General features: G+C 72.9%; 95 protein-coding genes and 2 tRNA genes (1 of these 97 cut by a window edge). 40 read left to right on the top strand and 57 right to left on the bottom strand.

Going from position 1 to position 114,508, the window contains the following annotated elements:
* The 5 genes from Q8791_RS15825 to Q8791_RS15805 all read left to right on the top strand — a co-directional run.
* On the top strand, positions 1-18 hold the 3' end of the coding sequence (locus Q8791_RS15825; protein WP_330092472.1) for a DUF4129 domain-containing protein. It extends 612 nt beyond the left edge of the window; the window shows 18 of its 630 coding nt (coding positions 613-630); its start codon lies off the left edge, out of view; its stop codon occupies positions 16-18.
* The gene (locus Q8791_RS15820; RefSeq protein WP_330092471.1) at positions 15-1,232 is read left to right on the top strand and encodes a DUF4350 domain-containing protein; all 1,218 of its coding nucleotides are present in this window, start codon (positions 15-17) and stop codon (positions 1,230-1,232) included. The genes Q8791_RS15825 and Q8791_RS15820 overlap by 4 nt, the downstream gene beginning before the upstream one ends.
* Before the next feature lie 63 nt (positions 1,233-1,295).
* Positions 1,296-2,279 carry an AAA family ATPase gene (locus Q8791_RS15815; RefSeq protein ID WP_330092470.1) on the top strand — a complete coding sequence of 328 codons (984 nt, stop codon included), beginning with the start codon at positions 1,296-1,298 and terminating at the stop codon, positions 2,277-2,279.
* Positions 2,279-3,580, top strand: a complete 1,302-nt coding sequence (locus Q8791_RS15810; protein ID WP_330092469.1) for a DUF58 domain-containing protein — start codon at positions 2,279-2,281, stop codon at positions 3,578-3,580. Before Q8791_RS15815 ends, Q8791_RS15810 begins: the two co-directional genes overlap by 1 nt.
* 82 nt (positions 3,581-3,662) lie before the next feature.
* The gene (locus tag Q8791_RS15805; protein ID WP_330092468.1) at positions 3,663-5,684 is read left to right on the top strand and encodes a tetratricopeptide repeat protein; all 2,022 of its coding nucleotides are present in this window, start codon (positions 3,663-3,665) and stop codon (positions 5,682-5,684) included.
* A 9-nt stretch (positions 5,685-5,693) separates the two neighbouring features.
* Here the strand turns inward: Q8791_RS15805 and Q8791_RS15800 are convergent, their stop codons facing one another.
* Together Q8791_RS15800 and Q8791_RS15795 are read right to left on the bottom strand one after the other, a co-directional pair.
* Positions 5,694-5,954 (bottom strand): DUF397 domain-containing protein, encoded by a 261-nt coding sequence (locus Q8791_RS15800; protein ID WP_330092467.1) that lies wholly within the window; start codon positions 5,952-5,954, stop codon positions 5,694-5,696.
* Between the two features lie 40 nt (positions 5,955-5,994).
* The gene (locus Q8791_RS15795; protein WP_330092466.1) at positions 5,995-6,987 is read right to left on the bottom strand and encodes a stage II sporulation protein M; all 993 of its coding nucleotides are present in this window, start codon (positions 6,985-6,987) and stop codon (positions 5,995-5,997) included.
* Between the two features lie 108 nt (positions 6,988-7,095).
* Between Q8791_RS15795 and Q8791_RS15790 the strand changes: the two genes are divergently transcribed.
* Positions 7,096-8,058, top strand: coding sequence for an RDD family protein (locus Q8791_RS15790; protein ID WP_330092465.1), 963 nt, complete (start codon positions 7,096-7,098; stop codon positions 8,056-8,058).
* 40 nt (positions 8,059-8,098) lie between these two features.
* Here Q8791_RS15790 and ahcY (Q8791_RS15785) read toward each other — a convergent pair whose 3' ends face one another.
* Together ahcY (Q8791_RS15785) and ahcY (Q8791_RS15780) are read right to left on the bottom strand one after the other, a co-directional pair.
* The gene (gene ahcY, locus Q8791_RS15785) at positions 8,099-9,361 is read right to left on the bottom strand and encodes an adenosylhomocysteinase (RefSeq protein WP_330092464.1); all 1,263 of its coding nucleotides are present in this window, start codon (positions 9,359-9,361) and stop codon (positions 8,099-8,101) included.
* A gap of 401 nt (positions 9,362-9,762) precedes the next feature.
* The gene (gene ahcY / locus Q8791_RS15780) at positions 9,763-11,199 is read right to left on the bottom strand and encodes an adenosylhomocysteinase (protein ID WP_330092463.1); all 1,437 of its coding nucleotides are present in this window, start codon (positions 11,197-11,199) and stop codon (positions 9,763-9,765) included.
* Positions 11,200-11,327: 128 nt separating this feature from the next.
* Between ahcY (Q8791_RS15780) and Q8791_RS15775 the strand changes: the two genes are divergently transcribed.
* Together Q8791_RS15775 and Q8791_RS15770 are read left to right on the top strand one after the other, a co-directional pair.
* Positions 11,328-11,744: a MerR family transcriptional regulator gene (locus Q8791_RS15775; RefSeq protein ID WP_330092462.1), complete on the top strand. Its 417-nt coding sequence runs from the start codon at positions 11,328-11,330 to the stop codon at positions 11,742-11,744.
* Between the two features lie 110 nt (positions 11,745-11,854).
* Positions 11,855-13,033, top strand: a complete 1,179-nt coding sequence (locus Q8791_RS15770) for a hypothetical protein (RefSeq protein ID WP_330092461.1) — start codon at positions 11,855-11,857, stop codon at positions 13,031-13,033.
* Between the two features lie 165 nt (positions 13,034-13,198).
* Here the strand turns inward: Q8791_RS15770 and Q8791_RS15765 are convergent, their stop codons facing one another.
* From Q8791_RS15765 to Q8791_RS15750, 4 genes are all read right to left on the bottom strand, one after another.
* Complete coding sequence (locus Q8791_RS15765; protein ID WP_330092460.1) at positions 13,199-14,551, bottom strand: protein kinase domain-containing protein; 1,353 nt, start codon at positions 14,549-14,551, stop codon at positions 13,199-13,201.
* A 157-nt stretch (positions 14,552-14,708) separates the two neighbouring features.
* Positions 14,709-14,885, bottom strand: coding sequence for a Trm112 family protein (locus Q8791_RS15760; protein ID WP_013154764.1), 177 nt, complete (start codon positions 14,883-14,885; stop codon positions 14,709-14,711).
* 89 nt (positions 14,886-14,974) lie between these two features.
* Positions 14,975-16,345, bottom strand: a complete 1,371-nt coding sequence (locus Q8791_RS15755; protein ID WP_330092459.1) for a phosphomannomutase/phosphoglucomutase — start codon at positions 16,343-16,345, stop codon at positions 14,975-14,977.
* Positions 16,346-16,465: 120 nt separating this feature from the next.
* The gene (locus Q8791_RS15750) at positions 16,466-16,897 is read right to left on the bottom strand and encodes a DUF3499 domain-containing protein (RefSeq protein WP_330092458.1); all 432 of its coding nucleotides are present in this window, start codon (positions 16,895-16,897) and stop codon (positions 16,466-16,468) included.
* A gap of 239 nt (positions 16,898-17,136) precedes the next feature.
* On the opposite strand from Q8791_RS15750, the gene Q8791_RS15745 reads away from it, so the two are divergent.
* The gene (locus tag Q8791_RS15745; RefSeq protein WP_330092457.1) at positions 17,137-17,532 is read left to right on the top strand and encodes a metallopeptidase family protein; all 396 of its coding nucleotides are present in this window, start codon (positions 17,137-17,139) and stop codon (positions 17,530-17,532) included.
* Positions 17,533-17,592: 60 nt separating this feature from the next.
* Here the strand turns inward: Q8791_RS15745 and Q8791_RS15740 are convergent, their stop codons facing one another.
* The 5 genes from Q8791_RS15740 to Q8791_RS15720 all read right to left on the bottom strand — a co-directional run bounded on the left by Q8791_RS15740 (position 17,593) and on the right by Q8791_RS15720 (position 26,005).
* The gene (locus tag Q8791_RS15740) at positions 17,593-18,552 is read right to left on the bottom strand and encodes an IS481 family transposase (RefSeq protein ID WP_330092456.1); all 960 of its coding nucleotides are present in this window, start codon (positions 18,550-18,552) and stop codon (positions 17,593-17,595) included.
* Between the two features lie 110 nt (positions 18,553-18,662).
* Complete coding sequence (locus tag Q8791_RS15735) at positions 18,663-20,294, bottom strand: DUF5719 family protein (RefSeq protein WP_330092455.1); 1,632 nt, start codon at positions 20,292-20,294, stop codon at positions 18,663-18,665.
* Between the two features lie 3 nt (positions 20,295-20,297).
* Positions 20,298-23,759 (bottom strand): glycosyltransferase family 2 protein, encoded by a 3,462-nt coding sequence (locus Q8791_RS15730; protein WP_330092454.1) that lies wholly within the window; start codon positions 23,757-23,759, stop codon positions 20,298-20,300.
* Positions 23,760-24,080: 321 nt separating this feature from the next.
* Positions 24,081-24,368 (bottom strand): WhiB family transcriptional regulator, encoded by a 288-nt coding sequence (locus tag Q8791_RS15725; protein ID WP_014908913.1) that lies wholly within the window; start codon positions 24,366-24,368, stop codon positions 24,081-24,083.
* 239 nt (positions 24,369-24,607) lie between these two features.
* Positions 24,608-26,005 (bottom strand): mediator complex subunit 15 domain-containing protein, encoded by a 1,398-nt coding sequence (locus Q8791_RS15720; RefSeq protein WP_330092453.1) that lies wholly within the window; start codon positions 26,003-26,005, stop codon positions 24,608-24,610.
* A gap of 247 nt (positions 26,006-26,252) precedes the next feature.
* Here Q8791_RS15720 and cofD point away from each other — a divergent pair, with 247 nt between their 5' ends.
* The 4 genes from cofD to Q8791_RS15700 all read left to right on the top strand — a co-directional run bounded on the left by cofD (position 26,253) and on the right by Q8791_RS15700 (position 31,857).
* Positions 26,253-27,254 (top strand): 2-phospho-L-lactate transferase, encoded by a 1,002-nt coding sequence (gene cofD, locus Q8791_RS15715; RefSeq protein ID WP_330092452.1) that lies wholly within the window; start codon positions 26,253-26,255, stop codon positions 27,252-27,254.
* Positions 27,251-28,546 carry a coenzyme F420-0:L-glutamate ligase gene (locus Q8791_RS15710; RefSeq protein WP_330092451.1) on the top strand — a complete coding sequence of 432 codons (1,296 nt, stop codon included), beginning with the start codon at positions 27,251-27,253 and terminating at the stop codon, positions 28,544-28,546. The genes cofD and Q8791_RS15710 overlap by 4 nt, the downstream gene beginning before the upstream one ends.
* Before the next feature lie 231 nt (positions 28,547-28,777).
* Positions 28,778-30,361 carry a Na+/H+ antiporter gene (locus Q8791_RS15705; protein WP_330092450.1) on the top strand — a complete coding sequence of 528 codons (1,584 nt, stop codon included), beginning with the start codon at positions 28,778-28,780 and terminating at the stop codon, positions 30,359-30,361.
* A 227-nt stretch (positions 30,362-30,588) separates the two neighbouring features.
* Positions 30,589-31,857 carry a glycosyl hydrolase family 18 protein gene (locus Q8791_RS15700; protein WP_330092449.1) on the top strand — a complete coding sequence of 423 codons (1,269 nt, stop codon included), beginning with the start codon at positions 30,589-30,591 and terminating at the stop codon, positions 31,855-31,857.
* 165 nt (positions 31,858-32,022) lie between these two features.
* On the opposite strand, the gene Q8791_RS15695 is transcribed toward Q8791_RS15700, so the two are convergent.
* Positions 32,023-34,683, bottom strand: a complete 2,661-nt coding sequence (locus Q8791_RS15695) for a bifunctional FO biosynthesis protein CofGH (RefSeq protein WP_407942005.1) — start codon at positions 34,681-34,683, stop codon at positions 32,023-32,025.
* Between the two features lie 209 nt (positions 34,684-34,892).
* On the opposite strand from Q8791_RS15695, the gene Q8791_RS15690 reads away from it, so the two are divergent.
* Entirely contained in the window at positions 34,893-35,858 is a 966-nt protein-coding gene (locus Q8791_RS15690) for a lysylphosphatidylglycerol synthase domain-containing protein (protein WP_330092448.1), read from the top strand.
* A 145-nt stretch (positions 35,859-36,003) separates the two neighbouring features.
* On the opposite strand, the gene Q8791_RS15685 is transcribed toward Q8791_RS15690, so the two are convergent.
* The 3 genes from Q8791_RS15685 to Q8791_RS15675 are packed head-to-tail and all read right to left on the bottom strand — an operon-like array spanning position 36,004 to position 40,160.
* A complete protein-coding gene (locus Q8791_RS15685; RefSeq protein WP_330092447.1) occupies positions 36,004-37,128 on the bottom strand; it encodes a glycosyltransferase family 4 protein in 1,125 nt (374 codons plus the stop codon).
* Positions 37,125-38,060 carry a glycosyltransferase family 2 protein gene (locus Q8791_RS15680; RefSeq protein WP_330092446.1) on the bottom strand — a complete coding sequence of 312 codons (936 nt, stop codon included), beginning with the start codon at positions 38,058-38,060 and terminating at the stop codon, positions 37,125-37,127. Before Q8791_RS15680 ends, Q8791_RS15685 begins: the two co-directional genes overlap by 4 nt.
* 48 nt (positions 38,061-38,108) lie before the next feature.
* Positions 38,109-40,160 (bottom strand): hypothetical protein, encoded by a 2,052-nt coding sequence (locus tag Q8791_RS15675; protein WP_330092445.1) that lies wholly within the window; start codon positions 40,158-40,160, stop codon positions 38,109-38,111.
* A 257-nt stretch (positions 40,161-40,417) separates the two neighbouring features.
* On the opposite strand from Q8791_RS15675, the gene Q8791_RS15670 reads away from it, so the two are divergent.
* On the top strand, positions 40,418-41,230 hold the full coding sequence (locus Q8791_RS15670) for a TIGR03089 family protein (protein ID WP_330092444.1): 813 nt from the start codon (positions 40,418-40,420) through the stop codon (positions 41,228-41,230).
* Positions 41,231-41,333: 103 nt separating this feature from the next.
* Here the strand turns inward: Q8791_RS15670 and Q8791_RS15665 are convergent, their stop codons facing one another.
* The 3 genes from Q8791_RS15665 to Q8791_RS15655 form a co-directional block, all read right to left on the bottom strand.
* The gene (locus tag Q8791_RS15665) at positions 41,334-41,549 is read right to left on the bottom strand and encodes a hypothetical protein (RefSeq protein ID WP_330092443.1); all 216 of its coding nucleotides are present in this window, start codon (positions 41,547-41,549) and stop codon (positions 41,334-41,336) included.
* 276 nt (positions 41,550-41,825) lie between these two features.
* Complete coding sequence (locus Q8791_RS15660) at positions 41,826-43,040, bottom strand: amidohydrolase (protein ID WP_330092442.1); 1,215 nt, start codon at positions 43,038-43,040, stop codon at positions 41,826-41,828.
* Between the two features lie 55 nt (positions 43,041-43,095).
* Entirely contained in the window at positions 43,096-43,908 is an 813-nt protein-coding gene (locus tag Q8791_RS15655) for a helix-turn-helix domain-containing protein (protein WP_330092522.1), read from the bottom strand.
* Positions 43,909-44,106: 198 nt separating this feature from the next.
* Here Q8791_RS15655 and Q8791_RS15650 point away from each other — a divergent pair, with 198 nt between their 5' ends.
* Both Q8791_RS15650 and Q8791_RS15645 read left to right on the top strand, forming a co-directional pair.
* The gene (locus Q8791_RS15650; RefSeq protein ID WP_330092441.1) at positions 44,107-44,514 is read left to right on the top strand and encodes a PLD nuclease N-terminal domain-containing protein; all 408 of its coding nucleotides are present in this window, start codon (positions 44,107-44,109) and stop codon (positions 44,512-44,514) included.
* Positions 44,515-44,642: 128 nt separating this feature from the next.
* The gene (locus Q8791_RS15645) at positions 44,643-45,329 is read left to right on the top strand and encodes a peptidylprolyl isomerase (protein ID WP_330092440.1); all 687 of its coding nucleotides are present in this window, start codon (positions 44,643-44,645) and stop codon (positions 45,327-45,329) included.
* Between the two features lie 71 nt (positions 45,330-45,400).
* Here Q8791_RS15645 and Q8791_RS15640 read toward each other — a convergent pair whose 3' ends face one another.
* Entirely contained in the window at positions 45,401-46,573 is a 1,173-nt protein-coding gene (locus Q8791_RS15640) for a cysteine desulfurase family protein (protein ID WP_330092439.1), read from the bottom strand.
* Positions 46,574-46,662: 89 nt separating this feature from the next.
* On the opposite strand from Q8791_RS15640, the gene aroA reads away from it, so the two are divergent.
* A complete protein-coding gene (gene aroA, locus Q8791_RS15635; RefSeq protein WP_330092438.1) occupies positions 46,663-48,009 on the top strand; it encodes a 3-phosphoshikimate 1-carboxyvinyltransferase in 1,347 nt (448 codons plus the stop codon).
* Complete coding sequence (gene rsgA / locus Q8791_RS15630; RefSeq protein ID WP_330092437.1) at positions 48,006-49,025, top strand: ribosome small subunit-dependent GTPase A; 1,020 nt, start codon at positions 48,006-48,008, stop codon at positions 49,023-49,025. Before aroA ends, rsgA begins: the two co-directional genes overlap by 4 nt.
* 39 nt (positions 49,026-49,064) lie before the next feature.
* On the opposite strand, the gene Q8791_RS15625 is transcribed toward rsgA, so the two are convergent.
* Complete coding sequence (locus tag Q8791_RS15625; protein WP_330092436.1) at positions 49,065-49,454, bottom strand: winged helix-turn-helix transcriptional regulator; 390 nt, start codon at positions 49,452-49,454, stop codon at positions 49,065-49,067.
* A gap of 97 nt (positions 49,455-49,551) precedes the next feature.
* Between Q8791_RS15625 and Q8791_RS15620 the strand changes: the two genes are divergently transcribed.
* Positions 49,552-50,460 (top strand): NAD(P)-dependent oxidoreductase, encoded by a 909-nt coding sequence (locus Q8791_RS15620; protein ID WP_330092435.1) that lies wholly within the window; start codon positions 49,552-49,554, stop codon positions 50,458-50,460.
* A 181-nt stretch (positions 50,461-50,641) separates the two neighbouring features.
* Here Q8791_RS15620 and Q8791_RS15615 read toward each other — a convergent pair whose 3' ends face one another.
* The gene (locus tag Q8791_RS15615) at positions 50,642-51,226 is read right to left on the bottom strand and encodes a TetR/AcrR family transcriptional regulator (RefSeq protein ID WP_330092434.1); all 585 of its coding nucleotides are present in this window, start codon (positions 51,224-51,226) and stop codon (positions 50,642-50,644) included.
* 188 nt (positions 51,227-51,414) lie between these two features.
* On the opposite strand from Q8791_RS15615, the gene hisN reads away from it, so the two are divergent.
* The 5 genes from hisN (at position 51,415) to Q8791_RS15590 (ending at position 56,002) form a co-directional block, all read left to right on the top strand.
* A complete protein-coding gene (hisN, locus tag Q8791_RS15610; protein ID WP_330092433.1) occupies positions 51,415-52,221 on the top strand; it encodes a histidinol-phosphatase in 807 nt (268 codons plus the stop codon).
* A gap of 75 nt (positions 52,222-52,296) precedes the next feature.
* The gene (locus Q8791_RS15605; RefSeq protein WP_330092432.1) at positions 52,297-52,809 is read left to right on the top strand and encodes a hypothetical protein; all 513 of its coding nucleotides are present in this window, start codon (positions 52,297-52,299) and stop codon (positions 52,807-52,809) included.
* A 193-nt stretch (positions 52,810-53,002) separates the two neighbouring features.
* On the top strand, positions 53,003-54,265 hold the full coding sequence (locus tag Q8791_RS15600) for an ABC transporter permease (protein ID WP_330092431.1): 1,263 nt from the start codon (positions 53,003-53,005) through the stop codon (positions 54,263-54,265).
* Positions 54,266-54,274: 9 nt separating this feature from the next.
* Positions 54,275-55,282, top strand: coding sequence for an efflux RND transporter periplasmic adaptor subunit (locus tag Q8791_RS15595; RefSeq protein WP_330092430.1), 1,008 nt, complete (start codon positions 54,275-54,277; stop codon positions 55,280-55,282).
* On the top strand, positions 55,283-56,002 hold the full coding sequence (locus tag Q8791_RS15590) for an ABC transporter ATP-binding protein (RefSeq protein ID WP_330092429.1): 720 nt from the start codon (positions 55,283-55,285) through the stop codon (positions 56,000-56,002).
* 101 nt (positions 56,003-56,103) lie between these two features.
* Here the strand turns inward: Q8791_RS15590 and Q8791_RS15585 are convergent.
* The 3 genes from Q8791_RS15585 to Q8791_RS15575 form a co-directional block, all read right to left on the bottom strand.
* Positions 56,104-56,180, bottom strand: a tRNA-Met gene (locus Q8791_RS15585).
* A 240-nt stretch (positions 56,181-56,420) separates the two neighbouring features.
* Positions 56,421-56,497 (bottom strand) — tRNA-Met (locus Q8791_RS15580).
* A 128-nt stretch (positions 56,498-56,625) separates the two neighbouring features.
* Entirely contained in the window at positions 56,626-59,565 is a 2,940-nt protein-coding gene (locus Q8791_RS15575; protein WP_407942007.1) for a UPF0182 family membrane protein, read from the bottom strand.
* Positions 59,566-59,861: 296 nt separating this feature from the next.
* On the opposite strand from Q8791_RS15575, the gene Q8791_RS15570 reads away from it, so the two are divergent.
* A complete protein-coding gene (locus Q8791_RS15570) occupies positions 59,862-60,380 on the top strand; it encodes a PPA1309 family protein (RefSeq protein WP_330092427.1) in 519 nt (172 codons plus the stop codon).
* Positions 60,381-60,652: 272 nt separating this feature from the next.
* On the opposite strand, the gene Q8791_RS15565 is transcribed toward Q8791_RS15570, so the two are convergent.
* From Q8791_RS15565 to Q8791_RS15555, 3 genes are all read right to left on the bottom strand, one after another.
* Positions 60,653-61,714, bottom strand: a complete 1,062-nt coding sequence (locus Q8791_RS15565; protein ID WP_330092521.1) for a YlbL family protein — start codon at positions 61,712-61,714, stop codon at positions 60,653-60,655.
* 106 nt (positions 61,715-61,820) lie between these two features.
* Positions 61,821-62,264, bottom strand: coding sequence for a molybdenum cofactor biosynthesis protein MoaE (locus Q8791_RS15560; RefSeq protein WP_330092426.1), 444 nt, complete (start codon positions 62,262-62,264; stop codon positions 61,821-61,823).
* An 87-nt stretch (positions 62,265-62,351) separates the two neighbouring features.
* Positions 62,352-63,419 carry an NAD-dependent epimerase/dehydratase family protein gene (locus tag Q8791_RS15555; protein WP_330092425.1) on the bottom strand — a complete coding sequence of 356 codons (1,068 nt, stop codon included), beginning with the start codon at positions 63,417-63,419 and terminating at the stop codon, positions 62,352-62,354.
* A 122-nt stretch (positions 63,420-63,541) separates the two neighbouring features.
* Between Q8791_RS15555 and Q8791_RS15550 the strand changes: the two genes are divergently transcribed.
* Both Q8791_RS15550 and Q8791_RS15545 read left to right on the top strand, forming a co-directional pair.
* On the top strand, positions 63,542-64,990 hold the full coding sequence (locus Q8791_RS15550) for a zinc-dependent metalloprotease (protein WP_330092424.1): 1,449 nt from the start codon (positions 63,542-63,544) through the stop codon (positions 64,988-64,990).
* Entirely contained in the window at positions 64,991-65,548 is a 558-nt protein-coding gene (locus tag Q8791_RS15545; protein WP_330092423.1) for an NUDIX hydrolase, read from the top strand.
* A gap of 258 nt (positions 65,549-65,806) precedes the next feature.
* Here Q8791_RS15545 and Q8791_RS15540 read toward each other — a convergent pair whose 3' ends face one another.
* From Q8791_RS15540 to Q8791_RS15515, 6 genes are all read right to left on the bottom strand, one after another.
* Positions 65,807-66,385, bottom strand: a complete 579-nt coding sequence (locus tag Q8791_RS15540) for a M48 metallopeptidase family protein (protein ID WP_330092422.1) — start codon at positions 66,383-66,385, stop codon at positions 65,807-65,809.
* 315 nt (positions 66,386-66,700) lie between these two features.
* On the bottom strand, positions 66,701-66,862 hold the full coding sequence (locus tag Q8791_RS15535) for a hypothetical protein (protein ID WP_330092421.1): 162 nt from the start codon (positions 66,860-66,862) through the stop codon (positions 66,701-66,703).
* A gap of 49 nt (positions 66,863-66,911) precedes the next feature.
* Entirely contained in the window at positions 66,912-67,193 is a 282-nt protein-coding gene (locus Q8791_RS15530; RefSeq protein WP_330092420.1) for a WhiB family transcriptional regulator, read from the bottom strand.
* Between the two features lie 205 nt (positions 67,194-67,398).
* A complete protein-coding gene (locus Q8791_RS15525) occupies positions 67,399-67,767 on the bottom strand; it encodes a hypothetical protein (RefSeq protein ID WP_330092419.1) in 369 nt (122 codons plus the stop codon).
* 300 nt (positions 67,768-68,067) lie between these two features.
* Positions 68,068-68,976, bottom strand: coding sequence for an acyl-CoA thioesterase II (tesB, locus tag Q8791_RS15520; protein ID WP_330092418.1), 909 nt, complete (start codon positions 68,974-68,976; stop codon positions 68,068-68,070).
* Entirely contained in the window at positions 68,969-71,095 is a 2,127-nt protein-coding gene (locus tag Q8791_RS15515) for an ATP-dependent DNA helicase UvrD2 (protein WP_330092417.1), read from the bottom strand. The genes tesB and Q8791_RS15515 overlap by 8 nt, the downstream gene beginning before the upstream one ends.
* A gap of 266 nt (positions 71,096-71,361) precedes the next feature.
* Between Q8791_RS15515 and Q8791_RS15510 the strand changes: the two genes are divergently transcribed.
* Positions 71,362-71,622: a mycoredoxin gene (locus tag Q8791_RS15510; RefSeq protein ID WP_330092416.1), complete on the top strand. Its 261-nt coding sequence runs from the start codon at positions 71,362-71,364 to the stop codon at positions 71,620-71,622.
* 153 nt (positions 71,623-71,775) lie between these two features.
* Positions 71,776-72,231 (top strand): ANTAR domain-containing response regulator, encoded by a 456-nt coding sequence (locus Q8791_RS15505; RefSeq protein WP_330092415.1) that lies wholly within the window; start codon positions 71,776-71,778, stop codon positions 72,229-72,231.
* Between the two features lie 210 nt (positions 72,232-72,441).
* On the opposite strand, the gene nudC is transcribed toward Q8791_RS15505, so the two are convergent.
* Positions 72,442-73,392 carry an NAD(+) diphosphatase gene (nudC, locus tag Q8791_RS15500; RefSeq protein ID WP_330092414.1) on the bottom strand — a complete coding sequence of 317 codons (951 nt, stop codon included), beginning with the start codon at positions 73,390-73,392 and terminating at the stop codon, positions 72,442-72,444.
* A gap of 135 nt (positions 73,393-73,527) precedes the next feature.
* Positions 73,528-74,910 carry a dipeptidase gene (locus Q8791_RS15495; protein WP_330092413.1) on the bottom strand — a complete coding sequence of 461 codons (1,383 nt, stop codon included), beginning with the start codon at positions 74,908-74,910 and terminating at the stop codon, positions 73,528-73,530.
* A 243-nt stretch (positions 74,911-75,153) separates the two neighbouring features.
* On the opposite strand from Q8791_RS15495, the gene Q8791_RS15490 reads away from it, so the two are divergent.
* A complete protein-coding gene (locus Q8791_RS15490) occupies positions 75,154-75,702 on the top strand; it encodes an EF-hand domain-containing protein (protein WP_330092412.1) in 549 nt (182 codons plus the stop codon).
* A 105-nt stretch (positions 75,703-75,807) separates the two neighbouring features.
* Here Q8791_RS15490 and Q8791_RS15485 read toward each other — a convergent pair whose 3' ends face one another.
* From Q8791_RS15485 to moeZ, 5 genes are all read right to left on the bottom strand, one after another.
* Entirely contained in the window at positions 75,808-79,236 is a 3,429-nt protein-coding gene (locus tag Q8791_RS15485; protein ID WP_330092411.1) for a UvrD-helicase domain-containing protein, read from the bottom strand.
* Entirely contained in the window at positions 79,229-82,357 is a 3,129-nt protein-coding gene (locus Q8791_RS15480) for an ATP-dependent helicase (protein WP_330092520.1), read from the bottom strand. Before Q8791_RS15480 ends, Q8791_RS15485 begins: the two co-directional genes overlap by 8 nt.
* 86 nt (positions 82,358-82,443) lie before the next feature.
* Positions 82,444-82,770 (bottom strand): MGMT family protein, encoded by a 327-nt coding sequence (locus Q8791_RS15475; RefSeq protein ID WP_330092410.1) that lies wholly within the window; start codon positions 82,768-82,770, stop codon positions 82,444-82,446.
* A gap of 83 nt (positions 82,771-82,853) precedes the next feature.
* The gene (locus Q8791_RS15470; RefSeq protein ID WP_330092409.1) at positions 82,854-83,240 is read right to left on the bottom strand and encodes an SPW repeat protein; all 387 of its coding nucleotides are present in this window, start codon (positions 83,238-83,240) and stop codon (positions 82,854-82,856) included.
* A gap of 134 nt (positions 83,241-83,374) precedes the next feature.
* Entirely contained in the window at positions 83,375-84,538 is a 1,164-nt protein-coding gene (moeZ, locus tag Q8791_RS15465; RefSeq protein ID WP_330092408.1) for an adenylyltransferase/sulfurtransferase MoeZ, read from the bottom strand.
* A gap of 271 nt (positions 84,539-84,809) precedes the next feature.
* Between moeZ and Q8791_RS15460 the strand changes: the two genes are divergently transcribed.
* The 3 genes from Q8791_RS15460 (at position 84,810) to Q8791_RS15450 (ending at position 86,981) form a co-directional block, all read left to right on the top strand.
* Positions 84,810-85,028 (top strand): hypothetical protein, encoded by a 219-nt coding sequence (locus Q8791_RS15460; RefSeq protein WP_330092407.1) that lies wholly within the window; start codon positions 84,810-84,812, stop codon positions 85,026-85,028.
* 160 nt (positions 85,029-85,188) lie between these two features.
* Positions 85,189-85,830, top strand: coding sequence for a TetR/AcrR family transcriptional regulator (locus tag Q8791_RS15455; RefSeq protein ID WP_330092406.1), 642 nt, complete (start codon positions 85,189-85,191; stop codon positions 85,828-85,830).
* Positions 85,831-86,180: 350 nt separating this feature from the next.
* The gene (locus Q8791_RS15450) at positions 86,181-86,981 is read left to right on the top strand and encodes a mechanosensitive ion channel family protein (RefSeq protein ID WP_330092405.1); all 801 of its coding nucleotides are present in this window, start codon (positions 86,181-86,183) and stop codon (positions 86,979-86,981) included.
* Between the two features lie 100 nt (positions 86,982-87,081).
* Here the strand turns inward: Q8791_RS15450 and Q8791_RS15445 are convergent, their stop codons facing one another.
* The 3 genes from Q8791_RS15445 to Q8791_RS15435 form a co-directional block, all read right to left on the bottom strand.
* Positions 87,082-87,324 carry a hypothetical protein gene (locus Q8791_RS15445; RefSeq protein WP_330092404.1) on the bottom strand — a complete coding sequence of 81 codons (243 nt, stop codon included), beginning with the start codon at positions 87,322-87,324 and terminating at the stop codon, positions 87,082-87,084.
* A 270-nt stretch (positions 87,325-87,594) separates the two neighbouring features.
* Positions 87,595-87,906 carry a DUF6401 family natural product biosynthesis protein gene (locus Q8791_RS15440; protein WP_330092403.1) on the bottom strand — a complete coding sequence of 104 codons (312 nt, stop codon included), beginning with the start codon at positions 87,904-87,906 and terminating at the stop codon, positions 87,595-87,597.
* 162 nt (positions 87,907-88,068) lie between these two features.
* The gene (locus Q8791_RS15435) at positions 88,069-88,752 is read right to left on the bottom strand and encodes a ferritin-like fold-containing protein (protein ID WP_330092402.1); all 684 of its coding nucleotides are present in this window, start codon (positions 88,750-88,752) and stop codon (positions 88,069-88,071) included.
* Between the two features lie 568 nt (positions 88,753-89,320).
* Here Q8791_RS15435 and Q8791_RS15430 point away from each other — a divergent pair.
* Both Q8791_RS15430 and Q8791_RS15425 read left to right on the top strand, forming a co-directional pair.
* Positions 89,321-90,901: a DEAD/DEAH box helicase gene (locus Q8791_RS15430; protein ID WP_330092401.1), complete on the top strand. Its 1,581-nt coding sequence runs from the start codon at positions 89,321-89,323 to the stop codon at positions 90,899-90,901.
* Between the two features lie 157 nt (positions 90,902-91,058).
* Positions 91,059-91,967, top strand: coding sequence for an alpha/beta fold hydrolase (locus Q8791_RS15425; protein WP_330092400.1), 909 nt, complete (start codon positions 91,059-91,061; stop codon positions 91,965-91,967).
* A gap of 150 nt (positions 91,968-92,117) precedes the next feature.
* Here Q8791_RS15425 and Q8791_RS15420 read toward each other — a convergent pair whose 3' ends face one another.
* The 7 genes from Q8791_RS15420 to Q8791_RS15390 form a co-directional block, all read right to left on the bottom strand.
* The gene (locus Q8791_RS15420) at positions 92,118-93,155 is read right to left on the bottom strand and encodes an MBL fold metallo-hydrolase (protein WP_330092519.1); all 1,038 of its coding nucleotides are present in this window, start codon (positions 93,153-93,155) and stop codon (positions 92,118-92,120) included.
* Between the two features lie 110 nt (positions 93,156-93,265).
* Positions 93,266-94,141, bottom strand: coding sequence for a PHP domain-containing protein (locus tag Q8791_RS15415; protein WP_330092399.1), 876 nt, complete (start codon positions 94,139-94,141; stop codon positions 93,266-93,268).
* 61 nt (positions 94,142-94,202) lie between these two features.
* On the bottom strand, positions 94,203-94,868 hold the full coding sequence (locus tag Q8791_RS15410) for a DUF6758 family protein (RefSeq protein WP_330092398.1): 666 nt from the start codon (positions 94,866-94,868) through the stop codon (positions 94,203-94,205).
* 97 nt (positions 94,869-94,965) lie between these two features.
* Entirely contained in the window at positions 94,966-96,861 is a 1,896-nt protein-coding gene (typA, locus tag Q8791_RS15405) for a translational GTPase TypA (RefSeq protein ID WP_330092397.1), read from the bottom strand.
* Positions 96,862-97,278: 417 nt separating this feature from the next.
* Entirely contained in the window at positions 97,279-97,713 is a 435-nt protein-coding gene (locus Q8791_RS15400) for a (deoxy)nucleoside triphosphate pyrophosphohydrolase (RefSeq protein WP_330092518.1), read from the bottom strand.
* A 263-nt stretch (positions 97,714-97,976) separates the two neighbouring features.
* Positions 97,977-100,202: an SF1B family DNA helicase RecD2 gene (gene recD2 / locus Q8791_RS15395; RefSeq protein WP_330092396.1), complete on the bottom strand. Its 2,226-nt coding sequence runs from the start codon at positions 100,200-100,202 to the stop codon at positions 97,977-97,979.
* A gap of 33 nt (positions 100,203-100,235) precedes the next feature.
* Complete coding sequence (locus Q8791_RS15390; protein WP_330092395.1) at positions 100,236-100,673, bottom strand: MmcQ/YjbR family DNA-binding protein; 438 nt, start codon at positions 100,671-100,673, stop codon at positions 100,236-100,238.
* Positions 100,674-100,926: 253 nt separating this feature from the next.
* On the opposite strand from Q8791_RS15390, the gene Q8791_RS15385 reads away from it, so the two are divergent.
* Positions 100,927-102,036 carry a serine/threonine-protein kinase gene (locus Q8791_RS15385; RefSeq protein WP_330092394.1) on the top strand — a complete coding sequence of 370 codons (1,110 nt, stop codon included), beginning with the start codon at positions 100,927-100,929 and terminating at the stop codon, positions 102,034-102,036.
* Positions 102,037-102,284: 248 nt separating this feature from the next.
* On the opposite strand, the gene Q8791_RS15380 is transcribed toward Q8791_RS15385, so the two are convergent.
* The gene (locus tag Q8791_RS15380) at positions 102,285-102,848 is read right to left on the bottom strand and encodes a hypothetical protein (RefSeq protein ID WP_330092393.1); all 564 of its coding nucleotides are present in this window, start codon (positions 102,846-102,848) and stop codon (positions 102,285-102,287) included.
* 322 nt (positions 102,849-103,170) lie between these two features.
* On the opposite strand from Q8791_RS15380, the gene Q8791_RS15375 reads away from it, so the two are divergent.
* Complete coding sequence (locus Q8791_RS15375) at positions 103,171-105,291, top strand: bifunctional metallophosphatase/5'-nucleotidase (protein ID WP_330092392.1); 2,121 nt, start codon at positions 103,171-103,173, stop codon at positions 105,289-105,291.
* A 147-nt stretch (positions 105,292-105,438) separates the two neighbouring features.
* Here Q8791_RS15375 and Q8791_RS15370 read toward each other — a convergent pair whose 3' ends face one another.
* On the bottom strand, positions 105,439-105,888 hold the full coding sequence (locus tag Q8791_RS15370; protein ID WP_330092391.1) for a hypothetical protein: 450 nt from the start codon (positions 105,886-105,888) through the stop codon (positions 105,439-105,441).
* Positions 105,889-106,164: 276 nt separating this feature from the next.
* Positions 106,165-106,746: a hypothetical protein gene (locus Q8791_RS15365; protein WP_330092390.1), complete on the bottom strand. Its 582-nt coding sequence runs from the start codon at positions 106,744-106,746 to the stop codon at positions 106,165-106,167.
* Positions 106,747-107,665: 919 nt separating this feature from the next.
* Here Q8791_RS15365 and Q8791_RS15360 point away from each other — a divergent pair.
* Both Q8791_RS15360 and Q8791_RS15355 read left to right on the top strand, forming a co-directional pair.
* A complete protein-coding gene (locus Q8791_RS15360; RefSeq protein ID WP_017570862.1) occupies positions 107,666-108,334 on the top strand; it encodes a response regulator transcription factor in 669 nt (222 codons plus the stop codon).
* Between the two features lie 68 nt (positions 108,335-108,402).
* Positions 108,403-109,689 carry a sensor histidine kinase gene (locus Q8791_RS15355; protein WP_330092389.1) on the top strand — a complete coding sequence of 429 codons (1,287 nt, stop codon included), beginning with the start codon at positions 108,403-108,405 and terminating at the stop codon, positions 109,687-109,689.
* A gap of 612 nt (positions 109,690-110,301) precedes the next feature.
* Here Q8791_RS15355 and Q8791_RS15350 read toward each other — a convergent pair.
* Together Q8791_RS15350 and Q8791_RS15345 are read right to left on the bottom strand one after the other, a co-directional pair.
* The gene (locus tag Q8791_RS15350) at positions 110,302-112,515 is read right to left on the bottom strand and encodes a glycosyltransferase (RefSeq protein WP_330092388.1); all 2,214 of its coding nucleotides are present in this window, start codon (positions 112,513-112,515) and stop codon (positions 110,302-110,304) included.
* Between the two features lie 67 nt (positions 112,516-112,582).
* Positions 112,583-114,382: a hypothetical protein gene (locus tag Q8791_RS15345; RefSeq protein WP_330092387.1), complete on the bottom strand. Its 1,800-nt coding sequence runs from the start codon at positions 114,380-114,382 to the stop codon at positions 112,583-112,585.
* Positions 114,383-114,508 lie beyond the last annotated feature (126 nt).

The following is a 114,508-nucleotide window of genomic DNA, read 5'->3' as shown; positions in this document are numbered from 1 at the left end:
GAGGAGGCGCGAGGATGACGGACACCGCCCCCGCAGCGCCGCCGACGGCGCCCGCCCCCGCTCCTCCCCGCGACGCGGCTCCGGACGTTTCGCGGGCGCTCAGGGCGTGGCGCTCCGCTCGCACGCCCGTCGCCGTGATCACCGCGCTCGTGGTCGTGTCGGTGCTGCTCTCCCTGGGCACGGAGCGGTTCCCCACCGGCTACCTGGAACCCGGATCGGTCTCCCCGGACGGCACGCGCGCCCTGGTCAACGTCCTGGGCGAGGACCGGGACGTCGACGTCGTCCGCTCCTCGGCCGCCGCGGGCGAGGCCGTCGGGCGGTCCGGAGGCGACACCGTCCTCGTCGTGTTCCTCGACCACCGGCTGCTGCCCGCCGAACTGGAGGAGCTGGCCGCCCTCGACACGGACACCGTCCTGGTGCAGCCCTCCGTGGCCTCCCTCGCGGCGTTCGCCCCCGGGGTCGAGGTCACCGGCCGGGAGGTGCCCGACAACTTCCTGGAGAGCGCGTTCTCCCCCGAGTGCGACCTGCCCGCCGCCGAGGCTGCGGGGAACGCCACCGTCGGCGGTGAGCTCTACACCGCTCCGGCCGAGGCGGACACCACCGGCTGCTACCCCGGCGGGAGCGGCGACGCCCTCCTCCGGGTGGACGGGGGCGGGACGACCACCACGGTGCTCGGCACGGGGCGTCCGCTGACCAACACCGCGCTCGACACCGGGGGCAACGCCGCGCTGGCGATGAACCTCATGTCCGCCGAGCACGTGGTGTGGCTGCGCCCGGACCCGCCCCAGCAGGAGGGCGGCGCCACCCTGTGGGAGCTGGTCCCCCCGGGACTGCGCTGGTCCCTGGTACCCCTGGTCGCCACCCTGCTGCTGCTCGCCCTGTGGCGGGGCCGCAGGATGGGCGCCCTGGTCCCCGAGTCGCTCCCCGTCGTGGTGCGCGCCTCGGAGACCACCGAGGGACGCGCCGGCCTGTACCAGGCGCGCAAGGCCAGGGACCGGGCCGCGTACGCCCTGCGATCGGGTTTCCTGGAGCGGACGGTGCCCAAACTCGGCCTGAGCGCCGAGACGGCTCCGGAGGCGGTCGTGGAGACCGTCGCGGCCAGGACCGGCGACGACCCCGGACACCTGCGTGTCCTGCTCTACCCGGACGGGCACGACCCGTACGCGGCGGACGACGACTCGCTCGTCCGGCTCGCCGACGAACTCGACGAGCGCACCCGGAGGCTCCGGTGACCCCCGCGGCGCCCGGCCCCGCCCCAAGACAGTGATCGACGAGGTAAGAGAGGTAGACGGCACGTGAGCGCCTTCACACCCGAGGCATCGCCATCCGCCGACGAGGCACGTGCGGCGCTGGTCGCCCTGCGCCGCGAGGTGGCCAAGGCGGTCGTGGGCCAGGACGAGACGGTGACCGGCCTGGTCGTGGCGCTGTTGTGCCGCGGCCACGTGCTGATGGAGGGCGTGCCCGGTGTCGCCAAGACACTGCTGGTGCGCACCCTCTCCGCGGCCCTGTCCCTGGACCACAAGCGGGTGCAGTTCACGCCCGACCTGATGCCGGGCGACGTGACGGGTTCGCTGGTCTACGACCAGCACACGGCGAAGTTCGAGTTCCTCAAGGGGCCGGTCTTCACCAACCTGCTGCTGGCCGACGAGATCAACCGGACGCCTCCCAAGACCCAGGCGTCGCTGCTGGAGGCCATGGAGGAGCGGCAGGTGACGGTGGAGGGCGACCCGGTCGCGCTGCCGGACCCGTTCATGGTGGCCGCCACCCAGAACCCGGTCGAGTACGAGGGCACCTACCCCCTGCCCGAGGCACAGCTGGACCGGTTCCTGCTCAAGGTGACCGTCCCGCTGCCCCAGCGGGCCGCCGAGGTGGAGATGCTGGGCCGCCACGCGGCCGGTTTCGACCCCGGCGACCTGGCCGCCGCCGGGGTGACCCCGGTGGCGGGGGCGGCCGAGCTGCGTGCGGCGCGCGCGGCGGTGCAACAGGTGCGGATCGCACCCGAGGTGCTCGGCTACATCGTCGACCTGTGCAGGGCCACCCGGCACTCCCCGTCGCTGCAGCTGGGCGCGTCCCCTCGCGGCGCCACGGCACTCCTGCGCACCAGCCGCGCGTGGGCGTGGCTGTCGGGCCGCGACTACGTCATCCCGGACGACGTGAAGGCCCTCGCCAAGGGCACCCTGAGGCACCGGATCGCGCTGCGCCCGGAGGCCGAGCTGGAGGGGGCGACCACCGACGGAATCCTGGACGGCGTGCTCGCCTCCGTCCCGGTGCCGCGCTGATGGTGGTCACCGGCAGGGCGGTCCTGCTGGCGTTCCTCGCGACGGTCGCGGTGGCGTTGTCCGGCCTGGTCGGCGCCTGGGCCACCGCCGCGGCCCTCGTGCTGCTCGCGGCGCTGGTCGTCGCCGACGTGTGCCTGGCGGCGAGCCCGGCGGCGCTGCGGCTGTCCCGGGAGGGCGACTCCTCGCTGCGCCTCGGCGAGTCCGCCGCGGTGCGGGTGACGGTCGCCAACCCGACGCGGCGCAGGCTCCGCGGCTCGGTGCGCGACGCGTGGCCTCCGAGCGCGCACGCGGCGCCGCGCCGGCAGCCGGTGCGCGTGGACGCGGGCGAGAGGCGCCGGGTGACGACGACCCTGACCCCGACCCGCCGCGGCGACGCCCGCGCCGCGGGGGTGACCGTGCGCAGCATCGGCCCGCTGGGGCTGGCCGGCAGGCAGCGGACGCTGCCCGCCCCGTGGACCGTGCGGACGCTGCCCCCGTTCCACAGCCGCCGCCACCTCCCGGGCAAGCTCTCGCGGCTGCGCGAGCTGGAGGGCCAGCACACGGCGATGGTGCGAGGGCAGGGCAGCGAGTTCGACTCGCTGCGCGACTACGTGCCCGGCGACGACGTGCGGTCGATCGACTGGCGGGCCACCGCCCGCAACGACGGCGTGGTGGTGCGGACGTGGCGCCCGGAACGGGACCGTCGCATCCTCATCGTGCTGGACACGGGGCGCACCTCGGCCGGCCGGGTGGGGGACACGCCCCGGCTGGACCACGCGATGGACGCCGCGCTGCTGCTGGCCGCGCTGGCCGGCCGGGCGGGCGACCGGGTGGACTTCATGGCCTACGACCGTCGTACGCGCGCACAGGTGCGCTCGTCCGGCCGAGGCAGCCAGGTGAACCGGATCGTGGAGGCCATGGCCCCGCTGGAGGCGGAGCTGGTGGAGTCCGACCCTGCCGGGCTGGTGGGGACCGTCCTGGGCACCCAGGGGCGGGCCCGGCGGCTGGTGGTGCTGCTGACCGACCTGAACGCGGCGGCGCTGGAGGAGGGGCTGCTGCCGAAGCTGCCCCTGCTGACGTCGCGCCACCTGCTGCTCATCGCGGCCGTGCGGGACCCGGCGGTCGACGAGATGGCCGGGGAGCGCGGCGGCGCGGAAGCCCTGTACCGGGCCGCGGCGGCCGAGCGGACCCTGAGCGAGCGGCGGCGGGTGACCGCCGAGCTCCGCCGGATGGGCGTGGAGGTGGTCGACGCCAGCCCCGAGCACATCGCGCCCGCGCTCGCGGACGCGTACATCAACCTCAAGGCGCAGGGCCGGCTGTAGGCCCCGCCCGTCCGAGCGTCCCGTGCCCGTCCGGGCCGCCGCCCCCTTCCCGGGACGGCCTCCGGGCGGGCACCATGGCCGTATGCCCCCTTCCCCCGGCGCCGGTGACGGCTCGAACGACGACAGGTCCCACAACGCCTTCCAGGGGGCCGTGTACGGCCAGCTGGTCCAGGCCCGGGACATCCACGGCGGTGTCACCGTCAATGTGCCGCAGGCACCGCCTCCACCGCCGGCGGACGTGTCCCTGGACGCGCCGAGGCCGGCGACCGCAGTGCACGGACGCGAGGAGCTGCTGGGGGTCCTGGGTCGGGAGATGAGGGCAGGGGCGGCCGTACCCCACGTCCTCACCGGCCCCGGCGGGTTCGGCAAGACCACGGTGGCGGCGGAGCTGGCCGGGCACGCACGGAACGACGGGTGGACGGTGTTCTGGGTACGGCCGGACAGTGTCGTCCCGAGCATGTTGGAGGTAGCGGTCGAACTCGGCGGGTCCCGGCAGGAGGCGGATCTTATGCGGTCGGCGCCCCGCCGGGCCGCCCGCTGGGTGTGGCGGCACCTCGACGCGGCGCCCCGACCATGGCTTCTGGTGGTCGACAGTGCCGATCGCCCGGAGGAGTTGGACCCGGAGAACCGACCCGGTGACCAGCTGGGGTGGATGCGTGCGAGCCCGGGAGGGTTCGTGCTGGTGACGAGCCGGGTCGACGATCCCCTTCTGTGGGCTCCGGCACGGGTGCACCGCGTCGACGGGTTGGAGGCGGAAGCGGCGGCCTCCGCGCTGGCCGACCACGCGGGGCTACCGTCACCACCGGGGGCGGACGAACTGGTGGAGCGGCTGGGCGGCGTGCCGCTGGCGCTGTCCCTGGCCGGTCGCATCCTGGCCACGCACCGGGTGCTGTTCCCCGACGCGCACGCGCTGCTCGCGCACCTGACCGGGGGCGTCGGCGCGCTGGACGAGCTGGCCGCGCCGTTCGTCACCGGGAGCGACGCCGACCGCGGGCTGCTGACGGGGGTGTGGGAGCTGTCCCGGCGGCTGGTCGCGGAGAGGGAACCGCAGGCCACTCCGCTACTGCGGCTCCTGGCCGTCCTGGGCCCCGATGCCGCGCCCGTCCCCCTGCGCAGACTGCCCCTGTCCGAACTGAGCGGCGGGGTCCTCGGCTCCCCCGACGAGGTCTCGTTCGCCCGTGCGGTCAACGCCCTCGTCGTCCACGGCCTGGTGACCGTGGGGCAGCGGGCGGGCGAGACGTTCCTGCGCCTGCACCCCCTGGTGTCCGAGACCGTTCGTGCCGGACTCACCCACGCCGACCTCCCCCTGCTGGAACACGCCGAGCGGCTGTTGCGGTGGAACGAGGACCACGACCTCGTCCTGGAGATGGGCGCCTACACGGCGCTCCACCACATCATGGCGCGTCTCCGGGACGACGCGGCGTTCACCCGCACGAGCGCCCTGGCCCACCGCGCCATGATGCTGCTCGGGGACACGGAGACCGCGGAGCGAGGACTGCGGCGGCTCGTGGAGCAGAGCACGGGCGATCTGGGGGCCGCGCATCCCGAGACCATGCGGGCGCGACACGGACTCGGTGACGCCCTCAGGGCCGGGGAGAAGATCGAGGAGGCCGAGGAGGTCTACACCGCGACCGCCGGGGATCGCGAGAGGGTGCTGGGCCCCGGGCACCCGGACACACTGAGCACCCGCCACCAGGTCGCGCTGATGACCGGGTTGCGCGGTGACCTGGGCGGCGCCGAGACGGGATTCCGTGCCGTCCTGGATGCTCACGAAGGAGGGAGGGACACTCCGATCGCCCTCCAGGTCGCGGAGAACCTGGCCCACGTCCGATTGCTCAGGGGGGACGCGGTCGCGGCCGAGAAACGGTTGCGGGAGATCATGCGGGTGCGGTCGGGTACTCAGGGCGAACGGCACCCTGGGACGCTCGCCACCGCTTTCAGCCTGGCCCAAGCCCTCCACGCCCAGGAGCGGTGGGAGGAGGCTGCGGACGCCTTTGCCCACGTCGCGCGCGTTCGCGAAGAGATTCTGGGTGAGGACCACCCGCTGACCCTGGCGGCGCGGGAGTCGCACGAGCTGTCACTGAACCGTGGGGGGAAGGACTGACACGCCCCGTCAGCCGCGTTCCCCGGTGTGGAGGAGCCGCAGGAGAGTCGACCACTCCCGTGCCCCCAACCGGAGGACGGCGCTCTTCCTGTGACGGGTGTCGCGCACCAGGACCCCCACGCCGCTCGCGAGCGCGGCGCCCAGGCGACCGTTGTCGGAATCGCGGTGGGCTCTACCGAACCGGGCGGGTTCGACGATCGCCACTCCCAGGCAGTTGGAGTTGAAGTCGCTGTGGGAGCTCTTGAACCAGCGGGGAGTGTCGGTGTCCATCCCGCGATGCTGCCACGGCGGGCCGGCGGCGCCGAGCCCGTCAGGCGACCGGCACGGCTTGCGGCGCGTTCTTGATGTCGCCGGTCTCCCCCGCCAGGTACGCCCTGCGGCCCACCGTGAACACGTAGAGCACGAACAGCGCCTCGGCGACGACGCCGATACCGATCCTCTGCCAGGTGACGTGCACCCAGCCGGTCACGAAGCCCTCGATCAGCCCGGAGACGAAGAGCACGACCACCAGGCCCAGCACGACGGCGATGGCCGCCCGCGCCTCCTCGCCCAGGGCGCGCATGCGGGTGCGGTCCCCCGGGGAGATGATCGTCCAGCCGAGCTTGAGCCCGACGCCCCCGGCCACGAACACGGCCGTCATCTCCAGCAGCCCGTGCGGGAGGATCAGCCCGAAGAACACGTCGCCGCGCCCGTGGGCGATCATCATCCCGGCGGCCATCCCGATGTTGACCCCGTTCATGGCCAGCACCGCGAGTGTGGGCAGCCCGAACGCCACACCGAAGATGATCGCCTGGGCGGCCACCCACGCGTTGTTCGTCCACACCTGGGCGGCGAACGAGCCCGCGGGGTTCTCGACGTAGTAGTTGGCGAAGTCGTGCTCGACGTACTGGGCCATCGACTCGGGGGTCCCCAGGGCGTGGAGCACGTCGGGGTCGTTGACGATCCACGCGGCCGTGACCGCCGCGATCGCGACCGTGCCCGCCGACGTCCCGATCCACCACCACCGCAGCCGGTACAGCACCGCGGGGAAGACCCGCGTGAAGAACCCGCCGACGTCCCGCCACGCGGACGCGTGGGCGCCGGTCACCGCCGACCGGGCGCGCGCCACCAGCGCCGACAGCCTGCCGACGAGGGCCGGGTCCTGGCCCGACGAGCGCACGACGGACAGGTGGGTGGACACCCTCTGGTAGAGCTCGACGAGTTCGTCGATCTCCTCACCGTCCAGCGAACGGCGCCTGCGCGCCAGATCGTCCAGCCGGTCCCACTCCCGGGCGTGCACCGCGGCGAACACGTCGATATCCACGCATGGGACCCTATCGGTTCGGGCCCGGGGGCCGCCTCCGAGGCGAACTCCCGTCCCATGTGGCGGGTAATGTCATGGGGACGGTTTCAGACAGTCCTGAGGGAGCGTGTGCTGGTGTCCTATCCCGGCGACGGTGACACCCGCGGCGACGTGTACGGAGTGACACCACTGGTCACCGGTGACGCGGTGGTGCTCGACCTGCGTCCGGCGGGCTTCGCCACGAGGGCCGCGGCCCTCGCGATCGACGTCATCGTCCAGATCATCGCGCTGATCGCGCTCGGCATCCTGACGTCGTGGATCAGCACCGGCATCGACGCCGCGGCCACCGCGGCGGTCTCCCTGGCGGGCCTCGTCCTGGTCACGGTCGGCTACCCGACGATCTTCGAGACGGTCTCGCGCGGTCGCTCGCTCGGCAAGATGGCGCTGGGCCTGCGGGTGGTCGGCACCGACGGGTCGCCCGAGCGGTTCCGGCAGGCGCTGGGGCGCGGTCTGGCGTCGTTCGTGGAGATCTGGATGACGACCGGCATGGTCGCCCTGATCACGTCGATGGTCAACCGGGACGGCCGCCGGGTGGGCGACTTCGTCGCCGGGACCATGGTGGTGGAGGAGCGCGGGGGCGGCCGCCGCGACGAGGTCGTCCCCATGCCGCAGCACCTGGCCGGATGGGCCGCGGGCGTCGAGCTGTCCCGGCTGTCCGCGGAGACGGCGGCCGCCGCCCGCCAGTACGTGCTCCGGTACGGGGAGCTGGCCGAGCACACCCGCCACGAGATGGGCATCCGTCTGGCCGACGCCGTCGCCGCGCAGATCAGCCCGCCTCCGCCGCCCGGCACCACCCCTCCGTACTTCCTGGCCGCCGTGCTCGCCGAGCGGCGCCGCCGCCACGAGGCCGCCGCGCAGCCGCCCCCGGGCGTCCACCCGCAGCAGGCCCCGCAGGGGTATCCGCAGCACCCGAACGGGTACGCGCAGCAGGTGCGGACGGGGTACCCGGACCAGTACACGGGGTACCCGCAGCAGTACGGCGGCCACCCCCCGGCGGGGAACCCGCAGGGCGGCCCGTACCCGTACCAGTGACCGGGCGGGCCGGGTCCGCCCGGCCGACCGCCTCACGGGATCAGGGGTGCCAGGACCTCAGGTAGGCCTCCTGCCCGGGGGTCAGCGCGTCGATCCGCACCCCCAGCGAGGCCAGCTCCAGGCGGGCCACCTCCGTGTCGATGCCCTCCGGCACCTCCAGCACTCCCGGCCCCATGCCGGCGTGCTTCGCGGCCAGCCACTCCGTGGTCAGGGCCTGCACCGCGAACGACATGTCCATGACCGCCGCCGGGTGGCCCTCGGCGGCTCCCAGGTTGACCAGCCGCCCCTCGGAGAGCAGCAGCACGCGCCGCCCGTCCTCGAACACGTACTCGTCGGCCTGGTCGCGGACGCCGCGGTCGACCCCGACGGCCAGGCGCTCCAGTGCGGACAGGTCGATCTCCAGGTCGAAGTGGCCGGAGTTGGCCAGGATCGCGCCGTCCTTCATCCTCTCCAGGTGCTCCGCCCGGACCACGTCGCGGTTGCCGGTGACGGTGACGAACACGTCCCCGACCGGGGCCGCGTCCTCCATCGTCGAGACGGTGTAGCCCTGCATGACCGCGTCCAGGGCCTTGACCGGGTCGACCTCGGTGACGACCACCCGGGCGCCCATGCCGCGGGCGCGCTCCGCGAGCCCCCGCCCGCAGTACCCGAACCCCGCGACCACGACGGTGCGCCCCGCGAGCAGCGCGTTGGTCGCCCGCAGGATGCCGTCGATGGTGGACTGGCCGGTGCCGTAGCGGTTGTCGAACATGCGCTTGGTGGCGGTGTCGTTGACCGCGACCATCGGCAGCCGCAGCTCGCCCTCGGCGCTCATCCTGCGCAGCCTGATGACGCCGGTGGTGGTCTGCTCACACCCGCCCAGGACCCCGTCCAGCAGGTCGGGGCGGGCCACGTGCGCCGTGTTGACCAGGTCGCACCCGTCGTCGAGGAGCAGGTGCGGACGCGTCTCCAGGACCGTGACCAGGTTCCGGTCGTAGGCCGCCGGGTCCATTCCGGCCCACGCGTGGACCGAGACCCCGTACTCGGCGACCAGGGCGGCGGCGGTGTCGTCCTGGGTGGACAGCGGGTTGGACGCCGCCAGGGCCACGTCGGCGCCGCCCGCGCGCAGGGCGCGCAGCAGGTTCGCGGTCTCGGCCGTCACGTGCAGGCACGCGGCCACGCGCAGCCCCTCCAGGGGGCGCTCGGCGGCGAAGCGCTCGCGCACGCTGCGCAGCACCGGCATCGAGCGCTCGGCCCAGTCCACGCGGCGGACCCCGGCGCCGGCCAGGCCGAGGTCGGCCACCTCGTGCGGCGTGTGGGTCATGTGCATCACCAGGGTCCCTTCTCCGTTCCGGTCTCCCGCCCCCGGCCCGGGGCCGGACACGGCGCGGGCGCCGCCGGGGTCTCCCGGCGGCGCCCGTCGGGCCGTGGGCCCGCCCCGCTGCCTGCTTCCCGGGCGGGACCCGCTCCGCCCCGGCTCCCGTGGGTCTGCCGGGAGGGCGGGCCCGCCGCGACGGGGCGCGGGCCGGGGTACACGCCCCAGGCCGCGTTCCGCGGATCATTCCGGGCTCGCGTCCCCCGGGCTGCCTCTCGCTGCGCCGACTGCGCTCGGACAGCCGAACCCGGGCTGACCTGCGCCACTCGTCTTGCGAGAGATGGCCTGGAATCCGCTCGCGTCGATCGGCGCAAGCGCCGAGTCAACCGAAAGCATCCACGGGACACGCCCTAGTAGCGGTAGTGGTCGGCCTTGTACGGACCCGACACGTCCACCCCGATGTAGGCGGCCTGCTCCTTGGTGAGGGTGGTCAGCTTGACGCCGAGCGCGTCCAGGTGCAGACGGGCGACCTTCTCGTCGAGGAGCTTCGGCAGCGTGTACACGCCGATCGGGTACTCGTCGGGCTTGGTGAACAGCTCGATCTGCGCGATGACCTGGTTCGTGAAGCTGTTGGACATCACGAAGCTGGGGTGCCCGGTGGCGTTGCCCAGGTTGAGCAGGCGGCCCTCGGACAGCACCAGGACGGACTTGCCCTCGGGGAGGGTCCACTCGTGGACCTGCGGCTTGATCTCCTTCTTCACGATGCCGGGGACCTTCGCCAGGCCGGCCATGTCGATCTCGTTGTCGAAGTGGCCGACGTTGCCGATGATCGCCTGGTGCTTCATGCGGACGATCTGGTCGGCCATGATGACGTTGAAGTTGCCGGTGGTGGTGATGAAGATGTCACCGGTCCCCAGCACCTCCTCCAGGGTCGTGACCTGGAAGCCGTCCATGGCGGCCTGGAGGGCGTTGATCGGGTCGATCTCGGTGATGATGACGCGGGCGCCCTGGCCGCGCAGGGCCTCGGCCGCGCCCTTGCCGACGTCGCCGTAACCGCACACCACGGCGACCTTGCCGCCGATGAGCACGTCGGTGGCGCGCATGATGCCGTCGGGCAGCGAGTGGCGGATGCCGTACTTGTTGTCGAACTTGCTCTTGGTGACGGAGTCGTTGACGTTGATCGCAGGGAACGACAGGACGCCGTCACGCTGCATCTCGTACAGGCGGAGCACACCGGTGGTGGTCTCCTCGGTGACGCCCTTGATGCCCTCGGCGATCCCGGTCCACTTGGCGGAGTCCTTGGCCAGGCTCTTCTGGAGGAGGGTCAGGACGACCTCGAACTCCTCGCTGTCCGCCGTGGAGGGCTCGGGGACGGCCCCGGCCTTCTCGTACTCGGCGCCCTTGTGGACGAGCATGGTGGCGTCGCCGCCGTCGTCCAGGATCATGTTGGGGCCGTCGGCGCCGGGCCAGGTCAGCGCCTGCTCGGTGCACCACCAGTACTCTTCCAGGGTCTCGCCCTTCCAGGCGAAGACCGGAACGCCCTGCGGGTCCTCGGGGGTGCCGTCGGGGCCGACGACGATCGCGGCGGCGGCGTGGTCCTGGGTGGAGAAGATGTTGCAGCTGACCCAGCGAACCTCGGCGCCCAGGGCGACCAGGGTCTCGATGAGGACCGCTGTCTGGACGGTCATGTGCAGCGAGCCCATGATGCGGGCGCCGCTCAGCGGCTTGCTCTCCCCGTACTCGGCGCGGGTGGCCATGAGACCGGGCATCTCGTGCTCGGCGAGTCGGATCTCGTCGCGGCCGAAGGAAGCCAGGGAAAGATCGGCGACCTTGAAGTCGAAAGCCATGCGTTCCTCACTCGTGGTGGTCGTTGCGTCCACGATTCTAGGCCCGCAGGCCCGGCACCAGCACGAAGTTGACAAAGCCCTGTCAGATTCGCGGTGCCCGGGAGCGGAGTTCGGTTAGGGTCGCGTCCATGGCCGCCCTCGACGACGCCCCGTCCCCGCCCGACCCGACCGCCTGGCCGACGGGCCCCGTGCCGATCTCGACCGCCGCGGAGCGGGTGGGCACCACGGCCCGGATGCTCCGCTACCGGGAGGGCCTGGGGCTGCTGCCGCGCACCCAGGAGCAGCCCACGGGGCGGGGGCACCGGCACCGCCGGTTCACGGAGGAGGACCTGCGCACGATCGGGGTCGGCCTGGAGCTGGAACGCGAGTTCGACATCCCGCCCGCAGCGCTGGCGTTCGCCCTGCGCGTACTCGCCGAACCCGACGTGCTGGCGCGGGTGCGCGCGCACGGGGAGCGGCTGGGCAGGCTCGCGGCGGCTCCCGCACGCGCCCTCGACTTCGAGAAGCAGAAGGCCATGCGGCTGCTCCAGGACCGCAGGTCCTGACGGGACGCGCGGGGATCACGAAGGGTTCACGCCCCTGTGCGTCCGGTCATGGCCACAGGTGGATCCGTTCGGCATGTTTTGGCAAACTGCCGACGGGCTACGGAAAGGGCGTGGATACCCTATGCAGCGGCGCGGCTCTGGACCGGATACCGGGCCTCGTGCGCGAAGACCTGATGGACGTCGACCGGCTGCGGGTGATCTGGGCCCAGCACCGCCAGGGCCAGCCCCGGGACGCGCGCGGAGCAGCACGGCGGGAGCTCACCCGGAACCGCGTCCGTGAGCTGGGCGGCGGCCCGGCCCTGGAGGAGCTCGTCGCGTCCACCGCGGAGGACGGGATGTCGGGGCGCGCGGTGACCGCCGCCTACGTCGCCGAACTCGCCGAGCGGGCCCTCGCCCTCCCCGAGGACGACCCCACGCGCTCCCCCGCGCTCCCCCTGGACTCCGAGCACGCCCTGCGTCTGGCCGGGGCCGCGGCGGCTCCCGTGCACCCCGTGGTGCGCGCGGCGCACACCTTCGCCGAGTGCTCGGCGGTGCTGGACGGACTCGACGCGGCCCGGGCCGAGCAGGGGTCGCGGCGGCGGACGGACGCGGGCGACCGCCCCTGGGTGCTGCCCTGGGTCCTGGCCTCACTGGTCCTGCGGAGGGCCGACTTCCCGCCGCTGCTGCCGGACCGGCTCACCGCGCCGCCGTGTACCGGGCGGGACCCCGAGGAACGCCTCGCCGGGCTGGTGCGCCACTTCTCGAAGCTGGTCACCCGTACCCTGCGCGAGGAGCTGAGCTGGTCGGCCGACAGCACTCCCCCACCGCGGTCGCCGGTGTCACCGCTGGCCTCCGTGACCCGTCGGCGCGTCCTGGACTACGTGCGCTCGCGCAGGGAGCCGGTCGCCCTGATCCTGCGTGCCCTGGACCCGGGCGCCCGCGCCCTCGTGCACTCGGGCGGCTACGACGAGCCCTCCCCCGGGAGTCAGGCGGCGGTGACCGCGGCGCGCACCGTGCTCACCCCGGGCGCGGCCCACTGGTGGACGGCCCTGGAGCTCGTGGTGGGCGAGGCGTCCCTGGTGCTGTGCGTGGTGGTGCAGGAGATCGGACGGCCCCGGACCGGGGTCCTGGCGGTGACCACCGACGCCCGTCTGACCACCCCTGACGGGGTGCGGGACGCGTTGGGCATGTCGGGTACCGACAGTGTCACCGTGATGCCGAGCGACTGCGTGGACGACCGCTGGCCCCAGGTGCGCGACCTCGTGGACGAGGCTGTGTCCCGCGCCATGAACGAGCTCACGAGGGTGTGACGCGGGCGGATCGCCGCGATCGGCCCCGGCGCCCGCCGGGCGGGGACCCGTGCCCGCCTCCCGGGCGGCCCGCGGTCGTGCCGGAGGCGTGTCCCGGTCGGGCACGGCGAGGGGATCCGGACGCGCGGAGGCGGCGGACCGCGGCGCGTGCCCGCGGAGCCGGGTCTAGCCTCCGCTGAGCGCGATCAGGAGCAGGACCAGCAGCAGGATCACGATGGTGATGAGGACCGCCGGGATGACCCAGCTCTGCTGGAGCACCGAGTTCTGCTCGACCGGGCGCGGCATGGGCTGCTGCCCGCCGGGGCGGGCGTAGGTCTGGTTGGGGCTCATGGCCGTGTGCATCGGGTTGCCCATGCCGTGTACGCCGTGGGGCACGTGCGGCTGCTGGTGCGGATAGCCCGGACGCGGGTTGGAGGTCCCCGGGTGGCCGTGGACTCCGCTCTGGGGGTTGGAGGTCCCGGGGTGGCCCGGTACGCCGGGGCGAGGGTTGGAGGCGCCCGGGTGGACGAACCCGTGGCGCGGGTCGGGGTAGACCGGCATGCCGGGGCGCGGGGCGGAGGCGCCGGGCGGGTAGCCGCCGGCCCCGGCCTGCGGGCCGGTCGGCGGCTGGGGCCGGAACGGCGCCTGGCCGCCGGTGGCCAGTCCCGCCTGGGCGATCTGCTCGCCCTGCCTGACGGCCTCGTCGGTGGATCTTCCGGGCACGTCCGGCCCGTCGTGGCCGAGCAGGCGCATCAGCAGCGTCTGGGCGTTGGGCCGGTTGGCGGGGTTCTTGTCCAGGCACGACTCGACGATGGGGCGCAGCGCCTCGTCCACGCCCTCGACGTCCGGCGGGGCGCTGACCACGCGGTGCACCACGGCGGGCACGGTGTCCGAGCCGAAGGGCGCGCGTCCGGTGGAGGCGAACGCGATCACGCAGCCCCACGCGAAGATGTCGCACTTGTCGGTGATGCCCTGGCCCTCGATCTGCTCGGGAGCCATGTAGGAGGGCGTGCCGACGATCGAGTTGGTCATGGTCGCGGTGCCGTCGTCGACCCGGGCGATGCCGAAGTCGATCACGCGCGGCCCGTCCGGGCCGAGCAGGACGTTGCCGGGCTTGAAGTCGCGGTGCACGATGCCCGCCTTGTGGATCGCGACCAGGGCGGTGGCGGTGGAGACCGCGAGCCGCTGGAGCGTCGATCCGCGCAGGACCGAGCCCTTGGCGACGGCCTCCTGGAGGTCCTTGCCCGGCACGAACTCGCTGACCACGTACGGGGGGTCGCTGTCGAGATGGGCGTCGATGATCGCGGCCGTGCAGAAGGAGGCGACCTTCTGGGCGGCGCGGACCTCCTTCTCGAACCGCTTGCGCAGGTCCGAGTCCTGCGACCACTGGTCGTTGAGGACCTTGACCGCGACCTCGTCGCCGTCCGGGCCCTCCGCGAGGTAGACGACGCCCTGGCCCCCCTTGCCCAGACGTCCGGTCACGCTGTACTCGCCGAACGAGGAGGGATCGCTCGGCAGCAGCGAATCGGAACCGGGCATCGGGGTCCTCCAGGGAGGTCGTCTTGAGCGGGGCGCGCAGGAACAGCGTACGGGTTGCGGGGAATGCGGGTTGCGTCCCGTCATGCCCCGTAGTGGGGCCTCATCCCCTGCCGCACACGGTATGACTGCCGGAACAGCCGTGTCGTTCCATCCGACCTCAACCGATTTTTCGCGCCTCGTCGACGAGCAGGACCGGGATGCCGTCCCGGATGGGGTAGGCGAGGCCGCTCTCGTCGCAGACCAGCTCGTCCGTCTCGGGGTCGTGGCGCAGCGGGGCCTGGCTCTGGGGGCAGGCCAGGATCTCCAGCAGCCAGCCGTCGATCTTCGTGCTCATGGTCCTCGTTCCTCAGTGTGTGTGCGGGGGGCGGGGAGACCGCCGCGCCGGCGGCGGTGCGGTCGTCCCCTCCCCACCATGATGCCTGCTCAGGCGCGGATGATGGCCAGGACCTCGTCGCGGAGACCGGCCATGGACGCCTCGTCGGCGGCCTCGACGTTGAGCCGCAGCAGCGGTTCGGTGTTGGAGGCGCGCAGGTTGAACCACGACCCGTCGGGGAGGGAGACGGTCAGGCCGTCGAGTTCGTCGACGGTGACGCCGTCCCGGTCGGCGAAGCCGGCGCGGACCGCCGCCGTGCGCCCGGGGGCGTCGGCGACCTTCGAGTTGATCTCGCCCGATCCGGCGTAGCGGGAGTACTCCGCGGTGATCCGGGAGAGCGGGCGGTCGTCCGTGCCCAGGACCCGCAGGACGTGCATCGCCGCGAGCATACCGGTGTCGGCCCGCCAGAAGTCGCGGAAGTAGTAGTGGGCGGAGTGCTCCCCGCCGAAGACGGCGTCGGTCTCGGCCATGGTGGCCTTGATGAAGGAGTGGCCCACCCGGGTGCGGACGGGGACGCCGCCGCGCTCGCGCACGATCTCGGGGACCGCCTGCGACGTGATGAGGTTGTGGATGATCGTGGAGCCGGGCGCGCGCTTGAGCTCCTCGCTCGCGACCAGCGCGGTGACGGCGGAGGGCGGCACCGCGTCGCCGTTCTCGTCGACGACGAAGCAGCGGTCGGCGTCGCCGTCGAAGGCCAGGCCGATGTCGGCGCCGGTCTCGCGCACCTTCGCCTGGAGGTCGACCAGGTTGGCCGGGTCGAGGGGGTTGGCGGGGTGGTTGGGGAAGGTGCCGTCCAGCTCGAAGTAGAGGGGGACGACCTCCAGCGGAAGGCCCTGTTCGAGGACGGCCGGGACGGTGTGGCCGCCCATGCCGTTGCCCGCGTCCACGACGACCTTCAGCGGCCGGATGTCCGACAGGTCCACGAGCCCGCGCAGGTAGTCGGCATAGCCCGGCAGCAGGTCCTGCTCGGTGACGGTTCCCGCGGGCCCGTCGTGGGGGGGAAGGCCCCCGGGCGCGGCCAGTTCCTGTTCGGCCAGGCGCCGGATGTCGTCCAGACCGGTGTCGCCGCTGATGGGCGCCGCCCCGGCCCGGCACATCTTGATGCCGTTGTACTCGGCGGGGTTGTGGCTGGCCGTGAACATCGCGCCGGGGAGGCCGAGGTGGCCCGAGCCGTAGTAGAGGAGGTCGGTGGAGCCGAGTCCGGCGTAGACCACGTCGAGGCCCTGCGCGGTGACCCCCTCGGCGAAGGCCGTGGCCAGTTCTGGCGAGGAGGGGCGCATGTCGTGCGCGACCACGACGGCCCCGCCGCCGACGACGCGGGCGAAGGCCGCGCCGATCGCCCGCGCGATGTCCGCGTTGAGGGTGTCCGGGATCACACCGCGCACGTCGTACGCCTTGAAGATGCTTCCGAGGTCAGCCACGTCTTCTCCGGACGGTCGGTCCTGCTCCACGTTCGGTCCCGCGCGGGTCTGGCCGCGCGCGGTACAAAGCTAGCAAGCGACCGCGCGGCGGCCCCACCGGCACCGCGGGCGCAGCGGTGTCTAACGGGGTTCGGGAGGGCCCGGGTACGGCCGGCCGCCGGGACGGCCCGGCCTCTGCTGGTCGCCCCGGCCCGGATCGGACCTGACCACGCGCAGATGCCCTCTGCGCAGCGTCTCCGAGCCCCCACCGGGGTCGTCGGGCGACGGGCTCCGGGCAGGGGGACGGGCCGCCTCACGTACGGCGTCGGCCAGGGCCTCCAGGTCGTCGCTGCCGGGGCCGCCCCCCGCCGTCTCGACGGGGAGTCGGACGACCTCCCACCCGCGCGGCGCCGTCAGGCGGTCGGCGTGCATGGCACAGAGGTCGTAGCAGTGCGGTTCCACATAGGCGGCGAGAGGACCGAGGACGGCCGTCGAGTCGGCGTAGACGTACGTGAGCGTGAAGACGGCAGGCTGCCGACAGGCGGTACGGGAGCAGCGGCGAACAGGGCTCACAGCGTTTGACTGTATGCCTTTACTGAGGGACACGCCAGCATCGTTCCATGAGCTGGTCTGTTCGCGCCCCTTCCGGGGCCCGCGCGCCGCGTCCGGCGGCCGGCCCGTCGGAGGCGGGCCCGGTCCGGGTTTTCACGGGGCGACCACCTTCGCGGCGGAGGGGACTACGCGCGGGGCGCCTGATGGCTTAGTCTCGAAGTGTGCGACGAGTGCGCCTTTCCAGTGGCCAACCAGACCGAATGCGGCGCCGGGACCGCCGCGGCCGAGGCATCCGCGGTCCTCTCGTGCCCTCTGACCTGCCGGTGTTCCGCAGCCGGGCACAGGCTTTCGACGATCTCGTCCTGGACGCCGTCGAACGCCTCGAACGTCTGTGGGCACGCGAGCTCGCCAATGTCGACTTCCTCGTGGAGGACGTCCCCCCGATCCCGCGCCACGGACCGCTGTCCGAGGCGATCCCGTTCTCGCGCCTGGAGACCGATCCCTCGGGCCGGGCCCGCATCGTGGTGTACCGGCGTCCGGTGGAGATCCGGACCAAGGACCCCGAGGAGATGGCGCTCCTCGTCCACGAGACCGTGGTCGAGGAGGTCGCCAACCTGCTCGGCGTCGAACCGGAGTCGGTCGACCCCGAGAGCTGACGCGCCGCCCCTCCGGGTCGGTGCGGGGCGCCGCGGCGCGTCTCCGCGGGCCCCCGCGCCCTAGGTGTATTGACCTGAGAGGTTGGTGACGCGGGAGGCGGGAGGGCCGCCTATGGCGGTGTGGAACCGGTGGTGATTGTAGTGGTGCAGCCATTCGGTGAACGCCTCCCGCTTTTCGGCCTCGGACCGGTAGGGGCGGGCGTAGGCCCACTCCTGGACCAGGGTCCGGTTGAAGCGCTCGACCTTGCCGTTGGTCTGGGGCCGGTAGGGGCGGGTGCGCTTGTGCTTGATCTCCTGGTCGGCCAGCAGGTCTCGCCAGGTGTGGGAGTTGTAGCAGGACCCGTTGTCGGTCATCACCCGTTCCACGGTGATGCCGACCGAGGCGAAGTAGGCATGGGCGCGTTCCCAGAACCCCGTGGCGGTGTCCTTCTTCTCGTCGGTGAGGATCTCGGTGTAGGCCAGGCGGGAGTGGTCGTCCACGGCGTTGTGCAGGTAGGCGTACCCGGCCCTGGAGCGGTTCTTGCGGCCCTGGGTGCGGCCCAGCGCCTTGTGGCCGCCGCCGTCGGGGATGTTGCCGAGCTTCTTGATGTCCACGTGCACCAGCTCGCCGGGCCGTGAGCGTTCGTAGCGGCGCACCGCGCGTCCGGTGGCCCGGTCGGTGTGGGTCAGGCGGGCGCACTTGTAGCGGGTCAGGATGCGGTGCACGGTCGAGGGGTGCATGCCCAGGTGGCCGCCGATGCGGGCCGGCCCCCACCGGTGGGTGTGGCGGAGTTTGATGACGCGGCGCTCGCGGCGGGTGGGGGTGCGTCGGGGGGTGCGGTGGGGGCGGCTGGAGGCGTCGACCATCCCGGCCTCGCCCAGGGTGCGGTAGCGGTTGGCCCAGCGTTGGACGGTGGTGGGGCTGGTCTGGAAGCGTTCGGCGGCCCGGCGCAGGGGCCAGCCCTGGTCGACGACGCAGCGGGCCAGGGCCAGGCGTCCGGCGGGTGTGAGGCGGGCGTTGGCGTGGGTAGTGTGGGGCATCGAGGGCCTTCCGGCGAGTCGGTGCAGATGTCGCAATCCACACCGATACCGGAGGCCCTCTTCGCGTGTGTCAGGGGGGTGGGTGTTACCAACCTCCGTGGTCAGTACACCTAGGGGACGACGCCCACCATGCTGTCGCGCACCACCGGGAGCGGTATCTCGACCGGGGCGGGGCGCACCGGCAGCACGCTCAGACCGTCCCCGTCGCGCAGCACGCGTGCGACGTGCAGGGACGTTCCGTCCACGAGTTCCAGGCGGACGGCGTAGCCGTCCTGCGGGTCGGCGCCCGGCGGAACCTCCCAGGAGTCCCCGTCCGCGCCGAACACGACGGTGGTGCCGGCCGCGACCGCGACGCGTACGGCGTCGCCCTGGGTGCCGTCGGCGGCGACCGGGGTGGCCATCAGCGAGGCGTCCCCCTCGACGGCGCTCAGGATCAGCTCGGTGTCCGTGCCCTCGGGCACGTCGGGCAGGACCGCGGTGGCGTCCAGCGGCGGGCCCAGCGGCGGCACGGCGGCCGTGTAGGCGGTCTCGACGACGTCGTCGCCGTCCATCGCCTCGGCGGCGACGCCCGCGACCACGGGCACGTCCGACTCCACGACGACCGCGCCGGCCCCACCGCCCAGGATGCTCTCCAGGGTGACCCAGGAGGCCGCGGCCGGGGGCACGGTGACGACCAGGGGGTCCTCCGCCGTCCCGGAGCCGTTGGCCCCGCCCTCCCCGGCGCCCGCCTCCTCCTCGCCGTCCTCCGGCGGGGTGGCGACCGCGTGGACGCGCACCTCGGCGGGCTCCTCCCCCGGGGCCGCCAGGACGAGGTGGCGGCGGCCGTCACCGCCGACGATGCCCGGGACGACGTGCTGCTCGGCGGGGGCGGCCGTGGGCGGGACCCAGTCGGCTCCGCCGGAGGCGTGCTCGGCGAGGAGCGACGCGGCGACCCTGCCCGTGCTGGTGCGCACGTGGACGCCGACGGCTCCGCTGCTGCGGACGAGTTCGGTCAGGTCGAGCTCGGTGGACTCCCCCGCGAGCAGGGAGATGCCCCGGCTCTCGGAGGAGTAGGAGGGGCCGCCCTCGGTGTAGGCGTCCACGCTGACCGTCGCCCGGGAGTCCTCGGGGTTGGCCAGGCGGACGGTGATCGCCTCGACGCCCACGGCCTCGCCTCCGCCCGCACCGGGCAGGGCGAACCACGTGCCGATGGACGGCTCGACGCAGCGCACCTCGGTGACGGAGCCGTCGGAGAGGGTGGTCTGGGCCGCGTCGAGGCCGGAGGCCAGCGAGCCCTCGGCGCGGATGGCCGCGGGGTCGTCGGCGCCGGAGGCGTCGGCGCTCCACACGCGGCCGGGCTCGGTGAGCTCGTCGCCGACGCGGTCCGCCTCACCCCCGTCGTCGGGGGTGTCCCCCGCGGCGGTCCCGCCCGCGTCCTCGGCGTCCTCCCCGTCCGCGCCGCCCGCGTCCTCGGCGTCCTCCTCTTCCTCGTCCTCCTGCGGGGCGGCCGGAACGTGCTCGGCCCACAGCCCGCCCTCGTCGTCGCGGCTCACCCGGGGAGCGAACGCGGCGACGGTGCTGTCACCCTCCTCGTGCGGGGCGGGGCAGACCCGCACCGCGTGGTCGGGGCGCACGGCGCCCGGCTCGGTGACGCCGAGCTCCGCGGTCACGGGCCGGGTCGCGAAGGCCACACCGAACAGCGCCGCCATGGCCAGCGCGACCAGGCCGAACAGCGCGAACCGGTTCTCCACGATCAGTCGCACGGACTACTCCCCCCGCTCGGTCCCGGACGCTCCCGCGCCCCCGTCGTCCGTCCCCGGGCGTCCGCCCGCCCGGCGCCTGCCCGGTTCCTTCCTGCGTGTGCCGCGGGAGCCCCTGCGGTGGCCCCGCCCGGAGGCCACGGGGACCGCGCCGGTGGCGGGTCCCCCGTCCCCGGGTTCCGGACCGTCCTCGACGGCGTCCTCCGGGGCCGCCTCGCGCGCGGACGCGCCGGAGCCGTCCGCGTCCCCGGCGTCGGCCGGGGTCCGGACCGCACCGGGGACGGAGGCTCCGCGCCGGGCGCGGGAGCGCCGGCGCGAGGTCCTGCGCAGCCGCTCCGGCCTGCGCGGACGCGGAGCGGGGGTCGTCTCGATCAGGCGCGTCTCCTCCTCCGTGCGCACACCGGGCGCGGCGAGGACGGAGACCGCCAGGAGCAGGAGCCCCTGGGTGACCAGCCAGGCGACGTGCACGTGGTCGGTGTGCCACACGCGCAGCTCGCCGCCGTCCACCGGCAGCGCCCAGGCCTGGGTGCCGCCCTCGGCGGCGACCGGGGACAGCTCGACGCCGTCGAGGGTGGCGTGCCAGCCGGAGCCCGCGGTCTCGGCGAGGGCGAGGCGCCGCCCGGTGTTGCCCTCGGCCACCACCGCGGTCCGTTCGTCACCGGATCCGCTCACCTCCAGGGGCTCGGACCCGGTCCCGTCCTCGGACACGACGCGCAGGGCGCCGGTGGGGATGCCCACCTCCCAGAGCGCGTAGTGCTGGGACAGCGACTGCCTGCCGAGCCCGGGGGTGCCGTCCAGGGTGTCGACCATGGTGGCGTCGGCGGGGCCGCTCATCTCCGGGCGCGGGTAGAGCACGTACTGGATGCCGTGGTCGGCCAGGACGTGCATCTGGTCACCGCCCTGCCCCGCGGCGAGTCCCGCGACGGCGCGGTCCATGGCCTCGCGCGCCTCGGGGGCGGGGACGACGCGCTCCTCGCCGAGGCGGGGTTCGCGTCCCCGCACCACGACGTAGTCCACGCCGCCCTCCCCGTCCGGGGTGACCACCAGGGTGCGCGGCTCGGTGCCGCCGCCGCTGACGCTGGCCAGGGCGCCGGGGACCACGGGGGTCGCGTGGGCGGTGAGCGGACCGTCGACGCCGTTCCACATCCACAGGGCGGCCGAGGCGACGGGGGAGGCCAGGGCGAGCGCGGCCACCGTCACCGCGAAGACCCTGCGCGTCCCGCCCAACCGCACCATGTCGCCGAAGGAGCGTGCGGCGGTCGCCGCCGACAGCAGGACCGCCGTGGAGGCGAAGGCAAGGGCCACACTGGGCCAGACCGGGGCGGGCGGCCCGCCGAAGTAGGGCTCGATGACCACGCGGCCGGTCAGGATGGCGACGAGGACGCCGAAGAGGGCCAGCGACCATCCGGCGGCGACCAGGACCCGGTTGCGCAGCAGGAGCAGCGAGCACAGGGCGGCGACGACGAACCCCGCAGTGACCCAGAACGGAGGCGTGCCGGGGCCGCCCGGCGAGAGCATGAGGAGCTGTTGGGGGGAGGCGCCCGGGGCGGACAGCTCCGGGCTGTGCAGCCCGGCCTCCAGCAGCCACAGGGTGGGGTGCAGGAGCAGTTCGAGCGACCACGGGAGCAGGATCACGACCGGGAGCCCGAGGCTGATCGCGACGCTGACGTAGACGCGGCGGCCCAGGTGTCCGAAGGACAGGGCCACCAGTACCCCGGTGACCAGCGACAGCAGCCAGACCAGGGGCACGAACGCGGTCGCGGCCGACAGGACGAGGCCGAGGGCCCAGGCTGCCCGGCGCGACGACCTCGGGGGCATGGCGACGAGCCGTACCAGCAGCAGGCCGAGGACCGGCATCAGGACGTGGACCAGGGCGGTGCCGAGCCGGCCCTGGGCGACGGCGCCCGTGGCGACCGGCAGCAGCGCGTACGCGGCGGCCATCCACAGCCGGGCGGGCCGGAAGCCCAGGACCTCGCGGGCGAGCGCGTAGGCGGTCGTGCCCGCCAGGGGGACGCACCCCAGGAGGATGACGGTGACGGCCAGCCACGGCTTGCCGAGGGTGAGCGTCGACAGCAGGGCGAGGAGCCCGACGTAGGGCGGGACGGGCCCGTCGGAGCCCAGCCCGCTGTCGGGGCTGCCCGAGAGGTAGAGGTCCCACATGTCCGCGGCGGTGCCGGCCACCGGTGGCAGCGCGCCCCCGGCGAGGAGGTCGCCGAACAGCAGGGAGCGCCCGGCGACGAGGGTGACCGCGGTGAGTCCGAGGAACAGCAGCATGCCGGGTTGCAGGACGACCCTGCGCACGAAGCCGTTGCTGTCGGTCGGCGCCTCGTCCTCGTCCTCCGCCGTCGGCGGCGCGGTGACGGCCTGGTGGCGACCGGGGGTGTTGCGGACCGGCTCGCCGGACAGGATGCCGGTGACGACGTCGTAGAACTGGCGTATCGCCACGCCCCGCGCGAGGAACGGGCGGATGGCGCTGTAGGTGCGGCGGCGGTCGCGGCGGCGCCGGAACCGGGCGCGCGCCAGCCGGAGGGGCCTCAGGTACACCAGGGTGATCGCGGCGGCCTCGTCCAGGGCGTTGGCGGGCTGCTTGATGAGCAGGTAGGTCACCACCCGCAGCAGCGAGGCCACGGAGTTGCGGATCAGCGCGGCCACCATGCCGCCGACGGGCAGGTTGGCCAGGAGGACGAAGATCGCGTGGCGGCGGTCCACCCGGCGCGGGTGGTTGCGGGTGGCGGTGATGGGCCTGCGCCTGCGGGCGGAGGCCTCCGCGTGGTAGGCGACAGCGTCCGTGACGAGCAGGGCGCGCAGCCCGGCCCCGCCCACCCTCCAGCAGAAGTCGATGTCGTCGCGGAACAGCGGGAGGGCCGGGTCGAAGCCGCCGAGCCGGTCCCACACGTCGCGGCGGATGAGCATGCCGGCACTGGACACGGCGAGCACCTGCCGGTTGCCGTCGTGCTGCCCGTGGTCGAACTCGCGCTGTTCGAGGCCGGTCTCGCGGCGGCCCGCCCCGTCGATGGTGACGCCGATCTCCACCAGGAGGCGGCGGTCGAACCAGTCGCGGAGCTTGGGCCCGAGGACGGCGGCGCGCGGGTCCTGGTCGGCCGCGGCCACCAGGTGCTCGAGGGCGCCCTCCTCCGGCGTGAGGTCGTCGTGGATGAGCCAGATCCACTCCGTGGCGTCCTCGTCGAAGCCGCGCACGGCGATGCTGGAGCGGGGGAGGTCCAGGGCGGCGCGGACGGCGTCGCCGTAGCCGGTGCGGGCGGGCAGGTCGACGACCGCGCTGGACGGCAGGTACTCGCGGAGGATGTCCGCGCTGCCATCCGCGCTGCCGGTGTCGGCGGCCACGACGCGCTGGACGGGGCGGGACTGTGCGCGGAGGGCCGACAGCGTCTCGGGCAGCCAGCGGGCGCCGTCGTGGGACACGATGACCGCGGTGACGACGTGTCGGTCGGAATCGGGGTCGAGCACGGCTGTGGTGGGTTCTCTCCGGGAGAAGGGGCTGGACCCCGTTCGGGTCCGCGTGGGTCCGACCCGTCGGGGTCGGCGGGCGCGTGGGTGCGCCGGGGGCGTGGGTTCGCCGGGGGCGGCTGTCGCGCGCGGGACATCACGATACGCCACCCGCCAGCTTTATGAGCCTATTCACCTCACCCCGACCCGGCACCGCCATATCGGGATATTCACGTCCGAGGGCGTGCGCGCGGCAATCCTCACCCGGGGCAGGAAGGGCTCGGAACATGAAAAAACGCGCGCCCGGGCTCGTGGCCCGGACGCGCGTCGTCGGCGCCGACGCTAGAGCATGTCCGCCAGGAAATCGAAATCTCCCCCGGCGGCTTTCTTCAGCCTCCGGCGCTCGCGTTCGGAGAGTCCCCCCCAGATGCCGAAGCGCTCATCGTGCTCCAGCGCGTATTCCAGGCACTCCGCACGTACCTCGCACGACTGGCAGACCTTCTTTGCCTCCCGTGTCGAGCCGCCCTTCTCGGGGAAGAACGCCTCCGGGTCGGTCTGCGCGCACAGGGCACGTTCCTGCCAGCCCAGATCTTCGTCCGAGCCGTGCGCCAGCGGGATGACCTCGCTCATGCGCACCTCCTGTTGCCCCCCATAGATGTACCCGACCCATTTACGTCCCCCGGGCCGGGTGGAATCCCACCTTGAAATTACACGCGCGCCGCTCGCTTCGAGTCAAGCGCCCTGCGTGGTAATCCACTGAATATCATGTAACGAACCGCCAACGACGACTCGGAGATGTCCGTTCTGTGGATTACCACGCAATTCACGGCCTTCCAGGGCGGTGGAGTGCGTGGAGCCCCGAGCCGGGATCAGCGCTTGTCCTCGCTGCCGTACCAGCCCTGCTGGCCACCGGTACCGCCCTGTCCTTGCTGGTCAGAGCCGTATCCGGCGCCGGAGCCGTACTGGACGCCGTACGATCCGCCGGCCTGGCCGGAGGTGTCGGTACCGTTGTTCTCACCAGAGTTAAAGAATGAATCAACTTTGCCCTCGGACTGGGCGTCCTGCGCGGGCTGGCCCTGATCGGCGCCCTGGTACCAGCCGTACTGGATGGCGTCCTGGGCGGCCTGGTCGCCGACGACGGGCATCTGCTCGGTGCTCTGCGGGGCGTACTGGGACGGGTCGTAGGCCTGCCCGTACTCGGCCTGCTGCTGCGCGGACGGGTCGGCCTGCTGGCCGTACTGCTGCGCGGCGTCGTACCCCTGCTGGCCGTACGCCTGCTGCGCACCGGTCCCGTACTGCTGGCCGTACTGCTGCGAGGCGTCGTAGCCGGCCTGCTGCTGGGCCGGGTCGTAGGCCTGCTGCTGCCCGGACGCGTCCACCTGCTGGCCGTACTGCTGCGCGGCGTCGTACCCCTGCTGGCCGTACGCCTGCTGCGCACCGGTCCCGTACTGCTGCTGGACCGCGTCCGCACCGTACTGCTGACCGTACTGCTGCGAGGCGTCGTAGCCGGCCTGCTGCTGGGCCGGGTCGTAGGCCTGCTGCTGCCCGGACGCGTCCACCTGCTGGCCGTACTGGCCGTACGCCTGCTGCGCACCCGTCCCGTACTGCTGCTGGACCGCGTCCGCACCGTACTGCTGACCGTACTGCTGCGAGGCGTCGTACCCCTGCTGGACACCGGAGCCGGTCTGCGCGGGATCGGCCGCGGCCTGGAAGCCGGGGTCCTGCGCCGGGTACGCGGGCTGCGCGAAGGACTGCTGCGCGCCGGTCATGGGCGGGTACTGCTGCGGCGGGTACTGGTACTGCTGCTGCGGCGCGGCCTTGGGGACCAGCGTCGGGTCACCGAAGGCCTTGAGCAGCGCGAATCCGAGGATTCCGAGCACGGCGGCGGATCCGAGCGTGGACACGAAGCCCGCGAAGCCCAGGCCGATGTTGTTGTTCGCGGCCGCACCGACGAACTCGGTGATGAGGTTGATCGCGGCGAACAGCAGGCCGACGCCGCTCATGACCAGGCCGCTGAGCACGATCGGCGAGGCGGCCCGGCGCGTGCGCTCACTCGTCAGCACGAGGGCGGCCGCGGCGGCCAGCAGCACCGGGACGTGGAGGCCGAAGAAGGCCCCGCTCGCCCCGCCCATCGCTCCGGCGAAGCTGCCCGGGTAGCCGGAGCCCGCGATCAGGCGGATCAGGCCCGAGAGCATGGACGCTCCCACCGCGCCGACCAGGACCCAGGCCCCGGGAAGGCGCAGGCGTTCTAGTGTTTCGTTGTTCAAGAGAGGTTCCCCTCTGCTGCTTCTTCGCCGTCGCGTCGGTGGAAGCTTGGCATATCGTCGGACTGTCAGATGCATCGGTCGCGTCCGGGTGGAGGTGTGGGGACACCGGAGCGGGCCGAAGAGGTGAGATGGCGACCTGGACCCCGGGGTTCACGAACTCCCGGTACCGGAACGGTCACACGAGGGTCGCGAGCCCACGGCGGGGCAGACGACCCATACACGCCCCCAGCCTGCCAGACTTGGACGCATGCGGATAGTCGTACCGGCTGGCGGTATCGGTGGCGCACGTTTCCTCCGCGGTCTGAAGGCCGCGCTCGCAAACGGGTCGCCGGACACCGACGAGCAGATCACAGTCAACAACATCACCGTCATCGGGAACACCGGTGACGACATCACCCTGTTCGGGCTGAGGATCTGTCCGGATCTGGACACGGTGATGTACACCCTCGGCGGGGGGATCGACGAGGAACGGGGCTGGGGCAGAGTCGACGAGACCTTCACCGTCAAGGAGGAGCTCGCCGCCTACGGGATGAAGCCCACGTGGTTCGGCCTGGGCGACCGCGACACCGCGACGCACATCGTGCGCGCGCAGATGATCGCGGCCGGGTTCCCCCTCTCCGCCGTCACCGAGGCGCTGTGCGACCGCTGGCAGCCGGGCGTGCGCCTTCTGCCCATGACCGACGACCAGGTCGAGACGCACGTGGTCGTGGACGACGGCCAGGGCCGCCGGGCGATCCACTTCCAGGAGTGGTGGATCAGGCACCGGGCAGCACTGCCCGCGGAGCAGATCATCAGCGTCGGCGCCGACGCGGCCGAGCCCGCCCCCGGTGTGCTGGCCGCCATCGCCGAGGCCGACGCCGTCATCCTCCCCCCGTCCAACCCCGTGGTCAGCGTCGGGTCGATCCTCAACGTGCCCGGCATCCGCGAGGCCATGGTCGCCAAGACCGTCGTGGGCGTCTCCCCCATCATCGGCGGGGCTCCGGTGCGCGGCATGGCCGACGCCTGCCTGACCGCGATCGGCGTGGAGACCGGCGCGGGCGCGGTCGCCGAGCACCTGGGATCCGACCTGCTGGACGGCTGGCTGGTGGACGAGGCCGACGCCGGTACAGAGGTGGAGGGCATCGAGGTGCGCTCGCGCCCCCTGTACATGAGCGATCCCGCCTCCACCGAGGCGATCGCGCGTGCCGCGGTCGACCTGGCCGTGGAGCTGGCCGGGCGCGGGCCCGAGGGCGAGGCGACCCGGGGATGAGCACAGAACTGCGGGTACGCGGCCTGGGCGGCATGCCCGAGGTGCGCGCGGGCGACGACCTGGCCGTCCTGGTCGCCGACGCGGCGGAGGCCTCGGGGACCCCGCTGGCCGACGGCGACATCCTCGTCGTCACGTCCAAGGTGGTCAGCAAGGCCGAGGGGCGCTCCCGGCGGATGGACCGCGAGGAGGCCGTCGACGCGGAGACCGTGCGGGTGGTCGCCCGCGCGGGCCGCACCCGGATCGTGCAGACCCGGCAGGGCCTGGTCATGGCCGCGGCCGGGGTGGACGCCTCCAACGTCGAGCCCGGCACCGTGCTGCTGCTGCCCGAGGACTCCGACTCCTCCGCCCGCGCGCTCCGCGCGGGTCTTCGCGCGCGCCTGGGCGTGAACGTGGCGGTGATCGTCTCCGACACCTTCGGGCGCCCCTGGCGGTTCGGTCAGACCGACGTCGCCATCGGCGCCGCGGGCCTGTCGGCCGTCCATGACCTGCGCGGCAGCGAGGACACCCACGGCAACGTGATGGAGGCGACCGTCAACGCGGTCGCCGACGAGATCGCGGGGGCCGGGGAGCTGGTCAAGGGCAAGACGAGCGGTGTCCCGGTCGCGGTCGTCACCGGGCTCCGCGAGCTGGTCACCGAGGAGGACGGGGTCGGCGCGGCCGCGCTCGTGCGGCCCGCCGACGAGGACCTGTTCCGGTACGGGTCGCGGGACGTGGTCGCGGCCCGGAGGACGGTGCGATCGTTCACCGACGCCCCCGTGGACCCCGCCGCCGTGCGGCGCGCGGTGGCCGCGGCGGTGACCGCACCCGCCCCGCACCACACGACCCCGTGGCGGTTCGTCCTGGTGGAGTCCCCGCAGACGAGGAAGCGGCTGCTCGACGCCATGCTGCAGGCGTGGGTCGCGGACCTGCGAGGCGACGGGTTCTCGGAGGAGCAGATCGCCCGGCGGACACGGCGCGGCGACGTGCTGCGCGGGGCGCCGTACCTGGTGGTCCCGTTCCTGGTCGCCGACGGCGCACACCCGTACCCGGACGCGCGCCGGGCGGACGCCGAGCGGTCGATGTTCCAGGTGGCGATGGGCGCCGGGGTACAGGGCCTGCTGGTGGGACTGGCGATGGAGGGGCTGGGCTCGGCCTGGATCTCCTCGACCATGTTCTGCGCGGACGTGGTGCGCGAGGTGCTGGAGGTTCCGCGGGACTGGGAGCCGATGGGGTCGGTGGCCGTGGGGCACGCCGCCGAGGCGCCCCGAGACCGTCCGCCGCGCGACCCGGAGGACTTCGTCACCGTGCGGTGAGCCCACCGGGCCGGCGCCGTCCGGCCCGTTTCCGGGCCCGTCCGACCGGCCCCCGCGGCCAGGAGCCGCGGGGGCCGGTCCTCGTCGTGCCGGGCCGCGGCGGCCCCGCCGCCGAGAGGGCGGCGCGGGTACCGGACCGGCGCCGCTCCGGCTGCGCCCGGCGCGTCACGGAGACCCGTGGGCCCGGCGGCGCGATGCTGGTCCGGCAGGGAGCCGAGCGGGGGACGCGGGATGAACGTCGAGCAGTACGTGATCGCCACCCTGGTGATCGTGGTCGCCGTGATCTGCGGGCAGCTGGTCGCGGGGAGGCTCCGGGTGCCGAGCGCGATCGTGCTGGTGCTGCTCGGCATGGCCCTGGGGGTCGTTCCGTGGATGCACTCGCTGTCGGTCTCCCCCGAGGTCATCCTCCTCGTGTTCCTGCCGCCGCTGATCTACAACGCGGCGTTCTTCTCGTCGCCCCGTGACATGCGCGACCTGATGCGGCCCATCATCGTGATGGCCGTGGGGGTGACGCTGGCCACCGCGTTCGGGCTGGCGGCCGTCATCCATCTGCTCATCCCCTCGGTGGGATGGCCCGCGGCGATCGCCCTGGGCGCGGCGATCGCTCCGACGGACGCCGTGGCGGCGTCGGCGATCCTCAAGCGGGTGGGCACGCCGCGCAGGGTGCTGACGATCCTGGAGGGCGAGTCCCTGATCAACGACGGTGTCGCGCTGACCGTGTTCAGCCTGGCCGTCACCGCGATGGCCCGCCCCCTCACGCCGCAGGAGGGCCTGGTGGAGCTGGCCGAGGTCGTGGTGGGCGGCCTGCTCTGCGGCGCCGTCGTCGCGGCGGCGGTGGCCTGGTCGCGGACCCGCATGCAGGACCCGTCGCTCCAGCTGCTGGTCGTGCTGGTCACGCCGTTCGTGGCGTACGTCCCGGCGGAGATGGCCGGGTTCTCCGGCGTGCTGGCCGCGGTGGTCGCCGGGTTCTACCTGGGCACCCGGGGCGAGGGCCTGCTGCCGCCGCGCGTGCGGGTGAACGGGCACACGATCTGGTCGACACTGGTGAACCTGCTGGAGTCGATGCTGTTCGTGGTGCTCGGCCTCCAGCTGGACGCGGTGGTGACGGCGGTGCGCGAGCACTTCGCCTTCCTGCCGCTGGTGGGGGTCGCCCTGGCGACGGCGGCGGCGGCGGTCGTCCTGCGCATGGTCCTGATGCTGGTCGTCATCCCGGTGCAGCGGGTGGTGTCGTTCCTGAACCTGGACGTGTCGTCGTTCCGGGAGCGGATCGTCATCGGGTGGAGCGGGATGCGCGGGGCGGTGTCGCTGGCGATCGCCCTGTCGCTCCCCGCCACGCTGGGCGGGGAGCCGTTCACCGACCGCGGCGCGCTGGTGTTCGTGGCGGGCGTGGTGGTGCTGGGGACACTGGTGGGCCAGGGCATGACGCTGCCGCTGCTGCTGCGGCTTCTCGGGTTGGCCGAGGAGGGGGCCCGGCAGCGGGAGTTCCTGCGGGCGGACGAGCGGATGAGCTGCGCCGCGCTGAGCAAGGTGGACGAACTCCTCCGCGAAGGGGAGCTGGACGAGAAGACCGCCGACTCCCTGCGCGGCGTGTACGTGCGCCGGGTGACACAGGTGCGTGGGCTCCTCGACGCCGACGACGGCCGCGCGCGGGAGAGGGTCGACAGCGGCAAGGCGGTGCACGCCCAGATCACGCAGGCGCGGCGGGACACGCTGGTGTCGCTGTACCGGGAGGGCGACATCGACCACGACGTGTTCCAGGTGATGAGCCGCGACCTGGACATCCGCGACACGGGGGCGGGCCCGTACAGCGCGTGAGGGGCGGGGCTCCGGCGCGGCCTGCCCGACCCGGCGCCCGGGGCGGAGGGAACGCCGGGACCGGAGCTCATGCGGCATTCGAGTGGTACGCGGTCCCAAAGAAAACTGCAAACTTTCCTTACCATTTCCATTGACGCGACAGAGAGCCAACTTTAAAGTTTCCTAACAATTAAGCGGCTCCTCCTGGAGCCCCCTTCGTCTCCCCGCTCGACGAAAGGAGCACCCCCATGCTCAGGACTCATCGCCATAGCCGGACCACGGGGCGGAAAGCCGCTCTGGCCGGAACCTTCGCGGTTCTGGCGGCCGCCCTCGTGGCGGGCTTCAGCCAGATCTCCCCCGCACCCACCGAAGCGGAGACCGTGGCCGGCGGCGAATCCGTCCGGACCCAGCAGACCGACCAGTGGCTCACCGGCTACTGGCACAACTTCGAGAACGGCTCCGGGACGATGCCGCTGTCGGAGATCCCCGGCGAGTACAACCTGGTGGCCGTCGCCTTCGCCGACAACCACGCCACCCTCGACGGCGGCATCACGTTCAACCTCGCGAGCAGCGAGCTGGGCGGCTACACCGACCAGCAGTTCCGCGACGACATCGCGGCCGTGCAGGCCCAGGGACGCAAGGTCATCATCTCCGTGGGCGGCGAGGCCGGCCACGTGGACGTCACCAACGCGACGCAGGCGCAGAACTTCGCCGACACCACCTACCAGCTGATGCAGGACTACGGTTTCGACGGGGTCGACATCGACCTGGAGCACGGCATCAACGCCGAGCACATGTCCAACGCCCTGCACGACCTCAGCGCACAGGCGGGCGCGGGCCTGATCATCACCATGGCGCCGCAGACCATCGACTTCCAGAGCGCCGACCGCGAGTACTACAAGCTCGCGTCGAACATCTCCGACATCCTCACCATCGTGAACATGCAGTACTACAACTCCGGGTCGATGCTCGGCTGCGACGGCCAGGTGTACAGCCAGGGCACCCCCGACTTCGTCGCGGCCCTCGCCTGCATCCAGCTGGAGATGGGCCTGACCCCGGACCAGGTCGGCCTGGGCCTCCCCGCCGTCCAGTCCGCGGCCGGCGGCGGCTACATGGCGCCCAGCCAGGTCGTGCGGGCCCTCGACTGCCTGGAGACCGGCACCGACTGCGGGTCCTTCTCCCCCGAGACGCCGTACGGTCCGATCGGCGGCGTGATGACCTGGTCGATCAACTGGGACGCGACCAGCGGCTACGCCTTCGCGGACACCGTCTCGGCCCGGCTCGGCAACTCCGGCGGCGGCGAGCCCACGGAGGAGCCCACCGAGCAGCCGACCGAGGAGCCCACGGGGCAGCCGGGCGACTGCACCGCCTCCGCCTGGACGTCCGGCGGCACCTACACCCAGGGCGACCGGGTGTCCCACGGCGGCCGTGAGTACGAGGCCCGCTGGTGGACCCGGGGCGAGGCGCCCGGTACGACCGGCGAGTGGGGCGTCTGGACCGACGTCGGCGCCTGCTAGGCGGTCACGACCACCTCCGCGCAGAGGGGCCCGCAACCCCTCTCCCGCTACGCGCGGCCCCCGCGGACCCCGCCCCCTCCCACTCCCGGGCGGGGTCCGCGACCCAGGAGAAGGGGCGGAACGCCGGCACCCGGCGTTCCGCCCCTTCGTGCGTCCCTGCCCCCCTCAGACGAGGGGGAGCGACGGGCGCAGGACGCTGGGCGCCACGCCGTCACTCGCCTCCGCGACGCGCTGCCGCTCCGGCGACACCTCCCCGTAGAGGGTCGTGCGCTGGCGGACCGGCCGCCCGGTCGGCTCGACCAGGGCGCGGATGTCGGTGATCGTCTTGAACGACCCCTGCCCCGACCCGGCCATCCGGCTGATCGTCTCCTCCATGAGGGTGCCGCCCACGTCGTTCACGCCCCCCGACAGGAGTTGGCGGCAGGTGTCCTCCGCCAGCTTCACCCACGAGCACTGGATGTTGTCGATGTGCCCGTGCAGCAGCAGGCGGGCCAGGGCGTGCACCGCGCGGTTCTCCCTGACGGTCGGACCCGTGCGGGCCAGTCCGGCCAGGTAGATCGGCGAGTTGGTGTGCACGAACGGCAGCGGCACGAACTCGGTGAACCCGCGGCGCCCGTTGCGCTCCACCGACCGCTCCTGGAGCGAGCGCAGCAGCTTGATGTGCGCCACCCAGTGCCCGGGTGAGTCCACGTGGCCGTACATCATGGTGGACGTGGTCGGGATGCCCAGGTCGTGGGCGGACGTGATCACGTCGACCCACTCGCTGGTCGGCAGCTTGCCCTTGGTGAGGATCCAGCGGACCTCGTCGTCGAGGATCTCCGCGGCCGTGCCCGGGATGGACCCCAGCCCCGCCTCGCGGGCGCGGGTCAGCCACTCGCGCACCGGCAGGTTCGTGCGCGTCGCACCGTTGACCACCTCCATCGGGCTGAACGCGTGGACGTGCATGTCCGGGACGCGTTCGCGCACGGCCGCGGCGATGTCGAAGTAGGCGGTGCCGGGCAGGTCCGGGTGGATGCCGCCCTGCATGCACACCTCGGTCGCACCGGCCTTCCATGCCTCCTCGGCCCGGTCCGCGACCTGGTCGAGCGAGAGCGTGTACGCGTCGGCGTCGGTGCGGCGCTGGGCGAACGCGCAGAACCGGCAGCCGGTGTAGCAGACGTTGGTGAAGTTGATGTTCCTGGTCACGACGTACGTGACGTCGTCGCCGACGACGTCCTGGCGCACCCGGTCGGCCAGGTCGGCGAGCGCTTCGAGCTCGGGCCCGTCCGCGTGCAGCAGGGCGAGCGCCTCGTCGTCGTCCAGGCCTGCCGGGTCGGCCTCCGCGCTGCGCAGCGCGGCGGCGATGTCCGGGTCGAACCGGCGGGGCACGGCGCCCTCCCGGTCCACGCCGGAGCGCAGCTCGTCCCAGTCGCCGTAGACGGCGTCGAAGTCGCTCCGCCGGTCGCCGGTGCGCCCCTCCGTGTCGATCTCCGTGTGGAGGTCGGTGCGCCCGGAGGAGACCAGGACGGCCTCGCGCTCCTGCCAGGGGCGGCCCGCGATGACGGCGTCCTCGCGGGCCAGCCCGGTCTCCGGGTCGGCGAGCGCGGCGACGTGCCCGGACAGGCGCGGGTCCAGCCACGGCTCTCCCGCCCGGATGTACTCCGGGTAGACGGTGAGCCGCTCGCGCAGCGCGAACCCCTGGGCCGCCGTGCGCCCGGCCAGGTCGTCGATCTGCGGCCACGGGCGCTCGGGGTTGACGTGGTCGGCGGTGAGCGGCGAGACGCCGCCCCAGTCGTCGATGCCCGCGCGGATCATCAGCGCGTACTCGTCCACGCCCCCCGCCTCCGCCCCGATGAGGTTCGGGGGCGCCTGGATGTGCGCCTTGGGGCCCATGACCAGGCGGGTGACCGCGATCGTGGCGGCCATCTCCTCGCGTTCGGCGTCGGGCCGGTGCATCATCGCGGTGCCGGGCTTGGCACGGAAGTTCTGCACGATGACCTCCTGGACGCCGCCGTAGCGGCGGGAGACCCCGCGCATCGCGAAGACGGACTCGGCGCGGTCGGCGACCGTCTCGCCGATGCCGAGGAGGATGCCGGTGGTGAAGGGGACGCTGGAGCGGCCCGCGTCCTCCAGCGCCCGCAGCCGCACCGCGGGGTCCTTGTCGGGGCTGCCGTAGTGGGCCTGGCCCTTCTCGGTGAACAGGCGGGTGGAGGTGGTCTCCAGCATCATCCCCATCGACGGGGAGACGGGCTTGAGCCGCTGGAAGTCCGCCCAGGTCATCACGCCCGGGTTGAGGTGCGGGAGGAGGCCGGTCTCCTCCAGGACCATGATCGCCATGGCCCGGACGTAGGACAGGGTGTCGTCGTAGCCGTGCGCGTCGAGCCAGTCGGCGGCCTGCTTCCACCGGTCCTCGGGACGGTCCCCGAGGGTGATGAGCACCTCCTTGCAGCCCATCTCGGCGCCTCTGCGGGCGATCTCCAACACCTCGTCGGGCGACATGAACGGCGATGCGAGGCGCCCGGGGACGGTCGCGAACGTGCAGTAGTGGCACCGGTCCCGGCACAGGCGGGTCAGGGGGACGAACACCTTGCGGCTGTAGGTGATGACGCCGGGGCGGCCGGCGGCCTCCAGCCCGGCGTCGCGCACCCTGCCCGCGTGTTCGAGGAGGGTCTCCAGATCGTCGCCCCTGGCGTGCAGGAGCACCTCGGCCTCGGCGACGTCGAGCGTCTTGCCGTCCCGTGCGCGCGCCAGGGCCCTGCGCATCGCGGACGGGGTCGGCAGCCGGGGGTCCGGGGTCGGTGCCGGGGCCTGGGAGGACACGGGGAAGGGGTCGTTCGCACCACTCATAGAGCGACCCTACGCCCCGCCCGTTTCACGCGTGCGAACGCATCGCCGCTCGCGGACGGGCGGGGACCGCCGTCACCGTGCCCTAGCCGCACGGTCCGGGGACGCCCCGTCCGGCGCCCCTCCCCCGGTCGGCGCGGGAGCGGGGCGCACGCGTCCCCGGGGCGGCTCCGGGCGGCGTAGGGTCGGCAGGTGAACGAAGGAGGAGCTCCGTGCTGAGTCGCCTGCGCGGCAACCCGTGGGTCCGGTTGGCGCTCTTCCTGGTGGTGTGCGCGTGCGCGGGCGCCGCCCTGCACTCGAACTGGGCGCAGGCGCGCGACGCCGCCGCCGCGCTTCCCCTGTGGGTGCTCCCGGCCGCGGCCCTCGCGGGCATGGCAGGGCTGACCGCGCAGATGCTCGCCTGGCGGTCCCTGCTGGCCGGGTTGGGCTCGCCCCTCCCCCGGCGGGCCGCGTCCCGCGTCATGTTCGTGGGCCAGCTCGGCAAGTACCTCCCGGGCTCGGTGTGGGCGTTCGTCGCCCAGGTCGAGCTGGCCCGGGACTGGGACGTGCCGCGCTCGCGGGGCGCCGCCGCGACCCTGGTCGCCGTCGGCGTGACGGTCGCGGTGAGCCTGGCCGTCGCCGCGGTCGCCCTGCCCCTGTCGTCGGCGGAGGCCGCCCGCCGCTGGTGGTGGGCGCTGGCGCTGGCGCCGCTCCTGCTCTGCGCCCTGCACCCGCGCGTGGTCGGCTGGGGCATCCGCCTGGCCGCACTCCCCTTCGCCCGGTTCCGGGAGGTGGCGGAGGCCGGACCGCTGGGCCTCCGCGGGCGGGCCATGGCAGCGGCCGTGGGGTGGACCCTGGTGGCGTGGGTGCCCCTGGGCGCGCACGTGTGGCTGCTGACCTGGGCCGTGGGCGGTGACGCGCTGCGCTCGCTCGGCCCGTCCGTCGGTGCGTACGCGCTGGCCTGGACGCTGGGACTGCTGGTGGTGTTCGCCCCCGCCGGGCTGGGCGTGCGCGAGGCGGTCCTGGTGGTGGCGCTGGCCCCGGTGGTGGACGCGGGGGCCGCTCTGGTGGTGGCCGTGCTGTCCCGACTGGTGATGACCGCCGCGGACCTGGGCTGGGCCGGGCTGTCGGTGCTGCTGTCGCCCGCACCGGCACCCGGGCCCGGGGCGCCGCAGGACGGGCCCGCGCGGGCGCGCTGACCTCGCGGAGGCCGCGCCCTCCGGTGGGGCCCGCGGCCTCCGGCGCCGACCGGTCCGCCCCGGGCGACGTGGTCCGGTACCGGCTGCACGAGTCCGCGGGGCGGGCGCGGGAGCGACCGCGCCCTCCCGTCGGGCCCCGTGGCCCTCAGGCCCCGAGCAGGCGCTCGGTGTACGCCCGCCAGTAGGGTTCGGCGTCCACCGGGCGGACCCCGTCGCGCAGACGCCCGGGCTCGCCGGGGGCGTAGAACTCCCCGAGCGCGCGGGCCAGGTCGGCGGCGTCGCCCGGCTCGCACAGCAGGCCGTCGACCCCCTCGCGCACGTGGTCGGCGAGCGTCCCGGCCCGGGTGGCGACGACCGGCACGCCGTGCTCGTGGGCCAGCCACACGTTCTGGGTGGCCGTCGCGGTCCGGTACGGCAGGACGACGGCGTCGGCGGCGCCGAACAGGCCGGGGAGCTCCTCGGCCGGCACGTACCCGTCGAGGAACCGGACCCGGTCGGCGATCCCGAGTCCGGCGGCCTGCGCCTCCAGCTCGGCGGTCCCGCCCCAGAACTCCCCGGCGACGGTCAGCGTCACGTCCTCGGGCGCACCGCCGGCCAGGGCGCGCAACAGCAGGTCGACGCCCTTGTAGGGCCGGACGATACCGAGGAAGAGCAGGTGCCGGCGCTCGCCGCCGGGGGCTCCGGTGCCCTCGGGCGCCGCACCCCCCGTCTCGGGCAGGTGGGGCGGCATCGCGGCGACCACCGGGAGGTCCCGGCCCGCCCCCAGCAGTCCCTCGGCGAGCCGGGCCTGCTCCGGCGAGTGCGTGACCACGCCGTCGGTCCGCCGCAGCAGCGCCCGGACCAGGGACACGTCGACCGACCGCCGCTCGTGCGGCAGCACGTTGTGGCACAGGGCCACCACCCTGGGGCCGCCCCGCCGGGACCGCAGCCCGGCGAGGAGGCCCAGGTAGGCGGGAACCTGGATCGGCGAGAACAGGGTGAGGACCACCAGGTCGGCGTCGCGTGCGAGTCGCCGCCCCGTCCGCCACCACCCGTCCGGCCGGTACCAGGCGAGGTCGTGGCGGGTGTCCGGATACGGTTCGCCCTCCGGGTCGGCGATGGTCTGCCGCCCCGGGTACAGGGCGGCGGGGTACTGGGCGCGCCACGACTCGATCGCCGTCGGGTGGCCGAGCGCGCGCAGCCGGTGCGCGAGCTCGGTGGTGTGCCGGGCCCCTCCGCCCTTGTACGGGTGGGCGGGACCCACGAGGGCCACCCGGAGGGGGCCGGTCACGGGTTCTCCCGCGAGCGCACGATCAGGTCGGCCAGCAGGGCGATCGCCGCGATGATCAGCCCCGTCATGAGGATCATGACGGTGTTGTTGGGGATGTACAGCGGGTTGCGCACCTGGTCGAACACGAACTTGGCCGTGCCGAGGCCCAGCAGCACCAGCGCGGGCGGCATGAGGACCTTGAGCGGGTTGAAGTACATGACCATGCGCAGCACCTGGAGGATGTACCGGTAGGCGTCGCTGACGAAGTGGAACTTGGACCTGCCCGCCCGCTTCGCGTACTCGATGGGCACGTACCTCACCGGGTGCTGGTTGGACAGGAACGCCAGCGTGATGGTGGTGACGCAGGAGAACCCGGGGGGCAGCAGCCGCAGGTAGGGGCGGGCGACGTCGCGCCGGAACACGCGCAGACCGGAGTTGAGGTCGGGGATGCGCGTGTTGGTGAGCCGCTCGGCGATCTTGCGGATCACCCACTTGGCGGGGACCCGCAGCGCCTTGTGCGAACCCATCTCCTGGGTGCGGGCGCCCACGACCTGGTCCAGCTCGGGGTCGGCGTCGAGCATGGCGACGAGTTCGGGGATGCGCTCGTTGGGGTAGCTCATGTCGGCGTCGGTCCACACGACGAACTCGCCGCGCGCCCGCTGGCTGCCGATCCGGCGCACGGTGCCGGAGCCCCCGTTGTGGCCGAAGGCGATGACGCGCATGTGCGGGTAGAGGGTCTGCACGTCGCGCAGGCGCTCCAGGGTGTCGTCTGTGGAGGCGTCGTCCACCGCGAGCAGCTCGTAGCCGTAGCCGGAGCCGTCCATGGCCGCGCAGATCCGTTTGACCTCGTCGACGACGTGGTCTTCCTCGTTGTAGCAGGGCAGCACGATGGTGACGCGCACGGGCGGGCCGTCGGACGGCTGCTGCGGGATGTCGTCGCGTGTGTCGCTCATGGGTTCTTCTCAGCGGGGTGCGGGCGGGCGGGGGGGCTGGCGCGGGCGTCACCCCCGTGCGGGGATCACGGTCGTCCACACGCTCTCGTTGAAGGTCCAGTGACCGGTCGGGGGTTCCATGAGAGTACTCGGATCCATCTGCGCCAGGACGTGGAAGGGCCGTTCGATCTCCTCCGTGCTGCCGGTCAGGTCCTCCAGCACCTGCCAGTCGGAGGAGGCGAGGACCGCGTCGCGCCCGCGGTCGTGGATCGCGGCCACGACCCTGGCGGCGTTCTCCGGCGTGGGCTCGTTCATCGCCGCCGTGGGCACGCCGCAGACGTTGCGCAGGAGGGGCATGTAGTTCCCGGCCATGCCGGGGTCGACCACGACCACCGACGCGTCCTCCGGCAGGGACGCGCACAGCTCGTGGGTGGCCGCGACGGTCCCCACGTCCTGCCTGTACCCCATGATCCCCGCCGACGTGGCCGCTGACGGGGCGATCATCGCCACGGAGGCACTGGCGGCGACCACCACCGGGAGGACCCGGGACGCCGCCCTGCCCCGGCCGGTGTCGGCGGAGACCGCGCAGTACCGGGTGAGCCATGCCAGGAACCAGACGGCGAACAGGATGAACGCCGGGATGACCAGCACGATCAGGCGCCTGCTCGCCCACGGGTGGTCGGGGGTGATGGCGGGCCGCAGCAGAGTGGTGGTGACCGTCCACACCAGCAGCATGGCGGGCAGCAGCCACTGGGGGTCGCGGCGCAGGACGAGGCGGCGCAGGACCAGTGCCACGCCGAGGGAGGCGAAGAGGACGGTGCCCAGACCCACGTACCAGCCCACCCAGTACAGGCTCATGTCGTAGTAGGTGCGGCTGCCCTCGATGGGCCACAGCCCCTCCCGTTCCTGCACGGAGGCCACCCAGGCGTCGGTGAAGTCGCTGCCGTGCCCGTAGTCGGGCCAGAACAGGGGCCGGATCGCCAACCCGACCATGGTGAGGAGGGCGAGCGCGGCCACCGCGTGGGGGAGCCAGCGGACGCGCTCCACGTGCGGGACCCCGAACCGCCACAGGGCGGCGGTGGCCGCGGCCGTGGCCGCGATGACGGCGGCGCTGATCAGCAGGAGGGGGTTGAGGGAGTCCGACAGGTACTCCAGGTAGGGCCGGGACAGGCCGTAGCCGGCGTACAGGCCCAACCCGGTGCCGAGCGCGAGTCCGCCGAGCAGGGGAAGGGCCTGGCCCCGCCGGGCGAGCAGCAGCAGGCCGACGAACCCGATCACGGGGAGCAGGTCGCGGATCGCGTCGATCCGCACCACCAGCGCCAGGCCGAACACCAGCCCCGCCACAGCGGCGAGGGTGTGGGCGGGCGTCCACCGGTCGGTGAGGGCGGTGCGGCGTACGAGCGCGTCGTAGGCCAGGACCAGCCCGCCGACCAGGAGGATCTGGGTGAGGGGTTCGCTGTAGGTGAAGCGGCTGACCCACTGCTGGGGCAGGCAGACGGCCAGGACCAGGGCGCCCAGGGGGGCCCAGCGTGCACCGACCAGGCGCGCGGTGAGCCCGGCGAAGGTCAGCACGCCGAGCGCGCCGAGGACCGGCGTGGTCACGAGCATGCCGTCGAGCCCGCCCAGCCAGTAGCCGATGGAGGTGACCAGCGGGGCGCCGGCCATGAACTGGGGCCAGATCGACCCGTCCCGGTCGTAGTGGGCGAGGCTCTGGTAGCTGAGAGACGGATCGTCCCCCGCGATGAGCTCGCGCTGCTGCGGGATGGGCAGGTGGCCGTTCTCCGCGATCCACACGGTGAACATGGCGTACGAGGCCGGGTCGCGGCGGATGACCAGGGCCTCGGCGTGGTAGGCGATCTGCACGATCGCGAACCCGGCCGCGATCACCGCGACGAGCACGACGGGCCACCAGGGGACGTCCTCGTCCTCGGGCGGGTCCGGGATGAGGCGCGGTACGAGCACGCAGGCCGCGATCACGGCGGGCGTCCCCAGGACGGCGGCCGCCACGGGGGTGAAGGAGCCGAGGGCGAGGAGTGGGAAGGCCACCAGGAGCCAGGCCGACACGGCGATCGCGGGGAGCGCGGTGACACGGGCGAGGAACCGTCCGGGGAGCAAGCGCATGGGCCAACTCTGGCAGTTCCGGCCGGGCTACGCACACCGTGCGGCGATTCTCGTCGGCCCCTCCTGCTCCGGGGTCCCGCCCGGCCCGGCGCGGGGCCGGGAGCCGTGGTCGGGTGGCGGAAACGGACCGCGGGGTCGGGCGGGTGCCGGGGGCGCCCCGCGAGTCCACGGGAGGAGGAGGCCGGGCGTGCGGACCGTCCGCGGGACGGGGACGGCGGCACGGGTCGACGGGTCGCGGACGCCCTAGAGTGGCGGTCATGTCCGAAACTCCCGCGCAGCTGTGGCGCGCACTCGTCTCCGCCGACCCGTCCCGCCCGTTCGTGACCCACTACGACGCCTCCGGCGGCCGTGTCGAGCTGTCCCGTGCCACCTTCGACAACTGGGTGTCCAAGACCTCGAACATGCTGGTGGACGGGCTCGGTGTACAGCCGGGCGACCGGGTGGTGATCGCCCTTCCGGTGCACTGGCAGTCACTGGCGTGGCTGGTCTCCTGCTGGTCGGTGGGCGCGGTCGCCGAGTTCGTCCCGGACAGCGCGGACATCCCCGCGGACGCACAGGTCGTGGTCACCGGCGCCGGCCTCCTGGAGCGCGCTCTGGACAGCGGCGCCGACGAGGTCGTGGGCACCTCGCTGCACCCGCTGGGCCTGCCGTTGGCAGAGGTCCCGCCGATGGTGCTCGACTACTCCGTCGAGGTGCGGGGGTACGGCGACCACTTCTCCGCCTTCCCCGTGGACCCGGAGGAGCCCGCGCTCCGGAGCGGCGGCGTCGCAACGGGTGCGGCCCTGGCCGCCGGGGGCCGGGAGCGGGCGGCGGCCTGGGGGCTGACCGGCGACGACCGCCTGGGGCTGTTCCTGGAACCGGACGCGCCGATGTCCCGGCTCGGCGCGGGCGCGGAGCTCCTGCTCGCCCCGATCGCGGCCGGCGTGCCGATCGTGGTGACGCCGTTCGATCCCGGAGCCCCGCGGGAGGTCGTCGAGCGGGCCGGGATGGAGAAGGTCACCGTGGTGGGGACCGCCGTGGACGCGGACGTCCTCGCCGGGGCGCCTTTCAGGTCGGTCGGATCGGCCTGACGCCGCGGGGGACGTCACCAGGAGGGGCCGCCCCTGCGAAGACGGCGCGTCACGCCGCGCACGACGCGCCGCCCACCCGGTGGGCGGCCGCGGTCGGGGCGCCTCAGACCGCCAGGACGTGCGTCCAGCCCCCCTCGCCGGCCCGCCTGTCCGGCGACTCGCGGTCGGGGCGTTCGGTGCGGCCGTCCCGTGCGCGCGTCCCGCTCCCCCGCCGCCCCTCGCGGCGCGCCCGGCGGGCCAGCCGCTCCTCCGCCGCCGCGCGTTCCGTCTCGGCCCGGTAGACCGCGGCGGCCTCGGCTGCTGCGTCGTGGTGGGTCATGGCGCCTCCCTGGGGCTGGTGCGCCGGGACCGGCGTCCCGACTGCCTCCAGGCTCGCCCTAAGTCGGCCGCACCCGCCATCGGCAGGTCACCGTAGAAACGCCGCGCGGCCGCGCCTTACGCGTCGGCGCGGCCACGCCACGGGGTCCTCAGACGCCTTAGGGAGCGTGTGCCGGCGGGCTCGCGGGTCGGCGGACGCGAGCCCGCCGGGAGTCGGGTGGCACCCTCCGGACGGCGTCCCCGGCCGGGCGGCGCGGGGCCGCCCGCGGAACACGCCCTAGGACTCGCGGTAGAAGGCGTCCAGGGCCGTACCCGAGCGCTTCTCCTCGTCGTACGTGTAGACCTCGCGACCCTCCACGAAGACCCGCAGGGCACGGCTCATCACGTCCAGGGGGTCGCCGGACCAGACGACCACGTCGCCGTCCAGCCCCGGCTTGAGCGAACCCACCCGGTCGGAGATGCCCATGATCTCGGCCGGGTTGACCGTGAGCGCGCGGATCGCCGACTCGGGGGCCATGCCCTCCTTCACGCAGAGGGTGGCCTGGTGGACGAGGAACTCGATGGGGACGACGGGGTGGTCGGTGGTCAGGGCGACCTTCACGCCCGCCCGGTCCAGGATGCCGGGGTTGGCCAGCGTCTTGTTCTTGACCTCGACCTTGGAGCGGCTGGTCATCAGGGGCCCGGTGATGACGGGGATGCCGCGCGCGGCGATCTCGTCGGCCAGCAGGTGGCCCTCCGTGCAGTGGTTGATGATCAGGCGGTAGCCGAACTCGTCGGAGAGGCGCATCGCCGTGTGGATGTCGTCGGCGCGGTGCGTGTGCTGACACCACGGGATCTCGCCGTCCAGGACCCTGGTCAGCACCTCCAGGGTGTTGTCCCGGTCGAACGGGGTGCCCTCCTGCGCGGCGTGGTCGCGCTTGGCCTTGTAGTCCTGTGCCTTGGTGAACGCGTCCCGGATGACCGCGGCCACGCCCTGGCGGGTGGAGGGGATCTGGTCCTTCTTGCCGTACACCCGCTTCGGGTTCTCGCCCAGGGCGCTCTTGACGCTGGCCGGGTGCCTGATCAGGCGGTCCTCCATGCTGCGGCCCCAGCACTTGACGGCGACGGTCTGGCCGCCGATGGGGTTGCCGGAGCCCGGTTTGACGACGGAGCTGGTGACGCCGCCGGACAGGGCGTCGACGAACCCCTGGTCGGCGGGGTTGATGGCGTCCAGCGCGCGCATGCGGGCGCCGTTGGGGTCGGTCATCTCGTTGGTGTCGTCCCCGGCCCAGCCGACACCCTCCTCGTCGATGCCGATGTGTCCGTGGGCCTCGACGAACCCGGGGAGCACCCACTTGCCGGAGGCGTCGACGACGGTGGCGCCCTCCGGGACCGGTGTGTCGGCGTCCGCGCCGACCGCGGTGATCCTGCCGTCGGAGATGAGGACGGTGCCGCCGTCGATGGGGTCGCCGTCGACGGGGACGACGTATCCGGATGTGATCGCGATATCCATGGCGGGCAACCTAGCCCATGACGGGGCGTCCGCCCAAGGGCGGGAGCGGCCCCGGTCAGCCCTCGGGCCAGCGCGCCGTCAGCAGCTCCGACCGGGGGGTGAGCTCGACGGCGGCCCCCTCGATGGCCTCGCGCACCATCGCGCAGCGCCCCACCTGCTCGGACTCCCCCGTCAGGTCGCCGGCCTCGGCGGCGAACGCGTAGACCATGGTCGGCCTGTCGGTGAACTCCATCATCCGGAACGCGCCGCCCAGACCGGGGTGGTGCGGGGTCTGCTCCGGGATGACGCCCATGGTGACGATGCCCACCTCGATCAGGTCGGCGAGCAGGTCTCGCTGGGCGTTGAGGACCGCCGCCCCGCCCTGGGGGCGCCGCAGGGCCGACTCGTTGAGGACGACCCGCAGCACCGGGCCGTCCGGACCGGTCATCGCGGCCCGGTTGGCCATCTCCTCCTCGACCATCAGCTCGACCTCGTCAGGGGTCAGGTCCGGATGGCTGGGACCGAGGACGGCGCGGGAGTACTCGCGCGTGCGCAGGAACACCGGAACCGCCATGGGCTGGTGCTCCCACAGGTCGGTGGCGTGCACGCCCAGCTCGCGCTGGTCCCCGAACTCGTTGGGGAAGGCCTCCGCCTGCAGGGTGATCGCCCACGCCTCGACCAGCTGGTGCTCGGTTCCGAGGACGTTGTCCACCCTCTCCACCAGGGAACGGGCCGGACGGCAGTGGGCGTCCTCCACGTCGCGGAGCTTGTCGTCGGTCACTCCCACCGTGGCGGCGAGCTGCGCGCGTGAGAGTCCCCTGTCGGAGCGGGCGCGCAGGATCCGCGCACCGAAGGGGAGCCACATCGCAGACGGCAGCGCACTGTTCATAACCATGTCCCCTCCCGTCCCCTGGCGGGGCAGCCGTCACATACCCTCGGGTCGACGCCCCGGCCTCGTTACCAGACTCTCTCCCGTGTCGAGGGCGCTGGTCAAGCGATCGGGCGGGTACGGCGATCCGTGATAAGTCATTACAAGGGCTGACAATGCCGCCCGTCGTTCGTGCGATCCCCCGATTGGAAACCCCCGTTGTCCTATCTCGCCCTCCTGCTCTTCGTCGTGTCCCTCGGCGTCTGGATCTACGCCCTCTTCGACGTTGTCGGCTCCGACGCCGCCCGGGTGCGGCTCCTGCCCAAGGCCGCCTGGACCGTCGTCGTTCTGCTGTTGCCCAAGATCGGGGCAATACTGTGGTTCGTCCTCGGCCGGCCCCGCCGTGACCCGTCGGACGCGCCCTCCGGCCCGCCCCCGCCCTTCCCCGAGTACGACCACCCCCACCGGGCGCGCGCCGCGTCCCCGGAGGAGGACGAGGAGTTCCTCCGCCGCTGCCGCGAACGGGCCGAGGCACAGCGCCGCCGCGCCCGCGAGGCCCAGGGGGAGAACGGCCGGGAGGACGGGCAGGAGGACCGCGGCGCCGAGGAGGACCCCCGGGCCACCTGACGCGGACCCCGGATCCGTATCGTGGTCAAAGCATGACGGACTGTGCGATACCCCGAGACAGGGGTACCCGCGGGTGCGCAGTACGCTATGTGCCGCCCAGCCGCGAAACTCACCCCGGAAGTGAACCGATGAAGCCTTTCACCCTGTCGGCGACAGCCATGCTCGCCTGCACCGCGCTGCTCGTCACCACCGCCTGCGGCAACGACGGAGCCCCAGCCGACCAGGGAGAGCAGGGCGACGGGGAGACCGGGGCGCCCGAGCAGGAGCAGACCGGCAGCCCCGCCGAGGTCGACGTCACCGACGTCGAGGGCGCCACGCTGCACACCAGCGAGGGCGACATCGAACTGGAGCTGTTCCCCGAGGACGCCCCCGTGACCGTGTCCAACTTCGTCGGTCTGGCCGAGGGCGAGGGCGTGCCCAACCCGGTGACGGGTGAGGCCGAGTTCTACAACGACACCGTGTTCCACCGCGTCATCGCCGACTTCATGCTCCAGGGCGGCGACCCGCAGGGCACCGGGCAGGGCGGCCCCGGCTACACCTTCGAGGACGAGGTCGACTCCGGCCGGGAGTTCGGCGAGCCGGGTGTCCTGGCCATGGCCAACCGCGGCGGGGGCACGAGCACGAACGGCTCGCAGTTCTTCGTCACCGTCGCGCCGGCCACCCACCTGAACGGCCAGCACACCATCTTCGGCCAGGTCGCGGACGAGGAGTCCATGGAGATCGTGAACTCCATCTCCGTCACGGAGACCGACGCGAACGACCGCCCCACCCAGGACGTGGTCCTCGAGTCCGTCACCATCCACCGCGCCGAGTAGCCCCCCCGGGTGGCGGGGCCCGCGGTGGTCACCGCCCCTGCGGGCGCCCGGGGCCCCGCCCCGGGCGCGCCTCAGTGCCGGCGCTTGGCGCGGGCGGCCCGCGCCCGTTCGACGGCCGGGCCGATCGCCTCGGCCAGCGCAGTGACGTCCTCGCGCGTGGAGGTGCGCCCCAGGGACAGGCGCAGACTGCTCAGGGCCGTGTCGGCGTCCGCCCCCATGGCCAGGAGCACGTGGCTCGGCTGGGCGACGCCCGCGGAGCAGGCGGATCCGGTGGAGCAGGAGATGCCGCGGGCGTCGAGGAGCATGAGCAGGGCGTCGCCCTCGCATCCGGGGAACGACAGGTGCGAGATCCCGGGCAGCCTGCGCTCGCGGTCGCCGTTGACGACCACGTCGGGGACCACCGCGCGGACCCGCTCCTCCAACTCGTCACGCAGGCACGCGAGGTGCTTGGCGTGTTCCTCGCGCTCGGCGACCGCGTGGTCGACGGCGGTGGCGAGGCCCCGCAGCAGGGGCGCGGAGAGGGTGCCGGAGCGGATGTCGCGTTCCTGGCCCCCGCCGTGGAGGACGGGGGTCGGGGTGCTCCCGCGGGCGATCAGCAGGGCTCCGGCGCCGACGGGGCCGCCGAGCTTGTGCCCGCTGACGGTGAGCGCGGTGACGCCGCTGGCGGCGAAGTCCACCGGCTCCACCCCGACGGCCTGGACGGCGTCGGTGTGGAAGGGGATGCCGTACTGGGCCGCGACGGCGGCGAGCTCCTCGACGGGTTGGACCGTGCCGACCTCGTTGTTGGCCCACATGACGGAGACCAGCGCGACCGAACCGGGATCCCGCTCGACGGCGTCGCGGAGGGTGGAGGGGCTGACCCTGCCTTGGGCGTCCACCGGCAGGACCTCGTGGACGGCGCCCTGGTGTTCGGCCATCCAGTGGGCCGGATCGAGGGCGGCGTGGTGTTCGACGGCGCTGGTGAGGATGCGCCGCCGGGCGGGGTCCTCGGCGTTGCGCGCCCAGTAGAGGCCCTTGAGGGCGATGTTGTCGGACTCGGTCCCGCCCCCGGTGAAGACCACCTCGTGGGGGGTGGAGCCGAGTGCTCGGGCGAGCTGTTCCCGGGACTCCTCGACGGTACGGCGGGCGGCGCGTCCGTGGCCGTGCAGGGACGAGGGATTGCCGAGGGCGCCGAGCTCGGCCGCGATGTCGGCGACCACCTCGGGGCGGACCTCGGTCGTGGCAGCGTGATCCAGATACACCATGGCGTTACCAAGGATACGTCTGTCCCGGGTTGTCCACAGCCTCGCGGGTGTAACCCTCCGCTCTTTTCCGGTCCCGATAACCTTGGGGCATGCCCGACTCCGCGTCCTCGCAGACCACCCAGTCCGACACGAACTCCCAGGCCGCCACCGGCGCCCCGCACGAGACGGGGGCCCACGGCCCCCACTGGCCCGCGCCCGTGGCCGGGCGGCCGGTGCGCGCCCGGCTGTCCCTGCCCGGTTCCAAGTCGGTGACCAACCGCGCCCTGATCCTGGCGGCCCTCTCCGAGACGCCGTCGGTGGTGCGCCGCCCGCTGGCGAGCCGCGACAGCGAGCTGATGGTGGGCGCCCTGCGTGCGCTGGGCGTGGAGGTCTCCCGGGTCGGCGAGGATCTGGCGGTCACGCCCGCGGCGCTGCGCGGCCCCGCCTCGGTCGACGTCGGCAACGCCGGCACGGTGATGCGGTTCGTGCCCCCGCTGGCGGCGCTCGCCGCGGGCGACGTGCACTTCGACGGCGACCCGCGTGCCCGTGAGCGGCCCGTGGGCGAGCTCCTGGCGGCACTGCGCGTCCTGGGCGCCGACATCGACGACGGCGGCCGGGGGGCGCTGCCCATGACCATCCACGGCACCGGCGCGGTGCGCGGCGGCGAGGTGACGCTGGACGCGTCGGGCTCGTCCCAGTTCGTGTCGGCTCTGCTGCTGAGCGGCGCCCGCTTCTCCGAGGGCGTGCACGTGCGCCACTCCGGGCCCCCGGTGCCCTCCCAGCCCCACCTGGACATGACGGTGGAGATGCTGCGTGCCGCCGGGGTGTCCGTGTCCACGGGCGAGAACTCCTGGAGGGTCGAGCCGGGGCCGGTCCAGGTCTCCGACATCACCGTGGAGCCGGACCTGTCCAACGCTGCGCCGTTCCTCGCCGCCGCCCTGGTCAGCGGGGGCGAGGTGACGGTCGAGGGGTGGCCCGAGCACACGACCCAGCCGGGGGACGAACTCCGTTCGCTGTTCACCCGGATGGGCGGGGAGGTCTCCTGGTCGGAGGAGGGCCTGACCCTGCGCGGCACCGGGAAGGTCCTCGGCATCGAGGTCGACCTGCGCGACGTCGGCGAGCTCACCCCCACCATCGCCGCGGTCGCGGCGCTGGCCTCCACACCGTCCCGGCTGACCGGCATCGCCCACCTGCGCCGCCACGAGACCGACCGGATCGCGGCCCTGGCCGCCGAGATCAACCGGCTGGGCGGTGACGCCGAGGAACTGCCCGACGGCCTGGTGATCCGCCCGCGCCCCCTGCACGGCGGGGTGTTCCACTCCTACGACGACCACCGGATGGCCACGTCCGGCGCGGTCATCGGGCTCGCGGTGTCCGGGGTGGAGGTGGAGAACATCGCCACCACGCGCAAGACACTGCCCGACTTCCCGGGCCTGTGGGCGGAGGCGCTGGCATGAGCCGCACGCGGGGCGGGGGACGCCACCTGGACGAGGACGACATCCGTGTGCGCGCGCGGGGGGGTTCCAGACCCCGTACCCGCAACCGGCCCAAGCACGAGAGCGCCGTGGAGGGGTTGGTCACCGCCGTGGACCGGGGCCGGTACCGGTGCCTGGTCGACGGCGTCCCGGTGGTGGCGATGAAGGCCCGCGAGCTGGGCCGCGGCTCCATCGTGGTCGGTGACCGCGTGGACGTGGTCGGCGACCTGTCGGGCCGGGCGGACACCCTGGCCCGGGTGGTCCGGGTCCGCGAGCGCGGATCGGTGCTCCGCCGCACCGCCGACGACACCGACCCGGTGGAGCGGGTGATCGTGGCCAACGCGGACCAGCTGGCCATCGTCTGCGCCCTGGCGGACCCGGCCCCGCAGCCGCGCTTCGTGGACCGCTGCCTGGTGGCCGCGTTCGACGCCGGGCTGGCCCCCCTGCTCTGCCTGACCAAGGCGGACCTCGCCGGCCCGGAGGAGCTCGTGCGCGTGTACGAGCCGCTCGGGGTCCCCTTCGAGGTCCTCAGTCCCGAGGGCGGCCTCACCGGCCTGCGGGACCGGCTCGCGGCCCGGACCACGGTTCTGGTGGGATCGTCCGGCGTGGGCAAGTCCACCCTGGTCAACCGGCTCGTGCCGGGCACCGACCGGGCCGTCGGCCACGTCAACGCGGTGACGGGGCGGGGCCGCCACACGTCCACGTCGGCCGCGGCGCTGCCGTTCGAGGGCGGCTGGCTGATCGACACCCCCGGCGTGCGCAGCTTCGGCCTGGCCCACATCTCCCCGGAGGACATCGTCGCGGGCTTCGCCGACCTCGCCGAGGTGGCCGAGGGCTGCCCGCCCGGGTGCTCCCACCAGCCCGACGCCGCGGACTGCGCCGTCGCGGCGGCGTTGGAGCGCGGCGCCCTGGACCCGGCGCGGGTGGCGTCCCTGCGCCGCCTGCTCACGAGCCGTGAGGGAGACACCGACGAGGTGGAGGCCGAGAGCCGCCCCTGAGCGGAGGCGGACGCCCCTGCCGCCCTCCCGGAGGCCGCGTCAGCCGTCGACCGGCCGGCCGAGGCCGGCGCTCCTGGCCGGAGCGTCCGACTCCTGGGGGCGGATCCCTGCGACGTGGGCGCGGCCCCAGTCGCCCAGCGGGGCGAGCGCACCGTTCAGGGAACGGCCGAGGGGGGTCAGGGAGTACTCGACCCGGGGCGGCACCTCACCGAAGTCCTCACGGTGCACGATGCCGTCGCCCTCCAGCTCCCGCAGGTGGGAGGCGAGGACCTTCTCGGTGACGCCGCCGAGCGCGCGGCGCAGCTCCCCGAAGCGGTGGGGCCGCTCGTCCAGGGCCCAGAGGATGAGCACCTTCCACTTGCCGCCGATCACGTCCATCGCCGCGTCGATGCCGCAGTGGTAGTCGTTCGCCCCACGCTTGGCGACCATGCCCGGACCCCTTCCACCCGCACGCTTACCCCGGGGTGAGCACCCACTTCACAGTGCGTACTTGTGGGCCCCCGAACCGTGGACGAGCCTAGTCCACATGACGCAGACCCCATCGGAGACCGACCTGACCGCCAAGCCCCGTATCGCCCTCCTCGGGCTGGGAGCCATGGGCGCCGCCTTCGCCCGGACCTGGCTAGCCGCCGGGTACCCGCTGACCGTGTGGAACCGCACCCCCTCCCGCGCCGAGCCGCTCGCGGCCGAGGGCGCGGACGTCGCCGCGACCGCCGCCGAGGCCGTGGCCTCGGCACGCCTCGTGGTGACCTGCCTGCTGGACGACGCCTCCGTGGGCGAGGCCCTGGCGGGCGCCGACCTCACCGGCAGGGACCTCGTGGACGTCACGACGGGGACCCCCGCCCAGGCCCGCGCCCGCTCGGAGTGGGCGGCCGGACGCGGGGCCCGGTTCCTGAGCGGGGGGATCATGGCGATCCCGCCGATGGTGGGCGTCCCCGAGGCCGGCGGATACGTGTTCTACAGCGGCCCGTCCGAGGTGTTCGAGGAGCACCGGGCGGCCCTCGCGGTGCCCGCCGGCACCGTCTACGCCGGGAGGGACGCCGGTCTGGCCTCCCTCCAGGACGTGGCCCTGCTCAGCGCGATGAACGGCATGTTCGCCGGCGTCGCACACGCCTTCGCCCTGGTACGGAACGAGGAGGTGCCCCTGGGGGAGTTCGCCGGCCACCTCTCCGCGTGGCTCGTCGCTATGGCCTCCGAGGGTGTCCGGCTCACGGCCCGGCAGCTGGAGAGCGGCGACTACACCACGGGCGTGGTGTCCAACCTCGCCATGCAGGTCGAGGGCAACGCGACCCTGCTGCGCACCGCGGAGGAGCAGGGCGTGAGCACCGAACTCCTCACCCCGTACGCGGACCTCATGGCGCGGCGGCTGGCCGACGGACACGGGGACGAGGACGGCGCGGGGGTGGTCGACCTCCTGGCCGCGCCCCGCCGCTGAGGCGCGGGGCCCGGGTCGCCCCGTCCGACTCTGCCTCCCCGGTCCCGCGGGAGGCAGCGGCACGGTCCCGCGGAGCGGCGGAAGGGGATCGCGGTGATTCGTCCGTCCGGCCCGGAGTCGCGCGGCGCCTCCGGGCGCCCGCGCTCCGGCAGGGGTCCGCCCGGCACGCCGCGGGCTCCTCTCAGCGGCCGACCAGCAGCATCCCGTGCACCACCGTCTCGACCCGGCGCGCCGCCTCGTCCGGGTCGATCGGCTGGAGCGCGTAGGAGACGGTGAGCCGCACGTTCACGTCGGCGACCGCGTCGGCCACCGACGCGTCCAGGTCGGGGAGGCGCTCGTTCAGCATGGCGGCGATCCGCTCCCCCAGGACGTCCAGCAGCGGGGCCGACCGTGTGGTGAGCACCGGGAGGAGGTCGCGGTCCCCGGTCACGACCGCGTGCAGCAGGGGGCTGTCCCTGGCCGCCCTCAGGACCAGCCGGGTGGCACGGCTGACCGCGTGCGCGGGGTCGCCGTCCTCGGCGCCCAGCAGGAGCACCACGCCGTCCAGCAGGGCGTTGACCTCGCGCACCACGATGGCCTGGAGCAGGCCCTCCTTGCTGCCGAACACGTTGTACAGGGTCTGGCGGGACACCCCGGCCGCCGTGGCGATGTCCGCCATGCGGCGCTCGGCCCAGCCGCCGGAGACGACCTCGGCGCAGGCGGCGTCCATCAGCCGCTCCCGCGCCGGGACGCCCTCGGCCCGCGTCCGTCCGCTCACCGTGTCCATGCCGCCATCCTCCCACCTGCGGCCGGGCCTCCCCGCTCCCGGACGGTCGGCACGTCCGCGACCGTCCGGTTCGGGATCCGCCGTGGGCTGTGATCCGGCTCGCTGTCCCTGGAACTCCGCTAACACTCTGATCACGCGCGTGTGCCGCTTTGGCCTTGTTCGTGCCCGGGAGGGTAGCGTTACCGGCCATGGCGTCCTTTGACGATGATCTGCGGCTGGCCCACGTGCTCGCCGATGCTGCCGACGACATCGCGCTCAAGCGCTTCCGAGCGCTCGACCTCGTCGTCGACACCAAACCCGACCTCACACCGGTGACCGAGGCCGACCGGATGGTCGAGGAGACCATCCGCGGGATCCTCTCACGCGCCCGGCCCCGCGACGCCGTGGTCGGCGAGGAGTACGGCCGGACCGGCAACAGCAACCGGGTGTGGGTCGTCGACCCCATCGACGGCACCAAGAACTACGTGCGGGGGGTCCCCGTCTGGGCGACGCTGATCGCCCTCCTGGAGGGCGACCGGCCCGTGGTGGGCGTGGTGTCCGCACCCGCTCTGTTCCGCCGCTGGTGGGCGTCCAAGGGCGCCGGGACCTGGCAGGGCCGCAGCCTCTCGAAGGCGTCGCGCTGCCACGTGTCCAAGGTGCCGGACCTGTCCGACGCCTCGCTGAGCTTCTCGTCGCTCACCGGCTGGGAGGAGCAGGGCCGGCTCGACTCGTTCCTGGGGCTGACGCGGTCGGTGTGGCGGACCCGCGCCTACGGCGACTTCTGGTCGCACGTGATGGTCGCCGAGGGCGTCGTGGACATCGCCGCCGAGCCCGAGCTGTCGCTGTGGGACGCGGCGCCGCTGCCGATCATCCTGGAGGAGGCGGGCGGCCGGGCCACCAACCTTCGGGGTGAGGGCTTCGAGGACGGCGGGCCCCTGGTGTGCACCAACGGCGTGATCCACGACCAGGTGCTGACCTGGCTGAACGGCGGCCCCACGCCCCTGCGCCGGAGCTGACCCCTCCCCGGTTTCCCGCCAACGCTCGCCACGATACGCACACAACCGAACACGTTGCGTAGTAACGTGCGACGTGTGCTGACCACGAAACCCCTCGGGGCCGCCCTGTGCGGCGCCGCCGTCCTGCTGGTGACCGCCTGCGGCGGCGGCCACGGGTACAGCCCCGAGGAGCTCAACGACATGATCGTCGACACCGTTCGCGCCTCCGCCCGGGAGGGCGCGGGCGGACTGGGCGTACCCGACACGCTCTTCGACCCGACGACCTACATGTGCACCCCCGCGGTGGACGACCGGAGCACCGACGCCTGGCGGACCACCGCCCCCCGCTCCCCCGTGGACGTCGGGGACTCCGTCGAACTCGGCGTCCTGGTCCCGGAGGACGCGGAGGCCTCCGCCGTGACCGCCTCCGTCATCGGCCCCGGCGGCGGGGCCGCCGCGGCCGGGACGGACGCCGAGCCGGGCGAGTGGAGCCGCGTCCGCTACCCCGACGACTTCGACGAGTCCGCCGAGAGCGGCGTGCACACCGTGGTCTGGTCCGACGCGGAGTCGGGGACCCCGCTCACCTGCGACGGCTTCGAGGTGGACTGACCCCCGGGCCACCGCCCCGGTCCCGCAGTTCCGGACATGCCGAACGAAAATCCCTGACAATCCGAAATTACCGGCGTTCGGGGTGAACCGAACGCGCCCTTCCCTGCGATGGCTCTGATGAATCCCCGCCAACCGCGGGCCTCCCGGCGCCGCCGTCGCGGTGCCGGCACACAGACACCACGGAAGGGGCCGAATGCTGCGTTCCCTCACAGCCGGGATCGTGCTGGCCTTCGCCGGTTCACGGGCCAACGTGGCCAGGACCATCCTCTCCTGCACGGGCATCGTCGTCGGTGTGGGCGCGCTCGTCCTCGTGGTCAGCGCCAGCGACTTCGGCCAGCGGTTCGCCACCGCCTACAGCGAGGCCAACGCCGGTCGGCCGGCGACCCTCGAGGTCTCCGTGTTCGACGAGACGATCACCGACCGCGCGGCCTTCGAGGAGGACCTGGTCCGCGCGGGCGGCCAGGAGGTCTCGCTCTACCAGACGCCCGCGGAGCCCCCCATGATCCGCTCGGGCGACTCGGTGATCACCGAGGCGAGCATCCTCGGGGTCGACCCGACGCTGGGCGACATCCGGCGCATGAACATGCTGGAGGGCCGCTGGTTCACCGACGCCGACACCGCGTCCCTCGCGCCGGTCATGATCGTCAACGAGGAGCTCGGCGCCGCGGTCGGCGACCTCGCCCAGGTCCAGGTCGGCACCGACCGCTGGATGGACGTGCGCGTCATCGGCGTCCTGGAGAGCTCCGCCATGGACTCCGGCTGGTACAGCGCCTACGTCCTGCGCTCCCCCGCGACCGAGGATCTGATCTTCGGCTCCGGGGCCTCCGATTCCGAGGAGGAGTCGGAGGCCGAGATGATGTACATGATGGGCTCCGCCACCACGTACCAGGTGCGCATCGACCCTGAGGACCCCGCCGCGGACGATCCGTGGGGAACCATCTACACCGAGCGGCTCGGCTCGGCGTCGTGGCGCTGGGGCGTCGAGGACCAGGCCTCGATCTCGTCCTACCGCTCCGACTACGCGGAGATGACGAACGAGGCCATCACCTACCTGTCCTGGGCCCTCATGGGCATCGCCGCCATCACCCTCACCACCGGTCTGCTGGGCGTGCTCAACGTCGGCCTGGTCACCGTGCGCGAGCGCCGCCGCGAGCTGGCCACCTACCGGGCCCTGGGCGCGAGCCGGTTCACCCTGTTCGTGGCCGTCGTCATGGAGTCGGTCGTGGTGTCGCTGGTCGCCGGTCTCATCGCCATCGCCGGGTGCTGGGCGGTACTGGCGGTCGGCGGGGCGGTCCTGGACGCCTTCGTCCCGCTGCCCGACGACATTCCCCTCAACATCCCCCCGACCGGGGTACTCGTCGGCCTGGGCAGCGCTGCGCTGGTCGGGCTGCTGGCCGGAATCATCCCCGCGATGCGCGCGCTCGGCGCGTCCGTCGTCGCCGGACTCCGGGAATAGGAGACACACGTGAAGAAGTGGATCATCATCGGCGCGGTCCTGGTCGTCCTGGGCGGACTGGCCGGCTCCGGTTACCTCCTGCTGCGCAGCCTGGGAGGCTCCGCCGACGACGACATGCTCATCGCCGAGGGCGCCATGGACGTGGGCGGGGCGCCCATCGAGGTGGAGATGGGCGGGATCAGCTCCGTGATGGTGCTGGACGCCGTCGTCGAGGCCGAGCCCGGTGAGAGCGTCAAGGCGCGCAACGGCGGCACCGTCACCCACCTGTGGGTGGCCGACGGCGCCGAGGTCGAGGAGGGCGCGCCGATCCTCAACGTGAGGGTGCCGAACGAGAGTGCGCCCGAGGACGGCGGCAGTGACGACGCGTCCGCCCCGGCGACCTCGGAGGTCACCCTGTACGCGCCGACCAGCGGCACGGTGTCGGGGCTGGACGACGTCCTCGTGGGCGACGTGCTGGAACCCGGAGCCGAGCCCGCGGAGGTCGCACCGGACGTGTTCCGCGCGGTGGCGTCGATCCCCGCCAACGACCTCTACAGGTTCTACGAGGACCCCGAGGACATCATGCTCAAGATCGACAGGGGTCCGCCGGCCGACGTCTGCGAGTTCCTGTCCCTCGGTGCGGACGGCGGCGCGGACGCCGGGGGCGAGACCGGCGGTGAGGACGCCGGCGGCGGTGGCGGCAGTGAGCTCGTCTGCCGCGTCGCCTCCGACCTCCGGGTCTTCGACGGGGTGCAGGGCAAGCTCTCCGTCACCACCGGCGAGGCGGAGAACGTTCTGGTCGTCCCGGTGACCTCGGTGCGCGGTACCGCCGAGGAGGGCGAGGTCGTGGTGGTCTCCGGTGACGGCTCCGAGGAGGTCCGGGAGGTGGGGCTCGGTGTGTCCGACGGCTCCTTCGTCGAGGTCACCGACGGGCTGAGCGTCGGCGACATGATCATGGACCCGGTGCCGCTCGACCCCCGGTTCGACGTCCCCGACGCCGGGGACGACGAGGAGGACCTGATGGAGGGGGAGGGTTAGATGTCGCTCCGCGCACCGGCCCCGGAGACCGGGGCTCCCCCGTCGGGCCCAGCCCCCCTGCTGAGCGTGGAGGAGGTGACCCGGCACTTCACGGTGTCGGGGGACCGCATCGACGTCCTGCACGACTGCACGTTCCAGGTGCGGCGGGGGGAGGTCGTCGCGATCGTCGGCCAGTCCGGCTCGGGCAAGTCCACGCTGCTGAACATCCTGGGCCTGCTCGACAAGCCCAGCGGCGGCGCCTACACGTTCGACGGTGTGGACACCACCGCGCTCGGGGAGGGCCGCAGGTCCTGGCTCCGGGGCGAGGGCATCGGCTTCGTGTTCCAGCAGTTCCACCTGTTGGAGCGGCGCACCGCCCTGGCGAACGTGGCGGTACCCCTCGTGATCGCCGGGGTGCCGCTGCTGACCCGCCGTGCGCGGGCCCGCGAGCTGCTGGAGTCCGTGGGCCTGGGGCACCGGCTGCACTCCGAGCCGCACCAGCTGTCCGGCGGTGAGCAGCAGCGTGTGGCCCTGGCGCGCGCCCTGAGCCGTGACCCCGGCCTGGTCCTCGCGGACGAGCCCACGGGCGCCCTGGACGCCGCCAGCAGCACCATGATCATGGACCAGCTGTTGGAGCAGGCGAGGATCCGCGACTCGGCCGTGGTCGTGGTGACCCACGACCCCAAGGTGGCCGCGCGGGCCGACCGCGTGGTCGAGCTCGTGGAGGGTCGTACACGCTGACCGCGTGGGGCGCCGCCCGGATTTCGGGGGGGCGCCCCACGCGCACGACAACGGCCGACACACGAAAAAACACCGGGTGGAATTCCACCCGGTGTTTCCGTTGGTAGCGGGGACAGGATTTGAACCTGCGACCTCTGGGTTATGAGCCCAGCGAGCTACCGAACTGCTCCACCCCGCGTCGTGATCTCTATTTTAGGGCCTTTCGCCCCGGGTGGCAAATCGGCTTTCCGTGAGGAAAACCGGTGAGATCCCACCCTGTGGCCTTCCGGTTTCCCGTCCGGCCTGTGACCACTCTACCAGGCTTCTCTTCCCGGTCGAGCCACTCAAGCGCGCCCTTTCGGGCGGGTTTCACGGAATCCACCGAAACGGTAATTCCGCGAAAAGCACCGGACCCGGGATTTCTCCCGGGTCCGGGTCTTGGTAGCGGGGACAGGATTTGAACCTGCGACCTCTGGGTTATGAGCCCAGCGAGCTACCGAACTGCTCCACCCCGCGTCGTTGTGTTCATAGAGTAGCGCGCCCCGGCCGATAACCCAAATCAGCTTCCCGGGACCCTGGCCACCGGGGCCCGCGGCCTCCCGCGGAGCCGCCGCCGGTTCGCCCCTGGAGGGGGAGGACCGTTCCTAGTCGTTCATCTGCTCCTCGATGGCCTCCAGAGCCTCACGCAGGCGGTCGTTCGCCTCGTCGTTGGACTCCTGGGCCTCCTCCCAGGCCGACACCGCCTCGTTGAGGGCGTCGGTGAGGTCCTGGTCGGCACCGCCGTCGCCGGCTCCGGCCTCGTTCTCCTCCGGGGCCTCCTCCGGCGTCTCCTCGGGTGTGCCCTCGGCGCCCTCGAAGAGGTTGCTGAGCGCGTCCGGCAGGTTGCTGCCGATCGCGACCTCCTCGCCGAAGCCGACCATGACCTGCTGGAGCAGCGGGAAGGAGGCGCTGCCGCCTCCGCCTGCCTGCACGTAGAGCGGCTCCACGTAGAGCAGGCCGCCCGCGAACGGCAGGGTGAGCAGGTTGCCCCGCGTCACCTCCGCGTTGGACTGCTCCAGCGGCAGCAGGACCTCTCGGACGTCGGCGTCGGCGTCGAAGGCGTTCTGCACCTGGCCCGGACCGAAGATCACCGTGCTCCGCGGCAGCTCCAGCAGCTTCAGCTGGCCGTAGTCGTCGGAGTGCGGATCGCTGTCCACCGCCATGAAGGCCGCCAGGTTCTCACGTCCGCGGGGCACGAACGTGCTCGTCAGCGAGAAGCTGGCCTCCTCGGCGCCCGGGTACTGGATCGTCTGCCGGTAGGGCGGCTCCGGGGCCTCCGTGCCGCCGGTCGGGTCGTTGGGCACCGCCCAGAAGTCCTGACCGCCGTAGTAGGCCGCGGCGTCCGTGACGTGGTACTCGCGCATGATCTCGCGCTGCACCTTGAACAGGTCGTCCGGGTACCGGACGTGGTCGATGAGCTCCTCGCTCATCTCGTCCCGGTTCGTGACCGTGCCCGGGAACGAGTCCATCCAGGTCTGGAGGACCGGGTCCTCCTCGTCCCACGCGTACAGGGTGACGGTCCCGTCGTAGGCGTCGACGGTGGCCTTGACCGAGTTGCGGATGTAGTTGACCTCGTTGCCCGGCAGGGCGCCGACCTGCTGCGCCGAGCCGTCCGTGAACGTGTCGGTCACGGCCTGGGTGAAGTCGATCCGGTTCGCGTACGGGTAGCCGTCGGACGTGGTGTACGCGTCCACGATCCACACGACCTTGCCGTCGACGACCGCCGGGTAGGGGCGGCTGTCCACGGTGAGGTACGGGGCGACCCTCTCGACGCGGTCCAGCGGGTCGCGCTCGTAGAGGATGCGCGAGTCGCTGGTGATGGCGCTGTTGAGCAGGATGTTCGGTTCCTGGTACTTGATCGCGTACAGGATCCGGTCGAAGAAGTTGCTCAGCTGGACACCGCCGCTGCCGTCGTAGCGGTTGTAGGCCTGCGAGCCCCCGGGGTCCTCCTCCGCGCTCTCGTCGGTGCCCTCGGTGCCGTCGCCGCCCTCGGCGGGCGGGTCCTCGTTCGTGGGCTCCGCGCTCTGGGCGTCGCCGGGCGCGCGCGCCTCGTCGGGGGCCGGGCTGACCTCGGGCTCGACCGCGTCGTCCAGGGTCGGGACGTCGGCGGCGTTCTCCTCCGAGTCGAGGGGGTAGTCGTACTCCTCCTCGGCCTGGACGATGACGTACTCGGCGCCCTCGCGGCCGTAGTAGATCCGCGGCTGGTACTCGCCGGCGACCTCGCTCAGCTCGCCCCGCGGCGGGATGTTGTACTCGGTGAAGACCGGGCGGCCCTCGGCGTCGATCTCACTGCCGGCGGCGGCGACCATGCCGTAGCCGTGGGTGTAGATCAGGTGCCGGTTCAACCAGTTGTCCTGGTCGTCCGGCGGACCGTCCAGCTCGCGGACGGCCACGATCGTGTCGATCAGGTTGCCCTCGGCGTCCGGGTAGCGGTCGACCTCCAGGACCTCGGGGAACTGGTAGAAGCCGCGGACCTGCTGCATCTGCTGGAAGGTCTGGGAGACCACGGAGGGGTCGGCCAGGCGCACCTTGGTGCCCTGGGACTCCTCGACCAGGTCCTGCGCACTGAGCTCGGTGGTGGCGTCGTAGGCCTCCACCTCGGCGTCCGCGATGTCGTACGCGTCGCGCGTGTGCTCGATGTTGCGCTCGATGTACGGGCTCTCCAGGCGCTGCTCGTTGGGGTTGACCTGGAAGCGCTGGACGATCTCGGGGTAGGCGACACCGACCAGCACGGCGGACAGCACCAGGAGCCCGAGGCTGGCCATGGGGACCATGGTGTTCTTGAAGTAGATGTTCGCGAAGAACAGCAGCGCGCAGATCACCGAGATGACGGTGAGGATCATCAGGGCGGTCTTGACGGCGTTGACGTCGGTGTACGACGCGCCGAAGGTGTAGCCGCGCTCGGAGAACACCAGGCCGTAGCGGTCCAGCCAGTAGGAGCCCGCGCGCAGCAGCACGAAGAGCCCCAGGAGCACCGAGAGGTGCACGCGGGCGGCGGGGGTGGCGCGCTGGCCGGTGTCGTTCTGGAGCCGGACCCCGCCGTACAGGTAGTGCACGATCACCGCGGCGATGAACGCCAGGATGACGGCCGCGTACAGGTAGCCGAGCAGGATCCGCAGGAACGGGTAGGTGAACGCGAAGAACGCGACGTCCATCCCGAACTCGGGGTCGTTCACACCGAAGTCGGTGCTGTTGGTGAACTGGAGGTAGGCGCGCCAGTCACCGCTGGCCGCGACTCCGGCCAGGAGTGCCAGGGCGCCGACGGCGATCCAGAAGAAGAGCTTGCGGTGCGGGTCGATGGACTGCCGGTAGCGGTCCAGTCCCTGCTGCTCCAGGCTCATCGGCCGGATACCCGGCCGGGAGCGGTACGCGAAGTAGATGCTCGCGCCGACGATGACGGCCATCACCAGGCCGGCGACGGCGAACAGGAGCACGCGGGTCCACAGTTCGGTCAGAAAGACCGAGGTGTAGCCGACGGAGCTGAACCACTTGTAGTCGGTCCAGAAGTTCGCGGCGAGCATCAACCCCGCGATGATGACGACCACGGTCGCCGCGACTGGCGCGAGCAACCTTGATCGGCGAGGCATACGCGCAGGTGGTGCGCCGGGCGATCGGAAGCTCACGCCTCCCCCTCGTTCTGGCTTGGTAGGTGCGTTCGGTGCGCGTGTGGCGCCTTATTACTGAAAACTTAAATGGTGGGTGCCAGGTTCCCGAAATCGCCCTCACCCGGGTGACAAGGCTGCATCGTTGCTGTATCGGAGTCGCATCCGGGAGGCCCCGTTGCGACCCTACTGTCCGGGAACGGGAGCGGCGGGGTTCCCACATCGGTCACTATGGAAACGTGTCGAACATTCGCGAAGCCGTCATGGACCTCGAACGCCACACCGCCGAGCAGGGCTGGGACCGGCCGCTGGGGCTGTACGCCCTGGTGCCGACCGCCGAACTGCTCAAGGCGGAGCCGGCGCTGGCCGATCTGCTGGGGATCGGCTCCCCCGCCGATCCCGACGAGTTGACCCCCGTCGAGCAGGAGCCGCTGCCCGACGACCTCCCCCTGGAGGAGGCGCTGGGGCGCATCCTCTGGCCGGAGGGCGTGGCCGGGTGCGCCCTGGTCATGGAACGCCTGGTGGTGAAGGGATCGGACGAGACCCTCGCCGCCGGCGAGGACCCGAGTGCGTCCGGTCGTGAGACCGAGGAGATCCGTATGGTCGCCGGTGTGATGCGGGACGGCTCGCGGCACTGCGCGATGCGCATGCGCAGCCACGACAGCGAGGCCGAGGTGCTGAACGGCGCGGACCTGATCCCGGCGCTGACCTCGGCCCTGGCGCTGACCCTGGACCTGGAGGAGCCGGAGCAGGGGTGACCCGGCCGCGGATCCGCCCGCCCGTGAGATCCAGGAGGCCCCCGCCGTGACGGCGGGGGCCTCCTGTGTCCGGGTACCCGCCCGGGCGCCGGGGCTCCGTTGCGGGGCGCGGGGTCCGGGCTCCGGATGTCCCGGCAGGCTCTCGGGCCGCCTCGGCCGTCCGGGCGCCCTCCCCCGGGACGGCGTACGACCTCCGGTCCGGCTGTGCTCCACGGGCGCGGCGGGGAGGGTCGGCCGACGAGGCGGCCCGGCGAGGACGCGGGGACGACGGCCTACTCGCAGCGGGGGAGTTCGCCTTCGCCGTCGCGGATGGTGTCCAGGGCGTCGACCGCCTCCGTGAGGGTCTCGACGCGCACGACCTCCAGCTCGCCGTAGGCGGCCGACTGGGAGACCTGGGAGCAGCTGTCGGCGGCCACGAAGAAGTACTCGGCTCCGGCGCGCTGGGCGCTGACCATCTTCTGCGGGATGCCGCTGATGCCGCCGACCCGGCCGTCGGAGGTGATGGTGCCGGACCCGGCGACGTCGACGCCGCCCGTGAGGCCGTCCTCGCTGAGCCGGTCCATGATCCCCAGGGCGAACATCATGCCCGCGCTGGGGCCGCCGATGTCGCCGATGGTGATGTCCACGTCGACGGGGAAGTCCATCCGGTCGGAGATGAGCACACCGACCGCGGCGCCGCCGTCCTCGCCCTCCGTGGTGGGGATCTCGACGTCGACCGTGTCGCCGTCGCGGTCCAGGGTGAGCTCGACCGGGTCGCCGGGCTCCCGGTCCCCGACCCGGTCCACGACAGCGGTGCTGCCCACGGCCTCCTCGGAGCCGTTCCCGCTCACGGTGGGTACGGCCTCGCCGTCCACGGCCAGGATGACGTCGCCCTCGTCGACCTCGCCGTGCGCGGGCATCCCCTCGACGGTCCCGTTGACCACGGGCACCGCCTCGTACTCCATGCCGAGCTCGTTGAACGCGGCGGCGGTCGCGCTGGTCTGGGAGTCGTTCATCTGCACGGTCTGCCGCTCGCTGACCTCCTCGGGCGTGCGTCCCGCGGGGAACAGCAGCTCCTCGGGCAGGACCGCCTCGGTGGGCGAGAGCCACGCGGTCACGACGCCGAAGAAGTTGAGCCGGTGCTGGGGACCGCCCGCGTACTGGACGGTCACCATCGACAGGGAGCCCTCGTGCTCATAGCTCTCGGCGCCGCCGATCTCGATGACGGGCCCCTCCTCGGTCTCCCCGACCGTGTTCACGGTGATGCCGGGGGCCGCGACCAGGTAGGGCAGGGGGAGGAGGAGGCTGCCCGCTCCGAGCCCGACGAGAAGGGCGAGAGCGACAACAAGGGTCATGACACGACGAACCATGCGCACAGCCTATTGCCGTCGGAGGGCTGGAGGCGTTCGTCCACACCCGTGGTCGGGCCGCCTCCGCCCCGGTCCGCGAACGGGACGGCGGCTACGGACGGGGTTCGCCCACCCACTCGCCGTCGCCGTCCTGGAAGGCCTGCTGCTTCCAGATGGGCACCTGGGCCTTGAGGTCGTCGATGAGCCGCCGACAGGCCGCGAAGGCCTCCTCGCGGTGCGCGGCGGCGGCGGCCACGACCACCGCGAGGTCGCCGATCTCCAGGTCGCCGACGCGGTGCGTCGCGGCCATCCGCACGACCGGGCGCCCGGGGACGGAGGTGTCGGCCAGCACCTTCTCCATGACTCCGCGCAGCCTGTCCTCCACGGTCGGGTGCGCGGTGTAGGACAGCGCGGCGACGTCACGGCCGTGGTCGTGGTCGCGAACGGTCCCGATGAACACCGCGGTGCCGCCCGCGCGCGGGTCGGACACCGCGGCGAGGACCTCGTCCACGGACAGGGGGGTGTCGCGTACTGACGCCAGAGTGATCTCTTCCACGCCACCGACCGTACCAACCGGGCATCCCCCTCGTCCCCGCGGGAGCGCGCGCTCCGGGCACGGGGCCCGCGCGTGCGCCTCCCGCGATCACCCGCCCTTGCGTTTGCGCAGGTGGCGAATGGCGGCCGCGGTTCCTATGGCCGCGGCGGCCGCACCTGCGGCCCCTGCCGCGGTGATGGTGACCTCCTTGCGGCCCAGGCTGCGGCCCACCAGCGCGTGCTTGCCGCTCCGGGAGTCCAGCAGGGCCCGGAGCGCGGACTCGTTGTCGTGGTCGGGCTTCCACCCGGCCTCGCGCAGCGCCGCGCAGTCCACCACGCACGGGTAGACGAGGAACTTCAGCTCGCCCTCGGCGGCCGGGGTGATCCGGGCCTGGTGGAGGCGTCGAATCGCGCCGAAGGCCAGGTTGGCGGGCACCTCGAAGTGCTTCATCCCGGCGACGCCCTCCACGTCCTCCTGTGTGAGGGAGCCCTCGCTGGCCACGGCCACGACACCGTCGGACCCCTCCACGCCGTGCAGGGCGCAGAACGCCAGGGCGCCGGCGAGGTCGTCCTCGTGGCAGAACTGCCAGTGCTGGCGGTGTCCCTTGACGGTGAGCAGGCGGGGCGCGGAGAAGTGCCGGCTGAGCAGGGTGTCGAGGTCGGGGCCGACGAGGGGCGCCGGCCGCACCACGGTCACCGAGAGGCTGGGGTGCGCGCGGCGGGCGCGCTCCGCGAGGTCCTCGATCTCGGCGAAGTCGCCCATCAGCCCGTCGCCGTTGTCGGAGACGCGGGTGGCGTTCTCCGGGAGCGGGACCGGGTTGTCGGCGGCGGCGCCGTAGACCATGGTGCTGGTGACGAGGATGACCCGCGGCACCCCCGAGGCCGCTGCGGCGGTGAGGACCGTCTGGGCCGCGCGGATGTTGTGCGCGCGGCGCTGCGGGGGTCTCGTCTCCACGGACCGGTCGTCCGCGGTGTGCACGAGCACGTCGACCCCGCCGAGGCGGGACACCAGCCCGGGGTCGCACACGTCGGCGATCCGCCACGTCACACCCCGCAGATCGGCGAACTCGGCGTCGATCGCGATGATCTCCCGGGGAGCCGTGGAACCTTCCGGCGTGGCCAGGCGTTGCACGAGGAGCCGGCCCACTCCGGACGCGGCACCGGTGACAGCGACCACCGGGCCCGCTTTCCCGGAAGGGCTGTGCTCTGGGCGAACCTGGCTGCTTTCGGTATTCACTCCGGGCGACTCCCAGCTAACGTGACAGTGGAGACCAAACCTAATCCTGCCTGAGGTCTGATGTGAGCGACCTGCCTTTCGGTTTCAGCATGCCGAACGATCCCGATGACGAGTCCGGACGCCGATCTGGCGACTCCGGCTCGGGTGCCGGCAGCGGCCGCCCGGGCGGAGGGGACTCCGGAACGCCGGACGGATTCCCGTTCGGCGACCCGCAGCAGATGGCCAACATGCTGCGCCAGTTCGCCGACATGATGTCGGCACAGCCCAGCCCCGGCGCCGGCGGCGACGACAAGTCGTCGTCCGGGGTCAACTGGGAGATGGCCAAGGACGTGGCACGACAGACGGTCGCCCAGGAGGGCGACCCGAGCGTGCCGGTGTCCGACTACGCCAAGGTCGAGGAGGCCCTGCGCCTCGCTGACCTGTGGCTCGACCAGGCTACCGACCTCCCGTCCGGTGTTCAGACCGCTCAGGCCTGGAGCCGGTCGGAGTGGGTCGAGAAGACGATGGACTCGTGGGTCCAGCTGTGCGACCCGCTGACGAGCAGGACCGTGCGCTCCATGGGGCAGAACCTGCCCGAGGAGATGCAGTCCGTGGCGGGTCCGCTGCTGGGCATGATCCAGCAGATGGGCAGCATGATGGTCGGCCGCCAGGCCGGCCAGGCGGTCGGCGAGCTGTCCCGTGAGGTGGTCGGTACCACCGACATCGGGCTGCCGCTGGCCGGCGAGGGCAACGCCGCGCTGCTGCCGGGCGGGGTCGAGCGGTTCAGCGAGGGCCTGGAGGTCCCCGCCGACGAGGTGCGCCTGTACCTCGCCGCGCGCGAGGCCGCCGTGCACCGCCTGTACTCGCACGTGCCGTGGCTGCGCTCGCACGTGTCGCGGCTCGTCAACGAGTACGCGGACGGGATGTCGTTCGACGTCAGCGGCCTTGAGGACCGCCTCGGTGAGATCGATCTCACCAACCCCGAGGCGCTCCAGGAGGCTCTGGGCGGCGCGGGCGGCGAGAGCCTGCTCCAGCCGGAGGACACCCCGCAGCAGAAGGCGGCCCTGGGCCGTCTGGAGACCACTCTGGCCCTCATCGAGGGCTGGGTGGCGACCGTGGTGTCGTCGGCGGTGTCCGGCCGGCTTCCGCAGGCGGACGCGCTCTCCGAGGCGACCCGTCGCCGTCGTGCGACCGGCGGACCCGCCGAGCACACCTTCGCCGCCCTGGTCGGCCTCGAGCTGCGCCCGCGCCGTCTGCGCGAGGCCGCGGCCCTGTGGTCGGCCCTGGAGGAGGCGCGCGGGGTGGAGGGCAGGGACGCCGTGTGGCAGCACCCCGACCTCATGCCCACCGGTGAGGACCTGGACGACCCGGACGCGTTCGTGAACGGCGGAGGCGGGTTCGGCGGGGCCGACTTCGACATCTCCTCCCTGACCGGCGACGCGCCCGGGGCCGGGCCCGACCGGGGGACCGCCCCGGGACCGGACCGGTCCGAGGACGACGGCGACGACGACGCACGCGGAGAGGACGCGTAGATGTCACTGCACGCGGACGCCCTGGCGGTGCTGGACGCGTGGACCGCGCCCGACGCCCGGCAGGAGGAGCTGCGCCGCTCCTACGTGGAGCACCTGGGCGGGCACGCGGACGCCATGTGGCGTACGTGCCTGCCCGGGCACGTGACGGCGAGTGCGGCGATCATCTCCGCGGACGGCTCGAAGGTCGTGCTCACCCTGCACCGGATCCACCGGATGTGGTTGCAGACCGGCGGCCACTGCGAGCCCGGGGACGCGACGCTGGGTGCGGCCGCGCTGCGGGAGGCCGTCGAGGAGTCGGGGCTCCGGGACCTGACCCTCCTCCCCGACCCCGTCCGGCTGGACCGGCACCGGGTGCCGTGCGGGGGCGGCAGCTTCCACCTGGACGTGCAGTACGCCGCGGTCGCCCCGTCGGCGGCCGTTCTGGTGTGCGATCCGGACGAGTCGGCCGACCTGGGCTGGTTCCCGGTGGGCGACCTGCCGGACCCCACCGACGACTCCGTGCGCGACCTGGTGCGCACGGCCGCCGAGGCTGCGACCGTCTACCGCAGCTCCGTCTAGGCCGTGTTTTTTGCATCCTTCCGGGCTCGCGTCCGCCAGGCTTCCTCTCGCTGCGCCTCTGCGCTCGTGAAGCACAACCAGGCTGAACGTCGCACATCGTCTTGCGAGAGATTGCCTGGACGGCCGCTCGCCGACCCGGAAGTCTCCTGAAAAACACTCCCTGGGCCGCGTCTCGCGCCCTCTCCCGGCTCGCGTCCGCCGGGCCCTGTCCTGCGGCGTGCCCGGATTTCCGGGGCCGGCGTGGACGGTGCCTGAGGGCTACTCCTCCAGGGCGACCTCGGCGATGCCCAACTCCTCCTCGTCCGCTTCCTCGTCCTCGTCGTGGTCGCAGGCCTCCGCACGCGAGGCCGCGCTGAACCCCTCCAGGTATCCGCGGGCCCGTTCGGTCCGGGGGTAGCGGCGTACCAGGTCCCAGAAGTCCCGTCCGTGGTGCGGGATGGACAGGTGGGCGAGTTCGTGGATGAGGACGTAGTCGACCACCCAGGAGGGCATCCGGGCGAGACGGCGGGAGATGCGGATCGTGCGGGTGTCGGGGGTGCACGAGCCCCAGCGCGCGTTCTGGTTGTCGACCCAGCGGACGCTGTCGGGGAGTTCGACCCCGCCGAGGTAGCGGTGGGCCAGTTCCAGCGCCCGTTCGTGGAGTTCGGTGTCGCCGGAGTGCCGACGGCCCTCCCGGGCCTCCAGCCGTTGCAGCATGCGACCCACCCAGCGCTTTTCCTCTGCGCGGGAGAACGTCGCGGGCACGAGGACGACCGTGGTGTCCCCGTCCCTGTAGGCCGACACGGTGCGTCGGCGACGAGGGCTACGTCGTACCTCGACTTTGGTGTTCGAGGGCACGAACTTTACGGTAGCCGAGAGGAGAGCTTCCGCACAGATATGCCCTGTCCTGTTATGTCATTGATTTCACCGGATCCCCGATTCGCGGAGCATCGTCGGGAATCACGGCCCCGTCGCGCGTTCTGCCCTGACCAGCACGGTCCCGGCGCGTCAGGCCAGGACACAATCAGGGCACTTCGAGCCCCCTCTTGACTCGAAAGAAACAAAAAAGAGACCGGACGGTTATCCCCATCGGGGGGCCCGCCCGGTCTCCCGCCGGTTCCGCGGTCACCTCGGAACGCTCAGCGCCACGTCATCCCGCCGTTGTACGGCGGGTCAACACAGGCGCGACCACGCGAGATCCATGAGTGCCTGTTCCGCACGGCGCTCCTCCCGCTGGCGGGCGCGCATCACACGGGCCGTGAGCCTTCTGTTCTGCATCTCGCGGGTCTCGATATCGGTCTGTTCGGCAACTCGCAGGAGTTCCAGGAACATCATCTGTCTTCGTCCTTCGTCAGTTCTTCGGGTGCGGAGTGCGGGTGGTGGGTCAGGCCGCGACCGGGGCGGGGTTCTTCCGGGGACGGCCCCTCGGGCGCTTGCGCGCCACGACCTGGCCGGCGACGAGCAGCTGCCCGCCCCAGACGCCCCACGGCTCGCGCCGCTCCAGGGCGTCGGTCAGGCACTGCTCCCGCACGGGGCAGGCTCCGCAGACGGCCTTCGCGGTCTCGACGTCGGCGGGCGCCTCGGCGAAGAACAGGTCGGGCTCGAGGCGGCAGGGAACTTCGGTGTCGTCGCCCAGCAGGGGCGTCTCCAGGACCGACGCAAGCATCGGTGCCCTCCAAGATCTTTGATCGTTTCGTACAACGCGGTCGGTGATGGTCACCGGAACCAGTCCGGTGAGGGACCTGGACTTGCGATGCCGCCGTCCTCTTCCCTCGTCCCTGGGGGACGGGGATCGGACGGAGATACAAAGAAAGCCGCGGCCCCTGTGTCGGGGTCCGCGGCCACGGTCGAAACTCTCGGCCTGTGCTGCTCTAGGCCGGAATCCTCCGTGGACACTCCCCCGATGCGCCGTACAGGCGCTGGGTAGCTTCAGCGTGTTCCGTCGTGCGCTTGCCTCGATCAAGGGCGAGCTCAGGGTTGGCGGGCACACCACTGCCGTTGCCGACACCGGTCGGGACGACCGGGGACACCATCGACAGGGCACGGGACCGGTGGGTTCCGTACTCGTCGCTGCCGCCCTTGGCGTCGTGACCGACACCGGTGGTGATGAACTCGCCGAATCCGGCGAGGACGCCCGTCAGACCGCTCTCGGCGGTGCCCGAGACAGCCGTCAGGGACAGCTGACGCGACGACATGGCGAAGCCAGTGATGAATTCAGTGGTCTGCGTGGAGTTCGTCATTTGATGGGGCACCTCCTTCTGAGTCGGGCGACAGGGTCTTTCACCTGCGCCGGGCGCGGTCACTGCGACGGAGTACAGACTATGGGTTGCCCTGTGAAGACGGCAACCTATTTTTGACCTGCGAAAACGTCCGCATCCGGCCACCGGGGGCGGGGAATGGCGCAGAGCCCGGGAGCGTTACCGCACGGCTTCCGGAACGCTCCTCCGCGCCGGCGACGCACGCGGGCCCCGTCCCCGGTCGGGGACGGGGCCCGCGTGCGTCGGGCGTGTCCGGGGCACTCGCGCGGCCGGGGCGCGGAGTCAGGAACCCGGCAGGGCGTCGGACCATCCCTCGGCGTCCACGACGCGGATCAGCCCCTCCTGCACGACGGAGCAGACGAGCTGGCCGTCACGCGTGTACACGAGCCCGCGGGCGAGTCCCCGCGCGCCCTGCGCGGTCGGGGCCTCCTGCGCGTACAGCAGCCACTCGTCGGCGCGGAACGGCCGGTGGAACCACATCGCGTGGTCGAGGCTGGCCATGGAGATGCCCGCGAAGGAGCGTCCGTGCCGCAAGAGGACCGTGTCCAGCAGGGTCATGTCCGAGGCGTAGGTCATCAGGCAGACCTGGGTGAGCCTGTCGTCGGGCAGCTTGCCGTCCACCTTCAGCCAGACCGGGTTGGTGGCGGTGCGCAGCTGCGGGTCGCGTTCGGCCTCGAAGGACAGCGGACCCACCGGGCGCAGCTCGATCGGGTGCCAGCGGACGAACCCGGGCACCTTCCCGAACGCCGCCTGGAGGCGTTCGCGCGTGCTCGGCAGGTCCTCCGGCGGCGGAACGTCGGGCATGGGGATCTGGTGGTCGAGGCCGGGCTCCTCCTTGTGGAAGGAGGCCGACAGGGTGAATATCGGCTTCCCGTGCTGGATGGCCACCACCCGCCGGGTGGTGAACGACCTTCCGTCGCGGACCCGGTCCACCTCGTAGACGATCGGCACCGCGGGGTCACCGGGCCGTATGAAGTACGCGTGGAGGGAGTGCACGTAGCGCTCCGCGGGGACGGTGCGCCCCGCTGCGACGAGCGCCTGCCCCGCTACCAGGCCGCCGAAGACGCGCTGCGGACCCTCCGCGGGGCTGCTCCCCCGGAAGATGTTCACCTCGATCTGCTCCAGATCCAGGACGGCCAGCAGGCCGTCGAGGGACTGGCCCCGCGTCTGCTCGTCGGCGCTCTCACTCATCCGCTGTCTCCTCCTCGTTGCCACCGGCCGGACCGTCCGTGACGTCCGCCGGATCCGCGCCCGAGACCAGCGCGAGCACCGCCTCACCGTAGCGATCGAGCTTGACCGCTCCGATCCCCGACACGGCGGAGAGCTGGGAGACGCTCGTGGGCTCCTGCTCGGCGATGGCCTGGAGCGTCGCGTCGGTGAAGATGACGTACGCGGGGACCTTCTGCTCCTGCGCGTTGGTGCGGCGCCAGTCGCGCAACCGCTCCAGCAGCGCCTCGTCGTAGCTGGACGGGCAGTCGAGGCAGCGCCCCAGCTTGCGCTCGGCCGCCTCGCCCAGGGCGTTCCCGCACACCCGGCAGCGGGCCACACCGCCCTTGCGGCGTTCGGCGCGCTTGGAGGCCGTGGACGGCGAGGCGGGCCGGAGCCCGTCCAGGAACCGGGAGGGCTTGCGGCTCTTGCGCCCGCCGGGCGAGCGGGCCAGCGACCACGACATCGCCAGGTGCTCCCGGGCGCGGGTGACCCCCACGTAGAACAGGCGCCGCTCCTCCTCCACCTGGTCGTCGGTCTCCGCGTAGATGATCGGCATCATGCCCTCGGTGAGGCCCACGAGGAAGACGGCGTCCCACTCCAGGCCCTTGGCGGAGTGCAGGGAGGCGAGGGTGACTCCCTCGAAGCCGGGCGCGTGCTCGGTGGCCATGCGCACGTCGAGTTCGTCCACGAGGTCGGCCATGGTGACCTCCCGGCCGCCGGGGGCCGGTGCGGCCGCCAGGTCCTCGGCGAGCTGGGCGAGCGCGGACAGCGACTCCCAGCGCTCGCGGGCCTGGCGGCCCTCGGGCGCCTGCTCGGTCAGGCCGAGCTGGCCGAGGAGCTGCCGGACCGTGTGCACCAGGGGCTCGGGGTCCTCCCCCGCCGCGCCGTGCCGGGCGCCGCGCAGAGTGTGCACGGCCTGTTTGATCTCGGCCCGCTCGAAGAACCGCGTGGTGCCCCGCACCGTGAACGGCACGCCCTCGTCGGTCAGCGCCTGCTCGTAGGCGGCCGACTGGGAGTTGGTGCGCAGCAGGACCGCGATCTCGCTGGCGGGGGTCCCGTCCTCCAGGAGGACGCTGATCTTGCGGGCGACCCCGGTGGCCTCGGCCGGCTCGTCCTCGTACTCCTGGTACATGGGGTCGGGCCCGTCGGGGCGCTGTGCCTGGAGGGTCAGGTGGTTGGCCGACGTGGTGCCGCGCGCCTGGGCGATGACGTGGTTGGCGACCCGCACCACCTGCGGAGTGGACCGGTAGTCGCGGACCAGTCGGACCACGGTGGCGTGGGGGTACCGGGCGGCGAACCCGGTCAGGTACCCGGGGGTCGCCCCCGCGAACGAGTAGATGGTCTGGCTCGGATCGCCGACCACGCACAGGTCGTCGCGGTCCCCCAGCCAGGCGTCCAGGAGGAGCTTCTGGAGCGGGTTGACGTCCTGGAACTCGTCGACGACGAAGTAGCGGTACTGGTCGCGCACGCGCTGGGCGATCGCCGGGTACTCGTTGATCATCCCGGCGGTGAGTTCGAGCAGGGACTCGAAGTCGAGCAGGTTGCGCTCGCGGCGCAGCGCCTCGTAGGCCTCGAAGACCCGGGCGACCTCCCCCGGGGGCATCGGCGCCTGGCGGCTGGTCTTGGCCACCGTCTTCTCGTAGTCGGTGGGCCGCACCTGGGTGACCTTGGCCCACTCGATCTCGCTGGCCAGGTCGCGCAGGCCGGTGCGGTCGGGCTGCACGCCCACGGAGTGGGCCGCGCGGGCGACCGCCTGGATCTTGCTCTCGATCAGGGTGGGCTTCTCGCCGCCGATGACCTGCGGCCAGAAGAACGACAGCTGCCGCAGGGCGGCGGAGTGGAAGGTGCGGGCCTGGACGCGGGGTGCTCCCAGTCCGCGCAGGCGGCCGCGCATCTCACCGGCGGCGCGGGCGGTGAAGGTGACCGCCAGGACCTGCTGCTCGGACACCACCCCGCTGGAGACAGCGTGGGCGATCCGGTGGGTGATGGCCCGGGTCTTCCCTGTTCCGGCACCGGCCAGGATGCACACGGGGCCGCGCAGCGCACGCGCCGCCTCGGTCTGCTCCGGGTCCAGTCCCTCCAGGACACGGTCGGGGTCCATGGTGCTCCTGCTGTGGTCGGGACGGCTGTACGGGTGTGGGGTCGGGGCTTCTGTCTGGGGGCACAGTCTCTCAAGTATCGGTTGTGGCGGGGAGCGGATCGGCACTCTGCCCTTATCGAGCGGAATGACACATTCCAGAACCAGTTGGCCCTGTGAGGCGTCCCACGTTGTGTCGCACGGTCGTGGGAAGCGGGCCGGGCCACTCGGTGTTGAGATGTGGGACCGGACGAAATACCAGCGATCGTAGGCAGAAGGACGTGAGCGACATGACGAGTACGGCGACCGACCAGTTCACGATGTACACCACCCCCTGGTGCGGGTACTGCAAGCGGCTCAAGAGCCAGCTCTCCCGCGAGGGGATCACCGGTGGTGAGGTGAACATCGAGGAGAACCCGGAGGCCGTCGAGCTCGTCATGAAGGTCAACGGCGGCAACCAGACGGTGCCGACGCTGGTCTTCAGTGACGGGTCGGCGATGACGAACCCGTCACTCGCTCAGGTGAAGAAGAAGCTGGCCGAGCTGTCGTAGGACGGTACGCGTGCCGCGGTCACACCTTCCGGGTGTGACCGCGTTCCGTGTCATGGGCCCCGGTCGTGAACCGCGACGGGACTCCTCCGACGGCGCTCGGGCGCTACCAGGGCTCGGACGATGACGACGGGGAGTGTTGAGTTGGGGGACGACATGAGGCCTCATGACATAGCGGTCGCCGACACGGTGGACGTCGGCGTGGTGCGCCGCACCCCGAACGGGTGGCGCGTGGGAGACGGGCAGGAGGTGCCCGACCTGGTGAGCGCGATGGTCCTCGCGGACCTGCTGACCGGTGAGTCGGGAGCCGCGCGTCCGCGCTCACAGGCCCCCGGCCGGGCCCCCGAGGGGGCTTCCGAGGTCGAGCGGTTGCGGCACACCATCGCGCAGCTGGAGCACGCGCTGCACTCGCGCGTGGTGGTGGAGCAGGCGATCGGGGTGCTGGCGGAGCGGCACACGATGGCGCCGCGGGAGGCGTTCGAGCGGCTGCGCTCGTCCGCCCGCTCGCGCGGCCGGAAGGTGGCCGAGCTGGCACGGGACGTGGTGGAGAGCAGCACGAGCCCTCTCACCTCGCTCCCCGACGAGTTGAACCCCTCCCCCGGCTCCGGCTGAGGGTGCCCGGCGACCTGGCGCGGCGACGGTGCGCGGCGTCCGCACACGCGAAGGCGTGCGAGGACCGTGCGCTGCCGTCCCGGTCCGAGGTCCGTGCACCGGTGCGTGTGACCGGTCCGCCCGGGCCCCGCGGCGTCCCCTTCAGGGTAGGCATCCCCCGGAGGAGGGCACCAGCCCTCCTCGGCGCCTGTGGACGGCCCGGCGCCCCGGTCACCAGCCCCCCGGGAGCTCCGCCCCGTACCAGTGCTCGATGAGGGTGCGGGCGATCGACACCCGGCCGGGCAGCAGGACCTCACCGGCCCGCGCGGCCTCGAACAGCTCGGGCCGGGTGAACCAGCGGGTGACGGCGATCTCGTCGTCGGTGCGCTCGGTCTCCCCCACGGCCCGCGCGGTGTACCCCATCATCAGGCTCCGCGGGAACGGCCACGGCTGTGACGACAGGTAGCGCGGTCGTTCGACCACCACCCCCGCCTCCTCGGCCACCTCCCGGATGACGGCCTGCTCCAGGGACTCCCCGGCGTCCACGAACCCGGCCAGCACGGAGAAGCGCCGCGCGTCCCAGTTCGGGTTGTTGCCGAGCAGCACCTCCTCCTCCCCTTCCCGGTCGCGGTGCACGAGCATGATGACCGCCGGGTCCATCCGGGGGTACTGCTCGGTGCCCTCCTCCTCGCAGACGCGCACGTGCCCGGACGCGGCCGGGGTGGTGCGTGCGCCGCAGCGGGGGCAGAACCGGTGGGTGGCGTTCCAGTTGGCGAGGGCGATCGCCCGGGTCAGGAGACCGGTGTCGCGGTCGTTGAGGACGGCCCCGACCTCGCGCAGCGACGCGGGCTCCGCGACGGGGTTGGCGAGCAGCTCCCGAGGGGAGCGCACCGCGAAGTAGGCGCGGTCGCCCTCGGTGCCGAGCAGGTAGCGCTCGCCCTCGGGGGCGTCGCGGGTGCGGGTGAGCACGAGTTCACGGGTGTCGCCGGTGGTGACCAGGGCGCGGGACTGCTTGGCCATGAGCGCCTGCCAGCCGTGGCTGCCCGGGTCGCCGCCCTCCAGCACCAGGACCTGGGAGCCGGGGTCCTCCCACGCCTTGGCGAGCCAGTCCTCGTCCACGCGCCGGTGTCCGGCGGGGTCGACGGTGGAACGGGACAGTGAGGGGGTCGCGTCGGCGTCCATGGGTCCTTCCAGAGGTCGGGGAGGGCCGTCCGCACGACCCGCGTCTACAGGGGTAACACCCCGGAGGGCTCCGTGCATGCCCGTTCCCGGAACACATGCGGCGACCGCATGTGTTCCGGGGGCGCGGACGCGTGCTCAGGCCCGGTCGGCGGAGCCCAGTTCCTCCCACAGGTAGGCGACGCTCTCCGCTCCCTTGAGGAGGAGGGGGACCTCCACCTTCTCGTTCGGGGCGTGGATGCGGTCCTCGTCCAGGCCGACGGCGACGAACACCAGGGGCGCGTCGAGGATGTCGGCGATGTCGGCCTCGGGGCCGCTACCCCCCTCGCGGGTGAACAGCACCTGCGTGCCGAAGGCCCGCTCCATGGCCGACCGCGCGGCCCTGAGCGCGGTGGAGGACAGGTCGGAGGCGCAGGCCCGCACGCCGGGGCCGCCGAACTCCAGCTCGGCCCGCAGTCCCGCGGGGGTGTTGGCCTCCACGTAGGCGCGGACGCTGTCCTGGACGTGCAGCGGCTCCTGCCCGGGGACGAGCCGGAAGCTGACCTTGGCGTGGGCCGAGCGCGGCACGATGGTCTTGCCGCCCGCGCCGGTGTGCCCGCCCCACATGCCGTTGATCTCCGCGGTCGGCCGCAGCCAGATCCGCTCCAGGGTGCTGTAGCCCTTCTCCCCCCAGGTGGCGGTGGAGGCCGCGGTGTCCAGCCACTCCCTCTCGTCGAAGGGCAGCCGGGCGATGAGGTCGCGCTCCTCCCGGTCGGCCTCGACCACCCCGTCGTGGAACCCGGGGACCGCGACGCGGCCGTCCTCGTCGTGGAGGCCGGACAACAGGTCGCTCATGGCCTTGAGCGGGTTGGGGACCGCGCCTCCGAAGGAGCCGCTGTGCAGGTCGCGCGCGGGGCCGTACAGGTTGATCTCGACGTCGGTGACGCCGCGCATGCCCACGCACATGGACGGGGTGTCGGCGGCCCACATCGTGGTGTCGGAGATGACGGCGACGTCGCAGGCCAGGCGGGCGCGGTTGGCCCGCATCAGGTCGGCGAAGTGAACCGAGCCGGACTCCTCCTCGCCCTCCACCAGGAGTTTGACGGTGACGGGCGGCGCGTCGGCCCCGGAGGCCGCCAGGGCGGCGCTCACGCCGAGGGCGTGGAAGAGCACCTGCCCCTTGTCGTCGGAGGCTCCGCGCGCGAACAGCGAGGTGCCGATCTCGGTCGGGGTGAACGGATCGGTGTCCCACTCCTCGACCGGGTCGACGGGCTGGACGTCGTGGTGCCCGTAGACGAGCACGGTGGGGGCGTCGGGGTCGGCGGCGGGCCACTCCGCGAACACGGCCGGCAGGCCGGGGGTCTCCCACACCTCGACGGTGGGGAACCCTGTCGCGGTGAGGTGGTCGGCGAGCCACCGCGCGGACCGCCGCACGTCGTCGTGGTGCGCCGGGTCGGCGGAGATCGAGGGGATCGCCAGCCACTCCCTGAGCGCGGCGAGGAACTCGTCCCGGTGTGCCTCGATGTGGGCGCGCGCGTCCATCTGCCCGTCCTTTCCTAGACGTCCTTGTCGTGATCGAGCCTAGAACCTGGACGAACCGGGTCACGCCCGCCCGTTTCAGCTCTGACGCGTCCGGCCGGGGCCGTCCCCGTGCGCCACGCTCCGCACCGGCGGCCGGGGCCGTCGCGCCGGAGTGTCCCGGACCGGCGGCAGAACCTTTCCGGGCGCGGGAGACTCAGAGGATCACGGGGCGGGAAGGGCCCGTCCCCCGACGAGAGGACGCACGTGAGCACCACCCCCGCCGAGGCGACAGCCGTGAGGTTCAGCCGTCTCTTCGACGCCCTCGACTCCGACCACGACAGCTCCGTGACCTGGGCGGACTACCAGCGCCTGGTCGAAAGCTACGTCGCGGGCTACGGCCTGGACCCGCAGGAGCGCAAGGCCCAGGCCGTCCAGGCGTCCTACCAGATGCTGTGGCTGGAGCTGCTGCGCCACTCGGGGGCCGAGGTCGCGCGCCTGGACCGGGAGCGGTTCGTCCAGGCCATGCACGCCGCCGCCGAGGACCGGAGCCGGTTCAACATGACGGAGGGCGTGGCCGAGGCCGTCTTCGACCTCCTCGACACCGACGGCGACGACAGCGTCAGCGAGGCCGAGTTCCTGCACTACGCGCGGGTCCTCGGGGCGGAGGCCACGGACGCCGCGGACCGGTTCGCCGGTCTCGACACCAACGGCGACGGGTTCATCAACCGCGAGGAGTTCGTGCTGTCGTCCCGCGAGTACCTCTTCGGCGACGACACCCGCTCGCCGGGCGGGTTCGTGTTCGGCGTGGTCTGAGGTCCGCCCCGGCCCCGGCCCGGGCACCGCGCGCCGCCGCCCGGTCCGCCCCGCGGCGGTCGCGGGCGCCGGCGCGTGCGGCCGGGCCCGCCTCCCGCTCCCCCGTCAGCCGGGCTCGGGGACGGAGGAGATCAGCGCCGCCAGGCCCTCCGCGTCGAGCAGGTCGGCGGGGCGCACCGTCCGCCCCGCGAGGACGTAGTGGAACGCGGCGTGCACCTCCTCCAGACCCACCCCGGCCAGGTCGGCCCAGGCCAGCCGGTAGGCGGCCAGCTGCACGCCCACGGCCCGGCGCTCCGCGTCGTTGCCGGGCGGGCGCCCCGTCTTCCAGTCCACCACGTCATGGCGGCCCGTGGCGGCGTCGTGGAACACCGCGTCCATGCGGCCGCGGATGAGCCGGTCGCCGATGACCGTCTCGAACGGCACCTCCACCTCCACGGGGACGCGGGACCCCCACTCGCTCTGCTCGAAGCGGCGCTGGAGCTCGGCCAGGTCCTCGTCCTCCCCCGCGGTCTCGTCCGCCGCGCCGGGCAGCTCGTCCAGCAGGGTCGCCCGCTGTCCGAACCGCTGTTCCAGCCACGTGTGGAAGGCGGTGCCGCGCCGGGTGTGCGGCGCGGGAGGTCGGGGTAGCGGGCGGCGGATCTGCCGGGCCAGGGCGGAGGGGTCCCTGGCCAGCCACACCATGGACGACACCGACAGGTGGCCCGGGAGCTCCACCTGCACGGGCCCGCCGCCCGCCACCGCGGCCTCGGAGCGGCGGTGGGCCAGCAGCAGCTCGGTGTCGCGCTCCCACCCCTGGAGGCGGCGGCGCAGCCCCGTGGGAGGCGCCTGCTCCCCCGGGGCGGTCTCTCCGGCGAGCAGGCGCGCACGTGCGCGCTCGACCAGGGCCGCCCCCTCCGCGATCTCCGTGTGGCGGGTCGCGCCGCCGGGCGCCCGGGCGGCGTCGCCGTCGCCCTGTCCGGCGCCCTCCTCGTTTCCGGCGGTCGGCGGCCAGACGGCGGAGTTCTCCTCGTCGTCGTGGGGGTTGGTCTCGTCCTCCCCCGGCGGCGGGGCCCAGCCGACGACCGCCCCGGCTCCGCCCTCGCACGCCTCCCGGATCTCCTCCAGGAACACCGACGGCCCGCGCGGGGCGGCCCCGCTGCGGCCCCACCAGTGGCCGGTGCACACCAGGGCGAACGAGGCGCGGGTGACGGCGACGTAGGCCAACCGCCGCTCCTCCATGAGCTGTCGGTCCCGCTCCGCCTGACGGAAGCCGGCGACGGCCTCCTTGTCGACCCCGGTGAGCCGCGGCAGGCTGTCGCGGTCGCCGCGCAGCGGGTAGGGCAGAAGGTGGTCGGCCCCGGCCCAGGCCAGCGCGTCGCGCGCCTTGGCGGGGAACAGCGGTGACCGCTTCCCCCCGCTGATCCCGGGCACGACGACGACCGGCCACTGGAGGCCCTTGGCGCCGTGCATGGTCATGAGCTTGACGCTGTCGGAACCGCCGACCCGCTCCCCCGGGGCGAGCCCGCTCTCGTTCTCCTCGGCGGCGTTGAGGTAGCTGAGGAAACTGCCCAGGGTGGGGTCCTCGCTGTTGCCGACGAAGCGGACGGCGTGGTCCACGAACGCGTCGAGGTCGGCGCGCGCCGACAGCGGGTCGCGGCCGGTGCGGGAGCCCACCTCGATGTCCAGTCCGAGCATCCGCTCGACCTCGGTGACCAGGTCGGGGAGCGGCTGGCCGACGAGCTTGCGCAGGGCGCGCAGTTCCTCGGCGAGGCGGCCCAGCCGCTCGTGGGCCGCCGCGGAGTAGTTCTCGGCTGCGCCGGGGTCGTCCACGGCGTCCACCAGGCTGCCGCTCTCGGCGGTCAGGTCCAGGACGGTGCGGCGCAGGATGTCGTCGTCGGGGTCCTCCCCCGGGTCGGGCGAGGTCAGGTCGCGCCGGGTGTGGCGGGCCAGCTCGGTCGCCCTGGCCCCCAGTGCGGCCAGGTCGCGGGGGCCCAGGCGCCAGCGGGGTCCGGTGAGCAGGCGGGCCAGCTCGTTCCCGGCGGAGGCGTCGTGGACCACGCGCAGGGTGGCGATGATGTCGCGGACCTCGGGAACCATCATGAGGCCGCCCAGCCCGACGACCTCCACCGGGATGCCGCGGGCCTCCAGGGCCTCGCGCAGCGGCGGGAACTGGGACCGCTTGCGGCACAGCACCGCCACGTCGCCCGGGCCGACCCCGCCGTCCTCCGCCCCGCCCGACTCGCCCTCGGGCCAGGGCAGGGAGTCGGGGGCGGTCCGGGCGCTGCCGGGCCGGCCGGGATCGGCGTGGACCAGGAGGTGCACCTGGTCGGCGATCCAGGCGGCCTCCTCGGTCTCGGTGGAAAACAGCGCCGTCAGCGCGGTGCCCCGGCCGCGCCGGGCCGGTCCGGGGTGCAGGACGGGGACGTCGCGGGCCTCGGCGCGCAGCTTTTCGGAGATCCGCTCGGCCACCCGCAGGACGCGCTCGCCGTTGCGGAAACTGGTGGACAGGCGGCGCACCGGCGCCGGTCGGCCGGGGGCTGCGGGGAAGTCGGTGGGGAACCTCGTGAGGTTGGCCGCGATGGCGCCGCGCCAGCCGTAGATGGACTGGCAGGGGTCGCCGACCGCGGTCACCGGGTGGCCGTCGCCGAACAGGGAGCGCAGCAGGACCAGCTGGGCGTGGCTGGTGTCCTGGTACTCGTCGAGCAGCACCACCCGGTACCTGCCGCGCTCGATGAGCCCGACCTCGGGGTGGTGCTCGGCGATCCGGGCCGCCAGTGCCATCTGGTCGCCGAAGTCCATGGCCTCGCGCGCGTGCTTGGCGTGGTTGTAGCGGTCCACCAGCGGCAGGAGCTGTTCGCGCCGGCGCTGGGCGGCGACCAGGTCGCGGGTCTCCTTGGTGGCCTTGCGGGTCATGCCGTCCACGCCCGCCTGGATCCACCGCCCGATGCCGCGCACCTGGTCGGTGGTGGTGAGGTGGTCGGCGATCTCCCCGGACAGGTGCAGGACCCGCTGGGTGACGGTGTCGGCCCCCACGGTCATCAGATCCATGGGGCCGTCGTACTCTCCGACGACCCTGGCGGCGATCTGCCAGGACTGGCCCTGGCTGAGCAGCCTGGACGTGGGTTCGACGGCCTCGCGCAGGGCGTGGTCGGAGACGATGCGCCCGGCGTAGGCGTTGTAGGTGGACACGGTGGGCTCGCCGTCGAGCAGCTCCTCGGGGAACTGCTCGGTGGCGCGCAGCTGCTCCAGCCTCCTGCGCACCCGCTCCGCCAGCTCCGCGGTGGCCTTGCGGGTGAAGGTCAGGCCGAGGATCTGCTCGGGCCGCACGTGGCCGTTGGCGACGAGCCACACCACACGCGAGGCCATCGTCTCGCTCTTGCCCGACCCGGCGCCGGCGATGACCACGCCCGGTTCCAGCGGCGCGGAGATGACCTGGGACTGCTCCGCGGTGGGCTCGGGCTGGCCGAGGAGCCTGGAGAGCTCGGCGGGGCCCAGGCGGGGCGGGGGCGGGGGGTCCGGCGGGGTCTCGGGGGAAAGGGGGTGGGGTTCAGACATGTCTGCCCTCGTCCTGCACCGGGCAGCAGGCGCGCACGGCGCACGCGTTGCAGCCCTTGTTCCGGATGGCGGTGAACCGCGAGCCGCCCATGCCGCCGGCGACGTCGAGCACCAGGTCCTGGGCCCAACGGGGGTCGGGGTCCTCCCCCAGCGGCGGCTGCGGCTGTTCACGCGCCTTGTTGGTCAGTGCGGCCCCGCCCACCTGGACGAGCGTGGCGCCGCCGGGTTCGGCCAGGCCGAGCTTGGCGAACGCGCCCTTGAGCACGGCCATCTGGTAGACGCCGAGCTGGGGGTGGCGTGCCAGGTCCTCGGCCTTGGCCCGGCCGGTCTTGATGTCCACGACCACGGCGCGGCCCTCGCCGTCGCGTTCGAGGCGGTCCACCCGCCCGGTGATCTCGATGCCGCCCACCTCGACCTTGAACCCTTCCTCGGTGACCACGAGCTCGCGGTCGTTGGCGGAGTCCCAGGAGATGAGCTTGCGGACCATCTCGTCCGCGCGCTCGCGCTGCTGGGCCGCCTGCCAGGGGCCTCCGAAGTCCAGGTCGGCCCAGATCTCGTCCATCCGCCCGCCGACCTCGTCGGCGCTGCTGCCCTGGGCGACCAGGACGGCGACGGCGTGCACGACGGTCCCCAGCGCCGACGCGGAGTCTCCGGAGGAGGCACCGGCCGCGCGTTCGAGGAGCCAGCGCAACTGGCAGTTGGTGAAACTCTCCACCTGGGACGGTGAGACGCGGATCGTGTCGTCCTCCCCGGCCAGGGGCCGGTCGTCGCTGAAGGGGGTGAGCGCGTACCACTCCGACGGGTCGGCGCCGCGCACCCCCTCCTCGGCGAGGCGGGCCAGGTGGTCGGCCGCGGCCGACCGGAGCGGGTCCGGGGCGGAGGGGTCGGTGACCACCGAGCGCAGGTCGGCGACGAGTGCGGGCAGGGACAGCCAGCGGCGGCCCGTTCCGACGGGCTCGGGTTCGCCGACGCCCATCTCGTTGAGGAACCGGGAGGGGCGCTCGTCGGCCTCCTCCCCGCCCACGGCGGTCACCACGAGGGTGCGGCGGGCGCGGGTGAGGGCGACGTAGAACAGGCGGCGCTCCTCGTCCATGAGCTTGGAGGCCATGGCGGCGCCCGAGGAGTCGGCGGCGTGCACCTCGGCGTCGACCAGTTCCTCCACGCCGAGCAGGGAGCCGCGCAGGCGCAGGTCTGGCCAGTCGCCCTCCTGGACGCCGGCGACCACGACCAGTCCCCACTCCAGGCCCTTGGAGCGGTGGGCGGTGAGGATGCGCACGGCCTCGCCCTCGGGGGCGCGTTCGGCGAGGCTGTCCCCCGGGATCTCCTGGGCGGCGAGGTCCTCCAGGAACCCCGCCGGGCTGCCGGGGGGCAGCCGGTCGCAGTAGCGGGCGGCGCTCTCGAACAGGGCCACCACGGCGTCGAGGTCGCGGTCGGCCGCGGCGCCGCGGCGCCCCCCGGCCAGGCTCGCGCGGAGCAGCCGGTCGGCGAGTCCGCTGTCGCGCCACAGCTCCCAGAGGACCTGTTCCGCGTCGGAGCCCCTGGCGGTCAGGTCGCGGACGGCTCCCAGCGCGCGGGCCACGCGCTGGGCGGGTGCGGCGACGTCGGGGTCGACCAGGGCGAGGTCGGCGGGGTCGCGCAGGACGTCCACGAGCAGGCTCGCGGCGGGCCGGTAGGAGCCGTCGCCCGCGTGGGCGCGGTCGAGGTCCAGGCGGCGCAGCGCGCGCACGAGCCTGCGCAACCGCACCGTGTCGGCCTCGCCGAAGGGTCCGGTGAGGAGTTCGCGGGCGGAGTCGTCGTCGAGCAGGTCGGGGGACAGGCCGTAGCGGATCAGCGCGAGCAGGGGCCGCACCAGGGGCTCGGCGGCCACGGGCAGGTCGTCCGCGCCGACCGCGACGGGGACGGACGCGGCGGTCAGCGCCCGCCGCAGGACGGGCAGCTGGCGGGTGGACGAGCGCACGAGCACGGCCATGTCCGACCAGGGGACTCCGTCCACCAGGTGGGCGCGCCGGAGGGTGTCGGCGATGACGGCCGCCTCCTGGGTGGGGCTGTCGGCCGTCATCACGCGGACCTCGCCGTCGGGGACGCCGGGGGCCGGGAGCAGGTTCCGGTGCTCGTTGACGTGGCCGCGCGCGGACGACACCGCGGGCAGGCGCCGGGTCAGGGCCCGGGAGGCGGCCAGGAGGGTGGGACCGCTGCGCCGGCAGGTGCGCAGGGCGACCACGGGCGCCTCGGTGCGCCGTGCGGTCGTGAAGCGCCGGGGGAAGTCGAGGATGTTGTGGACCTCTGCGCCCCGGAAGGCGTAGATGGACTGGTCCGGGTCGCCGACCGCGACGAGGTCCCGGCCGTCCCCGGCCAGGGCGCGCAGGAGCTCCTCCTGTGCGGGGTCGGTGTCCTGGTACTCGTCCACGAACACCACCTCGTGGGCGGCGCGCTCGCGTTCCTGGATCGCCGGGTCGGAGAGCATGTTCGCGGCGACCCTGACCAGCTCGGCGTAGTTGAGGGTGGGGACGGGCGCGATGTCGAACCTGCCCGTGTAGCGGTCCAGGAAACCGGCGGCGGCCACCCAGTCGTCGCGTCCGCGCTCACGGCCCAGGCGCTCCAGCTCGGCGGGGCCCAGACCGCGCTCCTGTGCGCGCATGAGGAAGTCGCGCAGCTCCTCGGCGTACCCCCGGGTCTCCAGTGCGGGGCGCAGCCGCTCGGGCCACGCCTCCGCCCCGTCCGCGACCTCTCCCGCCAACAGCTCGCGGACCTCCATCAGCTGTTCGGGGCCCGACAGCAGGCGCGGGGGCAGGTCGCCCACGCGCTGGAACTCGCGCCGGATCAGCGCGTAGGCGTAGCTGTGGAAGGTCAGGGCCAGCGGTTCGCGGGTGGTGCGGCGCAGCCGCGCGGTGATGCGCTCGCGCAGCTCCTGGGCGGCCTTGCGGCTGAAGGTGAGCACGAGGATGCGGGAGGGGTCGACGCCGCGGTTGTCGATGCGGTCGACGACGGCCTCGACGATCGTGGTGGTCTTGCCCGTCCCGGGACCGGCGAGGACCAGGAGCGGTCCGCCCGTGTGGTCGACCACGCGCTGCTGGTTCTCGTCCAGCACCGGCGGCGGCAGCACCTGGTTGGCGCGCCGCACGAGTCGGTACGGGGATGAGTTCACGTCACCAGTTCACCAGAGGGCGGCGACCTTCTCGGACGCCTCTCACGCTTCCAACCAGCTCTTCAGGTCGCGGATTCCCCGTCCCAGCGGGCATTGCGCATGTCCACCCGGTCGCTTCCGGGGCGCATGGGCGTGCTCTCGGCCGCGTAGTGGGAAAGAGCACGTACCTCGTGGCCGGACGCGGGGCGCCCGTCGGAGCGCACCACCCGCCACCAGGGCACCGCACCGCCCCACGCGGACATGACCGAGCCGACCTGGCGGGGTCCTCCCCGCCCGACGTACTCGGCGATGTCGCCGTAGGCCATCACCCGTCCCGGCGGGATCCGCTCGACCAGCCCGAGGACCTCCTCGGCGTAGTCGTCCGGCCCGCCCTCCTCGTCAGCGAACACCCCCGCAGCCTATCCAGCGCGGCGGGGGCCGTTCACGCCGCGGCGTGAACGGCCCCCCCGTGCGCGGCGGCGCCGCGGCCGGATCAGCTCGGGATCTCGTTGACGTGCGCGCTCCAAGCGAGGTCGGGGTCGCGCCTGCGCGCCCGGTCGGCCTGGGTCAGGTTGAACGCGCCCAGCAGGGCGATGCCCCCGCCGATGATCCACGCGGTCCAGGCGGCGGCGGGGAGGTGCGTGAAGCCCAGCAGCCAGGGCATCACGAACACCAGCACACCGATCGCGAGGACGCCCAGCTCGCTCGACAGGGCTCCCGGGCGGGTGAGGGAGAACGCGGAGCCCACGATGACTCCCAGCCCGAGGACGAACATCGCCCCTCCGCTGAACCCGTACATCCCGTGCCAGATCCAGCTCACTCCCAGGGCCAGACCGGCGGCCACCGCCACCCAGTCCGCCCAGCGTCCCTTCTCTCGCATGGCGCCACCTCCCAGCAGCAGGGCCGCCCCGGGGATCGGCCGACGGCCTCTGGGTGGACTTGTACCCACTCCCCTCCGGGGAACGCGAACGGCGCCGGGAAACGCTCCCGGCGCCGTTCCGCGAGGTCCGACCGCTAGTACGCGGGCAGGCTGGGGTCGACCTGGTTGACCCAGGCCAGGACGCCGCCTCCGACGTGCACGGCGTCGGAGAACCCGGCCGCGTGCACCGCCGCGAGGGCCTCCGCCGAGCGCACGCCCGACTTGCAGTGCAGGACGATGCGCTTGTCCTGCGGCAGCTTCTCGAAGGCCTTCCCGTTGAGGAACTCGCCCTTCGGGATGAGCGTCGCACCCGGGATGCTGACGATCTCGTACTCGTTCTTCTCGCGGACGTCCACGAGGAAGATGTCCTCGGGCTTGCCGTCCAGGAGCTCCTTGAGCTCGGGCGCGGTGATCGTCGAGCCGGCGGCGGCCTCGGTGGCCTCCTCCGACACGGCGCCGCAGAACGCCTCGTAGTCGATCAGCTCGGTGACCGGCTCGGTGTCCGGGTCCTTGCGGACCTTGACCTCGCGCCAGGTCATCTCCAGGGCGTCGAAGATGAGCAGGCGGCCGACCAGCGGGTCGCCGATGCCGGTGATCAGCTTGATGGCCTCGTTGACCATGACGGAGCCGATGGAGGCGCACAGCACACCCAGGACGCCGCCCTCGGCGCAGGACGGCACCATGCCGGGCGGCGGGGGCTCGGGGTACAGGTCGCGGTACTGGGGCCCGTACTCGTTCCAGAAGACGCTGACCTGGCCGTCGAAACGGTAGATGGAACCCCACACGTACGGCTTGTTCAGCAGCACGGCGGCGTCGTTGACCAGGTAGCGGGTCGCGAAGTTGTCGGTCCCGTCCAGGATCAGGTCGTAGGGGGCGAAGATCTCCAGCGCGTTGTCCGACTCCAGGCGGTCCTGGTGCAGGATGACCTCGACGTTGGGGTTCACCTCCTTGATGCTGTCCCGGGCGGACTCGGCCTTGGGGCGGCCGACGTCGCTCTGCCCGTGGATGACCTGGCGCTGGAGGTTGGACTCGTCCACGACGTCGAAGTCGATGATGCCGAGCGTGCCCACCCCGGCGGCGGCCAGGTAGAGCAGCGCCGGGGATCCCAGACCGCCCGCGCCGACGACCAGCACCTTGGCGTTCTTCAGGCGCTTCTGCCCGTCCATGCCCACGTCGGGGATGATCAGGTGGCGCGAGTAGCGGCGCACCTCGTCCACGGTCAGCTCGTCAGCTGGTTCCACCAGCGGCGGCAGCGACACGGTGACTCCTCATGTCTGTTCATGGTGCTTCGGACCGCCCCTACCGGACAGGGAGAGGGCGCGGGGGCGAAGCGTGCTTGCACTTATACCCAACCTAACGGGTGGGGTTTTCCATTCCCACCGCGGGGAGGCGTGGGACACGACACCCGTGCGGCCTCCCGTCCAGCACCAACAGACCCGGACACCGAGTTCATCCCGCGCGGTCCCGTGTGCCGCGCGAACCGGCGGGTAGTGTCGCCTATACGTTCAGCGACGACGTGGGGAGTGCCCCGTGACATCAGAGAACAGTTCCGCCGACGGACCCCCGGCACCCGGCGTGGAGCCGGGGGCCGAGGTACCCGAGGCCGACGCGGCCGAGCAGCGCACGACGGCGCACGGCGAGGGCGAGGGCTGGGACGCCCCGTCCGAGGAGAGCTTCGACCACGCCGACGAGGCCGACGTGGTGGAACAGGCCTTCGAGGTCGGCACCGACGACGACGAGCGCAGGTGACCCCGCCCGCCCTCACCCGCCCGCACGGAAGCTACGCGGGAGTAAGATGGGGCGAAAGCTGCACGACGCGCGCCGGCGACCGGCCGTGTCCGGCAGCACTAGCCACGCAGATGTTCGGACATGGCGCGCATCTGCCATGCCGAGTTCGGAGGGTGTGGGTGTGACAGCTCCTTCAGACGCCCGCGCCCGGGGCACCCGCTTGCCCCGGGTCAGGCGGCGCCGCCAACTCCTGTCCGCAGCACAGGAGGTCTTCGTCGCCCGCGGTTACCACGCGGCGGCGATGGACGAGATCGCCGACCGCGCAGGTGTCAGCAAGCCCGTGCTCTACCAGCACTTTCCCGGGAAGCTGGAACTGTACCTGGCCCTGCTCGAAGAGCACTCCGAAGCGCTGGTCGAGAAGCAGCGCGAGGCCCTGGAGAGCACGGACGACAACCGCCGGCGGGTCGCGGCCAGCTTCCAGGCCTACTTCGACTTCGTCGCGGGCGACGGCGAGGCCTTCCGGCTGGTCTTCGAGTCCGACCTGCGCAACCTTCCCGCGGTACGGGAGAAGACCGAGCAGACGTTCCAGCGCTGCGCCGAACTCATCGGCGCGGTGATCCGGCAGGACACCAGCATCTCCGACGAGGAGGCGCACCTGCTGAGCATCGGCCTGGTCGGCATGGCCGAGACCAGCGCCCGGTACTGGCTCAACAATCACGGCGCCGTCCCCAAGGACGCCGCCGAGCAGCTCGTGGCCCGGCTGGCCTGGCGCGGCATAAGCGGCTGGGACCTCCAGCGCAGGGCCGACGAGCAGGACTCCTAGGGCACGCCCGCCCCGGGCCCCGCCCGCCCCTTCGGGCGGGGAACAGGGCTCCCGGGCCGCCGGACACAGGAACACGGGGACCCCCGGGCGCGCACAGCGCCCGGGGGTCCTCCGCTGTGGCGGAACCGGTCGCCCCTGCGGCGTCGTCCCCCGCCCGGGCACGCTCTCCCCCTCCTTTTCGCAAGAAATTCACCAAGAAAAAGCAATCCCCCCGCCTGATGTCTGACAAGCGGTTCAATTCCTGTTCGCCGGGTATCGCCGAAATGAGAAGTAACTGGCTTCTCTTCGCGGAATCCGCCCGGACCGAATTCGGGCACGGGCGGAGTGAGCGATTTGGGGGTGAAGACGTTATGGACATGGGTCAGGGCCTGACGACGGCCTGGGCTGCGGTGGCGAGTTTCGTGCCGCTGCTGATCGGCTTCCTCGTGATCCTGGTTCTGGGCTGGTTCATTGCCTGGTTGGTGGGCAAGGGGGTCGCCAAGGGCCTGCACGGCGTCGGACTGGACCGCGCGCTGCACCGCGGGGGTGTGGGCGAGTACTTCGAGCGCAGCCGCTGGACCGCCAGCGAGCTGTGCGGAAAGATCATCTACTACGTCGGACTGCTGTTCGTGTTCACGCTCGCGTTCAGCGTCTTCGGTCCGAACCCGATCAGCGCGCTGCTCAACGACGTCATCTCCTGGATCCCGCGCGGCATCGTGGCCCTGGTGATCGTCGTGGTCGCCGGCATGATCGCCAAGGCGGTACGCGACCTCGTCTCGGGCGCACTGGGCGGCCTGTCCTACGGGCGGTTCCTGGCCAACGTGGCGGGGGTGTTCATCCTGGCCCTCGGTGTCATCGCGGCGCTGAACCAGATGGGCGTCGCCGTGAGCGTGACCATGCCGGTCCTGATCGCGGTCCTCGCCACCATCGGCGGAATCCTGATCGTCGGCGTCGGCGGCGGCATGATCGATCCGATGCGCTCGCGCCTGTCGCGCTGGTTCGAGGCCGCCGAACGCGAGACGAGCCGCCTCGGTCAGGGCGAGAGCTACCAGGCCGGACGGGACGCGGCGATGACCGGTCCCGCCGCCGGGCGCAGGGAGGGCGCGTCGGCGTCGACCCCGGCACCGTCAGCCCCCACCCGCCCCGGAACGGGCGGTGGGTCCCCGACGTGACGGACCGGTCCGCGGGTCCCTGAGATCGCGGACACCAGAGGAGGGCGGGGCCGCACGGCCCCGCCCTCGTCGTGTACGCCGCGCCCGGTCGGGGCGGCCCTCAGAGGAACTCGGAGTCGCGCAGTTCCAGGCGCGACAGGTGCTCGATCCTCCGCACGGCGAGGACGACGGAGGCGATGATCGGCAGGAAGGCCAGCCAGAAGGCAAGGTTCCCCGGTCCGGTGAAGACCATCGACACCAGTGCGACGACGATGATCAGTGCGAACAGCGCGAAGTCGACGCGGTCCTGCTGGATCAGGACGCCGACCGGTGGGCGCGCAGCCCCATGTCGACCGCTCCTCATTCGCATTCCTTTCTCGCGGCTCTGCGGGCCGCTCCGCCAGTTACGGCGTCCGCCGGTCCGCTCCCGGACCGACATAACGCCGACAATCCCACGTTGCATTCCGCAGTGCCCTGGTTCGACCACGTTGTGCGGGGCCGCTAACGGCCGCCGGGAGTGGCCGGTGCTTTTCAGCGTACGCCCGGTACCGGATTTTCGCCGGAGAACCGGAAGGGCTCGTGCCCGCGGAGGACCTCGCGTCGTGGGTCACACCCGCCTGCGGACGTCACCAACCTAGCGGACGAAACCACGGTCCTTGGCCAGTCGGCAGATCGCGAGAATGCGGAGGGTCTCCCAGTCGTATTCGACGGCCTCGGAGTCCCAGCCCCTTTCGAGGCAGCCGTCGAGGAAGCCGTGGAGGTAGGTACCGAGGGTGCGCGCGTTGAGCTCACTGCCCGAGGAGGTGATTCCATCGCACACCTGTGCGGAGTGCTGGTCCAGCTCAGAGCACATCCAGGGGTCGATCGGGCCGCCCAGGGGGCCGATCTTGTGGAAGTCACGGGTGAGTCCGGCCAGCGGGTGGCGCACGGAGGTCCCACGGGGCATGGAAGTACCTACTCGCGTGGTCAGGAGACGGGAGACTTCAACGAGTTTACGTGCCCCCGCCAACGAATCGTCACGAAAGTGTTGGATATTACCCCCGCTTGACCAAGGGCGTCCCTGGTACGGGTCAAGCGTCGGTGAGGTTCGTCCCCGTGCGGGGCGGGGTCAGGCGGACAGCCCCATGGCGTCGAGGCGCGCCTTGTGGCGGTCGGTGAGGGAGGCGAACATGCGGCTCACGGCAGCCAGGTCGCCGAGCCCCGTGGCGTCCGGGGAGCCCTGGGCGTCCTCGGCCAGGAGCGCGGCGAGCCGCGGGCGGCTCACCGCCACGTGCTGCGCCTGGCTGAGCGCCTCGCCGACCAGTCGGCGGGCCCACAGGGACAGGCGCCCGGCCAGCTTGGGGTCCTCCGCCACGGCGGCGCGCACCGCCCCGGAGACGAACTCGGCCCGCCCCGTCTCGGCGAGCACTCCCTCGACCAGGATCGCGGTCTCCTCGTCCGCGAGCGCCGCGACCTTGCGGTAGAAGTCACCCGCGATGCCGTCGCCGACGTACGTCTTGACCAGGCTCTCCAGCCAGCTCTGCGCCTCCGTGCGCTCGTGCCAGGCGTCGAGCGGCGCCACGAAGGGCTCCATGGCCTCCTCGGGGACGACCCCCAGCTCCTCCAGGCGGTCCCGGAGGGTCTGGTAGTGCGCCTGTTCGGCGGCGGCCAGGGCGGCCAGCTGGCCCTTGCTCCGCAGCGACGGGGCGAGCCCGGCGTCGTCCGCGAGGCGGAAGAAGGAACCGAGCTCCGCGTAGGCGAGCAGCCCGAGCAGGTCGATCACACCGGGGTCTGCAGAGGGGCCTTTGGTCATGCCCGACAGGGTATCGCCCGGTCGCGGGCGCGCCGAACCGGGGAGCGCGGGGACTAAACGGGTCGTCGGCACGGTTGCACACGCTGGGAGCGGGTACGGTCCCAGCCGTCCACAGCCGGAGTGAACTGCTATGTCCACCCGGCGCGTCACCAGCTAGACTCTGCGTGATGACCGGCGTGTGCGGCCGACCCGAGACTCTCCTCACACACGCGGGGACACTCCCACGCATCGGCGTCGCGCAAGCGGCACCCACCCAGGCGCGGACCCGCACCACCACGTGGTCGCGGGACCCGCGCGAGGAAAACGACGAACCACGGATGCTCCCCGTCCACGCGGGGACGGTCCTTGATCCGCGGCGGGGAACCCCCCGCGCCGCACGGATCACGCAGGCAGCGCCACCGCGCCGATACGGCCGCGGTGAGCCGCGCCCATCGCGGCGGCCACGAGCCGACCGCGACCGCACCCCGCCGCGGCCACGCCAACGTTGCGGCCCGCCAAGATGGAGGCTTGAGCCCTGAGCACCACAGAAGACACGACCAAACCCAAGACGACCTTCCGCGACCTGGGGGTGAGCACGGAACTCGCCGACGCCCTGGAGGCGGAGGGGATCACCGAGCCCTTCCCCATCCAGGAGCTCGCCCTGCCGATCGCGCTGCACGGCAGCGACATCATCGGACAGGCCCGTACCGGTACCGGTAAGACCCTGGCCTTCGGCCTCCCGCTGCTCCAGCGGGCGCAGAAGGCGCCCGGTACCTCCAAGCGTCCCCGCGCCCTCGTGGTGGTCCCGACCCGCGAGCTGGCCATCCAGGTCGCGGCGGACCTGACGACCGCGAGCAAGCGCAGCGGCGGCCGTGTGCTGACCGTCTACGGCGGTCGGTCCTACGAGCCGCAGGTCAACGGGCTCAAGGAGGGCACCGACGTCGTCGTCGGCACCCCCGGCCGCCTGCTCGACCTGGAGAACCAGAAGCACCTGCGCCTCGACGAGGTGTCCGCGGTGGTCCTGGACGAGGCCGACAAGATGCTCGACCTCGGCTTCCTGCCCGACATCGAGCGCATCCTCACCAAGATCCCCGTCGAGCGCCAGGTGATGCTCTTCTCGGCCACCATGCCGAGCGAGATCGTCTCCCTGTCCCGCAAGTACCTGCGTCAGCCGACGCACGTCCGCGCGGGGGACGACAACGAGATCGACGGCTCCTCCATCACCGGCCGGATCACGCAGCACGCGCTGCGCACCCACCAGATGGACAAGATCGAGATGCTCGCCCGCCTCATCCAGGCGGAGGACCACGGCCAGAGCATGGTGTTCTGCCAGACCAAGCGGGCCTGCGACCGGGTGGCCACCGAGCTCAAGACGCGCGGCTTCGCCGTCGCGGCCGTGCACGGGGACCTGGGGCAGAGCCAGCGCGAGCGGGCCCTGCGGGCCTTCCGCAACGGCAAGATCAACATCCTGGTCGCCACCGACGTGGCCGCCCGCGGGCTCGACGTGGACGACGTCACGCACGTCGTCAACTACGAGACGCCCGAGGACGAGAAGACCTACACGCACCGCATCGGCCGCACCGGCCGGGCCGGGCGCAGCGGTACCGCGGTCACCTTCGTGGACTGGCAGGAGATGCCGCGCTGGAAGCTGATCAACGCTGCCCTCGACCTGCCGTTCGCCGAGCCGGAGGAGACCTACTCCACCTCGCCGCACTTCTTCGAGGCGCTGCGGATCCCCGCGGGGACCAAGGGCAAGCTGGCGGCCGACAAGCGCGCCGACCACGCCGGCCTGGAGGCCGAGGAGATCGAGGACATCGGCGACACCGGTGTGCCGCGGGGCGACCGGGGCGGTCGGCGTGACCGCGACGGCGGGCGCGACCGCGGAGCCGGCGGCCGCAGCGAGAGCGCCCGGAGCGAAGGCAGCCGGGGCGAGAGCAGCCGGGGCGAGGGCGGGCGCAACCGCGGCCGTTCGCGCCGCCGCACCCGCGGCGGGCAGGGATCGGCCCCGGCCGAGGCGACCGCGGCCAGGGTGGAGACCGGCGCCCCGGCACAGGCGGAGGCCCCCCGCGACGGTGCCAGGTCCACCGACGACGGCGCCCGGAAGATCCGGCGCCGCCGCCGCACCCGCGGCGGAACGGGAACCGCGCAGCGGGACCCCGAGAACACCTGACCCCTCCGCCGTGCGGCGCCCGCGAGGGTGGGCGCCACGGCGGGCGTACGACGTGCGGGCACCGCGTCTCCCCGCGGTGCCGGTGTCGGCGGCCGCTTCGCCGGCCACGGCCCGGGATATCCCGGGCCGGGCCACCGATCGTCTAGGGTGGCCCGACGTGAGTACACCTCAGTTCACCGACCTGCCGCCGGGCGTGCGGCGCGCGGACCTGCCCCTCTCCTACGGTCCCCTCGCCGCCCTCCGTGCGATGCCCACCTCCGGGAGCACCGAGCTGGCCCCCGCTGTCCTGGTGCACGGCTTCACCGGCAGCAAGGAAGACTTCATCGCCCTCCTCCAGAGCCTCGCCCAGGCGGGCCGGGAGGTGGTCGCGATCGACCTGCCCGGCACCTACGAGTCGCCGGGCCCCGAAACCCTCGTCGCTCCCCCGGGAGTCCGTCTCCCCGACTACCGCCTCTCCTCCCTCGGCGGCGTGGTCGCCGAGGTCGTCGACCTCGTCGGCGGGAACGGTCAGGCCCACCTGGTGGGGCACTCCTTCGGCGGCCTGGTGGCCCGCGAGACCGCACTGTCCGGCCTGGCCGACCTCGCCTCGCTGACACTGATGTGCAGCGGTCCGGCCGCCCTCGGCGGCCAGAGCGCCATGGTCACGCGCAACCTCATCGCCGCGCTCTCCGTCGACCCCACCCCCGAACGGCTCCGCGAGCTGTGGGACGAGCGGTTCGACGCGGAGGCGCGCAGCCGCACCTCCGATCCGGTGATCCGGGAGTTCCTCAGGGAACGGCTGCTGTCCAGCAGCGCGCTGGGCCTGATGCGCACCGCCGAGGACCTGCTGGGCGCCGGCGACCGTGTCGACGAGCTCGCCGACCTGAAGATCCCCAAACTCGTGTTCTACGGGGAGAACGACGACGCGTGGTCCCCTGCCGAGCAGGACGACATGGCCGACCGGATGGGCGCCAGGCGGCTGGTCGTGCCGGGGGCGGGCCACTCCCCCAACGTGGAGGCCCCCGAGACCACGTCCGGTGTGCTGACCTCGTTCTGGAACGAGACGGAGTCGGTCGGCCGGCGCTAGGCGTACTGACCTGAGAGGTTGGTGACGCGGGAGGCGGGAGCCGCGCCGGGCGCCGGTGCCGCTCCGGTCCCGCGAACGCGGCGTGGGGCCCCCCCCGGGGGGGGCCCGCCGGCGGGGGGGGGCGCCCCCACGGCGGTGGGACCGGTCGGGTCAGACCCAGGAGTCGAAGTTCTTGCTCTCCGCGCCCGACGTGGTGGAGGGACCGCGGTCCGGCAGGATGCGGGTGTCCGGCGGAAGCGACAGCAGGGCCTCGCCGATGGACGCGAGCTGCGTGGTGTAGTCGATGTAGGTGTTGCCGACCATGCCGGGCTCGCCCTTGCGCAGTGCGTCGCCGCTGAAGACGACACCCAGCTCGCCGAAGTAGTAGCCGACGCTGCCGGAGGACGTGCCGGGCAGTGCCAGGACGTCGATGTGCAGGTCTCCGATGTCGAGGGCGCCCTGGCCCTCCACCTCGATCTCGGGCCGGTGCTCGGCTCCGTGGTGGCGCCGCCACGCGCGCATCTCGCGGGGGTGCAGCGCGATGTCGGCGTCCGCCTCCTCGGCGACCTTGATGGCCGACTCGATGTGCGGGCTGTAGGCGTTGGTGCAGGCCACCAGGTAGATCTCGCGGTCGCCGACGGCCTCCAGGATGGCCTCGGCGTCGAAGCCAGGGTCGATGACGACGACGCCGTCGTCGTCCGCCTTCACGATCCAGGTGTTGCTGACGACGTCGAACTTCTCCTCGTCGAACTCGAAGACGCCGATGCTGCGCACGCGGGTGATGCCGTCGGGGTCGGGGCCGGTCACCCCGGCCTCCTCGGTCTCGTCGGCGAACAGCCCGACGGGCTTCGCGGCCTCGTCCTCGTCGTCCTCGCCGGCGGTGTCCTCGTCCTCGGCGTCCTCGACCGCGACCGCGTCGGCGGTGTCGGAGTCGGCGTCGGCCTCCTCGTCGTCGGAGGAGTCGGCGGCCCCGGCCTCCTCGCCGGCTGCGGCCTTCTCCGCCTCGCCGGAGTCCTTCCCGGAGCCGTCAGCCGGGTCGGAGTCCTTCTCCGCGGCCTGCGCGGCCTCGCCCTTCTCCTCGGACGGGGTCTCCGCGACCGTGTCGGAGTCGGCCTCCACGACCTCCTCCTTGGCATCCACCGCGACCTCCGCAGCGGAATCGGTGGCCTCCGGGCCGTCCTGCTTCTTCGGCTTCCGCTTCCAGAACACGGCGTCAGACCTCTCGGTTTCGTCCAGGTACAGGTAGTTCTGCTGCGACCATTGTCGCGCTCCCGCACAGTGGTCGGTACCGTACCGGACGCCGGAGGGCGACACACTGGTCACCCCTTGATCAGGGGGACCCCCGTCGCCGGCGCCACGAGTTCGTCGAAGGCCTCGGGGCCGGTGGTGTTGCGTCCGAGCCGGTGCCCCGTGAGGCTCCCGTGGTCGTCGCTGGAGCCGGTGACCACCACGCCCAAGTCGGCGGCCACACCCCGCCAGTACCTGGTCTGCGCACGGTTGTGGGCGGGGTGGTCCGCCTCGATGCCGCCCAGCCCGGCCTCGACCATGCGCTCCACGAGGTCGAGGGGGACGGCTCCGTTGAGGGAGCCCTCCGCCCGTGCCGGGTGGGCCAGTGAGCACACCCCTCCCGCGGCCCTGACCAGGCCGACGGCGTGGACGGGGTCGATCGCGTAGCGCGAGGCGTAGGCGGGACCGCCCGAGCCGATCCACCGGTCGAAGGCGTCCTGGACGTCGCGGGCCGCTCCGGCCTCGACGATCGCCCGCGCCAGGTGCGGGCGGCCGATCGTGTTGGCGTCGGCGTACTCCGCCCTGCCGGCGCCCGCGATCTCCAGGACGCGCTCCCAGGTGACGTCCACACCCTGTTCCCGGAGCTTGCGGACCATCTCCTCCGCCCGGGAGGCCCTGTCGGAGCGCACGCGGCGCAGTTCGCCGTCCAGGCCGGGGTCCTCGGGATCGAAGAGGTAGGACACCAGGTGGACGCTGGATCCGGCGTAGGCGCAGGACAGCTCCATCCCCGGGACGAGGGTGAACCCCGGCGGGACGTGCGCCGCGGCCTCCTCGATCCCGCCGACGGTGTCGTGGTCGGTGAGCGCCAGGACGTCCAGACCCGCGGCGACCGCGTGCCGCACGACGTCGGCGGGGGCGTCGGTCCCGTCGGAGACCGAGCTGTGTGAGTGCAGGTCGATACGTGTCACCGGGCGATTGTACGTAAGTCCCGGCCGCGGTGCCCCCGTCGGGTGGGCGCACACGTCCGGGTCAGTCCGTTTCGTCCCTGGGTGCGAGACTCCGGGAGAGGAAGGGGCTCGCCGCCCCGAACGGCGGTTCCAACGCCACTCCGCCGTCGTTGATGTCGCGCAGGTCCCTCAGGGAGTTGATCTCGCACATGAGGAGGGCGGTGTCGGCGGAGGCGAAGACGATCCACAGCCAGTGGGCGAGGGCCTCCCCCGCGTACACCGCCCGGTCGCGGCCGACCGCCAGGTTCCACAGGGCGACCTCGTGGCCGTCGAAGCGCAGTTTGGCGTCGGCCGCGGCGGAGTCGAAACCGTTGCCGGGGTCGGCCCCCTCCAGGCCCGCGAGGCGTGCGCCGAGCCCGACACCGGGGTCCTCGGCGACGATGGCGATCTCGCCGACACCGCCGAGGGGGTCGGGGCCGGACAGGGCGACGACGGTCGCGAGCGCTCCGCTGCGTTCGTCACCGGCCTCGGCGAACCCGGTGACGACCCAGTTGGCGGGCAGGGGCCACGGTATCCACACCGGGACGCGCGCCTGGGGCAGGAGGGATTCGAGAGCGGGTGTGCCGGGGGCGCGGATCTCCTGGAGGGGGGCGACCTCTCCGTGGACGTCGCACTGCCAGGCGCTGGTCCACAGCCCCGGAGGCTGGACCGCGCGCCCGCATCGAGGACACGAGGGCTCGGACTTCATGCTCTTCTCGGCGTACCCGAACGCCCCGGACGGAAAACGCGCCGGGGGCGGGCCGCGTTCGCGACCCGCCCCCGGTACCGGGACCCCGTGGGGCCTCCTAGGACTGCTGCTGGCGCTTCTTGTTGGCCGCGGTACGCCCGCGCTCCTTCTGGTCGAGGACGACCTTGCGGATGCGCACGTGCTCGGGCGTGACCTCGACGCACTCGTCCTCGCGGCAGAACTCCAGGGCCTGCTCGAGGGACAGCCTGCGCGGGGGCACCAGGCGCACCAGCTCGTCGCCGGTGGCCGAGCGCATGTTGGTGAGCTTCTTCTCCTTGGTGATGTTGACGTCCATGTCGTCGGAGCGCGAGTTCTCGCCGACGATCATGCCCTCGTACACCTCGGTGGTGGGCTCGACGAACAGCGTGCCGCGCTCCTGGAGGTTGAACATCGCGAAGGGGACGGCGACACCCGCGCGGTCGGCCACCAGGGACCCGTTGGGGCGGGTGCGCAGCTCACCGAACCACGGCTCGACCTTCTCGAAGACGTGGTGGGCGATACCGGTGCCCCGGGTCTCGGTGAGGAACTCGGTGCGGAAGCCGATGAGCCCGCGGGAGGGGACCAGCCAGTCCATGCGCACCCAGCCGGTGCCGTGGTTGACCATGTTCTCCATGCGGCCCTTGCGGACGCTGAGCAGCTGGGTGATGGCACCCATGTACTCCTCGGGGGCGTCCACGGTGAGGCGCTCGACGGGCTCGTGCACCTTGCCGTCGATGACCTTGGTGACCACCTGCGGCTTGCCGACGGTGAGCTCGTAGCCCTCGCGGCGCATCTGCTCGACCAGGATGGCCAGCGCCAGCTCGCCGCGGCCCTGCACCTCCCAGGTGTCGGGACGCTCGGTGGGCAGGATGCGCAGGGAGACGTTGCCGACGAGCTCCTTCTCCAGGCGGTCCTTGACCAGGCGCGCGGTGACCTTGGAGCCCTTGGTCTTGCCGACCAGCGGCGAGTTGTTGGTGCCGATGGTCATGGAGATCGCGGGCTCGTCCACCGTGATCAGCGGGAGCGCGACCGGGTTCTCCAGGTCGGCGAGGGTCTCGCCGATCATGATGTTCTCGATGCCGGCGATGGCCGCGATGTCGCCGGGCCCTGCCTTCTCGGCGGGCTTGCGCTCCAGGCCGTCGGTCATCAGCAGCTCGGTGATCTTGACCTGCTGGGTGCTGCCGTCGGTGCGGATCCACGCGACCTGCTGGCCCTTGCGCAGCTCGCCCTGCTGCACCCGGACGAGCGCGAGGCGGCCCAGGAAGGGGGAGGCGTCCAGGTTGGTGACGTGGGCCTGGAGGGGGGCGTCCGGGACGTACTCCGGGGCCGGGATGGTGTCCAGGATGGTGCTGAACAGCGGAACGAGGTTGTCGTTCTCCGGCACCGTGCCGTTGTCGGGACGCTCCACGGAGGCCTTGCCGTCACGGGCGCAGGTGTAGACGATCGGGAACTCGATCTGCGACTCGTCGGCGTCCAGGTCCATGAACAGCTCGTAGGTGTCGTCCACGACCTCGGCGATCCGGCTGTCGGGCCGGTCGACCTTGTTGATGACGAGGATGACGGGGAGCTTGGCCTGGAGGGCCTTGCGGAGCACGAAGCGGGTCTGCGGGAGGGGGCCCTCACTGGCGTCCACGAGCAGGACGACGCCGTCGACCATGGACAGGCCGCGCTCGACCTCTCCGCCGAAGTCGGCGTGGCCGGGGGTGTCGATGATGTTGATGACCACGTCCTCGCCCTCGGGCGTGGTGTAGTGGACAGCCGTGTTCTTCGCGAGAATGGTGATGCCCTTCTCGCGCTCCAAGTCGTTGGAGTCCATCACCCGGTCGTCGACGTCCTGGTTCTCACGGAACACACCGGACTGCCAGAGCATGGCGTCAACGAGGGTCGTCTTGCCGTGGTCCACGTGGGCCACGATGGCGACGTTGCGGAGGTCGCTGCGGCGTGCGGAGCCCTCGACGGGCGTAGCGCTGGACATGGGAAAGTCTCGATCTCCTGGTACTGGGAAGAGACCGCAGGTTGCCACGGCCCGTTGCCAGTTTATGCGGTCAAAGTGGTCTGGTTGGGAAACGTACAGGTCACCCTGGTCACCCCTGACCGCCCGGCACTGGCGCCGGTCACTCCGCGTTCACCGCCCGGACCGTGGTGCGGGTCCGGACGCGGTGAGACGGTGTCGGCTCGCGGAGGATCCGAACGTGTCGCCGCGGGTTCAGGCCTTCAACGCGGTGGGGCGCCGGATGCTTCCCCGAGCCCGTTTCCCTTTCCGGCTCCGACCGCTCGACGGGGCGAGGGCGGTGCCGGGGGTGGTGCTCTGCCGGTGCCCGCCAGGGCGCTCCCCGAGCACCGGCTGACGCCGGACGCGGGGCCCCGTCGTGGACGGGCCGGTGGGTACAGCCTACGGGTGAGTGGCGGTTCCCGGTGCGAGCAGGGGTGCGATCTGGTCGAGGAAGGGGACGTCGGCGGGCAGCCAGGCGAGAGTGCGCAGGTCGTCGGCGGTGAGCCAGCGCAGGGAGAGGTGTTCGAGAGCCTCGGGCTCTCCGTCGAGGAGTTCGACGCGCCAGAGCCTGAGCACGGCGGGCCGGGTGTGGGAGCGGCCGGGAGCGGGGAAGCTGGCGTCCCCGCCGATCCGGTGGAGGGCCCGGACGGTGACCCCGAGTTCCTCCTCGCACTCGCGGACGACCGCGTCCGCGGAGCTCTCGCCCGGGTCGACCTTGCCCCCGGGGAACTCCCACCGGCCCCGCAGGGTCGGGGGGTCCGCTCGCTGGGCCGCCAGCACCCGGCCGTCCCGGATGACGACCGCGCCCACCACGACCAGGGTCTGCTGCTCCACGTGATCCACGTCCGACAGCCTAGTGAGCCCGGACGACGGGCCGGGACCGGAGGCCGCCGCGGCTCGCCGGGGGCGGGCGCGCTGCCTCGGGTGCGGCCGTGACCGTCGCCTGCGGGGAGGTCCGCCCGCGGGCTCGCGGAGACCGGTGTGCGGCGGAGGGCCCGCGGGCCCACGGGGAAGCACGGTGCTGTGCGGCGGCGGCCCGCCCGCGCCCCGCGGGTGTCCGGGTCGTCGGGCGACGCGCCGCCCGCGCTCCCGCGTGTTCAGCCGACGGACCGGGCCGAACGGAGCCGGTGCGCCAGAGCGGTGTACCGGTGGCCCGAGGAGGCGTTGCGGACCGCCTGCGCCAGGGCCCGGCGGGAGCCGACCAGCACGACGAGCTTCTTGGCCCTGGTGACGGCCGTGTAGAGGAGGTTGCGCTGGAGCATCATCCAGGCGCTGGTGGTGACGGGCACGACCACGGCGGGATACTCGCTGCCCTGGGAGCGGTGCACGGTGATGGCGTAGGCGTGGGCGAGTTCGTCGAGCTCCGCGAAGTCGTAGGCGATCTGCTCCTCCTCGTCCGTGCGCACCGTGATCTCCTGGGCGACCGAATCGATGCCCTCGACCACGCCGAGCGTTCCGTTGAACACCCCGTTCTCGCCCTTGTCGTAGTTGTTGCGGATCTGCGTCACCTTGTCGCCGACACGGAAGACGCGCCCGCCGAAACGGCGTTCCGGCACGTGTTCGCCCGCGGGTGTCACCGCGTTCTGGAGCACCGTGTTGAGGTTGGCCGCCCCCGCGGGCCCGCCCTTCATCGGGGTGAGCACCTGGACGTCCCTGCGCGGGTCGAGGCCGAACCTGCGCGGGATCCGGTTGGCGACCACGTCCACGGTCATCAGGGCGGCGTCCTCGGACTCCTCGCACGGGAACAGGAAGAAGTCGGCCATGCCCTCGAACCGCGGCTGCTCCCCGCCGTTGATCCGGTGGGCGTTGGTGATCACGCCGGAGTCCTGGGCCTGGCGGAAGACGTGGGTCAGGCGCACGCTGGGGACCGGAGAGTCCTCGTCCAGGAGGTCCCGGAGGACCTGGCCCGCCCCGACCGACGGCAGCTGGTCGACGTCGCCGACGAACAGCAGGTGCGCGCCGGGAGGCACCGCCTTGACCAGTTTGTTGGCCAGGAGCACGTCCAGCATCGATGCCTCGTCCACGACCAGGAGGTCGCAGTCGAGCGGGTTGTCGCGGTCGAACGCGGCGTCGCCCCCCGGTCGGAGTTCGAGGAGCCGGTGCACCGTGCGGGCCTCGATCCCGGTCATCTCGGTGAGGCGCTTGGCGGCCCGTCCCGTGGGTGCGGCCAGGATGATCTTGGCCTGCTTGGCCCTGGCCAGGGTGACGATGGACGCGACCGTGAAGGACTTGCCGCAGCCGGGCCCGCCGGTGAGCACGCACACCTTCTCCGTGAGGGCGAGGCGGACGGCCTCGCGCTGGGCGTCGGCGAGGTCGGCGCGCGTGCGCGTCCCCAGCCAGTCCATGACGACGTCCCAGTCCACGCCGGCGAACGCGGGCATGCGGTCCACCGGATGGGCCAGCAGGGAGCGCAGGCCCGAGGTGAGGCCGATCTCGGCGCGGTGCATCGGCAGCAGGTAGACGGCGCGGACGGGTTCGTCCCCGGGGCCGGGGACGGTCTCGCGGACCACGCCCTCGTCGGCGACGAGTTCGGCGACGCACTCGATCACCAGGCCCGCCTCCACCTGGAGGATCTTGACCGCGGCGGAGATGAGCTTCTCCTCGGGCAGGTAGCAGTGGCCGTCGCCCGTGGACTCCGAGAGGGTGAACTGGATACCGGCCATCACCCGCTGCGGGCTGTCGTGGGGGATGCCCACGGCCCGGGCGATGGTGTCGGCGGTCTTGAACCCGATCCCCCACACGTCGGTGGCCAGGCGGTACGGCTCCTTCTGCACCACGTCGATGGAGGCGTCGCCGTACTTCTTGTAGATGCGCACGGCGAGGGAGGTGGTGACCTCGACCCCCTGGAGGAAGACCATGACCTCCTTGATGGCCTTCTGCTCCTCCCAGGCGTCCGCGATGAGCCTGGTGCGCTTGGGTCCGAGGCCGGGCACCTCGATGAGCCGCTCGGGGTGCTCCTCGATGACCTCCAGCGCCTCCGTGCCGAAGTACCCGACGATGCGCTCGGCCATCCGGGGGCCGATCCCCTTGATCAGACCCGAGCCGAGGTAGCGGCGGATGCCCTGCACGGTGGCGGGCAGGACGGTGGTGTAGTCGTCCACGTGGAACTGCCGGCCGTACTGGGGGTGGGACCCCCACCGGCCGTGCATGCGCAGGGCCTCGCCCGGCTGGACGCCCATGAGGGAGCCGACGACGGTCAGGAGGTCGTCGGTCCCCCGCCCGGTGTCGACCTTGGCGACGGTGTACCCGTTGTCCTCGTTGGCGTAGGTGACGCGTTCCAGGACACCCTGCACGACGGCGGGTCGGAAGGTCCCGTCGGACACGTGGTCATCCCCTCTCCCCCGGGCCGGACGCGGTCACGCCTCCTCCGGCGCCGCCGTACCGGGTCCTGCGACGTCGGGCGCGTCCTCGCCGAGCACGGCGAGCACGCGGTCGCGGTCGGCTCTGCGCAGGCTACTCGCCACGAGGACGTAGGAGTGCCTGAGCATCTCCGCGATCTCGTCGTCGGGCACGGTTCCGTCGAGGAGCACGGAGTTCCAGTGCTTCTTGCTCATGTGGTAGCCGGGGGTGACGGCGGGGTACTGGTCCCGCAGCTCCAGGGCGAGGCCGGGGTCGCACTTGAGGTTGACCGTGGCCGGTACGTCGTCCTCCCCGCCCTGGTCCGAGCCCCCTGTGAGCAGGGCGAACATCTTCTGCCCGGCCACCTTGTAGACCAGGGCGCCGGGGCCGAAGGGCTCGCTCTCACCGGCCTCGGGGAACCACAGCGCCGCGTCGATGAACTGTCCTGGTGTCATGGCGTCGCCCTCCTCTTCCTCTCGCCCCCGACAGTGCCAGAGGGCGACGACGTTCGGGAGCGAACGGCACCGCCCGGTGGAGGGCGTGCCGCGGGAGACCCCGGCCCGCGCCGGCGCGGGCCGCCGGCGCCCGGTCGGCCACTCCGGGGGCTCCGGGGCGTCCCCGCGCGCAGCGCGTGCTCCCCGGCCGCCGTGGGGGCCCTGGATAGACTCCGGCGCAGCATCCCCATCCCCCACCGACAAGGGAGCGTCCATGAAGGCGAGAGGCGCGCGCAGGCTCGACCCCCTGGAGCCGGGAGACCCCCGCGAGATCGGCGGGCACAGGGTGCGCGGGCGGATCGGCTCCGGCGGCATGGGCACCGTGTACGCGGCGGACTCCCCCGGCGTGCACGGCTACCTGGCGGTCAAGGTCGTCCACCCGGAGCAGGCCGCCGACCACCGGTTCCGCGAGCGGTTCGCGGTCGAGGCCCGCCTGCTCTCCCGGGTGAACAGCCCGTCGGTGGCCCGGTTCGTGCGCGCCGACGTGGAGGCCGAGCTTCCGTGGCTGATCACCGAGTACGTGGCGGGACCGACCCTGCGGCACCACGTGGAGCGGTTCGGGCGCCTGCGCAAGGGCATGCTCCTGGGCCTGGCCGTCGGGACCGCCGAGGCGCTGCGGGCCATCCACGCCGCCGGGGTGGTGCACCGCGACCTCAAACCGAGCAACGTGGTGCTCTCGTCCACGGGGCCCAAGCTCCTCGACTTCGGTATCGCGCACCCCGTGGAGGACCCGGATCCGACCAAGTGGATCCGGCTGCGGCGGATGCGCCGCGCCTACCGGGACCTGAGGCTGCCCTCACCGGACAGCCTGGCGGACGAGCGGATCGCCGAGCGCGTGGACAGGCTGGGCACGCCCGGGTGGGTCAGCCCCGAGCAGTACCAGCGCCAGCCCACGACACAGAAGGCCGACGTGTTCCTGTGGGGCGCGGTGGTGGCGTTCGCCTCCGTGGCGCACGACCCGTTCGGGAGGGCGGACGCCAAGGAGATGGCCCGCCGGGTGATGTTCGAGGAGCCGGACCTGCAGCACCTGCCGCCGGGACTGGAGCGGCTGGTGCTCGCCGCGATGTCCAAGGACCCGGACGACAGGCCGGACTCAACGGAACTGCTGCGGGAGGCGCTCGCCCTGGAGAACCCCGAGGGAGGGGTCCGCGCACCGGAGGACGACGGGGGGACCTCGCCGGCCACGGGTGTCACGGCCGTGCGCCGGCTGCTGGAGCGCCGGTGGACGGAGGTGGCGGTGCGCCCGCCGCAGCTCCCGCGCGAGGGCGCGCGGCTGTTCGGCCGCCCGGCCCCGGGCGGGGGGACGGACGGCGTCGCGCCGTAGGCCGCCCTGCCGGCTGGACGGGGGTGTTCGCCCCGGCGCCGGGAGGCCCCGGACGGCACCCCCCAGGGCGTGTTCCGTGGATGCTTTCGGTTGACCCGGCGCTTGCGCCGATCGACGCGAGCGGCTTCCAGGCCATCTCTCGCAAGACGAGTGGCGCAGGTCAGCCCGGGTTTGGCTGTCCGAGCGCAGTCGGCGCGGCGAGAGGCAGCCTGGGGGACGCCAGCCCGGAACGATCCGCGGAACGCGGCCTAGAGGAGTCCGTAGTGGGCGCGGCCCTCGCGGGAGAACATGTAGGCGATCATCGTGACCGCGAATCCCAGCGGGACGACGGCGATCAGGTCGCCGGCGACGAGGTTCCACAGCAGGAGTCCCCCGGCTGCGGTCTGGAAGGCCACGACCCCCCAGAACACGCCGACGGTGCGGTGGCGGATCCTGCCCGCGAGGAACGTGGACAGCAGTCCGTACACGCCGGTGACGGCGGCCATGGTGATCATCATGGAGCGCATCATCTCGACGCTGACCGCGAGGTCGACGCCCTCCTCGGCGGCGAGGTCGGCCTGCTGCCGCAGGGCGTCGGCCATCACCTCCTGGGGGACGCTCAGCCCCAGGAGGAACAGGGCGGTCAGGCCGAGCCCGCAGGCGCCGCCGATGTACATCAGCGTGCGGACGGCCGCGACCTTCCTGGGCAGGGGCGCGTCGGGGCGGAGGGCGTCGAAATGGGCGCCGAAGTCGGGGAGCCCCCGCTGCGGCGGGACGTCGCCTCCGCCCTGTGTCCCGTTGGGGTCGTACGGGTCCTGGCCAGAGGGAAACACGGACGTCCTCCGAGGGTGTCGAGCGAACTTGCCTCCCCCATGGTAGGGGCGGCCGGTCCGTCCGGCGCGGGATCGTGCCGCCGATTCCCCCCGACACGCCCGTTCCGCGGACACGGGCGGCCCCCGCGGGTGATGATCTGTGGGCGGGGCGCTACACAGGGCGATACGGCTGGGACGAAACTCCTGACCGGCACCGCAGATTCTGCAAATCGTAACCGCCGAACGCGTGCCCCGTCCCCCTCGCGGACCTAGGGTGATGCCCTCTGGCCCCCACCGACCGCAGGCGGACACCCCGCCGATCCCCCGAAGGAGCCCCGGAAACATGTCCAGACTCGTGCGCGCCTCGGCAGCACTGATGCTGACGAGTGCCTTCGCGGTCCCGATGCCGCACGCCGCCGCGGAACCCGCGGCCCCCGAGGGCTCCGCCGACTTCACACTGACGATCCTCCACGCCAACGACCCCGAGTCGCAGCTGCTCTCCGCGCCGGGCCAGGACGGGTTCGGCGGCGCCGCCCGCTTCACGACGCTGCTCCACCAGCTCCGCGACGCGGAGGAGAGCGGTGCGGAGGCCGGGGCCGACGAGGCCGACGAGCGCGGTGTCGTGACCGTCAACTCCGGTGACATGTACCTTCCCGGACCGGAGTTCGCCGCCTCCCAGGAGGAGGGCGCACCCTCCTACGACGCCGTCGCGGCGAACCACGCCGGCTACGACGCGGTCTCCATGGGCAACCACGAGTTCGACTTCGGCCCGGACGTGTACGCCGACTTCCTCGACCAGCTCACCGGGGACACGACGGTGGTCGCCGCGAACGTGGACGTCTCGGCCGAGCCGAACCTCGCCGCCCAGGAGGCCGCGGGCAGGATCGCCCCGAGCACGGTGGTCGAGGTCTCCGGCCAGGAGGTCGCGGTCGTCGGTGCCCTGTACCCGCCGCTGGCCACCATCACCAGCCCGCGCGGCGTCGTGGTCGAGGACCTCGTCGCCCCGGTCCAGGCCGAGGTCGACCGGCTGACCGACGAGGGCATCGACAAGATCATCCTGATCTCCCACCTCCAGAACATCGCCTACGAGGAGCGCGTCGCACAGGAGCTGACCGGCGTCGACGCCATCGTCGCCGGGGGCGGCCACGAGGTGATGGCCGGCCCGGACGACGCCCTGGTGCCCGGTGACGAGGTCACCGCCCACCCGGGGACGGGTGAGCCGCTGGCCTACCCGCTGGTGGCCACCGCCCCGGACGGCCGGGAGGTCCCGATCGTGACCGCCGGGTCCAACTACAAGTACGTGGGACGCCTGGTCGTCAACTTCGAGGGGGGCGACCTGGTGTCGATCTCCGACCGCTCCGGCCCGGTGCGCGTGTCCGGCACTGGTGAAGACGCGGTCTCCCCCCACCCCGACGTCGAGGCCCAGGTGACCAAGCCGGTCTCCGACTACGTCGCGCAGCTGGCGGAGACGGAGGTGGCCCGGAGCGAGGTGGACCTCAACGGCGTGCAGAACCCGGGTGTGCGCACCCAGGAGACGAACCTGGGCAACCTGGTCGCGGACGGACTGCTGGACACCGGTGTCCGCAACGCCGGCGAGTACGGGGTGCCCGCTCCGCAGATCGGGATCCAGAACGGCGGGGGCATCCGCAACGCCTCGGTGCTCCCCGCCGGCCCTCTGAGCTCGCTGGACACCTACTCCGTCGCCCCGTTCGCCAACCAGGTGGCCGTGGTCCCGGACATCCCCCGCTCCCAGATCAAGGAGCTGCTGGAGCAGGGCGTGGCCGCCGCGCCCGCCGCGAACGGCGGGTTCATGCAGGTCGCCGGGGTCAACTTCGCGTACGACCCGGCCCGCACCGCGCAGGTGGTGGACGGGGAGGGCGCCGTGACCACCCCCGGTGAGCGGGTCCGCAACGTGATCCTGCACGACGGCACGGTCCTGGTCGAGGACGGCGGGGTCGTGGACGGTGACCCGATCACGGTCGTCACCAACGACTTCTCCGCCCGGGGCGGGGACATGTACCCGTTCCGCGGCGCCGACTTCACCGTCGTGGGGGCGACCTACCAGGTCGCCCTGGAACGCCTGCTCACCGACACCCTGGAGGGCCGGGTCACCGAGGAGGCGTATCCCGAGGGCGGATCGGGCCGCATCGTCGTGGGCGAGGAGGCCACGGTGCCGGACGGCGGCACGCCCACCGATCCCCCCACCGACCCTCCGACCGAGCCGACGGCCCAGCCCACGGATCCCGCGGAGCCGACGGACCCGCCGAGCGCCGGGCCGACCGCCCCGGGTGACGACAAGCCGGGCAGGCCCGGTGACGCGGACGGCACGCTGCCGAAGACGGGTGGCGCGCTGTTCGGCCTGGTGGCGGCTGCCCTGGTCGCCGTCTGCGCGGGCGGTGCCGCGCTGTACCTGAGCCGTAGGCGCAAGGGTGCCGACGGGGCGCCCGCCGAACTGGACTCCTGACGGTGGCGCGCCGACACCTCGCGGGGTCGGCGCGCCCGGGCCGGGCGTCCGGACCGCCGGCCGGGGGCTGACGGCCGGCGGGAGGAGGGAGGGCCCGTCCGGGGGTGCGTGCGCACCCCCGGGCGGGCCCTCGTCGTGCGCGGGCCCTCAGCAGCCGGGAAGGCCTCGGACCGGCTTCCAGGGTTCGGCGACCCGGAGGGCGGTGGCGCTGACGAAGACGTCGCGGTTTCCGTCGGCGTCGTCGGTGAGCACCCACCACGTGGAGTACCTGCCCTCGCCGCCGGAGTGGGGCTGCCCCTCGGTCTGGCAGAAGAAGTAGTGGCGCCCGGCCGACAGCCGGGACCCCGTGGGGTGGCCGGTGTCCCGCTGCCAGTAGGAGCGGGCCTCCCGCCAGGTCGAGTAGTAGTGGCGGGCCGAGTAGGAGCCCGGGACAACGTGGACGCCGGGGTCCTCCTGCTCCGCGGGCGCGGCGGCGGACTCCCGTGGGGCCGGGACGGCGGGACGGTCCGCCGACGCGGCGACGGGTGCCGCAAGTGCCGTGGGGAGGGCGAGCGCCAGCATCGCCATCGCCGCTCGCAGGGTGCCTCTGTGTGCCATCGCCGTTCCTCGCGTCTGCGGGACCGGTCCGCCTCGGCGTCCTGGGACCGTCGTCCACAGGAGACGGTGGGGACTCGCACCGGGCTGGGCGGTCCTGGTGGAATGGATGCGGGGGGACCTGAATCCAGGCCAACCCCCACCAACACCACTATTGTTACGCAGAGTATTCAATGCGATGCGCAGCGACACGTTTCCCCGCGCCCCGCCCCCGTGGGCCGTGCCGGTCCGCCGCCCGGGCAGGGCACGGCCCGCGGGGCCGGGGCCGCGGCGCGCCCGTCAGGGGCAGCCCGACGCCTCCCGGGTCGCGTCGGCCATGTCGTCGCGCTCGTCCTGGTCCATCCCGTTCTCGTCGAACCAGATGAGCACGAAGTGGCAGGCGTCCTGGATGTCGGTCGCGGTGCTGTCCTCGCTCTCCTGCAGGGCCATGGCCGCGAACAGCGCGATCCCGGCGCCGTCGAAGGCGATCGCCCGCACCAGGTTGGTGTCCATCGCGGACGTGCACTGGAAGAGGTTCCCGGCCTCCTCCTCTTCGTCCGCCGTGCAGATGTCGTCGGTGACGTCCACCCGCGCCTCGATGGCGAAGTCGCGGCGCAACTCGTTGACCAGTTCCTCCGCGGTGAGGAGCTCCTCGGCTTCGAGGGACGGCTCGTCCGTGGGGAGCGGCTCCTCGGTGGGTGAGGGCTCCTCCGTGGGCGTGGGCCGGGCTGTCGGGGACTCCTCGGCCGACGGGTCCGCGCCGGGCTCCGCGGCGGGGCCGGGGGCGTCGGTCCCAACGGAGCCGCCCGTCGCCATCCAGCCGAGGACCATGCCGCCGCCGAGGAAGGAGGCGCCGGCCAGGACGGCGATGACGGTGAGCACTGCCAGGAGGCCGGTGCCGTAGCGACCGGGCCGGGGCGGCTGTCCCGGGGGCGGGCCGAGCGGCCCCTGAGGCCCTTGGGGTCCCTGGGGTCCATGCGGGCCCTGAGGCCCTTGGGGCGGCGGCACCCCCTGGGAGCCCTGGGGGTGCCGCCCACCCTGCGGCGCGTGGGGTGCGGAGGTGGAGCCGCCCGCCGGCTGTCCCCCGAAGGGCGGCACCCCGGCCGCCTGCCCCTGGAGCGGCGGCGACGGCGGCAGGGACTGCGGCTGGAACGGGGGCGGCTGCTGACCGGACCGCCCGGGAACAGGCGGCCGGGGTGCCGCGTCCCCCGGAGTCCCCTGCGGGCCGGGGTTCCCACCCGGCGCCTGACCCCCGGGGCCGCCCCGGAAGTGCTGGTGCCCCTGGGAACCAGGGGGCCCGTGCGGCCCCTGCGCTTGCTGCTGCTCCTGGGATTCCGGGAAGCCCTGGGGCCCCGCCGCCCCCGGGGGCCTGTGCGGCGGGGAACCGGAGCCGCTGTCCTGCCCGGGCTCGTTGTGGGGGTTCACGTACAGTCTCCTCGCTGTCGGGGGACGCCGGTTCGGGCGGGCGTGCCGGTGGGGCCGCGGACGGGCGACGGGCGCCGACAGGGTTCCATGCCCACCCTGCGGTGCTTTACTACCCGTTTTGTTATGAATCCTCCCACTTTCCCATTCGGAGTGACCTTCCGGGGGGAGGCATGGGTGTCCACAGAGCACAGGAGCCGCCTTCCGGCGCGCGCATATGACCAAGACTCCCAGTTTCACCAAGTAAGCGCAAAGAAAAGTCGCCTGAGAGGCAATCGAACCATTTGACCGGTATGTGATTAGCGTATTTTCAGCCAACCTTGGGACATCCGGCGCGCATAATAGGGAAATGCACGACCCCGGACCTACGATCGACAACATGACCTGCGTTTTGCTGGCCGAAGACGATGTCTCGATCTCAGAGCCTCTCGCGCGCGCACTCCGCCGCGAGGGCTACACGGTGGACGTGACCGTCAACGGCATTGAGACACTCGACCGGGCCCGTGCGGGAGACATAGACCTCATGGTCCTGGATCTCGGGCTGCCCGAAATGGACGGGCTGGAGGTGGCACGCCGGCTCCGCGCCGAGGGGCACGGAACGCCGATCCTCATCCTGACCGCCCGCGCCGACGAGGTCGACACCGTCGTCGGCCTCGACGCGGGCGCCGACGACTACGTCACCAAACCCTTCCGACTGGCCGAACTCCTCGCCCGTGTCCGTGCGCTGCTGCGCCGGGGCGGCGCCGAGGTCCCCGTCGTGCACGGCGTGCGGATCGACAACGATTCCCGCCGCGCCTGGCTGGGCGAACGCGAACTACAGCTGACCACCAAGGAGTTCGACCTCCTCCGCGTCCTCGTGCGCGACGCGGGCAAGGTGGTGACCCGCGAACAGATCATGCGCGAGGTCTGGGACACCAACTGGTGGGGCTCCACCAAGACCCTGGACATGCACATCTCCTGGCTGCGCCGCAAGCTCGGCGACGACGCCAACCAGCCCTCGTACATCACCACGGTCCGAGGTGTGGGCTTCCGGTTCGAGCGGGACTGACACGGCCTCGGGCCACGAGGTGCTCAGCGCCGATCGGCCCGGTCGGGGTCGGACGGACGTGAGGTGACATGCGCAGGCGGATGGTTTTCTCCACCCTGGTGGTGACCGTCATCGCCGTCATGCTGCTCGGGCTGCCCCTGGGGGCGCTCACGTACAAGCTGGTGCACGACGAGAGCAGTCGCCAACTCCAGGCCGAGGCGGAGCTGATCGGCGCCGAGAGCGACACCATGCTGGAGATCCACGGGAAGCTCTACCCCGCCGAGTTCGACCGGGACCACCCGAACCGGTACATCCAGATCACACCGGCGGGAGATCCCTCGGGGGCGACGGCGGGGGACCCCGCCCTCAGTCCCGAGGAGCCCGGTGCGCCGAGCCTGCTCAAGGCCACGGCGACCACCGGCAGGGGCACGCTGGTCGAGGTGTGGGCGAACGCCGAGACCGTCCAGCAGAGCGTCGTGCGCGCCTGGCTGGGCATCGCCTCGCTGTCCCTGCTCGCCATCGGCGTCGCCGTCGGGCTCTCGATGTTCCAGGCGCGGCGGCTCACGCTGCCGCTGGTGGACCTGGCCGCCACCGCGGAACGCCTCGGATCGGGGATCACCACGCCGTGGGGGCACCGGTACGGGATCCCCGAGGCGGACCGGGTGGCGGAGGTCCTCGACCGCAGCGCCGAGCGCATCGCGGGGCTGATCGCCACCGAGCGCCACTTCGCCACCGACGCCTCGCACCAGCTCCGCACCCCGCTCACCGCGCTGACGATGCGGCTGGAGGAGATCATCGCGGAGTCCGGCAACCCGGACGTGGTCCGTGAGGAGGGCGAGGCCGCCCTCGCCCAGACCGAACGCCTCGTGGAGACCGTGGAGAGCCTGCTCGGCAGGGCGCGCAAGAGCCAGAACCCCGAGGTGGAGGCGGTCGAGCTCGACCCCGTCCTCCAGCACCTCCAGGCCGAGTGGGAGCCGGTCTTCCAGCAGGAGCGGCGCGAACTGGTCATCACCGGCGCCTCCGGGCTGACCGCGGTGACGGCCCCCACCGACCTGGCGCAGATCCTCGCGACCCTGGTGGAGAACGCGTACAAGCACGGCGCCGGGACGGTGACCATCCGGCGCCTGGACACGGGCCAGTCGGTGCGCATCGAGGTCAGCGACGAGGGCGACGGTGTGCCCGAGCACCTGTCCGGGCGGATCTTCGAACGCGAGGTCAGCGGCGGCGGGGGCACCGGCCTGGGGTTGGCCCTGGCCCGGCACATCGCCGAGTCCGAGGGCGCCCGGATCGAGCTGGTGCAGACGAGGCCGACCACCTTCGCCCTGTTCCTGCCCGCCGGCGCGGGCGGGCTGTCGAAGATGACCGGCCCGGTCTAGGGCGCGTTCCGCGGATCATTCCGGGCTCGCGTCCCCCAGGCTGCCTCTCGCTGCGCCGACCGCGCTCGGACAGCCAAACCCGGGCTGACCTGCGCTACTCGTCTTGCGAGAGATGGCCTGGAAGCCGCTCGCGTCGATCGGCGCAAGCGCCGAGTCAACCGAAAGCATCCACAGAACACGCCCTAGGCGTACTGACCCCAGAGGCCGGTCGTGCCGGCCGGTGGCACCCGCCCCGGAAGGGGCGACGTAGGTCTCCGGCACCGGTGCGGACCGCGACGTGCGCCCGACCGCCACGAGGCCCCCGGCCCCGCACCACCCGCGCGAGCGCCCCCGCGGGGCGCCTCGCGGTGACCCGGAGGCCTTTCCGGAGAACACTCCTCCCGGCCGCGACGGCCCTCTCCGGGCCGCCGGCCGCCCCCGACGGCCCGTGGGCGGCCGGAGAGCACGCGGCCTCCGCCCCCACGAGAGGCCGGCGCCTCCTCCGCGCACCCGCCTGCGGCTCCTCCACGCCGCCGGGGCCGCCCGGACCGGGTCCGGGGCGCCCCGGCGGCGCGCGTCGGCCCGCCCCCGGACACCGGCCCCCGGGCACGGAGCCCGGGAGCCGGGCCGGTGTCAGGCCTCGGTCGGCGCCGTCGTCCGCACCGGGTCGGGAACCTTCCCCCGCACCACCAGGTCGCTCCAGAGCGAGCGCACCCGGCCCAGCCCGTACGCCTTGGTCACCTCCGAGCGCGCCCGCTCGGCCTCGGCCGCGAAGCCGCCCCCGCTGACGGTCTCGTGGATGGACTCGGCCATGGCCACGGCGTCGTCGTGGATCCAGTGCGGGTCGTAGATGGTGTCCGCACCCGGCCACGGCAGCAGCGCGGGGATGCCGCCCGAGGCGGCGCACTCGGCGGGCGCCAGGTGGAACGACTCGTCGTCGCTGGTGGAGAGCATGAACCCCACCCGTCGCAGCCAGGTGGCCACGTCCGGGCCGAAGGGGTCGAACACCACCCCGGCGGCGAGCCGCTCGTCGCGCTGGATCCGCCGGTACACGCGCTCGAAGTAGGCGCGCTCCTCAGGCCGGTTCCAGATCCACCAGTAGTCCCACGGCTGCTTGGTCTTGACCGAGAGCGTGTACCGCGGGTCCATGCGGCGCAGCTCGGCCAGCACGTCGAGGCCGCGGTCCAGGCGCTTGCGGGACGGCGCGATCCCGACCATGCCCAGCGAGTACTCGACACCGGGGAGCTTGGGGCGGTCCAGCTGCTCGTCGTCCACCCAGTTGGGCACCACGATCACCTTGTCCGCGGGCCACCCGGTCAGCTCCCGGGTGAGGTCGGCGTAGTGGGGGCTCACGCACACCACGGCGTCGACCTTGTCGATGTCGAGCTTGCGCGGCCACTCCGCGTAGAGCTCGAACCGGTGCAGGCGCACCACCAGGCGCTGGTCGGGGCGCTTCCACTTGGAGTAGAACAGCGCGTTGGGCCCGCACCACTCGCAGATCACCACGTCGGCCCAGGCCGCGAGTTCGCGTGACCTGTACTGGTCGTGGGTGTTCAGCCCCTCCCACTCGTCGATGCGCACCTCCAGACCAGGCAGGGAGTCGAGGTACTCGGCGAGACGGGTGAAGAACTTCATGTCGTGGCCCGCGACGACCACCTTGAGCGGCCGCTCCGGGTCGACCCCGGCCGGTGCGGGCGGCAGCGCCTCGGTGAGGTAGCCGCGCAGGCGCTCCGCGGCCCTTTCGAGGGTGTGTGCGTCGGCGGCCTCGCGGCAGCGCTCGGCCGCGTCCGCGTAGAGGGCCCGGTCGTGGTGGGCGCGGGCGATGACCTCGGCGACGGACCCGACGTCGGCCCCCGCGAACAGCGGGTAGTCGGCTCCGAGCATCGCCTCGTGCATGGGGGTGCGGTTGAGCACCACCGGCAGGCCGAGCGCCCCCAGTTCCAGCACCTTCGTGGACAGCTCCAGGCTGGCGTCCATGGAGGGGTCGCGCCAGGACAGCCCGAACCCGCACTCGGCGGCCTGGCGGAGCGCCTCCGCGCGCGCCATGCCGCCGCGCCAGTCCACCCCCGGGGTGCCCTCCAGCGCCTTGCGCATGCGCTTGGCCCAGTCGGCGGGCTCGGCGTGGATCTTGTCGCCGATCATCACCAGTTCGGCGTCCACGCCCCGTGCGGCCAGCTCGGCGGGGAGCGCGGTCATCTCCAGGGTGTTCCACGCGGGCGCGAACTTGCCGGTGTAGGCGAGCCGGGCCCGGGCGTGGGCGGCGCCGTCGGCGCGCACGTCCTCGGGGACCACCACCACGGGCGGGAACAGCACCGAGCGACCGCAGGCCGCCGGCACCGACGACTCCAGGAAGGCCCGCAGCTCCTCGGTCTGGCACAGCAGGAACCTGGACGCCACCGCGATCTGGGTGAGTTCGGCCGTCGCGGTCGCCGACAGCTCGCCCACGCTGTGCGGGAAGTCCGTCAGGTAGGTCCAGAGCCTGCCCTCCAGCGCCTCCTCCTGGGCGGCGAGCCCGGCCAGGCGGCGGCCGCGCACCACCACCAGGTCGAACGGCTTGCGCTCGTGCTGCCGTGTGAGCAGGCCGACGGCCTGCTCCGGCGTGAGCCCGCGCGGGCCCAGGTCCGGGAGCAGCTTGTCCTCGTAGGGACGCAGCAGGCGGACGCCGGGGACCCGGGTCAGGGGCTCGGTGAGCCGGTCGGTGCGCACGGGTGCCTTCAGCAGCAGGGTGACCTCGCATCCGGCCGCGGCCAGGGCCTGCGCCATCGACTGGGCCCAGACCGCGGAGCCGTCGATGATGTTGAGATCCACGTCCCCGTACAAGAGTGCGCGCGGAGGAGGTGTGCTCACGTTCTTCCCTTCGGATGCTTTCTGGTGGCCCGTGCGGGGCTGTCGGCGCTGTCGGTGGGGTCGGGGTTCAACCGACGGCACCGGTGGAGGCGTCCGTGGAGTTGTACACGGCGTCCTCGTCGTCGGCGTCGGGGCCCGCCGGACCGTGGTCCGGTCCCAGGGCCAGGAGCCGGGCGCCGCGCCGGTTCCACTCGTCGGGGTTCCAGCCCCGCCGCACCAGGTGCGTGCGGGCCAGTTCCGGGACGACCTCGCTGACGAAGACGTACTGCGGCGCCACCGTGTCCGGGCGGTCGAAGAAGCCCCGTTCCCCGGCTCCGTCGAGCGGGCTGCCGGGGCCGGGCGCGTGGCCCTCCCCGGTGCTGGCGCCGACGGCGTCGGCGTCGGAGCACTCTACGGCGCACACCAGGTCGGCGAGCCGTGTCCGGCTGACCGGTCCCGTCCACAGGTGGGCCCAGGGCGCTGTGGCGCGTTCGGCGAGGGCGGCCCAGCGGTCCGGGCCGAGTCCTCCGACTCGCGGCACCGGCGCGCCGGGCGTGTTCCGGGTGAGCTCCGCGGGTGTGTCCGGGGCGCTGAAGCGCACTGTCCGCACCGTGATGCCCTCGGCGCGCAGACGCTGGATCCCCGGCAGGCGGGACGCCGCGTGGGGGACGACGACCTCGGTGGGCCGCAGGACGGCGCCCGTCAGGTCGGCGGCGAGCAGGTCGGCGTCGGGCTCCCCCGCGGGGTCGGCGAGGACGGCGACGGAGCGGCCGCGGAGCGGGAGCTCCGACCCGGGCGTTCCGGGCGGGAAGTCCAGGTCCCCGAGGATTCCGGCGAGGCGGACCGGGGTGGCCTCCTCCAGGAAGACCTTGCGGAGCCGGAGCCGCATCGCGGAGGGGGTGACCCGCTCCGCGCGCATGCGCGGCACCGAGACCGCGAGCGCCTCCGCGTGCGGGTTGGCCGCGTTCGGGACGGCGGAGTGGGTGATGACGCCGGTGCCGCAGGCCCAGGCGCGGCGTCGCAACCGGGTGTCCTCGGTCGGGAACGCCGGGACGACGGCGACGTTGGCGGCGCGCAGGGCGTCGGCGAGGCCGGGCGAGTCCGCGTCCACGACCCCGGCGTCGAGCTCGGTGAGGACCTCGGGGACGGGGTCCTGGGGCGTGCCCCGGACGAACACCGCCTTCGGGCCGGGCGTCAGGTCGGCGGCGACCGGGTTGAACAGGTGCAGCGGGACCCCGGCGTCACCCCGGTGGACGCGGTCGAAGCCGAGCCCCCGCAGTGCGGGCGGGGCCGGCGCGTCGTCGAGGAGGACGGTGGGGATGCCGCGCGCGGCGGCGGACTCCAGGACCCAGTGCAGTGCACGGGTGCGGTCGGCGGCCGCCGGGTCCCCCACGTGCGCCCACGGCGATCCCGCTGCCGCGGCCGAGGAGGAGACCAGGACCAGGTCCACGTCCACGCCGTCCATGACGATCTGGGCGTCGTGGGGGCGCAGGGGCACGGAGCGCAGGTAGGGGGAGACGGCGTCCTGGATGGCGGAGCCGACGACGGTGGCGGCGACCAGCAGGTCCTCACTGCTCCCGACCATCCCGCTGAGGAGTCTGGCCTCCTGGCGGTCGGCGTCGAAGGAGCGGACCGGTTCCGCGCCGGGGCGTCTGCGCTGGACGTGCTGGGTGGTCCCGCTGCGCCTCCAGAGCCGGTAGAGGTCGCGCGGGAGTCTGACGAGGGAACGGCCGGGCCGTTTGGCGGCGGCCGTGAGCGCCCGCCCCACCTGGAGCGAGGTCGAGTCCTCCACGGCGGCGAGCCGGGTGCGCGCCTCCTGGAGCTGGGCGTCGCGCTCGGCGAGGGCCTGTTTGAGCTGTTCGGTCTGGCTCTGTTCACGCCGTTTCACGGTCTGCCACCTTGCGTTCTGGTCGGATCGGCGAAACCACCGCGTCCGTCGAGTGTGTCGTGCCCGACGGAGCCGGGTGCTGCTCCCGGCGGGTCCCCGGCCGGGTGCGGATGCCCTTGGCGAGGC

It is taken from the genome of Nocardiopsis codii (genome assembly GCF_036327455.1).
Lineage (GTDB): Bacteria > Actinomycetota > Actinomycetes > Streptosporangiales > Streptosporangiaceae > Nocardiopsis > Nocardiopsis codii.
The sequence above is the reverse complement of the archived record's forward strand: the minus strand, read 5'-3'. Positions and strand labels throughout refer to the sequence as shown.

Excerpts from the sequence above, each read along its gene's own strand:
- Q8791_RS15820 (WP_330092471.1), top strand. The coding sequence starts at position 15 with ATGACGGACACCGCCCCCGCAGCGCCGCCGACGGCGCCCGCCCCCGCT.
- Q8791_RS15810 (WP_330092469.1), top strand. The coding sequence starts at position 2,279 with ATGGTGGTCACCGGCAGGGCGGTCCTGCTGGCGTTCCTCGCGACGGTC.
- Q8791_RS15805 (WP_330092468.1), top strand. The coding sequence starts at position 3,663 with ATGCCCCCTTCCCCCGGCGCCGGTGACGGCTCGAACGACGACAGGTCC.
- Q8791_RS15800 (WP_330092467.1), bottom strand. The coding sequence starts at position 5,954 with ATGGACACCGACACTCCCCGCTGGTTCAAGAGCTCCCACAGCGACTTC.
- ahcY (WP_330092464.1), bottom strand. The coding sequence starts at position 9,361 with ATGACCCACACGCCGCACGAGGTGGCCGACCTCGGCCTGGCCGGCGCC.
- ahcY (WP_330092463.1), bottom strand. The coding sequence starts at position 11,199 with ATGGCTTTCGACTTCAAGGTCGCCGATCTTTCCCTGGCTTCCTTCGGC.
- Q8791_RS15775 (WP_330092462.1), top strand. The coding sequence starts at position 11,328 with ATGGCCGCCCTCGACGACGCCCCGTCCCCGCCCGACCCGACCGCCTGG.
- Q8791_RS15765 (WP_330092460.1), bottom strand. The coding sequence starts at position 14,551 with ATGCCCGGTTCCGATTCGCTGCTGCCGAGCGATCCCTCCTCGTTCGGC.
- Q8791_RS15760 (WP_013154764.1), bottom strand. The coding sequence starts at position 14,885 with ATGAGCACGAAGATCGACGGCTGGCTGCTGGAGATCCTGGCCTGCCCC.
- Q8791_RS15745 (WP_330092457.1), top strand. The coding sequence starts at position 17,137 with ATGCGGCGCCGGGACCGCCGCGGCCGAGGCATCCGCGGTCCTCTCGTG.
- Q8791_RS15740 (WP_330092456.1), bottom strand. The coding sequence starts at position 18,552 with ATGCCCCACACTACCCACGCCAACGCCCGCCTCACACCCGCCGGACGC.
- Q8791_RS15725 (WP_014908913.1), bottom strand. The coding sequence starts at position 24,368 with ATGAGCGAGGTCATCCCGCTGGCGCACGGCTCGGACGAAGATCTGGGC.
- cofD (WP_330092452.1), top strand. The coding sequence starts at position 26,253 with ATGCGGATAGTCGTACCGGCTGGCGGTATCGGTGGCGCACGTTTCCTC.
- Q8791_RS15710 (WP_330092451.1), top strand. The coding sequence starts at position 27,251 with ATGAGCACAGAACTGCGGGTACGCGGCCTGGGCGGCATGCCCGAGGTG.
- Q8791_RS15705 (WP_330092450.1), top strand. The coding sequence starts at position 28,778 with ATGAACGTCGAGCAGTACGTGATCGCCACCCTGGTGATCGTGGTCGCC.
- Q8791_RS15700 (WP_330092449.1), top strand. The coding sequence starts at position 30,589 with ATGCTCAGGACTCATCGCCATAGCCGGACCACGGGGCGGAAAGCCGCT.
- Q8791_RS15695 (WP_407942005.1), bottom strand. The coding sequence starts at position 34,683 with ATGAGTGGTGCGAACGACCCCTTCCCCGTGTCCTCCCAGGCCCCGGCA.
- Q8791_RS15680 (WP_330092446.1), bottom strand. The coding sequence starts at position 38,060 with ATGAGCGACACACGCGACGACATCCCGCAGCAGCCGTCCGACGGCCCG.
- Q8791_RS15675 (WP_330092445.1), bottom strand. The coding sequence starts at position 40,160 with ATGCGCTTGCTCCCCGGACGGTTCCTCGCCCGTGTCACCGCGCTCCCC.
- Q8791_RS15670 (WP_330092444.1), top strand. The coding sequence starts at position 40,418 with ATGTCCGAAACTCCCGCGCAGCTGTGGCGCGCACTCGTCTCCGCCGAC.
- Q8791_RS15665 (WP_330092443.1), bottom strand. The coding sequence starts at position 41,549 with ATGACCCACCACGACGCAGCAGCCGAGGCCGCCGCGGTCTACCGGGCC.
- Q8791_RS15660 (WP_330092442.1), bottom strand. The coding sequence starts at position 43,040 with ATGGATATCGCGATCACATCCGGATACGTCGTCCCCGTCGACGGCGAC.
- Q8791_RS15655 (WP_330092522.1), bottom strand. The coding sequence starts at position 43,908 with ATGAACAGTGCGCTGCCGTCTGCGATGTGGCTCCCCTTCGGTGCGCGG.
- Q8791_RS15645 (WP_330092440.1), top strand. The coding sequence starts at position 44,643 with ATGAAGCCTTTCACCCTGTCGGCGACAGCCATGCTCGCCTGCACCGCG.
- Q8791_RS15640 (WP_330092439.1), bottom strand. The coding sequence starts at position 46,573 with ATGGTGTATCTGGATCACGCTGCCACGACCGAGGTCCGCCCCGAGGTG.
- aroA (WP_330092438.1), top strand. The coding sequence starts at position 46,663 with ATGCCCGACTCCGCGTCCTCGCAGACCACCCAGTCCGACACGAACTCC.
- rsgA (WP_330092437.1), top strand. The coding sequence starts at position 48,006 with ATGAGCCGCACGCGGGGCGGGGGACGCCACCTGGACGAGGACGACATC.
- Q8791_RS15625 (WP_330092436.1), bottom strand. The coding sequence starts at position 49,454 with ATGGTCGCCAAGCGTGGGGCGAACGACTACCACTGCGGCATCGACGCG.
- Q8791_RS15620 (WP_330092435.1), top strand. The coding sequence starts at position 49,552 with ATGACGCAGACCCCATCGGAGACCGACCTGACCGCCAAGCCCCGTATC.
- Q8791_RS15615 (WP_330092434.1), bottom strand. The coding sequence starts at position 51,226 with ATGGACACGGTGAGCGGACGGACGCGGGCCGAGGGCGTCCCGGCGCGG.
- hisN (WP_330092433.1), top strand. The coding sequence starts at position 51,415 with ATGGCGTCCTTTGACGATGATCTGCGGCTGGCCCACGTGCTCGCCGAT.
- Q8791_RS15600 (WP_330092431.1), top strand. The coding sequence starts at position 53,003 with ATGCTGCGTTCCCTCACAGCCGGGATCGTGCTGGCCTTCGCCGGTTCA.
- Q8791_RS15590 (WP_330092429.1), top strand. The coding sequence starts at position 55,283 with ATGTCGCTCCGCGCACCGGCCCCGGAGACCGGGGCTCCCCCGTCGGGC.
- Q8791_RS15565 (WP_330092521.1), bottom strand. The coding sequence starts at position 61,714 with ATGACCCTTGTTGTCGCTCTCGCCCTTCTCGTCGGGCTCGGAGCGGGC.
- Q8791_RS15545 (WP_330092423.1), top strand. The coding sequence starts at position 64,991 with ATGTCACTGCACGCGGACGCCCTGGCGGTGCTGGACGCGTGGACCGCG.
- Q8791_RS15535 (WP_330092421.1), bottom strand. The coding sequence starts at position 66,862 with ATGATGTTCCTGGAACTCCTGCGAGTTGCCGAACAGACCGATATCGAG.
- Q8791_RS15530 (WP_330092420.1), bottom strand. The coding sequence starts at position 67,193 with ATGCTTGCGTCGGTCCTGGAGACGCCCCTGCTGGGCGACGACACCGAA.
- Q8791_RS15525 (WP_330092419.1), bottom strand. The coding sequence starts at position 67,767 with ATGACGAACTCCACGCAGACCACTGAATTCATCACTGGCTTCGCCATG.
- tesB (WP_330092418.1), bottom strand. The coding sequence starts at position 68,976 with ATGAGTGAGAGCGCCGACGAGCAGACGCGGGGCCAGTCCCTCGACGGC.
- Q8791_RS15515 (WP_330092417.1), bottom strand. The coding sequence starts at position 71,095 with ATGGACCCCGACCGTGTCCTGGAGGGACTGGACCCGGAGCAGACCGAG.
- Q8791_RS15510 (WP_330092416.1), top strand. The coding sequence starts at position 71,362 with ATGACGAGTACGGCGACCGACCAGTTCACGATGTACACCACCCCCTGG.
- Q8791_RS15505 (WP_330092415.1), top strand. The coding sequence starts at position 71,776 with ATGAGGCCTCATGACATAGCGGTCGCCGACACGGTGGACGTCGGCGTG.
- nudC (WP_330092414.1), bottom strand. The coding sequence starts at position 73,392 with ATGGACGCCGACGCGACCCCCTCACTGTCCCGTTCCACCGTCGACCCC.
- Q8791_RS15495 (WP_330092413.1), bottom strand. The coding sequence starts at position 74,910 with ATGGACGCGCGCGCCCACATCGAGGCACACCGGGACGAGTTCCTCGCC.
- Q8791_RS15485 (WP_330092411.1), bottom strand. The coding sequence starts at position 79,236 with ATGTCTGAACCCCACCCCCTTTCCCCCGAGACCCCGCCGGACCCCCCG.
- Q8791_RS15470 (WP_330092409.1), bottom strand. The coding sequence starts at position 83,240 with ATGCGAGAGAAGGGACGCTGGGCGGACTGGGTGGCGGTGGCCGCCGGT.
- Q8791_RS15450 (WP_330092405.1), top strand. The coding sequence starts at position 86,181 with ATGGACATGGGTCAGGGCCTGACGACGGCCTGGGCTGCGGTGGCGAGT.
- Q8791_RS15445 (WP_330092404.1), bottom strand. The coding sequence starts at position 87,324 with ATGAGGAGCGGTCGACATGGGGCTGCGCGCCCACCGGTCGGCGTCCTG.
- Q8791_RS15440 (WP_330092403.1), bottom strand. The coding sequence starts at position 87,906 with ATGCCCCGTGGGACCTCCGTGCGCCACCCGCTGGCCGGACTCACCCGT.
- Q8791_RS15435 (WP_330092402.1), bottom strand. The coding sequence starts at position 88,752 with ATGACCAAAGGCCCCTCTGCAGACCCCGGTGTGATCGACCTGCTCGGG.
- Q8791_RS15410 (WP_330092398.1), bottom strand. The coding sequence starts at position 94,868 with ATGAAGTCCGAGCCCTCGTGTCCTCGATGCGGGCGCGCGGTCCAGCCT.
- typA (WP_330092397.1), bottom strand. The coding sequence starts at position 96,861 with ATGTCCAGCGCTACGCCCGTCGAGGGCTCCGCACGCCGCAGCGACCTC.
- Q8791_RS15390 (WP_330092395.1), bottom strand. The coding sequence starts at position 100,673 with ATGACACCAGGACAGTTCATCGACGCGGCGCTGTGGTTCCCCGAGGCC.
- Q8791_RS15385 (WP_330092394.1), top strand. The coding sequence starts at position 100,927 with ATGAAGGCGAGAGGCGCGCGCAGGCTCGACCCCCTGGAGCCGGGAGAC.
- Q8791_RS15375 (WP_330092392.1), top strand. The coding sequence starts at position 103,171 with ATGTCCAGACTCGTGCGCGCCTCGGCAGCACTGATGCTGACGAGTGCC.
- Q8791_RS15370 (WP_330092391.1), bottom strand. The coding sequence starts at position 105,888 with ATGGCACACAGAGGCACCCTGCGAGCGGCGATGGCGATGCTGGCGCTC.
- Q8791_RS15360 (WP_017570862.1), top strand. The coding sequence starts at position 107,666 with ATGACCTGCGTTTTGCTGGCCGAAGACGATGTCTCGATCTCAGAGCCT.
- Q8791_RS15355 (WP_330092389.1), top strand. The coding sequence starts at position 108,403 with ATGCGCAGGCGGATGGTTTTCTCCACCCTGGTGGTGACCGTCATCGCC.